This is a genomic window from Primorskyibacter aestuariivivens, from assembly GCF_028023675.1.
Lineage (GTDB): Bacteria > Pseudomonadota > Alphaproteobacteria > Rhodobacterales > Rhodobacteraceae > Marinovum > Marinovum aestuariivivens.
Genome location: NZ_JAQIOZ010000014.1, coordinates 1 through 111992, shown reverse-complemented (window position 1 = coordinate 111992; position 111992 = coordinate 1). Strand labels below are relative to the sequence as shown.

The window sequence follows — 111992 nt, the reverse complement described above, 5'->3', positions numbered from 1 at the left end:
TCGAAGCCGAATTGATGGCCGCGCTGCGCATCCTGCAAAACGGTGATATCACGCCTGCGCGCATGACCGGCAGTTGGGCAGGCGCGATGGGGCATACCCAGTTCATGCCAACCGCGTTTCAGGAACTGGCCGTGGACTTCACCGGTGATGGACGGCGAGATATCTGGTCGGAGGACCCTACAGATGCGCTGGCGTCGACGGCGAATTACCTGGCCAGACGCGGCTGGCGCAAGGGGTTGCGCTGGGGCGGCGAAGCCGGGCAGCCGGGCGTCCCATCCGGCCCGACACTCGAGCTGCAACCGGGCGGACCGCGTTTTTCCGTGACCCATAATTTCAACGTGATCAAGCGCTACAACAACTCCACCGCCTATGCGATTGGCGTCGGCCATCTTGCCGACCGGATCGGCGGCGCGGGGCCGCTCAGGGGCAGTTTTCCGCCCGATCAATACGGGTTAGCCAAAGCCGATCGGATCAGATTGCAGGCACGCCTGACCGCCAAAGGGTTCGACACCGGCGGCGCCGATGGTGTGATCGGCAAGAAAACCATTGCCGCAATCGAGGCGTTCCAGGCGCGCAATGGGCTCGCCGTGACGGGGGAACCCTCGCTCGTGCTGTTGAAGCGGCTTGGGTAGCGCCACGAAATCTTTTGAAGAAATCGTGACCGGGGCATCATTTCCCCTCTACAGACCGCCCCGCGACTCCTGCTACACTTCGCGCCGGGAGGGCCAAAGATGCAAGGGATACCGGAGATCGCGCTGGCGTGGCACCGCGCTGGCAAAGGCGTCGCGCTGGCTACGGTCATCGAAACCTGGGGCAGCGCACCGCGCCGGGTGGGCGCGCAATTGGTGGTGAGCACCGATGGCGATATGGAAGGCTCGGTCTCGGGCGGTTGCGTCGAGGGCGCTGTCGTCGTCGAAGCGCTTGAAGCGCATGAGGAAGGCCGCGCGCGGGAGCTTGAATTCGGCGTCTCCGATGGCGACGCCTTTGCCGTCGGGTTGGCCTGTGGCGGGAAAATCCGGGTGTTGGTGGAGCCGGTGGGCTCTGCCCTGCCCGTGAGCATGCTGGAAGACCTGGTCGCAGCCCGCGCCGCGCGTCAGCCGGTCGCCTATGTGGTCAATACAAGGACCAATGCGCGCCGTCTCGATCACTCCGGCCACGAGACGCGTTTTCGCATGGACCGGTCCGGGTTCGAGGAAGACGGCGAATCCTTTGTGGCCATTCACAACCCGCCCCTGCGGCTGATCGTGGTGGGGGCGGTGCATATCGCCCAGCATCTTGTGTCCATGGCGCGCCGCATCGGCTATGATCCGGTGGTTATCGATCCGCGCGAAAGCTTTGCTTCGCCCTCGCGGTTCCCGGACACGCAGATCATGTATGACTGGCCGGATGAGGCGGTGGCAACCCTTGCGCTTGATGGGCGCACCGCGCTTTGCCTTCTGACCCATGACCCGAAACTGGACGATCCGGCGCTTGAAGCCGCGCTGCGATCCGGAGCATTCTACATCGGCGCGCTGGGTTCGACCCGCACCCATGCCAAACGGCTGGAGCGGATGCAGAACGCCGGGTTTTCCGAGGTTGATTGCGCGCGCATTCACGGCCCCATCGGTCTGGATATCGGAGCCTCCGGCCCATCCGAGATTGCCGTATCAATCCTTGCGGAAATGACACGCGTGCTGAGGACTGGCGCATGATTTTTGGCCCCCTACCCGTTTCGGAAGCGCTTGGCGCTGTGCTGGCGCATTCCATCCAGCTCAAGGGGCGGAAATTGCGCAAGGGCGAGACACTGACCCAAGCTCATATCGCGGCCTTGCAGGAGGCGGGCAAGCAAGAGGTCATTGTCGCGCAGCTTGAACCCGGCGACGTGGCCGAAAACGAGGCGGCGGCGCATCTGGCCGAAGCGCTTGTGCCCGATCCGGACAGCGCGGGTCTGCGCTTGACCACTGCCTTCACCGGTCGTGTCAATCTCATGGCGAACGGGCCGGGCGTGGCGGTGCTGGATGTGGCGCGTCTGCATGCGCTGAACCGGATCAACCCGATGATCACGCTGGCCACGGTGCCGCCGTTTCAGCAGATGCGCGCCGGTGGGATGGTCGGCACGGTCAAGATCATCTCCTATGCCGTGCCCGGGGCCGATCTGGAGGCCGCCTGTGACGCGGCGCGCGGGGCGGTGCATATGGCGTCGCCAGTGCTGGAAACGGCGTCGCTCATTGTCACGGAAATCCCCGGCGGTGCCGGTGAAAAAGGCGTTCCGGCGATTGCCGCCCGGCTGGAGGCGCTGAGCATTTCTCTGGATGCGGTGGAAAGCGTGCCGCATGAGACGGACCGGGTGGCGCAGGCGATGTCGGATTTGGACAGTGATCTTGTCCTGATCCTCACCGGCTCGGCGACATCAGACCCGCACGACGTGGCCCCGGAGGCTCTGCGCCTTGCGGGCGGGGCCGTCACGCGCTTTGGCATGCCGGTGGACCCCGGTAACCTGTTGTTTCTTGGTCAACTCAGCGGTCGCCCGGTGATCGGATTGCCGGGCTGTGCGCGTTCACCCGCGCTCAACGGGGCCGATTGGGTGCTGTCGCGCGTGGCCTGTGGACTGGAAGTGAGTGGCGATGACATCGCGGCCATGGGGGTCGGCGGGCTGCTCAAGGAAATCCCCACCCGGCCGCAGCCACGCCGCGGTTAAAACGGCGCTTTTGCGCGGAATTTCATGCCTTCGCCACCATCGGGATGACGCAGGCGCAATTCCTCGGAATGCAGCATCAACCGGGGAAAGTCCCGCGCCGCACCGCTCGCATAAAACGGATCACCCAGAATGGGATGGCCCAGCGCCAGCGCATGCACGCGCAATTGATGGCTGCGCCCGGTTTTGGGCATGAAACGCACGCGGGTCTCGTTGTCCCCGTATTTCACCACCCGCCAATCGGTCTGCGCCGGTTTGCCGGTTTCATGGCACACCATCTGCCGCGGCCGGTTCGGCCAGTCCACGATCAGGGGCAGGTCCACGGTGCCGGTCTTGGGTTCTAACCGCCCCCAGAGCCGCGCGACATAGGTCTTTTTCACCTGCCGTTTCTCGAATTGCAGGCCCAAGTGGCGCTGCGCATGCGGGGTCAGAGCAAAGACCATCACGCCCGAGGTATCCCGGTCCAGCCGATGCACAAGAAGCGCTGTCGGGAACACCTCCTGCACCCGGGTAATCAGGCAATCGGCCAGATGCGCGCCCTTGCCCGGAACCGAAAGCAGACCGGCGGGTTTGTTCACGATGAGGATCTCGTGATCCTCGTGCAGCACGTCCAGCGGCGTGTCGGGTGGGGCGTAGGTGTCGCTCATGGCACTGTCCCTGACAAATCCAGAGCTTGGCTGCAAGCGTTACCGCCGCCGGTTTCGCCACATCGCGACGGAATAGATCACCAGCGCCGCCCATATCATGGGAAAGGCGATCATCCGCGCCTGGCCAAAGGGTTCATCGAAGACAAAGACCGCAACGAGGAAAATCATCGTCGGCGCGATATATTGCAGGATCCCAACCGTCGAGAGCCGCAACAGCTTGGCCCCGTTGGCATAAAGCAACAGCGGCACCGCCGTGACCACGCCACAGCCAAGAAGCAACCACGTATCCACGGCATCGCCCGCCATGAAATGGCTTTCTCCCTGCGCCACGAGCCAACTGAAATAGGCCAGCGCCGGGCCGGTCAGGATGAGCACTTCCAGCAAGAACCCCTGATTTGGCCCGATGGGCAGCTGTTTCTTGGCCAGCGCATAAAACCCCCAGCTCAGCATCAGGCCAATCGCCGCCCATGGCAGGCGTCCAGCGTCCAGCGCCAGTACAAGAACCGCCCCCGCCGCCAATGCAATCGCCACCATCTGCGCCCTGTTCAGACGCTCGCCCAGAAGCAGCGCCCCAAGGAAGATGCTGAACAGTGGGTTGATATAGTAGCCCAGCGCCGCATCCAGCGCCCGGTCCGTGGCGATGGCCCAGACATAGATGCCCCAGTTGATGGAAATCAGCGCTGCGGTCACGCATCCCATGGCCAGCATACGCGGCGATTTCAGCGCCTCGCGCAGATCGCCCGTGCGCCCCATGGCGACGAGCACGGCCCCCGCCAAAGGTACGGACCAGATCACCCGATGCAAGACCACCTCTGCCGCTGGAATATGAGATAGCGCCTTGAGATAGAGCGGCAGAAACCCCCAGAGCACATAGGCCGCAACCGCAAATACCAGCCCCGCGCCGGTGTCTTCGTTGGGACATGGGGTCACGTTGTCAGCGCTGCGCATCGGGCCTCTCTTTTGCCCAAGGGGTAGGCCCGATGCGGGGGCATGCCAAGTATCAAACCTTCACCCGCTCCGATTTGGGGTCATACATCGGCTTCAGCGACGCCTCCGCCGCCACGCGCGTGCCCGCCACGTCGATCTCGTAACTGGAGGCCAGCACCTCCGCCGCGCTTTCGCCCTCGCAAGGCACATAGCCCAGCCCGATGGCCCCGCCGAGGTGGTGGCCATAGGCCCCCGAGGACAGGTAACCCACGATCTCGCCATCCCGGATCACCGGCTCATTGTGATAGAGCAACGGCTCGGGATCGGTCAGGCGGAACTGCAACAGGCGTTTTTCCAGCCCGCCCTCACGTTTGCGCTCTACGGCGTCACGGCCGATGAAATCGGGTTTGGTTTTGGAGACCGCAAAGCCCAACCCCGCCTCCAGCACGTGATCCTCGCAGGTGATGTCATGGCCAAAGTGGCGAAAGGCTTTTTCGATCCGGGCGCAATCCATCATATGCATGCCGCAGAGCTTCAGCCCGTGATCCGCGCCTGCCTCGGCCAGCGTCTCGAACACATGGCCCGCCATGTCGGCGCTCACGTAAAGCTCCCAACCCAGTTCGCCCACATAGGACACCCGATGCGCGCGGGCGAGGCCCATGCCGATCTCGATCTCCTGTGCAGTGCCGAAAGGGTTTGTCGCATTGGTGAAGTCGTTGGGCGACACGGCTTGCAGCAGATCGCGCGCCTTCGGCCCCATTACGGCCAGCACACCTTCGCCCGGTGTCACATCGGTGATCACCACATTGCGGTCACCGCGATGACGGCGCAGCCATGTCTCGTCCGCCAGCCGCGTGGCGGCAGGCGTGACCACCAGATAGGCGGTTTCGCTCAGCCGTGTCACCGTTACATCCGCCTCGATCCCGCCGCGCGCATTGAGGAATTGCGTGTAAACGATCTTTCCCACCGGCACGGACATGTCGGCCCCGCAGACATGGTTCAGGAAAGCCTCGGCCTCGCGCCCCTCGACTCGGATCTTGCCGAAGGAGGACATGTCATACATGCCAACACCGGTACGAACCGCCCCCACTTCCTCTGCAACGTTGTCAAAGAAATTCTGACGCTTCCACGAATAGCGATATTCCCGCTCTTGCCCATCGCGCGCGAACCAGTTGGCGCGTTCCCATCCGGCCAGTTCACCAAATACCGCGCCGCGTTCAGCCAAATGCGTGTGGAATGGCGTCCGCCGCACCCCGCGCGCCGTGGCTTTCTGACGATAGGGGAAATGATCGGCATAGAGCAGCCCCAGCGTTTCGGTCGAGCGTTCCATGAGATAGCGTTTATTGCCCTGAAACGGCTGCATCCGGGCAACATCCACATCACCCAGGTCAAAAGGTTTCTCCCCGTCCTCCATCCATTGCGCCAGCGCCATCCCCGCGCCGCCCGCGCTCTGGATGCCGATGGAATTGAAGCCTGCCGCGACCCAGACGTTGTCCATCCCCGGCGCAAGGCCAAGGTGATAAGCATCGTCTGGCGTGAAGCTTTCCGGACCGTTGAAGAAGGTGTGGATCCCCGCCTCGCCCAGCATCGGCATACGGTTTACCGCCCATTCGAGGATCGGTTCGAAATGGTCGAAATCCTCGGGCAGCTGGTCAAATTCGAAATCACCGGGGATCGGCCCCCAAGGCTTCGCGTGGGGCTCAAACGCGCCCAGCATCATTTTGCCCGCGTCTTCCTTGTAATAGGCGCATTCATCCGGCACCCGCAGCACCGGAAGCTGCGTCAGCCCGGCAATCGGTTCCGAGACGATATAGAAATGCTCGCAGGCCTGAAGCGGCACGTTCACCCCCAGAATGCGCCCGACCTCATGCCCCCACATCCCCGCGCAATTGACCACGTGATCACAGGCAATATGGCCGGAGGCACCCGCCTCGTCCGCCCAATCCACGCCGGTGATCCGGGCACCATTGCGGGCCACGCCCGTCGCCTTGGTGCGCTCAGTCACGACCGCACCGCGCTGCCGCGCGCCCTTGGCCATGGCCAGCGCGATATTGGCCGGGTCCCCCTGCCCGTCCTTGGGGAGGTAGACACCACCCACGACGCCGTCGAGGTTGAGATGCGCGTAGCGCTGGCCGACCTCGGCCGGAGAAATCTCTTCGATCTCCACGCCAAAAGCGCGCGCCATGGCCGCCGATCGCTTCAGCTCCTCCATCCGCTCGTCCGTCAGCGCCACGGTGATCGAGCCAACCCGCTTGAACCCGGTCGCGACACCGGTTTCCTCTTCCAAAGACCCGTATAGCTCCTGCGAATATTTCGCGAGCTTGGTCATGTTGGCCGTCGCGCGCAGCTGCGCAATCAGCCCGGCGGCGTGCCATGTGGTGCCTGAGGTCAGTTGCTTGCGCTCCAGAAGCACAACATCTGTCCACCCCAGTTTTGTCAGGTGATAGGCCACCGAACAGCCGATCACACCGCCACCGATAATGACCACGCGGGCCTTGTTTGGAATATAAACCATTCTCTGTCTCTCCCGGTGCCGAAATCTTCAAAAGATTTCGGACCGATTTCTTTCAAAGAAATCGGGGGCTCAGCCCCGCGCTTTCACACGTTTGGCGATCTCGGCGATATGGTCGGGGCCGGTTTCACAGCAGCCGCCAATGATCGTCGCGCCCTGATCCACCCAGCGCATCGCATGATCCGCATAGACCCTCGGCACCATGTCTTCGCGCTGGCGCAGATCGCTGGCCGTCGTGCCACCCTTGATGAAATCCTTGGTGATCATCGCAAAGGCATTGGCATAGGCCCCGATCGGCACCCCGGCCCCGGCCAGAGCGTCGAGCGCGCGCGGCATCGCTTCGGGTGCGGAGCAATTGGCCAGCACCGCATCCGCTTCGGCTCCGATCCTTGCCGCTTCGGCCATGGGTTCACCCGAGCGCAGCAGGCTGCCGTTCTCGTCATCCACGGTAAAGGCCAGCCAGACCGGCCGGTCCGATTGGCGACCGGCGGCAAGGCAGGCGCGGGCCGCCTCAAGCGAGGCAATGGTTTCAAACAGCAGCATATCCACATGCGGGGCCTGCAGATGGACAATCTCGGCATAAAGCGCCGTGGCCTCGTCTAAACCGGGATGCAGATCGGGCCGGTAGGACGCACCCAGTGGCCCGATGGATCCAGCGATCCGGCAGCGCCCACGCACCGCGTCGGCCTCTTTCAACGCCGCCATGTGCAAGGCTTCGAACCGGTCCTGCATGTCAGGCAGTTCCACGCCATCGCTGGCATAGTGGTTGGAGGCCCCGCCGCGCAGCCGGTCGCGGTGGATTGCGTAGCTGTTGGTCGTGGCCACCATCGCCCCCGCTTCGGCATAGGCGGTATGAACCTCGCCCACCAGCCCGGGCTTGTCGATCATCACCTGCGTGGACCAGAGCGGTGTGGCAGGCTGGCCAGAGCGTTTGATCAGCTCCTGCCCCATACCGCCATCGAGAATGGTTATGTCCGTCATTGCCTTGCGCTCCTTTTTGGGGGCTCTGCCCCCGCCGCCCTGTGGACGGCTCCCCCGAGGTATTTTTGAACAGAAGAAGAACAGGTCGGAGTCATGCCCGCAACCGTTCGTTTGCCGGGTCCCAAAGCGGTCCATCCCCGGTGATCGTCGCGCGGCAGCGTTCACCATAAATGTCGATCTCGACCTCGGTGCCCGCCCCGGCCAGATCGGCGCGGATCATGCCAAGCGCCATGGACCCGCCCACGCGGTAACCCCAGTCCCCGGAGGTGACTTCGCCCACGACAGCACCGTCGTGCCAGATTGTCGACATATAGGGCGCGTCGCACGCCCCGGCATCAACCGCCATGACGACGAAGCGTTTCTGGGGTCCGCTGTCCCGCTCTGCTTCCAGCGCGGCTTTGCCCGGGAAGGGTTTTGCCCAGTCGATGAAGCGCTCCAGCCCGCCTTCGAGCAGGGTATAATCGGTGGACAGATCGCCCTTCCAAGCGCGGTAGCCTTTTTCGATCCGCAGCGCGTTGAGGGCATACATGCCAAAGGGTTTGGCCCCGGCGCCTGTCACCGCATCCCAGATTTCAGGCGCGTCGGCCGCGTCACAGTGGATTTCCCAGCCCAACTCACCCGCAAAGGACACGCGCAAGAGCACAACCTGCTTGCCGCAAACAGTGGCCTCCTGAAAACTCAGCCATGGCAATGAAAGGTCCCCGTCCGTGAGCGGTGCAAGGATGTCGCGCGCCTTGGGACCGGTGACCAGCAGGCAGTCATATTTGTCCGTGCGATCATGCACCTGCACACCCTCGGGCAGGTTCTGCAACAGCACATCGCGGTCATGCCATTGCGCCACGGCCGCCGTGATGAGCCAGATCACATCGTCGCTCTGCGGGATCACCGACATTTCGGTGAGGATGCGACCGCGCTCGTCCGGGAAATAGGCCAGCCCCACACGCCCCGGTTTGGGCAGGCGCGAACAGGTCAGGCTGTCCACATGCGCCCGCGCGCCCGGCCCTTCGACCGCCAGCCGGGTAAAGCCGGAAATGGCAATGACACCTGCACCATCTCGCACCGCCGCGCATTCCTCTTCGACACGCGGTTGCCAGGGGCCGTTACGTTCCCAGGTATGGGTGGCCTCTTCCGAGGTGTCATCGCCCGGGGCGGCAAACCAGTTGGCGCGCTCCCACCCGTTGTAATCGCCGAATTGCGCGCCCGCGTTTTTGAGGCGGGAATGCAACGCCGAGAGGCGCCGGTCCGGTGCGGCGGGCCAGCGGTGGTGGGGGAAATGCATGGCGTATTCGTGGCCATAGACCTCCAGCGCCTTGTCGATGCAATATTGCCGGTCAGTGTAATCGGTGTAGCGCCGAGGATCGACGGCCCACATGTCCCATTCGGTGCAGCCTTCGGTCACCCATTCGGCCAGCACCTTGCCCGCCCCACCGGCTTGCGTGATGCCAAAGGTGAACACACATGCCTCGAACGCGTTGGGCACCCCCGGCATCGGCCCCAGAAGCGGCAGACCATCGGGCGCATAGGGGATGGGGCCGTTGATATTGCGCCCCACGCCGCCCTCGGCCAACAAGGGCACGCGTTTCATCGCGTCCTCGATCTGCCATTCGATCCGCTCCAGATCGTCTGGATATAGCTGGAACGAGAAATCCTCGGGCATCGGATCGTCGGGTGTGATCCAATGCGCCTTGCCATAGCGCTCATAGGGGCCGAGGTTCAGCCCGTATTTCTCCTGCCTCAGGTAGTAGGAACTGTCGACATCGCGCAGGAGCGGCAGCTTGCCGTTCTCCTCGGACCATTCCTTGAGCGCGGGGATTTCTTCGGTCAGAAAGAACTGGTGGCTCATCACTGCCATCGGCACAGTGCGCCCGCCATAGGGTTTGAACCATTCACCGACGCGCTGCGCATAGTAGCCTGCGGCATTGACCACTTTTTCGCAGCGAATATCGCCCTTTTCGGTATGCACGATCCATTCGCCCTTGTCCCGGCTGACGCCGGTTGCGGGGCAGAACCGTTCGATCCGGGCACCTGCCATGCGCGCGCCCTTGGCCAGCGCCTGCGTAAGTTGGGCGGGATCAATGTCACCATCGTCCGGGTCGTAGAGCGCCCCGGCCAGATCGTGGGTTTCAAGAAAGGGGTAGCGCGATTTGAGGTCTGAGACCTGCAGCATTTCAAGGTCCAGCCCCTGATACCGTCCCATGCCACGGGCGCGTTCGAACTCCTGCATGCGCTCCCTGGAATGACCAAGCCGGATCGACCCGGTCACATGGTAGTTCATCGGGTAATCCACCTCGTCCGCAAGCTGGCGATACAGCCCCAAAGAATAGCGCTGCATGTTCATCACCGCCCAGGAGGTGCTGAAAGACGGGCAATTCCCGGCGGCGTGCCATGTTGATCCGGCGGTCAGTTCGTTTTTCTCAAGCAGGACGACGTCCCACCCGGACTTGGCGATGTGATAGGCACAGGACGCGCCCACCGCGCCACCACCGATGATGACCACGCGGGCCGTTTGAGGAAATGTGCTCATGTGGTTAACTCCCTGAATTTTAGCCGATGTCCCGGCATTTTTTCGGCTGACCTGTGGATTCTTGCTGCTATACTGACAGGTGTTTTTAGAATGAATCGATATGGGCAGGGCTCAGCATGCCGCGGTTGGAAGCCGACTTCACAACATGGTTGTCCAGTTCCCCGACCTTCTCGTCGGGCTTTACGCAGTGGTTGTGGAACGATTTCTGGCTTCAGGAATACCTCGATCGTGCGGTCGAAGAGCTGGAATTTGAAATCACCGCCGAATCCGGGGATGAGGGCGAACGCCCCGGAACCGAACCCGAAGATCCGCCGGAGGACGGCGACAATCCCGCCGAGCCCGAGGTAGAGGACGATCCGGAGCCGGAAGATGACGCGGTGGACGACGGGCGCGACGACCTGATCGAAGACCCAGAGGACGACCCGGTTGAAGACGATCCCGAGGAGGAGCCGGAAGACGAGGAAGAGGATACCGGCGGCGGGGATGATCCGGATCCCGCCCCCAGCGATACCGAGGATACGGAAGAAGACGTCGGAACGTCCGGTTATGTCAGCGTGCCGTGCGGATCTTTCCCGGGTTTCTTTGACCCAATTGGGCATTTCCTCAGTCTGTTCAACGACCGCTTTGGCGGTGTTGATGTGATTGGGATGATGACTTCCGACGCGTGTCAGGCTGCTGCTCCGGACATTGCTACGCAATTCGAAGATGAGTTCGTTTTCATCCCGAGCGATCCCGAACCGGTGACCCCGAACCTCGACGATCTCGCGCTCTCCGATCTTCTGCCTGAAGAATTCGACGGCATGGCGCCGCACTTGCCGGTGGATGACTGGTTCTTCTGATCCGCGACGCATCTTTGCTCAGCCCCGCTGATCGACGCCGTCGGCGATGTCGTAATAATCACCCTTGTCGGCAACAAAGATGTGCTTTTCCAACCTGATCCCGGTCGGAACATCCAGCGCGCCCAGCGCAAAGCTCATCGTGTCCTCTTCATGCGCGTGCCAGAACAAAAACGCGCCGCAGGTGGGACAAAAGCCGCGCTGCGCCGCAGGGCTGCTGTCATACCAGCGCACGTGCCCTTTGATCGTGAGTGCCTCTTTGGGCACATAGGCAGATGCCCAGAGATGGCCCGACTGTCTCCGGCACTGGCTGCAATGGCACACGCTGGGACCACGTGGCGTGGCGTTCGTCTCGAACCGCACCGCACCGCAATTGCAATGACCCTTGATCATGTTCAGCTCCTCACCGGTGTTGACGATGCGCCCAGCGCAATGCCGTAAAAGATGAAGCACAGGGCCAGCGCCCGACGCAGCCAGACATTGAACACGGCCTTCAATGCAGAACGTCCAATCCCCGCACCCAAGGCGGTATAAGTGCAATAGCTCAGCGCCGTGATGGTCAGCGCCGTGGGCAGGATCACCTGCATCTGCGTCCAGATCGGCACGTCAGGCTGGACGAATTGCGAAAACGCCGCGAGATAGCCCGCAACGCTTTTGGGATTGATCGTCGCAATGGCCAATGCGCGGCCATAGATGGCCCGCGACGGCTGTTTATCGGCTTTCGGCGGCAGTTTCGCCCTGTACCACGCGCGCAACCCGAGCCAGATCAGGACCGCCGCGCCGAGATATTTCGCGACCATGAAACCGGTGGGGGATGCGGCGATCAACGCCGTCACGCCAAGCGCCGACAGGATCAGAAAAACCGTTGCCTGTGTCAGGATGGCCGCCACACCCCACAAGGCACGCCCGAAGCCGAATGTCATGCCATTCTGGATGCAATTCACCGCATTTGGACCCGGTGTGGTTACGAACACCACCCAGAAGGACGCAAATATCATCCAGCCTTCCCAGCTCATCTCAATACACCGGTGGCGCGATGATCCAGACCGCCTTGGCTGGGACATCATAAGGGTTTATCCAGCGAAACGGCTCGCCACGGATGCGGAAGGAATCGCCGGGATGGATGGTGAAGCGCTTGCCCGAGATTTCCAAATCAAGCTTGCCGGAAATCAGGTAACCCACCTCCTGTGTCGGGCGGGTCACCACTTCGGCGATCTCGCTTTTGGGCAAAAAGGTGGAATGGACCACTTCGAAATCATCGGTCAGGTCGGGCGAAATGAGTTCTTCGACCAGCCCGGCCTCGCCCGACCCAAGCGGACGGCGGGCATCGGAGCGCACCACATAACCCGCCTCTTCGGCCGGGGCCGGCGCATGGGCAAAGAGCATCGAGATGGGCACATCAAGAGCGCGGCCCATCTGGCGCAGATCGGTGATCGAGGGTGCGGACAGATCCCGTTCGACCTGGCTCAGCCAACCCACAGACCGCCCCAGCCGGTCGGCCATGTCCGACAGCGTCAGCCCACGCGCCTTGCGCAGCGCGCGCAGATCGGCCCCGAGGCTTTGACTGATTGGGCGGGCGTGGTCCATTCCGACTCGCGTGAAATTTTGGCTCTGTTTTTCACGCTGGCCCGCTTCATGAAATTTTGCAAGAAATTTTCACGCCGCAGCGCAGCACTCAGAGCTTGCCGAACACCTGTTTCAACAGCCCCGCCAGCCCCTCCGCATCCCTTTGGCTAAAAGCGGCGGGCTGGTCACTGTCGATATCGAGCACCGCGATCAGCGTACCGTCGCCGCGCCAGACCGGCAGAACGATTTCCGAACGCGTTGAGGACGCACAGGCGATATGGCCGGGAAAGGCGTCCACATCCTCCACCAGCTGGACCTCGCCCGTGCGCGCCGCCGCGCCGCAGACACCGCGCGAGAACGGGATCGTCAGACAGCCATGGCCACCTTGATAGGGGCCGATCTTGAGCATCTCGGGTGCTGTCACACGGTAAAAGCCGGTCCAGTCAAAACGATCATCCGCATGGTGCAGTTCGCACACCATCGTGGCCATCAGCGCAACCGCGTCACTCTCGCCCTCGGTCAGGGCCGCAAGCGTCTTGGACAGGCTGTCATAATCGACCCGCATCTCGTCTATACCCTCTCGATGGCAATCGCCGTGCCCTCGCCCCCACCGATGCATATTGCCGCGACGCCGCGCTTCAACCCGCGTTTTTCCAATGCGTTCAGAAGCGTCACCATGATCCGCGCCCCTGATGCACCGATGGGATGGCCCAGCGCACAGGCCCCGCCATTCACGTTCACGATGTCACGCGGAAGGCCCATTTCCTGCATGAAGGCCATGGGAACGACGGCAAAAGCCTCGTTCACTTCCCACAGGTCCACATCCGAGGTCTTCCAGCCGATCCGCTCCAGAAGCTTTTGCGCAGCGGGAACCGGGGCCGTGGTGAACCAGCCGGGTGCCTGAGCGTGGCTGGCATGGCCCAGAATGCGGGCTCGCGGGGCATGCCCTGTTGCCTCGGCCACAGCGGCCGACCCCAGCAACAGCGCCGCCGCCCCGTCAGAAATCGACGAGGCATTCGCCGGGGTCACGGTCCCGTCCTTGCGAAAGGCCGGTTTCAGCATCGGGATCTTTTCGGGGCGTGCCTTGCCCGGCTGTTCATCGCGGGTGATGGTTTCCTGCCCGTGGCGGCGGGTCAGCGTGACCGGCGTGATTTCATCGTCAAACGCGCCGCTGCGCTCGGCTTCGAGCGCGTTGTCCAGGGATCCGATGGCATATTGGTCCTGCGCCTCGCGCGTGAACTGGTAATGATCGGCGCAATCCTCGGCAAAGGTGCCCATGAGCCGCCCCTTGTCATAGGCGTCTTCCAGCCCGTCGAGGAACATATGATCGACAACCTCGCCATGGCCGATCCGCGCGCCACCGCGCATCTTGGGCAAAAGGTACGGCGCGTTTGACATGCTCTCCATACCGCCCGCGATCACGGTGTCAGCAGCGCCCAGCGCGATCTGGTCCATCGCCATCATCGCCGCCTTCATGCCGGACCCGCACATCTTGTTGAGCGTGGTGGCAGGCACCGCCTCGCCAAGACCGGCATCGAAACCCGCCTGCCGGGCCGGGGCCTGACCCTGACCTGCGGGAAGGACGCAACCCATGATCAGCTCGTCAACGCCCGGCTTCCCCGCCTGCTTGTGCGCCGCTGCAATAGCCGCACCCCCAAGCCGGGCCGCGGGAACACCGTCAAATTCGCCCTGAAACCCGCCCATGGGTGTGCGCGCTGCGCCAAGAATGAACACGTCCCGCATAATGATCGCCTCCCTGATGATGTCTGCCTCTGCATACCGAATAGTAAGGATTGCCGTCTAGCCTCTGCCCGGTGACGTAACGCAAGGTGACACAAGATGGACATGACAGGCAGAATCGAGGGGCGACTTCAAATCGTGACCGTGAATGAACCGCGGATCGACGCCGCGGTCGCGATTCAGTTCAAGGACGAAATGCGCACACATACGATGGACGGTCCTTCGCGGGTCATTCTTGATGTGTCGCAGGTGGAATTCATCGATTCCAGCGGGCTTGGCGCGATCGTGGCCGCCATGAAACAGCTTGGGCCGGGCCGCAAACTCGACCTTGCGGGGCTGACACCCGCAGTAGATAACGTGTTCCGCCTGACCCGGATGGACAGCGTGTTTACGCTCTACCCCTCTCTCGACGCTGCCCTGATGTCGGCAGCCGGCTAAGGCCAGCCATGGAGCTCAGCCCATCATGATCGAGGATTGCAGGAAATCCGCCGCCTTCCGGAGTGACAGCGGCCAGTTCGCTGCGCGCGAATTGTTGTCCCATGCGGTCACAACCCTTGGGCACTGGAACCTCGCTGCTTCGAAGCGCGAAATCATCGAAATTGTTTTGGCCGAGGCCCTGAACAACGTCGTTGAGCACGCCTATCGCGAAGAGGACGGGCACCCGATCCGCCTTGCCCTTACGATGCAAAATGACATCCTGAAATGCATAATCACCGATGAAGGAAACCCGATCCCGGGCGGCAAGGCACCCTGCGGGACCGAACCCGTCCTGAACGTCCCTCCTGCGGAATTGCCCGAAGGTGGCTTCGGGTGGTTCCTGATTCATAACATGGCAGAATCGGTGCATTACGAACGGCTCGGCGTCGGCAATGCGCTCACCATTCGCTTTTCGGTTGTGTGAGCCACGTCACACAACACGTCAATTACCGGTATTTTGGTGTAATGGCCACGAAAGCGCCCCATTCCAATCGCAGCGGAGACAGAAACCAACGGCAAAAAGGAAGGGTAGCTGCATATAGCTTCCCTCGGCGCCGTGCGTTAACAGCCCCCACCCAGTGTGCGGCGTCGAGGTTCTTCTCCCCCAAAAATTCAGTCACGCGACGCAACGGCGGGATTCACCTACCCGGCGATCCGTCCTAGGTTTCCGTCCAACACGGAGATACCCATGCGCGATTTTCACCTTCCCGGTCGTTCGGCGACATTTGCCACCAATGGCATGGTCGCCACATCGCACCCGCTGGCGGCGCAAGAGGCGCTGACCTGCCTGCGCGAGGGCGGCACCGCAATGGATGCGGCGATCTGCGGGGCGGTGCTTCTGGACATCTGTGAACCGCAAATGACCGGATTGGCCGGGGATTGCTTTGCCCTGATCAAGCCCGCTGGCTCCAACTCGGTGACCGCGTTCAACGGCTCTGGCCGCGCCCCGGCTGGGGCTGACCCGAACATACTGCGGGCCAAAGGGCTGGATACCGTGCCGCTCGATGGTCCGGACGCCGTCACAGTGCCGGGTGCAGTCGAGGCATTTTTCCGACTGTCGGAAACATATGGACGGCTGGGTATGGAGCGCGTGCTGCGCCCCGCCATCCACTATGCCGAAGAAGGCGTGCCCGTCGCGCCGCGCGTGGCGCGCGATTGGGTTCCCAAAGGCCAGCGCCTGCAAGGGCATGGCCGCAGATGGTATCTCAGGGACGGCCAGCCGCTCAAAACCAGCGATATTTTCCGCGCCCCGGGCGAAGCCGAGGTTCTGCGTCGTTTGGTCCGCCTTGGCCCCAAAGCGTTTTACGAGGGCGAAGTGGCCGAGGACATGCTGGCAACCCTGCATGCGATGGGCGGTTGCCACAGTGCCGAGGATTTCGCCGCCGTCTGCGGCACCCCGACAGACCCGATTTCAGGCATCTACCGCGGTACGGAATTGCTCGAGCATCCGCCCAACGGACAGGGGGCCACGGCGATCCTGTTGCTCAATATTCTGGCGCATTTCGATCTGGCCGGGATGGACCCGTTTGGGGCCGCCCACACCCATATCGAGGCCGAGGCGGTCAAGCTGGCCTATGACGCGCGCAACCGGCTGATCTGCGATCCTGCGGTTCACGACGCCACGGCGCGTATGCTCGATCCGGAGTTCGCCCGGCAGCTCGCCGCGCTTATCAACCCCGAACGCGCCCGCGAGAACGTGGCCGAAGTCACGGAAGCCGTGCACAAGGACACAATCTATATCACCGCTGTGGATCGCGACGGCATGGCCGTGTCGCTGATCTATTCGATCTTCCACGGGTTTGGCACCGGCCACGCAACCGAAAAATTCGGGCTGCTTCTCCATAATCGAGGCGCGGGGTTCTCCCTCGTTCCCGGCCATCCGAACGAGCTTGGCCCCGGAAAACGCCCGATGCACACGATCATTCCCGGTATGCTGCGCGAAAACGGCCGCGTGACCGGCGCATTTGGCGTGATGGGCGGGCAATACCAGGCCTGTGGCCATGCGCGGTTTGTTACCAATATGCGGGATTTCGGGCTGGACCCACAACGCGCCATGGAGGCCCCCCGCTCGTTCGTGGTCGCAGATGCGCTGCATCTTGAGCGGGGCTATGGCGAGGGGGTGCGCGCCAAGCTGGCCGCATTGGGGCACAAGCTCGTGACGCCAGATGAACCCATCGGCGGGTCACAGGCGATCATGATCCATGAAAGCGGCGTGCTGGAAGGCGCGTCAGACCATCGCAAGGATGGCTGCGCGCTGGGCTACTGATGCGCCACGCGCCTCAGTTCAGTTGAAAATGCAGAGGGTATGAACCGTCCTCGAACGGGCCGAACAGATCGGGGATATCGGGATGATCAACCGGCTCCCCGGAATAATCGGCAATCAGGTTCTGCTCAGAGACATAGGCCACGTAAAAGCTCTGCTCATTTTCCGCGAGCAGATGATAAAAGGGCTGTTCGCGCGATGGGCGGCTGTCCTCGGGGATCGAGTTGTACCATTCCTCGGTATTGTTGAACTCGGGATCGACATCAAACACGACACCGCGGAACGGATGCTTGCGGTGGCGGACGACCTGACCGAGGTGATATTTTGCGCGCGTGGTCATCATGATGAGAGGCCTCTACGGGTTCAGACTATCCGTTTCAAGGGGCGTTTGTCCAATTTTGAGACGCATTTTTCAGGAAACAGTCTGTGAACTTGCGCCCAACAGTCATGTTTCCGGCAATGCGTCGCATATGGGGAAACTGTGATTTTACTGGCGCGGAAAATCGGCTAGACTGGCAAAAAATAAACATAAGCGAGAGGCAAATGAGCAGAGTCCTTCGCGCCATGGTAATCGTGCTGGCCGTCGCATCCTGCGGCGGCGGAAACAATTCGGCGCCCCGCAATCTTGATGACGCCTGTTCGATCCTGAAACAGCGTCCTCAATATATCAAAGCGTTCCGCGCCACCGAGCGGCGCTGGGGGGTGCCGGTGCATGTGCAGATGGCAACGATCTATCAAGAAAGCAAATTCGTCGGCAATGCGCGCACGCCCCTGCGATATTCGCTGGGTGTGATCCCGATGGGGCGGCAAAGCTCGGCCTATGGCTATTCTCAGGCGCTGGATGGCACATGGGACGAATACCGCCGCGAAACCGGCAAGCGCAGCGCCAAGCGGGACCGCATTCGCGACGCCACGGATTTCATGGGCTGGTACATGAACAAGACGCGCGACCGGAACGGGATTGCCCTGACCGATGCGCGCAACCAGTATCTTGCCTATCACGAAGGCCATACCGGGTTTGCCCGCGGATCGTACAATTCCAAGGCTTGGCTCTTGCGCGTGGCCAGCGAGGTCGGCACGCGCTCCTTGACCTATCAGGCACAGCTTTCACGCTGCCGCGCTGCCCGGTGACAAAAACGGTAGGGTGGGCATTTCTGCCCACCTCTGCTTGTCCGGATGTCAGTTCTTTTGACGGTCGATCTCGTGAATGATCGAGAAATCCCCATTGGGCAGGCGCACATTGCGATCCAGTTCGCCGAGGATCACAGTCGTTTGCCCGCCCGCATCGTCATGAATGACCCATTGGCGCAGCTCAACCGGGGCCCCGGTAAACACCAGTTCGATGGAGCCGATCTCGGGGCGCTCGGGGTCCTGCGCGCGGACGGTCGTGGCTGTGCCATCATAGCTGTGGCCGGTGACCATGTTGGCCCGGCCAAGATCCACGTTCTTGGCGAGGATAATGCTTAACGGCGTGCGGCGCAGCGGATAGCGTTCCGGCCCTTGCCCGGTCTTGCGGTCAAAGATCGCCACCTCACCACCCGAGGCCAGGACCAACGCCTGCGCAGGGGGGTTATAGTCAAACCGCATCCGCCCCGGGCGGCGGATGGAAATGGTCCCGGTCGAGATGGACCCGTCATCGTTGATCTGGGTGAACGAGCCCTTGGCCTGCTGCAACTGATTCAGATAGCGCGAGATTTCGCCAAGCGAGAGTTTCTCGGCCGAAGCGGGCAGCGCGGCCACGGCCACGGCCGCAGCGACCAGAATACGTTTGAATGCTGACATGCGTCCTTTTCCACTTATTGCGCGTCGCACCCTCATGCCGCGTGTCGCGTTGATATGCGATAACAAGAGCGCTTTTGACAGCTAGGCACGCAAAACGCCAAACGCAAACCGTGCTCGCGAAGAATTGCTCATGCCTGTTCGGGCACCAGCACCTCGCGCTTGCCCACATGGTTGGCCGCAGATACGACGCCCTCGTCCTCCATCTGCTCAACAAGGCGCGCGGCTTTGTTATAACCGATGGCCAGTTTGCGCTGGATATAGGAGGTCGAGCATTTGCGATCCTTGATCACGATGCCCACCGCCTGATCGTAAAGCGCATCTTCGCCATTGGTGTTGCCTCCGGTGGACAGTCCCAGCACAGCGTCGATATTCTCGGCCTTTTCGTCATCCGGCCCCTGCACCACTCCGGACACATATGTCGGCGGACCAAAGACCTTGAGGTGGTTGACGATTTCCTCGACCTCTTCATCGGAACAGAACGGCCCATGGCAGCGGGTGATCTTGGCCCCGCCCGCCATATAGAGCATGTCACCCATACCCAAAAGCTGTTCGGCACCTTGTTCGCCCAGAATGGTCCGGCTGTCGATTTTCGACGTGACCTGGAAGGAAATCCGCGTTGGGAAGTTGGCCTTGATCGTGCCGGTGATCACATCGACCGATGGTCGCTGTGTCGCCATGATCAGGTGAATGCCAGACGCCCGCGCCATCTGTGCCAGGCGCTGGATGCAGGCTTCGATCTCCTTGCCTGCCACCATCATCAGGTCGGCCATCTCGTCCACGATCACCACGATGAACGGCATCTTTTCGGGGGCGAATTCCTCGGTCTCGAAAACCGGCTCGCCGGTCTCGTCGTCAAATCCGGTCTGCACGGTGCGCGAGAACATCTCGCCCTTGGACAGCGCATCCTGCACCCGGCTGTTATAGCCGTCGATATTGCGCACGCCCATCTTGGACATCTTGCGGTAGCGCTCTTCCATCTCGCCCACGACCCATTTCAACGCGACAACCGCTTTCTTGGGATCGGTCACAACGGGCGAGAGCAAGTGCGGAATGCCGTCATAAACCGATAGTTCCAGCATCTTGGGGTCGATCATCACCAGCCGCAGCTCATCGGGGCTGAGCTTGTAGAGCAGCGAGAGGATCATGGTGTTGATGGCCACGGATTTACCGGACCCGGTGGTCCCCGCGATCAGCAGGTGAGGCATCTTGGCAAGGTTCGCCACGATCGGCTCGCCACCGATATCCTTGCCCAGCGCCAGCGGCAGAGACCGGTTGCCATCGCCATAATCGCGGCCCGACAGGATTTCGCGGAACGATACCATTTCGCGTTTTTCATTGGGCAGTTCGATCCCGATCACGGACCGGCCCGGCACGGTCGACACCCGCGCCGACAGCGCCGACATGGAGCGCGCGATGTCATCGGCCAACCCGATCACGCGGGACGCCTTGAGACCCGGGGCAGGTTCAAGCTCGTACATGGTGACAACGGGACCGGGGCGGACGCTGACGATTTCGCCTTTGACGCCGTAGTCATCCAGCACGGATTCGAGCATACGCGCGTTTTCTTCCAGCGCCTCGTCGGACAACACGTGACGTTCGATATTGGACGGATCGGCCAACAGAGCGAGCGGCGGCAATTCGTAATCCGTGGCATTATCTTCAAACGCCAGTTGCGGCTGCGCTTCCGCCTCGGCGCGGCGGGATTTCTGCACGGGTTTGCGCACCGGTTGCTGGACCACTTTCTTGGGCTCTGCGACGGGCACTGCTACACGACCAGAGGCGAATGTCGGCGCGGGCGGCACTGTTGCCTCGGCGACGGCCCAATCATCATCGTCCTGGGGCGCAACAAAGCCAGAGCTGTCGTCGTCGATCACCTGATCGTCCGCCACAGGCTGCGTGGTTGGCACGCGCGAGGCCACTGGTGAAATGGTCGGATGCGCCGCAACGCGTGCGGCAGTGAGCGGCGGTTCATCGGTTCGCTGTGGCTGCGCCTGGTCCGCAGTCAGCGGCGGTTCCGCCACGCGGGTGGCCACCGGGTCCACCGAAACTTTCGGCTCTGGCCGGAAAACCAGCGGATCGGGTCCACGCCCGCGCCCCTTGGTCAAGGGCGCCACGCTTTCGACCTGCACCTCGGGACGACGGCGCACCCGATCCTTGATGGCCGAGGAAATCTTGGCCTTGATCCGGTCCTCGCCGGGCATGTCCACGTCGACATCGGGGCCGTGGCTTTCCACCAGTTCCGGATCGGGCAGTTCGGTGGAAATCGGCTCGGAACGGCGAATGAGCGACGGCATCTTGGCCAGAAGCCCGATTTTCTCGGGCTGGGAATGCGGCGGCACTTCTTCTGGCGCGGGCGGCACATAAGCGGCCTGATCGCTGGACCGGATCACGCTGGTCCGGGACGCAGCTTGCTGGGTTTCCGCCCATTCCGCGGCCTCAATGCGTTCCTGTTCGCGCTGCGCGCGGCGCGCAGCCTGCTTTTCCTGCAAGGCCCGTGCAGCCCCAAGCGCCCCCGTCGCACCGCGCCCCAAAAGCGTCATCAGCCAGGCATAGGCCATGATCACGCCGACCAGCAGGAAACGCCCGATAAAGCGCAGTTCCGGCAAGGTGAAGCCGAGAACGAATGCACCAGTGATGAGGATCAAAAGCCCCATGATCAGCGAAGCCGCCTTGACCGTGAGGGTCGACCCCATCGGCAGGGCGGTCAACATCGATCCAAGCACGGTATCGCCAAACAACCCACCAAGTCCAAAACTATGGGTCCAGCTGTCATAAGGCACGAGCGTCGCGGCATAGACCGAGGCCAGTGCAATTGCGATGGGCGCAAAAATCACGCGGCCCATGGCGCGCTCGGACCCCATATGCAGGGCGAACCGCCCGCCCCAGACCAGCAATACGGCGGCCAGCCCCCAGCTGCCCCAGCCGACAATCATGAACAGCGGTGCCGCAATCGACGCCCCCGCGCGGCCCATCCAGTTCTGCACCGGCGCATCGGTGGCCGACATCCAGCTGGGGTCATCCGGCGTGTAAGACGCAATCATCGCCGCCGCCGCCAAACCCAGAAGGATCAGGGCAATGCCGAAAAGCTCTTTGCCCCGCTTTTCAACGGCTGCCTGAGTTGTGCTGTCCAGAAGCGGATCACGCCCGCGCGCCTGAAATGCCATATCGCCTCACCTTCACCTGTACAGACAGTCGCGCAGGCGAATAAGCCCGCGGCGCATGTCCTCTATTGGGGCCACCATGGCGACCCGGATATATCCTTTGCCGGGGTTCTCCCCGTTCACCTCACGCGACAGATAGGCCCCCGGGAGCACCTGCACCCCGGCCTCTGTCCATGTCCTGAGAGCAGCCTTTTCGCCATCCTCAACCGGGAGCCAAAGGAAAAACCCCGCTTCCGGCCCGGCATAGCCCGGCACGTCGCCAAAAATGTCGTCCGCCGCTTTGTATTTCGCCTGATAGAGCGCGCGGTTTTCCTCGACATGCGCCTCATCGGCCCAGATGCGTTCGGCCACCCGTTGCAACGGCAGCGGCAGGGGCGCGCCGGAATAGGCGCGCAACTGCTTGACCCGTTTCATGCTCTCCGGCCCGCCCGCGACAAAGCCAGAGCGCAGCCCCGGCAGGTTCGACCGCTTGGACAGCGAATTGAACAACATCACGCGTTCAGGATCAGCGCCCACCCTGGCGGCGATTTCCAGCGCGCCGGGGGGCGGCGCATCACGGTAAATCTCGGAATAGCATTCATCCGCCAGAATGCGGAAATCGTGTTTTTCGGCCAAGGCGATCAGGTCACGCCAGTAATCCTCATGCGCAATCGCCCCCTGCGGGTTGGCGGGCGAACAGATATAGGCCATGGCCACGCGGTCCAGAACCTCGGCGGGCAGGCTCATGTAATCCGGCAGGTGCCCGGTTTCGGACGTGGCCGGAACAAAGACCGGCTCGGCACCCACTGAAATCGCCGCGATCATGTAGACCTGATAAAACGGGTTGGGGATCAGCACGATTGGATGCCGACCGTCCTTGAGTTCGGGACACAGCGCCATCGCGATGTTGTAAAGCCCTTCGCGTGTCCCATTCAGCGCCATGATCTGCGTTGCCGGGTCCAGCGTCACCCCATAACGGCGCGCGGCCCAGCCGGAAATCGCCTCCAAAAGCTCGGGGGATCCATCATTGGGTGGGTAATTCGCAAACCCGGCCACATTCTGCGCCAGCACATCGCCCACCCAATCCGGGAAAGGATGGCGCGGCTCACCAATGGTCATCCGGTGAAGATCATCCAGATGAGCCTCATTAGGCGCATGGCCGTCCAAAAGCGCCCGCAGACGCGGGAACGCATAGGCCGGTAGGTTCGAAAACCGCTCGGGGAACATCGGGTTACTGCTTTTACTGCCTCAAGGGTCGGGGTCGTTGACGCCCCGTTTGGCCCTAGAATACGCAACTGCACGCCCCCCGTCCAGAAAAAGGCGCGGCTCTTTAGAGACTTGTGGCATTTGGGCAAGGCCGGCGGGCCGGATGTAGGGTGGGCAATCTTGCCCACCGCTCTTCATCCCAGCGCCGCTTCAACCCCCGCGCCAATCCGGAGCAACCGTTCTTCGGCCATTGGCGGCATCAGAACCTGCACCCCGCAAGACGGCACACCGGTCTGCAGGCTGAGCGCGCAGCCTCCCATGAGATTGCCGATCCGGGTATTGCGCAGGGTCAGGAGGTTCTCTGTCACGTAATACGCATCATCGCTCAGCAAACGTTCCATATCCGGCGGCAGATTGGGTGCGCTTGGCGTGAGCACCGCGTCGTAACCTGCCGTTGCTGCATAGTACGCCTTGCGGCAGCGCTCCAAAACCTGCCACGCCGCAATCTGGTCGCAGGCCCGCGCCTCAGCACCGCCCCGGAAACGCTCAAGAATGGGAGGAAACATCTTGTCCGGTGCGGCTTCGATCACGTCTTTCCAAGTGCCGTAAGCCTCGGGCGAATAGAGGATCCGCGACATCGCCATCGCCTCGGCGACCTCTGGCACCTCAACCGCCTCGACCAGTGCTGCGGCCCCGCGCAGCCGGTCAATCGCCGACAGAAACGCCGCGCGCGGCGCATCGCGCAGGTCATCCATGGCGATGGTGTTCAGCACGGCAAAACGCCGCCCGGTCAGGTCATCACCACGCAGATCGACCGGTTTACGCCCTTCGAGCGCGGCCAGCAAAAGCCCGGCATCCTCGACGCTGCGCGCCAACGGACCAACGGTGTCGAAAGAGGCCACAAGCGGCACAACCCCTTCGCAGGACACGCGTCCGGCAGTGGTCTTTAGCCCCACAAGGTCATTCCAGGCCGACGGGATGCGGACCGACCCGCCCGTATCCGAGCCGATCCCCGCCGCTGCAAGGCCAAAGGCGACAGAGGTGGCAGCCCCTGAAGAAGATCCCCCCGGCACAGCCCCTTCACCGTTCACGCAGGGCGGCGTGGCCGTCACCGGGTTCAACCCCAGCCCGGAAAAGGCCAGTTCGCTCATATGCGTCTTGCCCAGACAGACCAGCCCGGCGGCGGTGGCGTTGCGCAGGACCTCGGCGTCGCGCGCAGGCACCCGCCCCTCAAGCAGCGCCGATCCCGCCTCGGTCGCCACGCCCGCCGTGTCGAACAGGTCTTTCCAACTGATCGGAACACCGTCCAGTAGCGAGAGACGATAACCGGTTTTCGCCCGTTCGGAGGCTGCGGCGGCCTCGGACAGGGCGCGCTGCTCGGTCAGCCGCGCATAGATCGTGTCACGATGCTCATGCGCCTTGATCGCGTGCAAATAGGTCTCGGTCAGCGTGACAGGGTCAATCTCCCCCGCACCGATCCCGCGGCCCAGATCCGCCGCGCTCATCCACAGCCACTCCTGCATCCGCTTGTCTCCCAATGTCTTTGGCCCGACGGTAGCGGCAGACAAGCGCATGGACAATCCCGCCACGCCACCCATATTGCGGGCCATGACGTATGACAGCGATCTCCTGATTGTCGGCGGCGGGCTGAACGGCCCGGTGCTGGCGCTGGCCGCCGCGCAGGCGGGCTTTTCCGCCACCGTGATTGACGCACAGAAGGTCGGCGTTCTGTCGTCCGACAATTTCGACGGGCGCGCCTATGCGCTTGCGTTGGCATCGCAGCGGATGCTGGACGCGCTTGGGCTGTGGGACGGGCTGGCCCGGAACGCCCAGCCGATGCTGGACATCAAGGTCACCGACGGTCGCGCGGGCGAAGGTCCATCGCCGTTTTTCCTGCATTTCGATCACAACGAGATCGAGGAAGGCCCGATGGGCTTTATGGTCGAAGACCGCTACCTGCGTCGCGCGCTTCTGGCCGGGATGGAGGCATCATCCGCCATTACCCACCTGCCCGGCGAAACCGTGACGGCGCAAGAGACCGGCCCGGCACAGGCATCCGTGACGCTCGCCTCGGGGCAGGTCCTGACCGGACGGCTGCTGATCGGGTGCGACGGTCGGCAGAGCGGCACGGCACAGCGTGCGGGCATCGGGCGCACCGGCTGGGATTATGGTCAGACCGCGCTGGTCTGCGCCATTGCCCATGAAAAGCCGCATCACGGTGTCGCGCATCAGTTCTTCATGCCGCCCGGACCTTTGGCGATCCTGCCGCTGACCGGCAATCGTTCGTCCATCGTGTGGAGCGAAACCCATGAACAGGCGCGCCGCATCAATGCGCTGAGCGAAGGGGACTACCTTGCCGTGCTGCGCCCCCGCTTCGGCGATTTTCTGGGTGAGATTTCGCTGGCGGGCGAGCGGTTCACCTATCCGCTCAACCTGACGCTGGCACAGAGTTTCACAGGCGAGCGTCTGGCATTGGTGGGCGACGCGGCCCACGGAATGCACCCGATTGCCGGGCAAGGGCTGAATGCGGGGTTCCGCGATATTGCCGCGCTGACCGAGGTTCTGGCCGATGCGGCGCGGCGTGGCGAGGATATTGGCTCGCCTTTGGTGCTGCCGCGCTATGCGGAGTGGCGGCGCTTTGACACCGCCACGCTGGCGGCCGCGACAGATACATTCAACCGACTGTTTTCCAACGACAACCCGCTGCTGCGCATGGGGCGCGACCTCGGGATGGGATTGGTCAATGCGGTGCCGGGCCTGCGCCGGGGCTTCATGCGCGAAGCGGCGGGGCTGAACGGGGATTTGCCAAGGTTGATGCAGGGCAAACCGGTCTGACGGGGCTGGTGGACAAAACTGCCCACCCCACGGGCGTCGTGTAGGGTGGGCAGTTCTGCCCACCATGGCCCTCAATCCGCGCGCCCCCACGCCGCATCCTGCATTTCCCGCAGGCGCGAGGCCGTACGCTCAAACTCAAACGCCCCCGTCCCTTCGACATAGAGCATTTCCGGCTCCGCCGCCGCCGATGCGATCAGCTTCACCTTGGCCTCATAAAGCGCATCCACCAGCGTCACGAAACGCTTGGCCTCGTTGAAATTGCTGCGGCCGAGTTGCGGGATGTCTTCCAGCACCAGCACCCGCGCGGCCTCGGCCAATGCAAGGTAATCGGCTGGTCCAAGCGGCTTGCCGCACAAGTCATAGAACTTCGCCCGCGCCACGCCGTTGTGAAAGGCGGGGATTTCCACCTCGCGCTTATTGACCACCAGCGTCAGCGGCGCGCCTTGCCCACCGGTCAGATGCTCCCAGACCAGCTCGATCTCTTGCCGGGATTTCTCATTCGCCGGGGAAAAAAACACCTGCGCGCCAGATAACCGATCCTGCCGGTAATCACGGGGTGAGATGAGTTCCCAGACCACAAGCTTATCCTTGATCGCCTCGATGAAAGGCAGGAACAGCTGCCGGTTCAGCCCGTCCTTATACAGGTCATCGGGCACGCGGTTGGACGTAGTGACCACCACGACACCCGCTTCGAAAAGGAACTCAAAGAGCCGCCCCACCACCATCGCATCGGTGATATCGGTGATCTGCATTTCATCAAAAGCAAGACAGCGCACCGATTTCGCCACTTCCTTGGCCACCGGGGCCAGCGCATCCTCGACGCCCGATTGCCGCGCGGCGTGCATGCCCTTGTGGATCTCCTGCATGAAGGCATGGAAATGCACCCGACGCACAGGGATATCGGCCATCTGCAAGGTTTCGACAAAGAGATCCATCAGCATGGATTTGCCACGCCCTACCCCGCCCCAAAGATAGAGGCCCTTGGGCGGCTCCGGTGCCTTGCGGAAAAAACCGCGCTTGACCGGCTGGGCCAGCGCCGCGCGGATACGCTCGAATTCCGGCAGGACCGCTTCTTGCGCGTCATCATGGTGCAGGTCGCCAGCGGAAACGCGGGAGGCATATAATTCAGGAAGGGTTTGCATGATTTCCCTTTAACGCGGGCCAGTGCTGTTTTGTAGCGGGTTTACATACCACGCGGCCTTTTGCTCCAGCACGACAGTCATCACGCGGCGTCCTCTGCGCTCAGCATCCCTTCGTCGACCAATCGCCGCGCCAGCCCTTCGGGCCCTTCAAACAGATGCGTCTGCCATCCCCGCGCCTGTGCCACGGCGATATTGTCGGCGCGGTCATCGGTGAAGAAGAGCGCATTCGGGGCCACACCACAGGTGGTTTCAAGCAACTCGTAAATCTGCGCCTCGGGCTTGATGGACCCGATATGCCCGGAGATGTAGCGGTGATCGAACTCCGTCAGGAACGGGTAATGCTGTTTCGCGATCTCAAAGGTCTGCACGCCGAAATTGCTGAGCGCCAGAACCGGAACGCCCCGGGCGCGCAGCCCGCGCATGAGCCGCACGGAATGGTCGATGGCCGGGCTCGCCATCTCGATCCAGTTGTCATGCCACAATTGGATTTCGGGTGCCCAATCAGGGTTTTGCGCCGCCACGCGGGTCACCGCCTCCGAGAAATGATCGCCCCGGTCGACACCGTCATTCATATCGGCCAATGGCACTTCTGCGAACAGGCGCGTGCGGCGCTCTTCACCGATCCGGCTGTCAAAGAACCGTTCCGGGTTCCATTCAATCAACACATTGCCAATGTCAAAAACAACCGCTTCGATGCTCATTGCAACGCCTCCGTGCAGCGGATCAGACCGACTTCAACCTTGCGCCGGTTCAGCACCGACGCATTGACCCGCCGCCGCGTCGACGGGTGATCGGGGTCCAGCGCGCCAAGCCGGACCAGCAACTGCGCAATGACGGCCTCGCTGGCGCGCGTGCTGCCGTCGGCGATCTTGACCGCGATCCCGCGCTTTTGTTCGGGCAGGATCCCAATGAACACGGCCTCGGCCCCGGTCTTGATGGCCACGCCATCCATGGCGCGCATCAACTCGGTGCAGGCGCGTTTTTCTCCGGCAACCAGCTCGGGATGGGTGTGCATTGCCTCGACCAGCTGAGCCGCCGCGCGGCTCATAGTATCGCTGCGCTCGGCGGCGCTGGCAAACCAGGCCATGGCCCGTGCAATCCCGTGCAGGGAGGCCGCGAAATTGGGCGCTGAACAGCCATCGATGCCAAAGCCCGGGCTGGATTCGCCGGTCACGGTTTCAAACGCTTCAAGCACCGATTTTTGCACCGGATGGTCCGGATCGACATAGTCCGGCCCGCCGCCCAGATGCCGGTTCAATGTCAGAAACCCGCAATGTTTGCCCGAGCAATTGTTATGCACCTGACAGGGGCTGGCATCGGACTTGATCAAACCTTCCCGCGCCGCGCGGTCGTCGGGGAATTGCGGCCCACAGCGCAGGTCGTCATCGCTCAGCCCAAGATCCGCAAGCCAGGTCCGTACCCGATCGGTATGGATGGCCGCGCCATTGTGGCTGGCACAGGCCAGTGCAAGCTGTTCGGTCGACAGTGATTTGCCCGCCCCGCTGGTGAGCAGCGGCAGCGCCTGAATCATCTTGACCGAGGAGCGTGGCAGAATCACCGCGTCCGGATCACCCCAGGCCTCGACGATCCCGCCTTGCTCATCGCAGATCACCGCATGGCCGTGATGCAGGCTTTCAAGGATCGGTCCTCGCCATAGCTCGACCAGCGGTGCCGCGTTTTCATGAGGATTCTGAGCCATCATACACCGTTCAAATATTGGCGATTTTCTGCCAACAGACCTTTCGCCCGTCGCAACTTTCAGGCTAGTGTGCTTTTGTCGAGAAGGAAATGGGCGCGCAGGAAAGATCGACCTGCAAAAAAGGGGCCGCGCGCCAAAAGGTATTGAGGCTAAGGACAGCTTGGAGGCTGGACATATGAATTTTCGTTTTGCACGCAGCCTTGCCGCGTCGATCGCGATGGTGGCTGCAACCGCCGTTGTGGCACAGGAACAAAGCACCAATCGCGTGGCTGCGAAAACCGACTGGAGCGTCTTCGTCGAAAACGATCCCAAGGAATGCTGGGGCGTGACGCGCCCCAAGGAGACGGTGAACACCCGCGATGGCCGGGTTGTGGCGGTGCGCCGGGGCGACATTCTTTTGTTTGTCTTCTACCGTCCGGGGGCCGGGGTAACCAATGGTCAGGTGACCTTTACCGGCGGTTATCCCTTTGCCGGCGGATCGACCGTGAACATGAATATCGACGGCACGGAGTTTGAGCTTTTCACAGAAGGCGAATGGGCATGGCCCGCCAGCCCGCAGGACGATGCCAAGATCATCACGGCAATGAAGCGCGGTGCCTCGGCTGTGCTGACGGCGCGGTCTTCGCGCGGGACCCAGACCAAGGATACCTTCTCGCTTCTGGGGTTCACGGCCGCAATCGAGGATGCCGAGAAACGCTGTTCCGGCTGATACCGGCATCTAGCTTAACACCAGTTTCAACGGCGCGGGCCAGGGCACGCGCCTTTTTCATTAAGCGTTTCCAGTTTTCGTTGAAACAAGGCATCGCAATGTCCCGAGAGCGCCGAAGGCGTGGCAGGGTATTGGCGATTCAAGCTAAACTGGAAACGCTCTAGCAGTGACTCAATCCGCCAACGCATCAACCGCTGCCTCGTGCAGTTCTGACGCGGACGGCAGGTTCGAGCTCATGCGCGCGCGATGCACCTCGATGCGCCAAACGTGGTGCGCTGCGCGGTGCAGCCACCGCATGGCGTCCAGCCTGTGAAGCACCTCGGCCTGCGTGGCAGGCACCCTCACCGCCCGTGATATGACACCGTTGCGAAAAACCTGATGTTGACGACGCAACATCCGGCGCAGGCGGTTCAGCCTGTTGGTCCGCGCCTCCGCATCGTCACGTGTCGAAACATCCAGCACAACCCGCCGCAGGACGCCCGCCAACCGTGTCAGGCGCCGGTCATGAGACAAGGCCGCAATGCGCTCTTCCTGGCGCAGCCGGTAGTAGAGCCGGTTAAGATGGTCCAGAGCATGCACAGCTGAAGCCAGCCGCTCCCGGCCTCGCTCCCCGGGCGGGTCCTTTTCGATTTCGTCGATATACTCCTGTACTTCGCGCAATGCCTGAGCGATCTGTTCCAGCCGTTGTACCGCCCCCCGGGCGGGTTTCGTGCGGTTGAGCCGCGATGCGAGATACCGGAAGAGCTCACTGGATATGTCAGTGATCGTGACCGAGACGGCATCCATCGCGGCCTCGGGCACGCGCAGCAATGATCTGTCCAGATGCCCCGTCAGGCGCGGGCCCTTTTCCGGGACGAGTACCGTGACCAGCCGGGCAAACCGTTCGACGAATGGCAGGACAAGTGCAACGCCCAGCACATTGAAACCGGTATGGAAGGCAACCACAAGAACCTGTTCATCCGCGATCTGCCTCCAGCGGGCCGCCAGTTCCGTAAACGGCCCCAAAAGCGCAAAAGCCAAAAGCCCGACCAACAGATTGAACAGCACGTGGCACCAGCCCGTCCTGCGCGTGGCAACGGAGCCGCCCAATGTGGCCAGCATCGCGGTAAAGGTGGTGCCCACATTCATGCCGATCACCATGGCCGCCGCCTGAGGCAGGTTGATGGCCCCCGCCCCCAGCGCCGCCAGCGCCGAGGCCACCCCGGCGCTTGAGGATTGGGTCACCACCGTGACGAGCGCACCGATCAACACCAGTTGCACGCGCCCCCAGAAACCATCGCCCGGAAAGCTGGCGGGAGTGACAACACCTTCCAGCCCGTCCATCGCCTCTCTCATCACGTCGATGCCGATGAATATCAAGCTGAACCCCGCGATGGCCCCACCGACAAGCGCCACCCGCGGACCGCCGAACAAGCGCAGCGTCGCCGCCAGAAAGACAAAGGGCAAAACCGCTTCGCCCAGTTCCAGCTTGAATCCCAGAATCGCAACGAGCCAGCCGGTCACCGTTGTCCCGATATTGGCCCCCAGGATGATGCCAATTGCCTGGGCAAACCCGATAAGCCCGGCACTGACAAAGCCCACTGCAGTCACCGTTGTTGCGCTGGAAGATTGCAGGACCGCCGTCATGGCCGCACCGGTCAGCACCCCCGCCGCCGGGGTCTTGGTAAACCGGCCCAGCACATTGCGCAGAACCGACCCCGCCAGACCGCGCAACCCGTCGGTCAGCAGGATCATCCCAAGCAGGAAAATGCCGACGCCGCCAAGTGCATGAACAATATTACCTGTCATGGCCCCATGATCTGCGTCCCAAGCGCGCCGGGCAATCGCAAAAGTGCGCGGCGCATGCTTTTGCCGCGCGTCGGAAATCTTTTGATTCCGCGCCCGAATCCTATATGTGAGACACTTCTTTCGCCGATGGAGCCCGACATGAGCGCGCCGATCACCCAGGATGTCCTGACCATTCCCCGCAAATTGCCGGAAACGGGCAAGCTGAACCTTGTCGGCCTGACCCGCGACGCGTTGCGCGATGTGCTGATCGAAGCGGGCACGCCAGAGAAACAGGCCAAGATGCGGGTGAACCAGATCTGGCAGTGGATATATCAATGGGGCGTGCGTGATTTTTCGTCGATGACCAATCTCGCAAAACCCTATCGTGCCATGCTGGAAGAAAAATTCAGCATCGAGATCCCCGAGATCGTGTCCAGGAATGTCAGCGCCGATGGCACGCGCAAATACCTGGTCCGCATCGCCGGTGGGCATGAGGTCGAGGTGGTGTATATCCCCGAAACCGATCGCGGCACGCTGTGCATCTCGTCCCAGGTGGGTTGCACGCTGACCTGTTCCTTCTGCCATACCGGCACGCAAAAGCTGGTGCGCAACCTGACTGCCGGGGAGATCATCGGTCAGGTCATGCTGGCGCGGGACGATCTGGGCGAATGGCCGGAACCGGGGCAAGGCACGGGCGAAAACGGCCCCCGCCTGTTGTCAAATATCGTGCTGATGGGCATGGGCGAGCCGCTTTACAATTTCGACAACGTGCGCGACGCGATGAAGATCGCCATGGATGGCGAAGGGATTTCCCTGTCGCGCCGCCGCATCACGCTCTCCACGAGCGGCGTGGTGCCGGAGATCGCCAAGACCGCCGAGGAAATCGGCTGCCTTCTGGCCGTCAGCTTCCACGCGACCACCGACGAGGTGCGCAACAAGCTGGTGCCGATCAACAAGCGCTGGAATATCGAGGAGCTCTTGGGCGCGCTGCGCGACTATCCGCGCCTGTCCAATTCCGAGCGCATCACCTTTGAATACGTCATGCTCAAGGATGTGAATGACAGCGACGAAGACGCGCGCCGTCTGGTGAAGCTGATCCGGGGTATCCCGGCCAAGATCAACCTGATCCCGTTCAATGAATGGCCCGGCTCGCCCTATGAGCGGTCCGATTGGGAGCGGATCGAACGCTTTGCCGATATCGTGCACAAGGCGGGCTACGCCTCGCCCATCCGCACGCCGCGGGGCGAGGATATCATGGCGGCCTGCGGGCAGTTGAAGTCTGCGACAGAGCGCGCACGCAAATCCCGCAAGGATATCGAGGCTGAAGCAGGGCTGGGCTGATCCGAAATCTTCAAAAGATTTCGTTCCGATTTCATCGAATGAAATCGGGTGCTATGCGGCGCGCTGCTTGGACAGTTGCACCGCGAGGATCCCGCCCGCGATGATGGCAACGCCGACGATGTCCAGCGGCCCCAGCTTTTCCCCCAGAACCACGGCCGCAATCGCCACGCCCAGAAACGGGTTGAGGAAGTGGAAGGTCGCGGCCTTGACCGCGCCGATCCGGCCAACAAGGTTGAACCAAAGGATTGTCGCCAAAAGCCCCGGCACCAGCGTCGTATAGGCAAAGGCCAGCACAAGCGGCGTGGACAGCGTGATCGTGAACGGCCATTCCAGCAGGAACGAGGCCACGGCCAGCACCGCCGCCCCCACCAGCATCTGCAACCCCACCACCATCAGCAGGTTGCCGCCCGAGGACGCCCCCCGGACCGACAGGGTCGCCACGGTCAGCGCCATCACCCCCAAAACGCAGAGCACCACGCCAAAGGCATCCACCCCGCCCGAGAATCGCGCGCCCATGATCAGCGCGACACCAACGATCCCGGCCAACAGCCCGGCAATCGCCAGCGGTTGCAGTTTCTCACGCAGGATCAGCCAACCGGTCAACGCCACCAGAAGCGGCATGGTCGAGGCGATGATCGAGGCAAGCGAGGCCTCGACCGTCTGCATGGCGACGAAATTGAGGCCAAGATACAGCGCGTTCTGGCAGATGCCGAAAATCACGATGGCGCGCCATTGGCCTCGGGTAAAGCGCAGTTTCTGGCCCAACATCGCGGCAATCACGATGCCCAGCAGCCCGGAAATCAGAAAGCGGATCGCCAGCGCGCCCATGGGAGGCGCTTCGGCCACGATGATACGGGCCGAGGTAAAGGCCGAAGACCACATGACCGCAAAGGCCAGCCCCATGAGTATTGCGCGCATATCCATGCGCCAGCCCTAACGCGGTTTGAAACGGGCCGGAACTGCAAAATTGCGCTGCGCGGGTGGAATCTGAAGCTCAGATCCGGAGCAAAATATTTTCATCACGCGGCATTGGCTCTCTTGAAAGCGGCTCTGTCGCATCCGATCTCGCAATTGGACGAGGGGGCTGTCCCTTCGTCATTTTTCAATGGAGAAGACACATGCGTCGTGTAGCAGTTGGTTCCATCGTGGCCGCTCTGTTCGCGGCACCGGTTTTCGCGTCGGTTGCCCTTTTGGACACCGATGGCGACAGCTTGGTTTCGTTCGAGGAAATGTCGGCAGTCTATGAAGACTTTACCGAAGAGGATTTCGCAGAAATCGATACCAGCGGGGACGGTTTGGTTGACGAAACCGAGCTCGCCGCAGCGATCGAAGCCGAAATGATCGAGGCACCCGGCGAATAACGCCCGGGCGCTGCATCGCGCCAACACGCGTCATGCGGGTCGGAACGCGTATGCAGATACGGTCCGGACAAGCGGACCAATTAAAACGAGGCCCGGCGGCGCGTCCGGCGGGCATTTCCGAAAACCGACAGATGGCATTCGGCAAAAGACAGGCCCGGTTCAACGACCCTTCGGTACGCGCCATGCCACTTTTTATCGCGCGGCGCGCGGCCCCATAAAGAACCACAGGATAAAGCCGAGAAGGGGCAGGATAATCACGATCAGTGCCCATATCACCTTGCGCCCCGTTTCCGCGCTTGACCCAAGGATCGAGATAAGGGCCCATACATCGAGGACAAGGATGATGAGCCCGCCAATACCAGAAACTTCCAACATGTTAACGTCCCTATGTGTTCTTTGTTGAAGGACAGCATGTAGCGTACTGAAGCCGGGCTTCAACCGGAGGATGCGCAACAAAAAAAGCCCCGCCAGACAAGGCGGGGCCAGTAGGTGCCTGCGCGAGGGCGCGCGGCACCGGCGGTGTGTCGCTTTTCTTTGAAACTCAGTTCGGGCGGTTGCCCATCTCGGCCCGTATCTGCTGCCGGAAAACGTCGATGGGCACGGTCTTGCCCTCACGCCTGATATGCCAATAGGTCCAGCCGTTGCAGCTTGGCGCGCCTTCAAGCGCCGCGCCGACCTGATGGATCGAGCCTTTGACATCACCACCGACCAGCGTGCCATCGGCGCGCACCTTGGCCTTGTGGCGCATATTGACGGAATAGAGCTCTTCACCCGGGCGCAGCATGCCGCGTTCGACCACCTGGCCAAAAGGCACGCGCGGCGCGGCGCGTTTGCTTTGCGTGACTTCCAGCGCGGCCTTGTCGAATTTGCGCACCTTGGACAGCCGTTTCTCGGCCACCTTGCGATAGGCTTCCTCGCGCTCGATCCCGATGAATTCGCGGCCCAGCATCTTGGCCACGGCGCCGGTCGTGCCAGTGCCAAAGAACGGGTCCAGTACCACATCACCGGGATTGGTCGACCCGACCAGCACGCGATGCAGCAGCGATTCAGGCTTTTGCGTGGGGTGTGCCTTCTCGCCAGCCTCGTTCTTGAGCCGTTCATGGCCATTGCAGATCGGCAGAACCCAATCCGAGCGCATCTGGATGCCTTCGTTGAGCGATTTCAGCGCCTCGTAATTGAAGGTGTACTTCGCGCCCTCGGATTTCGACGCCCAGATCATCGTCTCATGCGCATTGGTAAACCGCTTGCCGCGGAAATTCGGCATCGGGTTGGACTTGCGCCAGACCACATCATTCAGGATCCAGAACCCCGCATTCTGCATCGCGGCCCCGACCCGGAAGATGTTGTGATAAGAGCCGATCACCCAGATCGCCCCGTTGGGCTTGAGCAACCGGCGCGCCGCTTTGAGCCAGTCTTGGGTAAACCTGTCATATGCTGCAAAACTTGCGAATTGGTCCCAATGATCGTCAACCGCGTCCACCTTGGAATTGTCCGGGCGATGCAGATCGCCTTTCAATTGCAGGTTATAGGGCGGGTCCGCGAAAATCAGGTCCACCGACTCCTCCGGCAGGCTGTTCATCATGTCGATACAGTCGCCATCCAGAATCGTATTGAGGGGGAGCGTTTTCACGCTCTTCGCTTTGGTCATCGTCGTCATTCTCTGCCTCTATCCCCGGCGCTTTTGCGCTCTGTGGTTAATGACAAAGATGAGTCAAAGCTGATTCGCGGTCAAATTCTTTTTTGAATCAATACCTTAGTTATTTCTCTTGATACAAGATATTGTGGACGGGTTTAAAGGAACGTCTATGGTGTGGGGTCACCCCAAGATTTATCAACGCCTCTCTGTGGCTTTTCGTGGGATATCCGGCGTTGCGTTCCCAGCCATAGCCGGGGAAGTGTTGCGCCAAATCCCGCATGACATAATCTCGCCTGATTTTGGCCACAATTGAGGCCGCTGCAATCGACACCGAACGGCCATCCCCCTTGATCACCGGCTCGGCGGAAAGAGTGATCCCGCGCGGGATCAGGTTCCCATCGATCAACAGGTGATCCGGCGGCTCAGACAGGTTTTCGATGGCGCGGATCATCGCAATGTGACTGGCGCGCAGAATGTTGTGTTCGTCGATCTCTGCAACGCTGGCCTCGCCAATGCCGACATCCGCCGTTGCCATGATCTGTTCCAGCAAAGCGTCGCGGCGCTTTTCCGAAAGCTTTTTGGAATCGTTGATACCCTCCGGGATGTTCAACGGATCGAGAACGACAGCCGCCGCCATGACTGGCCCGGCCAGCGGACCGCGACCGACCTCATCCACCCCGGCGATGCGGGTTGCCCCGGCCTCGCGGGCGGCCTGTTCCAGTGAATCATCCGGTTGCGTCATGTTCCCGACCTGCCCTGCCGACCCGGCAGGCGCAACAGAAATCGGGGCGCTCCATCCGGAACGCCCCGTTTCGGTGCGGACGGCAGGGGCATGAACGCCCGCACCTCTGCTCACCCTGATACCAGCAGGGATCTCTTAGTAATGGCGGCGCCCACCCTCGACGCGGTAGCCGTAATGGCGCAGGCAGCGCGGCTTATAGCCCACACGGGTCACGCGATGCCCATGGCGCCAAGTCTTGACCCGGATCTTGCAGTCTTGCGGCAGCCAGTCGGCGTGGCGGTAGTTCCGTTGCAGGCAGCGCTTGCCGAACATGCGCACATCGCCACGGCGGGTCTCGATCCGGCGCAGGCAGTAGCGCGGCAGAACCTTGGAAATCTTGCGCTTCTTTTTCTTGTATTTCTTGTACCCGTAGCCATGCCCATACCCGTGGGCATACTTGTCGTCCTTGTCCTTGATAACGACCTGGGCTTTGCCATTTTCCAGCGCCGATCCGATGATCAGGAGCGTCCCCGCCCCCAGGAGAAATTTCTTGAGATTGTCGTCACCGGCAGCCGCCGGGGTTGCCGAGATGCTGGTGACGGCCAGAGATGCGGCCAGGATTGTAGCAATGAATTTGCGTGACATGACTTTTCCTTTCTTTTCCGGTTGACCCGAACAGGTGCCGGATCAGCGATGGGAAAAGATTGGGCTGCACCCGCTCAGACAGGCAATAACGCCCCGTTGTTATCCGATAACACGGGGGCCAGCCGCCTGATGTTATTGAAAAACATCGCACGAACGGTCACGTTGGTGTCATGAAACGCTTTCTCGCATATCTGGCGCTAGCCGCCATGTTGGTCACCACCCCGGCCATGGCCAGCGCCGCCTGTTTTGCCGACTACAAGGCAAGCAAAGACAATCCCCTGCGCCTGCATTATGGTGTGGCCCAGATCAGCGGCAGTTGCAGCACACGCAACGCCTGGGCCCAGCTAGAGACCCGGCTTGCCGCGCAGGGCTGGACCTTGCGGCGGGTGCTGTCGGTCTTTGACGAAAGGGGTCTGGATGAGAGGAAGCGCAGTGCAGGAAGCTACTACCTCCGCTACTGAAGCGCGCCGGTCGGGCGCGCGGGTCGTCGCCTTTGGCATGGCGGCCATTGTCGGGATCCTGCTGGTCGCGGCAGGGTTGCTGTTCATCAACCTGCCCGATGCCGATGCTTTCAATCAGAAGGTTCTGAATATCTTCGTCGAGGCGGACATCCCTGAAGGGTTGAGTGAAATCAAGCTTCTGGAAATCCTGGCCCAGTCGGGCACGGCCTTTGCCGATGTGCTGGCCTCTTACCGCGTGGTGATCTTCGTGCTGCTGGTTTTTGCCACCGCGCTCCTGATCGCATCTTTGGTGTTTCTGATCATGCTGATCACGCTCAACCGCCGCATGGCGCAGATAGAGCAATCGGGCATTCAGGTCTCCTCGCTGCTGATCAGCCGCGATGAGAAAACGGTCTACCTGAACAACATGGATTTCAAACTGACCGATGCGGCCATGGAAACGCTCTGCATTCTGGCCGAGGCGCGCATGGATGACGATGTGCTGACCGGCGCGCAGATCGAGGCGATGATCTCGGGCAAATCCGAAGCCGACTGCGAAGAAGCCGCCGGCGCCACAAGAATCAAGCGCCTGCGCGACGGATTGGGCAATCAGCTGGTCAGCGCACTTTTAGTGAAAAACATCGCCCGGCGGGGCTATATGCTGTCCGTGGGCAAGGATGTGATCCGCGTGGTGTGAACGCGGCAGATGCTTATGCGCGCATTTCAGTTTGTGTCTTTGAAAAAGAATGGTGCCCTGTCATGAGCGATCATTTCTGGCTGACTGACCAGCAGATGGCCACTCTCGCCCCTTTATCCGCGAAGTCACATAGCGAGCACCAGGTTGATGGAAGGATGTGCCGCATGAATGTGTTTTCTGATCGGCGTAAAATTGATCGCTCAGCGCATTAATTGAGCATCAAGACAGATGTCAGACCGGGCTATGACCTTGGCGATGGGGATAGGGCAGCCTTTTTGCTAAACTTTTGTGCATGACCCGCGGCCTGCCTCTGCTCGTTTTTTCAGATCTCGATGGAACGCTCCTGGATCACCAAAGCTATAGCTGGCGCGCTGCGCGCCCGGGGCTCGACCGTCTGAAAGAGCTGGGTGCAGGGCTGGTGCTGGCCAGCAGCAAGACGGCTGCCGAGATGGTCGGGTTGAGGCGGAACCTCGGCTTGGAACATTTTCCGGCGATTGTAGAAAATGGTGCTGGCCTGCTCTGGCCCGGTCAGCCGGGTCCTGCCGACGCGGGAGACTACCCGCGCATTCGCAAGATCGTGACGCAATTGCCGCCCGGTTTCATCGGTTTCGCAGATATGAGCAACCGGGAAGTTGCCGACATAACCGGGCTCAGCCTAGGGGCATCACGGAATGCCCGAGACCGGCGCTTCAGCGAACCGGGCGTCTGGACCGGAACGCCAGAGGCGCTGCGCGCGTTCCTGGATGCAGCCGCGCGGCATGGCCTGCACGCTCGGCAAGGGGGGCGGTTTCTGACCTTATCTTTTGGTAAAACCAAAGCGGACGCCATGGCGGAAATCACAAAACAGCTGAACCCGGTGCGGACGATCGCGCTGGGCGATGCGCCGAATGATCTGGAAATGATCCTGGCAGCTGATACCGGGGTCATCATCGCCAACCGGCACGGCGCCCCCTTCCCCGCTTTGCGCCCGGAAGACGAACACCGGATCATGCGAACAATACTGGAAGGCCCCAAGGGGTGGTCAGAGGCAATTCTGACCCTCACAGCGGAGCCATGACACAATGCAAGCGGAGCCCTGAATGACAGATTTTCACCAAAACGGTAACATCACGACGCTCCACAACCTGAGAAGTCGCCCTCCCGCGCAGCTCGTGCACGAAATCGCGGTTTATGCCGAAACGCGCAAGGTCACCCTCATCCTGCCCTGTCTTTGCTCGGAACTGGAGGGACCGGCCTTACCCGCTATTTTGGCGGAGCTGGCACAGGTCTCATATCTGCACCGTGTCATCATCGGGCTTGATCAGGCCGATGAGGCGCAATTCCGGCACGCGCGGTCGTTCTTTTCCACCTTGCCCCAACAGCATGTGGTGATCTGGAATGACAGCCCGCGCCTGCAACAGATGCACCAAAGGCTGCAACATCTCGACCTTGCGCCGCAGGAACCGGGCAAGGGCAAGAATGTCTGGTCCTGCATCGGGTATCTTCTGGCCTGTGCGGACAGTTCAGTCATGGCCATCCATGACTGTGATATCGTGACTTACAAGCGCGAGATGCTGGATCGGATGGTATACCCGGTGGTCAACCCGACCTTTCCATATCAGTTGGCCAAAGGGTTTTACCCGCGCATTGGCAACGGAAAACTCAATGGCCGCGTGACACGGCTTCTGGTCAGCCCTTTGCTCATCGCCCTGAAAAAGGTGATCGGCGACCGGGATTATATCGATTACCTGCGCAGCTTCAGATACCCGCTCTCGGGAGAATTTGCCATCCGGACCGCCCCGCTGCCGGACCTGCGCATCCCGTCCGACTGGGGGTTGGAAATCGGGGTTCTGTCCGAGGCCTGGCGTAACATGGCACCGAAATCCGTGTGTCAGGTCGAGATCGCGGACAATTACGACCACAAGCATCAGGACCTGTCGCCCGAGGACACCAACAAGGGGCTGAGCCGCATGTCCACCGATATTTGCAAGGCGATTTTCCGCAAGCTCGCCGCTGACGGCACCGTGTTTACGCCCAACACCTTCCGCACGCTCAAAGCGACCTACTATCGCTCGGCGCTGGACTTGCTGGAAGGGTATTACACAGATGCGAAGATGAACGGGTTGGAGCTGGACCGCCACAAGGAAGAGAAAGCCATAGAGCTCTTTGCCGAAAACATCATCCGCGCCGGGCAGGTGTTCCTCGACAATCCGCACGAAACACCCTTTATCCCGACATGGAACCGCGTCCACGCGGCGGATGCGCAGTTCCTGTCAGACCTGAGCCGCGCGGTCGATCAGGACCAGGCGGAATTCACCGCCGCTGAACATTCGTGATCCATCGGCATTGATAGGGGGCCAGCACGAATTCCGATGCGTTCGCACCAAAAGTTTCCCCGGTCAGAGCATCCTTCCAGGCTTCGTCAGCGATCAGGTTGATTTCGGTCGGGCTGATCCTGACCTCCTCCGGCGACACATTGTGCAGGGCAAAGATGGACTGGCTTCTGTCCAGACTTTGCCGCCATATTCCGAACACCCGATCATCAAGCCGTAGAGTGAACTGCGTGGCATTCGGATGAAAGGCAGGTTGGCGCGCACGTATGCGCAGACGCCGCGACATCTCGGACAGCACCCGAGACTGATCTGATCCGGGATCGGCCAGTCGCGACAGCAGGTCAGGATAATGCCAGCGGTGCCGGTTGATCGCACGGTTCATTCCGCGCCGTTCGACTGCCTCGTGATCGTTTGGCGTCGCGAGGAAGGAGTGGATGTAGAAAGCCGGGATACCTTCGAGCGACATTACGATCGTCTGCGAGCAGATGAACCGCGCAAGCTGGTAGTGATCCTCGCCCGCAAAGGTGCCGCGCATTGCCTCGAAATAGCTGCAGTTAAGTTCATACGGCTCTTCGCCGCCATTCGGCAGGGCGCGCATCGACACCAGCCCGCCCAACCCACGCACCGTGTCGATCATCCGCGCCTTTTCCTCGGGGGGCAATACACCTTCGGCCGGTCGCATACCGATCCCGTCATGGCTTGCCGTGAAGTTCAGATAGGCGCATCCCAGTTGTGCCGGGGGCATCGCCGCCTGCCATTCGCGCAGGTAGCGCGCGGTTCCGGACTGCATCGCATGCAGGATCAGCGGTGGCAGCGTGAAGTTATAAACCGCATGCGCTTCGTCGCGGTTGCCAAAATAGCTGAGGTTTTCGCTGCGCGGCACATTCGTTTCCGTCAGCAGCACCACTGTTTCCGTGGCGTAGTCACACATTAATCTCAAAAGCTGAACGATGGCATGGGTCTGGGGAAGGTGAATGCAGCTTGTGCCGATTTCCTTCCAGACAAAGGCCACCGCATCCAGCCGCAGGATGCGCACGCCCTTGTCGATATGCAGCCGTATGATGCGCAGCATTTCGATCAGCACCTCCGGGTTGCGGAAATCCAGATCGACCTGATCATGGCTGAACGTGCACCAGACGTGTCGCTCTCCCTCGCTGGTCGTGACTTGGCGGAGCAAGGGGGTCGTTCTCGGACGCACAACGGGGGCGAGGTCATCCTCGGGCGAGGCCTCGAAAAAGAACCTGTCATGAGGGGCTTTGCCCTGCAGGTAATTGCTGAACCACGCCCCCTGGCTGGAGACATGGTTGAGCACAAGGTCCGACATCAGGTGGAAGTCACCGGCAATACGCGTGATATCGGACCAGTCGCCTAGCTGCGTGCTGACGCTGTAATAATCCGACACGGCAAACCCGTCATCCGAAGTGAATGGAAAGAAGGGCAGGATGTGAACGCCGTTTACCACGCCTCGCAGGTGGCGGATCAGAAAATCATGCAACACATCAAGCGGCTTGTGCGTCTGATCCTCGACAGAATTGCCATAGGTGATCAGGACGCTGTCCTTTTCCGACCAAAGACCATTGCCCGGTTTGCGGCCGATTTTGCGCGCGTGACTGTGCGGCGGCCAGAACGCCTCGGTTATCCGTTCAGCCAGATCCGACTGGTCGTGGTCCGGATATATTTGTATCAACAAATCATGCAGTCGCCTGGAAAAGCCTTGTTTCATCATCTCTTGCATATTGGGTGCGTTCGGATCGTCGTCATTCATGGTTCGGCAGGTCTGCCGGTCTGTCAAACATGACGCGCGGTATGACTGCCGAGGAAAGGGGATCGTGGACAACCTGCCTAAATCTTGACCGTCGCATTGCTTTGGACATGACGTAACTGGATGTGGCCTCGTCCGCCTGAATGAAGCCGTGCTTCATCGGGACTCGCCAGAAGCACGGCGTGATCCGTGATGGCAACTGTATTTCTCAGGCGGCCTGAGAAATACAATTACTAGCCGCTCAAAGCCAGATTTGAGACCGTTTTCAAGTCCGCCGACAAGCGGATCATGTCCGATTGCATGCCGCGCCCGGACTCGAAAGAGGGCAAGGAAAGACCGACCAATGCTGCCGGAACACTGGTTGCCGCCTGCAACGCCGTCTCGACCGGGACGCCCACTTTTTCGACCATAATGCGTACCGCTGTTGTCAGATCAAGATCGGCGCCTGCCAGTGTTCCGTCCGACAAGGTCAAGATACCGTTGCTTCGGCGTATGCGTCGCCCGCCCAGTTCAAACTGGGTACAATCGGTTCCGGCGACGGCCATAGCATCGCTCACAAGGAAAATGCGCCCCGGGCCCGCCTTTGCTGCCCAAGCCGCACGCATGGTTTCGGGATGTACGTGCACCGCGTCTGCGATGAGACCGCAGGACACATGTCCATCGGCGAGCACGGCTCCGACAAGCCCCGGCTCCCGGTTGCCCAACTGGCTCATCGCGTTGAAGAGATGCGTGGCACAGCGCGCACCGGCGGCGAAATATCGTCGGCATCTGTCGTACCCGGCATCAGTGTGGCCAAGCGATACCAGAACGCCGGCGTCTGAGAGAACACGCACCTGCTCTTCCGCCACATTTTCAGGGGCAATCGTGACCTTAAGGACGGGCAGAGCCTCGGCGGCGGTCAGCAACGCATCCAGATCGTCCCGGTCCATCGGGCGGATGAGCGCGGGATCATGCGCTCCTTTGCGCTCAACCGACAGATGGGGTCCTTCAAGATGCAGGCCCGCGATACCGGGCACATCGGCTTTGATGGCTTCCGTGGCGGCTGCAATGGCTGCGCGCGTCTTGTCTCTTGTGTCGGTGATCAGTGTTGGCAAGAGCGCCCTGACGCCCAGCTTTCGATGTGCAGACGCGATACGTCGTAGCGTTTCGACAGACGGATCGTCGTTGAACATCACGCCATCACCGCCATTGACCTGCAAATCCACATAGCCCGGGCTGACAATATCGCCGCCAAGGTCAATGATCTCGCCGTCCCGGGTGACATCTTCGTCTGGACCGATTGCGTCGAGGTGCCCGGCTGCGAATCGCAGCGCAAGCCCGTCCCGAAGCCGCGTCCCATCAAAGACGCGCCCGTTACGAAAGATTTGCGCAACCTCTGTCATACGGTTTCGGTCACTTTGTTAAGGTGACGTGGTGCGTCAGGGTTGATGCCACGGGCGACAGCAACCGCTTCGACCATACCATAGAAAGACACAATGGCCGCGATCGGATCGGTGAGCCAGTGCCCGGTCGGAACATGCGGAAGCGGCGTAGCCTGTGTCACGGTCTCGCTCGTGGCGAAGACCCGTGCGCCTTTCTCGGCCAGCGCGTCTGCGGTCTCAGCAACGCTCGCCCCGCCGGCGTCGCCTGCGGCGAAGGCGATGACCGGAAACCCCTGTCCGACAATGGACACGGGGCCATGCAAAACTTCGGCCGAGGAATAGCTTTCGGCATGAATGAGACAAGTCTCCTTGAATTTCAAAGCAGCTTCGTTCGAGATCGCCCAAGACGGCCCCCGACCCAATGTAAAGAGCGAAGATCCGTCTATTGCCGCGGCTGCTGCGGACCAATCGCACCGCGTGGCCCGGTCCAGGTGACCGGGCAAAGCGCGAATGGCCTTTATCAGCTCATCATCCCCCTTGATCTCGGCAATCAGCCAGAGACCGGCCACCAGAGATGTTACAAAGGTTTTGGTCGCCGCGACGCTAAGTTCGGGACCGGCGTGAATGGCCAAAGTGGTGTCTGCGGCCTGCGCCAGCCGCGATTGATCATTATTGGTTATGGCCACCGTGATTGCGCCGCCAGCGCGCAGGCTTTCGGTCATGCGCACAATGTCCGGGCTCTGGCCCGATTGCGACACCGACAGGCAGACTGCCCCCGCTGCGTCGAGATCCACGTCATAGATCGATTTGACCGACGGTCCAACAGACGCCATGGGCCGACGCAGGATAAGCTCGCTGGCATATTTCAGGAAGGAACAGGCGTGATCGGACGATCCGCGTGCGACAGAGATCAGATAACGCGGATTGGCTGCGCGCGCCTTTTCGGCTGCTGCGGATATGGCACCGTTTCCTTGCGAAAGGAGCCGGTCGACGGCATCGGAAATCTCAAGGATTTCGGCACGCATCTGAGTGGATTTCATGGACATTTCAGTTTGCCTTTCTGTTTTCAGAGGCGCAATTCAGCGACGAAATCATAAGCGTCGCCGCGATAGAGAGAGCGGGTGAGTTCTGCAACCCGGCCACTGTGCAGATAGGAAACACGCTCGATGCTCAGGCCCGCAGCGCCTTCGACAACTCCAAGAAGGTCAGCTTCGCGGGGCTCCAGGTTGATAGCAGAAATTCTCTGCACCGCCCGAACGGGACGCATTCCCAGCCGGTCAAGAACCTCGTAGAGCGACGTCTGAACCTCCAGCGGATTGGGCAGGATGTCGAGCGGGAGCGAAGCCCGTTCCAGCGCCATGGGACGACCACCGGCTTCGCGCAGGCGGTAAATCCGGGCGACCTCTTCGCCCTCGCTCAGCCCCAGCACCTCCGCTTCCCTTTCGGTCGGAATGAACACGCCCCGTTCCAGCCATTTCGACGTCGTATCCATGCCGCGTCGGGACATGTCTTCGGTAAAGGATGTGAGATGCGACAGCGACTGTTCCATCTTGGCGACTGGCTCGAGGATGAATGTCCCGGATCCCTGGCGTTGTTCCACAAGCCCGTCGCGGACCAGTTCCTGGATCGCCTTGCGCACGGTGACACGAGACAGGTCGGTGATCTCGGCCAGCTCACGCTCGGGCGGCAGCGAGGAATTCGGAGGCAGTATGCCGGAGGCTATGCCGTCTTCAAGCCGCCGCCGCAACTGGACATAGCGCGGGCCACTGCTCTCAGAGAGCCAGCCATTCTGCCGGAGAAAATCAACTGCGTTCATTGGCAAGCTCCTGTGCAAACTCCAGGGCTAGCGCGATTGCGCCATCAATCGGTTCGCCAATCCGGTCCGCCACGCTCGAGCGCAACACTTCGGACAGAAAGCTGCGAAAGTGCGGGCCAATGCCACCCGTTAGACAAACCGCCAGACCGGGGTGCCAGCCGAGGCAATCCAGGGCATGGGTAATCTTGTCCGCCCCCTCGCGCATGATGTGACAAGAGATGGCGTCGCCTTGTGCCGCATGGTGGGTTACCAGAGGCGCAATGGCGCCGAACTCAGGCGGGCGGGCTTTGCCGGCAAAGCGGATGATACCGTCAGCGCCGTCGAATTTGGCCAACAGTTGCATTGTCAGAGGCGACGCGTCCCGCCGGCCGTCAGTCGCCTCAAGTGTCAACTGAAGAGCGGTCCGGCCAACCCACTGAGCCGAGGCTTCATCACCCAGAACAGGGCCCCAACCACCGGCAAGGCGAATCGCGCCGCCAATCTGAGCGGCATAAAACGAACCCGTTCCGCAATGAGCGACAACCCCGTCGTGCGGACCAAGCGCACCGCGAACCGCGGCGACCCTGTCGTCGGCAATGCGGACATGTTGAAAAGGCAACTCGGCACGCAAGCGATCGGCAACGGCCTCGCCCGTCACCCCGGCCAGCCCCACGAAAGCGGGCACTTTCACCAAGGCGCCTACCGGACAGGATATGCGCGCGGCAAGCTGCTCCAGACCGCGGGTGACTTCATGAATTGCAGCGTTGAAATCCGTCGAGGCATTTGCCGACCCCGTTTCAACGGAGACAGTTTCACCCCCCACGCGCGCAGCCACCCTGCAACGTGTTCCGCCGCCGTCGACCGCCAAAGCGCGTATGTTTGTCACTCTGCTCATAAAGATACCAATACATAACCTATCAGCCAAAAGAAAGACCCAAAAGGAACCATCGCCTCAAAATATCGCGGAATTACTGCGAAAATCGCGAATTTTAAAAAGTCTTGGACAAAAGGTATTATAAAGGTATTATATCTGGGAGGGGTGGAGGAATCACATGACCGGGACACAAACCGAAGCACTGCACGATATGGCATTTGGCCTCGACCAGCGCGCGCCGGATGATATCGCGGCGATTTTGGCGCAAGGTCAGATCGCGGCCGCTGCCTCGGTGGCGCCCGTGACGTCGGATATTGCCAGCGGCGCATCGGCCATGGCGGACACGATCCGGAATGGTGGCATCCTGCACTATGTTGCGGCCGGTTCGTCGGGATTGATGGCGGCTGCGGACGCACAGGAGCTGGGCGGCACATTTTCGATCCCGCCTGAACAGCTGCGCATTCACATGGCCGGAGGACTACCCACTGGCGTCGAGATGCCGGGCGACACCGAAGACGGCACTGACGGCCTGCGAGAGGCGCTGGACGGGCTGCAACCACGGGACACGCTCATCGCGGTTTCGGCCAGCGGCACGACGCCCTTCACGCTTGCGGCGGCGCGGATCGCCAAGGCGGCAGGAACGCGCGTGGTGGCAATTGCCAACAACGCCGGGTCCGCGCTGTTGGACATTGCCGATTATCCCGTGTGCCTTTCAACGCCCCCCGAGGTTCTTTCGGGATCGACGCGGATGGGGGCCGGGACTGCGCAAAAGATCGCGCTCAACATGCTTTCGTCTCTCATGGCTGTCAGGCTGGGACATGTCCATGACGGCATGATGGTCAATCTGCGCGCCGACAATATCAAGCTACGTGCCCGGGCATTATCCATTGTGGCCCGAATTGCGGACGTGACGCATGACGCCGCCGCTGAGGCGCTCAACGCCGCGCAGGGGGACGTCAAGCCCGCGGTCCTGATCGCCTCCAAGGGAATTTCGCCCGAAAGGGCCAACACGATTCTTCGGGAAACCGAAGGAAACCTTCGCGCCGCTCTGGCGCGGCAAATCTGACAATGCATTCAACTGGGAGGTCCAACATGACACGCAACACACTGACACTTGCGCTTGCCACAACGGCGCTGGTGGCGACAGGCGCTTATGCGCAAGATGCCACGCTGACGATTGAAAGCTGGCGCAATGACGATCTGAAACTCTGGCAAGAACAGATCATCCCGGCTTTTGAGGCCAAGCATCCGGGCATCAAGGTCAACTTCACCCCCTCTGCCCCGGCCGAGTACAACGCCGTGCTGAATTCCAAGCTGGATGCGGGCTCTGCGGGTGACCTGATCACCTGCCGCCCGTTCGACGCCTCGCTCGCGCTTTATGATGCCGGGCACCTGGCCGATCTGAGCGATCTGGACGCCATGTCGAATTTCTCGGATGTGGCGAAATCCGCCTGGCAGACCGATGACAGTTCCGCCACCTTCTGTGTCCCGATGGCCTCGGTGATTCACGGCTTTATCTACAACAAGGACGCTTTTGCTGAACTTGGCGTCGACGTACCGACCACCGAAGACGAGTTCTTTGCCGTGCTCGACGCCTTCAAGGAAGACGGCAGCTATATCCCGATGGCCATGGGCACGAATGACCAGTGGGAAGCGGCCACGATGGGCTACAACAATATCGGCCCGAACTACTGGAAAGGTGAAGAGGGTCGGCTTGCCCTGATTGCCGGCGAGCAGAAGCTCACCGATGAGGCCTGGGTCGCGCCTTATGCGACACTGGCGCGTTGGGGGGCCTATCTGGGCGACGGGTACGAGGCGCAGACCTATCCCGACAGCCAGAACATCTTTACCCTTGGGCGCGCCGCGATCTATCCCGCCGGATCCTGGGAAGTGTCGGGTTTCAACAGTCTGGCCGATTTCGAGATGGGTGCCTTCAAACCGCCGGTCAAGAATGCCGGGGACACCTGCTATATCTCGGACCACACCGATATCGGCATCGGCATGAACGCAGCCACCGATAATCCCGAGGCGGCCAAGACCTTCCTCGCCTGGGTGGCAAGCCCGGAATTTGCGGAAATCTTCGCAAACGCCTTGCCTGGCTTCTTCCCGCTGTCGTCGACACCGGTCGAGATCGCCGATCCGTTGGCAGCGGAAATCGTTGGATGGCGCGCGGAATGCGAAAGCACGATCCGCTCAACATACCAGATCCTGTCGCGCGGCACGCCCAACCTCGAAAACGAGACCTGGGGCGCGTCGGTCGCCGCGATCAAAGGCACCGCCACGCCAGAGGAACTCGGCGCGAGGCTCCAGGAGGGCCTGGCCAACTGGTACGCACCGCAGCAGTAAACTTCCGTTGCTGCACTTTGTCCCGGGCGGCCACAAGCGCCCGGGACCCCCTTGCCGGAGATTGACCCATGACCAAAGCCCGCATCCGCTGGCATATCCTCGTGTTTCTTGCGCCAGCCGTCATCATCTATACCGCTGTGATGATATTCCCGCTTTTCAACACGTTGCGGCTCGCTCTGTACGCCAAGATAGATCAGGAACGGGTCTTTGTCGGGCTGGAGAATTTCCGCACGCTGTTCTTTGACCCGATCTGGTCAGAGCAATTCTGGAACGCGCTGGGAAACAATTTCTGGTTCTTCCTGATCCACATGCTGGTCCAAAACCCCATTGGGATCGCGCTGGCCGCGCTGCTCAGCCATCCGCGCCTGCGCTTTGCCGCGCTCTACCGCTCGGCCATTTTCATCCCCACCATCCTGTCCTTCGTGATCGTGGGCTTTGCCTGGAAACTCATCCTGTCGCCGATCTGGGGCATCGCGCCCTCCATGCTGGACGCGGTCGGGCTGAAATCGCTTTATGCCCCTTGGCTCGGCAAGGAGGAGTATGCCCTGACCACGCTGGCTCTGGTGTCGGTCTGGCAATTCGTGGGCATCCCGATGATGCTGATCTATGCCGCGCTTCTGACCATCCCTGAAGAAATCCTGGAAGCGGGCGAAGTCGACGGGATCACCGGAATGGCGGCGTTCTGGAAGATCAAGCTGCCACTGATCCTGCCCTCGATCGGGATCATCTCGATCCTGACTTTTGTGGGCAACTTCAACGCGTTCGACCTGATCTATGCAGCACAGGGCGCGCTGGCAGGTCCGGATTTCTCGACCGATATTCTGGGCACCTTCATGTATCGCACCTTCTTTGGCTTCCAGCTTCAGCTTGGCGATCCGCATATGGGGTCGGCGATCGCAGGTGCCATGTTCGCGATCATCCTTGTCGGTGTCTGCATCTATCTCTTTGGCATCCAGACCCGGATGCGCCGTTACCAGCTGTGAGGACGAGATCATGAACAAGGCACGTTCCAACCCGTTCAACACCGTGGCGATGCACGGGGCGCTCATTCTCTACACGCTGATTGCGCTCTTCCCGGTCTTCGTCATCCTGATCAACAGCTTCAAGGAGCGCCGCTCGATCTTTCGCGAACCGCTGGCGCTGCCTGATGCGGACAGTTTCTCGACCATCGGCTACGAGACGGTGATGCAGCAGGGGGATTTCTTCCTCTATTTCCAGAACTCCATGATCGTCACCGTGGCGTCGCTCTTCTTTGTGCTGCTGTTTGGCGCGATGGCGGCCTATGCGCTGAGCGAGTACCGGTTCCGGGGCAATATGATCATGGGGCTTTACCTTGCTCTTGGGATCATGATTCCGATCCGCATCGGCACGGTCGCGATCCTTGAGATGATGGTGGCCACTGGGCTGGTGAACTCGCTTTGGGCGCTGATCCTGGTCTACACCGCGCAAGGCTTGCCGCTGGCAGTATTCATCCTGTCCGAATTCATGCGACAGGTGTCAGACGACCTGAAAAATGCCGGGCGCATTGACGGGCTGAGCGAATACACGATCTTCTTTCGTCTGGTCCTGCCGCTGGTCCGGCCCGCGATGGCGACGGTTGCCGTGTTCAACATGATCCCGATCTGGAACGATCTGTGGTTCCCGCTGATCCTTGCTCCTGCCGAGGAGACAAAGACGCTGACGCTTGGCAGCCAAGTCTTCATCGGCCAGTTCGTGACCGACTGGAATGCGGTTCTGTCGGCGCTGTCCATGGCGATCCTGCCGGTGCTGGTGCTCTATGTGATCTTCTCGCGCCAGCTGATCCGCGGCATTACCTCGGGAGCCGTGAAATGACCCGTGTTCTGATTGCAGGTCTGGGCAATATGGGGCGCAGCCATGCGTTGGCCCACCATGCCCATCCGGATGCCGAGATTGTCGGGGTGGTCAATCGCAGTGGCGTGCTGGATGACCCCGATCTTGGCGGCTACCCGGTGTTCAGCGGCTTTGCCGAGGCACTGACCGCGACCAAACCCGATCTCGTGGTTATCGCCACCTATACCGACACCCATGCCGATTACGCGGTGGCGGCGATGCAGGCGGGCGCGCATGTGTTTGTCGAGAAACCGCTCGCGCTGACCGTGGCCGAGGCGCAAAGGGTGGTGGACGCGGCCAAATCCACCGGGCGCAAGCTGGTTGTGGGCTATATCCTGCGCCATCACCCCAGCTGGATGCGGCTGATTGACGAGGCACGCACCTTGGGCGGGCCATACGTTTTCCGGCTCAACCTCAATCAACAGTCTAGCGGCGCGGATTGGGAAAAGCACAAAGCGTTGATGCAGACCACATCGCCCATCGTGGATTGCGGGGTGCATTACGTCGATGTCATGTGTCAGATCACCGATGCGCCGCCGGTTCGGGTGCATGGCATGGGCCTGCGGCTTTCGGAAGAGATTGCCGAAGATATGTATAATTACGGCCAGTTTCAGGTGATCTTCGCCGATGGATCGGTCGGCTGGTACGAGGCCGGCTGGGGCCCGATGATGTCGGAGACCGCGTTTTTCGTGAAAGACATCGTGTCGCCCAACGGCTCGGTTTCAATCACCGACGCCAACAAGGGCGCCTCGTCCGACATCGAAGGGCACACAAAGGTGGGCGGCCTGCTGCTGCACCGCCCCGGCGACGATCGGCTGATCGACCTTCCCGACGAGCCCGGACATCAGGCGCTCTGCGATGCGGAGCAGGCCTTCATGCTCCGCGCAATTGCCGAAGATATCGACCTGTCCCGCCACATGAATGACGCTGTCGCGTCGCTCGCAATCTGTCTGGCCGCCGATGAAAGCATCCGCACTGGCCAATCCATTTCGCTTGAGGAGACCCTGAAATGACTGCTCTGTCCCTGCAAAACGTCAACAAGTCATTTGGCGAAGTCCATGTGCTGAAGGATATCAACATGGAGGTCGAGGAAGGCGAGTTTGTGGTCTTCGTCGGGCCGTCAGGATGCGGAAAGTCAACGCTGCTGCGGGTGATCGCGGGGCTGGAGGATGCCAGTTCCGGCGAGATCCGGATCGGAGGCGAAGTCGTTAACCTGACGCCCCCTTCCAAGCGCGGGATCGCGATGGTGTTTCAAAGCTATGCGCTCTACCCGCATCTGAACGTACGCGGCAACATGACCCTGGCACTCAAACAGGAAGGGCAGTCGAAGGCGCTGATCGAGGAACGGGTGCAGGAGGCATCGCGGATGCTGAACCTCGAACCCTATCTGGACCGGTTCCCGTCCGAGCTTTCCGGTGGCCAGCGTCAGCGGGTCGCCATCGCCCGCGCCATCGTGCGCGAGCCGAAACTGTTCCTTTTCGACGAACCTCTCAGCAATCTCGACGCGGCACTGCGAATGAATACCCGGATCGAGATTGCGAACCTGCACCGACAGCTTGGTGCCTCGATGATCTATGTGACCCACGACCAGACCGAAGCCATGACGCTGGCCGACAAGATCGTCGTGCTGCGCGATGGCCGGGTCGAGCAGATCGGCAGCCCGATGGAGCTGTATAACAACCCGGCAAACCAGTTTGTGGCGGGGTTCCTCGGCTCACCGTCGATGAATTTCTTTCCCGCGCAACTGCTTCAGGAAGGTGACGATCGCACGATGGGCGTCCGACCGGAGGACCTGTTTCTTGACGACAGTGGCGCGCTTGCCGCACGGGTCAGCCATGTCGAGAAACTGGGCGGCGACACCAATGTCATTGCGCAGGTGAACGATCATCAGATCACCGCACGCCTGTTCGGGCAACACGCGGTAGAGCCGGGTCAGGATCTGCGGCTCGGATTCAAGCCGCAAAATGCCTATCATTTCAATCGCGAGGGCATGCGCGTCGATTGAACAAACCATGGCTCGGACTGCGGCGTCAGGCGCAAGGTCCCGGAGGAGCAGATTAAATCAGCGCACGACACCAGCCCGTGCACCTGATCTAAAGGCGGAAACTCTGACAACGGCCGAGGGCGCGTTGGGTAGCATATCACCGGATCGCACGGAGGAGGCTTTTGCCCGGGTCGTCTTTGCCGAGGTTGCGCTCATCATGCCTTTTGTGACGGCGCTTGCCTTGCTGGCCGAAGAGCGACCCGAAGGAAACGCGTTTTCGACAGCGATCAAAGCGCTCTCCCGCAACCCTGTTGTGCTCGGTCTTCTCGCAGGATTTGCCTTTCTCGCAACGGGCCTGTCGCTTCCCGCGTGGGGCGACAAGATTGTTTCCTCGATTGCATCGGCAGCGCCGTTTGTAGCGTTGTTTGTTATTGGCGGCGGTATTCTCCAATTCCGCATGTCCCGAAGCGGTCCTCACGTTCTGGCGGTAACCACGACAAAGCTCCTGCTGCATCCACTGGTTGTCGGAATTGGGTTTTGGATGGTCTTCGGATGGGATGATCCAGTGGCGCAAGATTCCGTTCTGTTCGCCTTCATGCCGCTATTCTTGTCCTTTGTCGTCTTGTGCGGGTGCCACAACGTAAAAGGGGTCGGTGCCTCAGCCATCGTGATGTCGACTCTGTTTGGCGCGGTTATTGTCCCAATCGTTTTGGGGTATCTGTCCTGAAGACGCGCGAGCGCTTGCCTTTTGGCAGCTCTAAAAGCCAGTGCTGACGTCAAACCTGCGATTTGGTTGGGGGCCTTGCCGTCGCAGATCATGATGGTGCCTTGGCAGGGAGTCCGTTCGTCTCTCCTTCACCAGCCGTCATTTGATGAATGTGTGAATTCTCAGGTGTTTGTGCCGCCCGAAATTATCGCCGCGGACCTGCCCAGAAAGTGAACGGCGATCCCAATCACCACGCCCCAAAACGCCGAACCGATCCCGGACAGGGTCACGCCGGATGCCGTGAACAGGAACGTGAGCAGCCCGGCCTGAGCATCGTCAGACGCCAGCATCGCACCGGTGAATTTCAGGATAGGTTGTAAGAGCGCGAGACCAGCCAGCAGGGCAATAAGGGCAGTCGGCAAAAGCACCAGGACTTCAACGATGGTCCCGGCGAAAACGCCGCCAAGGCAGAAGAAAACGCCACAGGCGATGCCGGCGACATAACGGCGGTCGCGGTCTTCATGGCTATCTGATCCCGCACAGAAGGCTGCGGTGATCGAGGCCAGCGCGGTTGTGATGCCACCCAATAGCGCGGCCAGGACAGAGACAAGGCCGCCAACAATGAGGATCGGATTTGCCGAAACCTGAAAGCCATTTGCCCTTAGGATCGCCATCCCCGGAAGGTATTGTCCACTCAGTGTTGTGATGAGCAAAGGCAATGCCAAGCTCAGCATGGCCCCCATTGAAAAGACCGGTCCGCTGACTTCGAGGGACGCGAAAGCCACGCCCACGGTTCCAACCGATGCATCGTAGAAGACGGCGCTGATCAACAGTGCCGAGGCCAGCAGGACAAGCATGGAAAAACGGGGAAAGACCATCGCGCAGACGGCGAAGACGACGATCAGCAGCGCAATTGCGGCAGGATCGGTTGCCAATCCTCCGGCGGCCTTCAGGCCGAACCCGAAAAGGATGCCAGCCATCATCCCATTGGTCACCGAAGGCGGCAAGAGTTGTACAAGGCGTTCGAATACGCCGGAGACGCCGATGAGGACCAGAACCCCTGCCACAGCGACATAGGCACCGACCATCTCGGCGGGTGACAAGGACGTTCCGAGAGAAATCAGAAGGACCGTGCCGGGGGCCGACCATGCCATCGCGACCGGAACACGGAACCACAGGCTGAGCCCGATGCTCGACAGGCCAGCTGCCACGGAAATTGCGAAGACCCAGGACGAGAATCCCTCCTTCGAGATCCCCATCGCTTCAGCAGCGCTCAGATAGATCAGGAGAGGACCTGCATAGGACACAAGGACAGCCAGAAAACCGGCTCCGATTGCGGAGCCGGAAACGTCATTCAGGCGCAGTCCTTGATGTCCGGCCGCGTCAGACAATTGTTGCCTCGGTCGCCGTGATTATATCGTCGCGGGTGACACCGTCGGCGCATTCGACGATGTGCAGCCCCTTATGGGTCACGTCCAGCACGCCAAGGTTCGTGATGATGCGATCGACCACGCCTTTGCCGGTCAACGGCAGGGTACATTCTTTCAGAACCTTGCTGTCGCCGTGCTTGTTTGTGTGATCCATGACGACAACGACACGGCCGACACCTGCGACAAGATCCATCGCACCGCCCATGCCCTTGACCAGCTTGCCGGGGATCATCCAGTTGGCGAGATCCCCCTTCTCGGATACTTCCATCGCGCCAAGGACGGCCGCGGCGATCTTGCCGCCGCGGATCATTCCGAAGGACGTGGCGCTGTCGAAATAGCTGGTGCGCGCAAGCTCCGTGATCGTCTGCTTGCCCGCATTGATCAGGTCGGGGTCCTCTTCGCCCACATAGGGGAACGGGCCCATTCCGAGCATGCCGTTTTCGGACTGCAGGGTGATGTCCTTGTCGCCCACGTAATTGGCGACGAGCGTCGGGATGCCGATCCCGAGGTTCACATACATGCCATCTTCGAGTTCCTGTGCGGCACGTGCCGCCATCTGGTTGCGATCCCAGGGCATTATGCTTCCTCCCGCTTGCGTGTTGCCCCTTCGGGGCGCGGTCGCGTTGTGCGCTGTTCGATGCGTTTCTCGTGCTGACCCTGGATCAGACGGTGCACGTAGATCCCCGGCAAATGGATATGATCCGGGTCGATGGAGCCGCGCGGCACAATCTCCTCGACCTCTGCCACGCAGACCTTGCCGCACATGGCGGCGGGCGGATTGAAGTTGCGCGCGGTCTTCCGGAAAATCAGGTTGCCAGTGTCGTCGGCTTTCCACGCTTTGACGATGGAAAGGTCGGCAAAAATGCCCTCTTCGAGAATGTAGTCCTTGCCCCCGAACTGCTTGACCTCCTTAGTTTCGGCAATCTGGGTGCCGACACCGGTCTGGGTGTAAAATCCGGGGATGCCTGCCCCGCCAGCGCGCATGCGCTCGGCGAGCGTGCCTTGGGGGTTGAATTCCAGCTCCAGTTCTCCGCTCAGATACTGGCGCATGAACTCGGCATTCTCGCCCACGTAGGACGACATCATCTTCTTGATCTGGCGAGTGGCCAAGAGCTTGCCAAGACCGAAGTCATCGACGCCCGCATTGTTCGAAGCGACGGTCAGGTCCTTCACGCCGCTTGCCACAATGGCGTCGATCAGAAGCTCCGGAATACCACAGAGGCCAAAGCCCCCGGCGGCGACCAACATCCCGTCATGCAGGAGGCCATCCAGGGCCTCCGCGGCTGTTTTGTATACCTTGTTCATGCTGCGCGTCCTTTCGAGGCATTCTCGGGAAGCCGCAGCCCAAGAATGCTGCGCGCTTCTTGCCAGCTCGCCACTGGGCGATCGTTCCTCTCACAGATCTCAACAGCCCGGCGCACCAAGGCTGCGTTGCTCGGAGCGAGCGTGTCGCGATCAAGTCGAACGTTGTCTTCCAGACCGGTGCGGGCATGACCGCCCGCGGCGATGGCCCATTCGTTCAGTTTGAGCTGGTTGGCACCAATGCCCGCGGCGCACCATGGGGCGTCGTCCCCGAAGAGGCGTTTCACGGTTTGGATGTAGTAGTCGAACACATCCCGATCGACCGGCATCGCGTTTTTCACGCCCATCACGAATTGGATGTACGGCGTGCCCACAAGCTGACCTTTGCCGGCCATGTCCTTGGCTTTCAGGATGTGGCTCAGGTCGAAGGCTTCGATCTCCGGTTTGACATCGTAGGCCAGCATTTCGCTGGCCAGCCAGTCCACCAGATCAGGCGGGTTTTCATAAACACGTGTGGGGAAGTTGTTCGATCCGACGGACAGGGAGGCCATGTCGGGCACAAGCGGCAGCATCCCGCCGCGCGTCTGTCCTGCACCCGAGCGCCCTCCGGTCGAGAACTGGATGATCATGCCGGGGCAGTGTTTCTCGATCCCCTCTTTCAGCGCGGCGAACTTTTCCGGATCGGAAGACTGGGTTTCGTCATGGTTGCGCACATGGGCATGAACAATGGTGGCCCCGGCTTCAAAGGCCTCCTGGGTTGATTCCACCTGTTCAGCAACAGTGATCGGAACAGCAGGGTTGTTGGCTTTTGTGGGCAGACTGCCCGTGATCGCCACACAGATTATGCAGGGAGTGGTCATGGGTGTACTTATCCGTTGGACGCGGCCGGACGGGTGCCAGCATGTCCGGCCGCAGGTTTCATAAAGGAGAGGTCGAAGAGTGCCGACCGCTTGCGCGATGCCTCGATGGCGTTGCGCTCGTCGTCGGTGAAGAACATCCAGGCCGCGTCGGCGTTTTCATGTTTCTTGCATCCGGGGCATGGGTTTTTCGCGTTCTTGCACATGGCTCCTCCTCCTGCGCAGGGGTTATCGGTCAGGCAGCTTTCGCCGCCGGGCTTGGCATCTTTTCCAGTGCGTCCACGAAGAACGGACGAAAGCCTTCGGGGTGTTCGCTCATCGGGAAGTGACCGAGCTCGTCCATGACCGCCAGCGTGGCGCCCGGGATGGCCTTGGCCGTGCGTTCGGCGTCTTCGGGCGTACACGTCAGGTCATAGGCCCCGACAATGATGTGCACCGGCGTTGCCCGCGTATCGATAGTCGGCAAGCGCGGGATCAGGCTGTCGTCGCGGGTGTAAAAACTCAGATCGCCCCGGAACACGCCCGGACCGCTTTGCATGAACATCCAAAGCGTGTTCCAGCGCTCGGAGTTGGGCGCATGGGGCGAGATATTGGCTGACACGAGCGCCGCGCCCATTTCGCCACCATGGGCGTCGGGGCGGTGGAACCAGTCGATATCGTACCATGCAGGCTGGAAGTCCGAGGCCTCGATCGCGATGAAGCCGCTGAATTTTTCCGGGTGAAGCGCTGCGATTTGCAGCGCAATCCGCCCGCCCATCGAGCAGCCAGCAAGGACCGGGCGATCAAGACCCAGCCCGTCGATGACGGCCAGAACGGTTTCGATGTAGGCTTCGGTCGTCAGCAGATATTCCTGGGTCTCGAACCCTTCCGGCGGTAGCGATTTGCCGTGCCACGGCATGTCGAAGGCGATCAGGCGGTTCGATGCGGTGATCTCGGAGTCATTCATAAGATGACGCCACTGGCGGGTATCTGCGCCTGCGGTGTGCAGGCAGATGACCGGACGCCCCTGCCCTGCCTCTTCGAAATAGATACGGCGTGGGGCGCCACCCACGGTGACGGTGACATAGCGACCGGTGATCGGCTCGATGCTCATGCTGCCAACTCCTCTTTTGCGCGGGCGAGAGACAGCACTTCCTTGAAGAAGCGCAGGTTCTTAACGAGGCTCAGAATGTCGCCGTCGATCCGACCGCGACCGATCTTCACCAGTCCGAAGATGTCATGGAAGCCGGGCTCGGGCCGCGCTTCCCAGAATTTGTTCAGCGCGTCGGCATCCGTCCGCAGAGCAAAGCGCCAAGGCGTCTTGCGGCTTGGGCCATGGGCGACCGAGACGATGTGCCCTTTCTCGAAGGACAGGTAGAATTCATCACCACCCACTTCGATGAGCACGGTTTCGGAAAACAGCCGACCGAGGCGCAGCAAATGCGGCGTATCCTCAAGGCGCGTTTGAATTTGCTTAAAGGTATCGATCACCTTGGCCTCCCATGCGTTCATAAGCTGGGGAATAGCTGCCACGATCGCGGGCCTCTGGGCCATGCCAGCAAGGGTATGGGTCAATACTCTGGCTTGCGACCTTTCGGGAAAAGCCATGTTCGCAAGGGTCGGGTCGCCGTTGGTATCACCCGATACCGCCGCAGGCATTGGGTCAGCGTGGGGATTCGGCGAAGTCTGTGTGGCGACGAGAGGCAGTCACGCAACTCGTAACCGGATATACAGATTGCCAGGAGGAGGAATTACCCATGGGCATCGTCAACCAAGACAACATCACCGACGTCGTGATCGCAAGCCTCGGCAAGCATGGAGACATCACCGACCGCCAGCGCGAACTCGCGACTGGCCTGGTCAAGCACCTGCACGCTTTCATCAAGGACGTGAAGCTACAGCACGACGAATTCCTGTTCGTCTGTGACTATCTCGCCCGCGCCGGCAAGCTCTGCAACGACAACCGTCAGGAATTCATTCTGCTGGGCGACATCCTTGGTGTCGAGGTTCTGGTCGACATGATGACCAACCCCGTCGAAGGCAACGAAAGCGAGTCGACCGTCCTCGGGCCGTTCTATCGCGAGAACCCCCCGGTCCTGCCCAAAGGTGGCTCTACCATCCAGAAGCACTATGACAACGAAGAAACCGCGTATTATGAGGGCTACATCAAAGACGAGAACGGCAACGGCATCGCCGGTGTGACGCTCGACGTCTGGGAAGACGCGCCGAACGGTGTCTACGAAAACCTCGACCCCGACCAGCCGGAATACAACCTGCGCGGACGTTTTGAGACCGACGAAAACGGCCACTACGCATTTGTTGCCGTGCGCCCCGTCCCCTACCCGATCCCGGACGATGAAACTGCGGGCGAGCTGCTGCGCTTCATGGGCCACCACCCGAACCGTCCCGGCCATATGCACTTCATCATCTCGAAAGATGGCTACCGTCCGCTGATCAGCCAGATCTACGACGCCGACAGCGAATGGTTGGAAGAGGACAGCGTATTCGCTGTCAAGGAAAGCCTGATCGGCAAGTTCAAGCCGGCAGCCGCCGACCTCGGCACCGACCTGCACTTCGAGTTCGACTTTGTCCTCAAGGCCGCGGCTGACGAAAAGGCGATCGCTGCCGAGTAATCCCCGATACCTCCCTGAAGACTGGCCCCCGCAAGACGGGGGCCTTTTTTCGTTTTGAGGTATAGCATATCGTAAGTTCTTGGGAGGACGGCGAAAATGAACTTCAAACAGCTGACCTATTTTATTGCGGTGGCAGAGGAGCTGCATTTCGGCCGCGCCGCGGAACGCCTCGACATGGCGCAACCCCCGCTCAGCCGTCAGATCAAGCAACTTGAAGAAGATCTTGGCGCGATCCTGTTCAACAGGGGTCGAAGCGCGATTACCCTGACACAGGCAGGCGAGCGGTTGCTGAAGCGTGGCAAAACAATCCTCGCAGAGCTTGAAGACACGCAACTGGAAGTGCGTCGACTGGGACAAGGGGCGGAAGGACGGCTCAGGATTGGGTTCGTTGGCTCTGCCACATTCGGAATTCTGCCAAACATCATCAGATCGTACCGGGCGAATTACCCTGACGTGAACCTAAGCCTGATCCCGATGAACAACGCCGAACTGCACCGGTCTCTGGTGTCACGGGAACTCGACGTAGTATTTGCCCGGCCAACCCTAAAAGACCCTGAATTCCTGTCAAAGCACCTGGTCGAAGAAAGGCTGATCCTCGCCCTGCCCGATATCGTCGATACGGGCACCCGGACGGTTGCCAAGCTCGAACGGCTCATGACCCACCATTTGATCCTCTACCCTGAACGCCCCAGGCCCAGCTATGCCGATATGGTCCTCAAAGCGGTTGAGGATGCGGGGTTTGAGGCGCCCCTGCGCATCTGGTGTATGGATCTGCAAACCGCCCTCAGTCTTGTTGCGGTCGGTGAGGGCGTGTGCATCGTCCCGGAATCCGTCGCGAATGCGCCGCGCAAGGGTATGAAGTTTCTCGATATCGAACCCGAGATCGCGCGGACCGAACTTTCGGTCAACTACCGCCTCGATGAACAGGGCGTTCACGTCAAGAATTTCGTCAACATCGCGCAGAAAGTCGCGCGAAAGAGCCCTGTCAAAAAGGGGTGAGCATGCAGGGCGTAGTGGCCCTGCACGTAGATTTCACACGCCCAGCCAAGTGTGCTGCGCGTCTTCATCGGCCTTGATCGCCTCTGCATCTCCCGTCCAGACGATCTGCCCCTTGCTGACGACAACCACATCATCGGCCAGTGAGGTGGCAAATCCGAAATTCTGTTCAACGATGATCATCGACAGGCCCGCCGCTTTCAGCTCTTGCAGCTTGTCGTGGATCAGTTTGACGATAATGGGGGCGAGGCCCTCTGTTGGCTCATCAAGGATCAGGAGCTTTGGGTTCATCAGCAGGCCCCGCGCAATGGCCAGCATTTGCTGCTCGCCGCCCGAGAGCTGCGTACCGCCGTTGTCCATGCGCTCTCCCAGACGCGGAAACAGGTCCAACACCCGCTCCATCGTCCATTCAGGGTTCGACCCGCCAAACCGCTTGGCCGCGATCTCAAGGTTCTCGCGCACGCTGAGAGACGGAAAGATATCGCGTGTCTCTGGCACATAAGCGATCCCGCTCTTGGCGATATCAAAGGGTTGGCCCGCGATCGGCTTGCCACCCCACAGGATTTCGCCGGACTTCAGCGGCAAAAGACCCATGATCGTCTTAAGTGTCGTGGATTTGCCGGCACCGTTGCGCCCGAGGATGGCCAAAACCCGGCCCTTCTGCGCCTGAAGCGACAGGCCGTAGAGGACCTGCGTTTCGCCGTACCCGGATTCAATTGCATTCAGTTCAAGCATCTTCCCAGCTCCCCAGATAGATTTCCTTGAGCAGGCTGGACCCGCGTGCCGCATCGGGAAGGCCATCAAAGACGACCTCTCCGTAGTTCAGCACCGTGATCGTGTCGGCCACATCAAAGGCAAGGTCCATGTCATGTTCGATGATCAACATGGTCAGATCACGCGGCAGATTGTTCAGCAGGTCGTGAAACCCTTTGGACATTTCCGGTCCGACACCGCTGGTGGGTTCGTCCATCAGCAAGACCAGCGGCCGCGTCGCCAGAGCGACACCAACCTCAAGCTGGCGACGCACGCCATAGCTGATTTCGGACACTTTGGCGTGGATGAAGGGCATCAGGTTCACCTGTTCGGCCACCTCCTCGACGATCTCGCGGACTTCGGGTTTTGCCAGGCTGTCCGACCAAAGCTGTGTTGCATTGCCGGTGTGAACCGCCGCCGCAAGCCCAAGGTTTTCTTCGACCGTCAGACCATCGAACAACGTGTTCTTCTGATAGCTCCGCGAAAGCCCGCGACGGGCGCGTTTGGCAACGGGAAGTGCCGTGACATCTTCACCGGCGAGATGCACCGATCCGCTGTCTGGGGTCAGCTCGCCGACTAGCTGGTTGAACAGCGTTGTCTTGCCCGCCCCGTTCGGCCCCAGGATCACCCGGCGCTCGCCCCGTTCCAGCTTCAGCGACACGTTGCGCGTGACGTGAACGGCACCGAAGCTCTTGTCCAGATTACGTGTCTCAAGCATCGTTCAACGCCTCCTCGGGCTCCTGTTTGCGGGTTGCATCGGCAAGACGGCGGTCGAATACGCCGCCCCAGCGGGACTCGATCCAACCGAAGATGCCATTGGCGCGGCTCATCACGACGGCGATCAGGATGGCGCCGACAACAAGGTGCCAATAGGTCGTGACCGAGCTCAGTTCATGCTTCAGCACCACAAAGGCGGCTGCTCCGATCAGCGGTCCGACAAGCGTTCCAAGACCGCCAAGGATCACCACAACCAGTGCCTCGCCCGAGACGGTCCAGCTGAGCAGACCCGGCGAGATATACATGATGTGTTGTGCGGCCAGCGCACCGGCGAGGCCTGCGATCATGCCGGACAGACCGAACACATCGGCCTTTACACGCCAGACCGTCAGGCCAAGCGCACGCATCCGCTGCTCATTGTGCATGACACCGGTGAGCGAGCGGCCAAGACCGGATCGCAGGATCAGCACCGAAGCACCATAGACCGCCCCGAGAATAGCCAGGCAAAACAGCGCAAAGCTGCGACTGTCGTTCAGATCAACACCGATAACGCTCAAGTCCAGACGGGATATGCCGCCCAATCCGTCATCGCCGCCAAAGATCGGCGCCTCGAACACGTAGGAATAGGCCATTTGCCCGAAAGCGAGTGTCGCCATGATGAAATAGATACCGTGACTGCGAGACCCGATGGCGCCGATGACCCAGGCAGCAGCACCAGTCAGCGCGATACTCCCCGCCATGGCAACGGGCGGTGCGATCCCTGCCTTTGTCGACAGGATTGCGTAGGCATAGGCCCCGACCCCCATCAAAGCGCCATGGCAGAGCGAGACCATGCCACCGAAGCCAGCGACGATGTCGAGCGCCAGAACCAGCATGGCAAGGATCAGGATCTCTGTCAGGATCTCCAGACCGAAATATTCGGCAGTGAAAGCTTGGAAGAGGGCACCGGCTGCGAGCAGGACCAGAGCGGTGTAACGAAGAGTGTTGTGGCGAAACATCGTCTTATCCTTTCGCTGGGAAGAGGCCCTCTGGCTTGATCACAAGGACCGCAGCCAAAAGCGCGTAGATGAGAACAGAGGCCAGTTGCGGGGCCAGAACGGCACCGAAAGTCTGCACAAAGCCGTAGATCAGCGATCCCGCGATAGCCCCCTTGAGGGAGCCGAGACCACCGATCACGATCACGATCAGAGTCGGGATCAGGATCTGCAAACCCATGTCGGGCGTCACACTGAGAAGCGGTGCCGCGACGGCCCCGGCCAACCCGGCCAGTGCACAGCCCACACAGAAGACGATGAAGAACAGCCGTTCTACATTGATGCCCAGACAGGCCGCCATGGCATCGTTATCGACACCGGCACGGATCATTGCTCCGATCTGGGTGCGGCTGAGCACGAAGGCCAGTGCGCCGAAGATGGCGAGACCCAGAACAATGATGAACAACCGGTAGGTCGGATACTCGACACCAAGGAAGGTAAGACGACCGCCAAGCAGCGTGGGTACGTCGATGGCGAGAGCCAGATCACCCCAGAAAATGCGTGTCAGATCGAGCAGGACAAAGATCAGCCCGAAGGTGACAAGAACCTGTGCCATGGGCCCCGATTTCCGCATGCGCTTGATGAGGCCGGAATAGAGGAGGATCCCCACCCCGGCGACCGCCACGGGCGCCAGAAAGAACCCCATCCAGTAGCCGCCTACGGCAGCCAGCGAGGCAGCGAAATACGCGCCAAGCGCATAAAGCGAGCCATGCGCGAGGTTCACGAAGTGCATCAGCCCGAAAATGACCGTCAGGCCGATGGAAAGAAGAAACAGAAGCATGGACAATTGCAGGGCATTCAATGCCTGAAGCGTCCAGAATCCAAGATCATGTGCCATTGAGGGTCCTCCTCGGACGTTATGTCCCGGCCGCAAGCAAGCGGCCGGGACAGTTTGGTCAGTTGGAGAGGGGTGCCATTTCACAACCGTTGGTCGGATCGGCTTCCGCAGGCAACTGAGCGAGGACCTTCTGCGTCAGTCCACCTTCACCAGCGACGGTTTCGTAGACATAGACGGGCTGAATGATGTTGTTGGTTGCGGGGTCGATGGAGAGCTGACCGCGCGGCCCCTCAAAGCTGACCTGGCGCAGGGCGGTCGCCAAAGATGCACGGTCGTTTGCGCCGGTTTTTGTTGCCTCAATCAGCGCGCGAGCAGCATCATAACCTTGGACGGCGAATTCCGACGGAGCGCGGCCGGTTTCCTCGGTGAAGGCGGCCACGAAAGCAGCGTTCGCCTCGCTGTCGATGGTCGGCGCGTAGTGAAGCGCCGTGATGACGCCTTCGGCGGCCTCGCCCTGCGCGTTCACGTAAAGCGGCGAGGTCAGGAAGCCCGAGCCATAAAGGGGAAGGTCTGCATTCAGACCGAAGCTGTCATATTGCTTGACGAACGAGATCGCCTCACCCCCGGCGTAGAAAACGTAGACCGCATCGGCACCGCTGGCCTTGGCCTGGGCGAGATAGGGACCGAAGTCTTGCGTCTTTTGGAACGGCGTGAATTCCTGCCCGACGATCTCGCCGCCTGCGGCGGTGAAGGTCTCGGTGAAGGCATCGATCATCTGACGACCAGCGGCGTAGTCAGGCGCAAGCGTGAACACGCGTCGAACGCCCTGCTCGGCCATCCAGGTGCCCATCGGACGGTTGATCTGGCCGTTGGAAAACGACATCCGCGTGATGAAAGGCGAGCAGGAGGCGCCTGTGGCCTCGTCATTGCCGGCATTGGCCACGATCAGCGGCACACCTGCGCCATGCACCATGTCGCGCACCGCGCCCAGAACACCGGAACTGACGATCCCGACCATAACATCAACCTGGTCCTGCAGGATCAGCTTCTTGGCCTTGCCGAGCGCGACAGGCGGCTTTACCTCGGTGTCTTCGCGGGCGATCTCGAACGTGACACCGGTCTCGGAACCGAATTGTTGCAGACCAAGGTTGAACCCGGTCTCGATTTCATTGCCGAGCGACGCGTAGACGCCAGAGAAAGGGAGCAGAAGCCCCACCTTGATGTCTTCGGCAGCGGCAGGCATAGCGAAGCTGGTGGCGAGCCCGAGGGCCGCCAGGATTGCGCGTTTCATTTTGGATCTCCTCCAGTTGGTTAACGACCCCTCCTCAGGGCCTATCCTAAGTCGCCCCCACCCACCGGTACGGTGACACCAGTGATGTAGGAGGCCTCGTCCGACGCCAGGAACAGGATCGGGCCTGCCTGCTCGTCGAGCGTTCCGTATCGTTTCATGAACGAGGACTGGATCGTCTGGTCGACGATGGTCTGGTACCAGTCCTCGCGTTGTTCTTCTTCGGCGTTGGGGTTGCGCGGCACGACCCGCGGCGGTGCTTCGGTTCCGCCCGGAGCGGTGGCAACCACTCGAATTCCGCGTTCTGCGACTTCCCAAGCCAGGCTTGCGGTGAGCGCGTTCACTCCGCCCTTCGCTGCTGCGTAGGGCGCGCGGTTTAGTCCGCGGGTCGCAATGGACGACACATTGACGATTGTGCCAGAGCCTTGCGGAAGCATCCGTTCAATGGCGGCGCGGCAGCAGTAGAGTGTTGGGAACAGCGAACGGCGCACTTCGGCGTCGATCTGCTTGGGCTCGTAATGCTCAAAGGGTTTGGCCCAGATCGTTCCGCCGACATTGTTGATCAGGATGTCGATACGTCCCCAGAGGTCACAGGCCTTTTGCATCGCCTTTTCGCAGCCGCTCCAGGTCTCGAGGTTGACCGAGATCGCCTCTGCCTCGCCCCCCGCTTCGCGGATCGCCGCGACGACGTCTTTGCGCGCGGGTGAGCGGTCCACGATCAGAACCCGTGCCCCCTCGCTGGCCGCCCGTTCGGCGACGCGGCGGCCGATACCTTGTGCCGCGCCGGTGACGACCATCACCTTATCGTCGAAACGGCGGGTCATGCCGCTTCGGCCTTCTCTTCGGTGGGGTTGAATTTCTCGTAATAGAAATTCGCGGGCTCAACGCCCAGTTTCCCGAAATGCGCGCGCACGGCATCTACCATCGGCGGCGGGCCGCACAGGTAGACGTCGCAATCCCCGTCATGCAGGTCATCGCCGCTGAGGTGATCGGTCACGAAACCCTTGCGCTCATGCGCGTCTTCTTCGGCGGCCAGAATGGTGATCACGGTAACGTTGCCGATCTTTTCAGCAAGCGCGTTGACGCGGTCCAGTTCCACGAGGTCAGCGGCGTGGGTCACGGCATAGTAGAGCGTGATTGGGTGATCTGCTCCCTGCTCAGCCACCTGTTCCAGCATGGAGAGGAACGGCGCCAGACCGGTGCCACCGGCGAGCCAAACCTGCGTGCGCTCGATTGGCCGCAGGTAAAAAGCACCCATGGGACCGGTTGCAGTTAGAGCGTCGCCGGGCTTCGCCTGCGCGCCAAGATAGGTGCTCATGACACCGCCTTGCAGGTTGCGGATCAGGAAGGTAGCTTCCTGTCCACCCGGTGCGGACGAAAAGGAATATGACCGGTGTTTGTCCGTACCCGGCACCGTCAGGTTCACATACTGGCCCGGTAGGAAGTTGATCGGCTTGGCCAGTTTCACCCGAAGCCCGAAGGACGTCTCGGAAAGTTTGTCGACGCCCTGCACTTCGGCATCGACAGCCTCGGGCGCGGTCTTGCAGATGGCGGACGAGGCCGGGACCCGCACGACGCAGTCGCTTTCCGGGGTCATCTGGCAGGTGAGCGCGTAGCCTTGTTCGGCCTCCTCGTCGCTCATCGACTCGTCCATGTAAAATTCCAGCTCGTACTCACCCTTCTCGACGAAGCACTTGCAGGTGCCGCAGACGCCATCCCGGCAGTCCATCGGCAGGTTGATTTTCTGACGGAAGGCCGCATCGGTCACCTTCTCATCGTCATCGCACTGGATGACGCGCGTGACGCCATCTTCGAAATTCAGGGCAACGTTGTAGGTCGTCATGGCATGCTCCTCCCTTGGCCGCGCACCCTGACGTGGATGCGCGGAGGTTTTCGGTCTCCCGGAGAACGGGGATCAGACGTGGTAGACGTCGATCACGTGGTGGATGTGATCGTTCTTCAGGACCACCTTCTTGTCGGTGATCAGCGGCTTCGGCCCGCTGGCGTCGATCGTGTAGAACGACGTGCCCCAGTGGGTATCGGTTTCGGCATAGCGATAGCTCAGCGTTTGCCAGTTGAAGCGCAGCTTGATTTCGCTGCCCTCCCGGCTCAGCACTTCGATGCCCGACAGGTAGTGATTGGTGCGCGGCTCCGGCAGCGAGGTCGCCGACGACCGGTCGGTCTTGATCCGGAATACGCGGTCTTCGATGCCCTGCTTGTTCGGATAGTACATCAGCGACATCTCGTTCTGCGGATCCTCCGTCAGCGTGTCGAAGTCATCCCATGTGGGCATCCAGAACGGACAGTCCTTGTGATAGAAGGTCAGCCAGGTGTCCCAGTCGCGGTCATCCAGAGCGCGGGCCTCGGCGAAGAGGAAGGCCTGGATTTCCTCGAAGCTCATCGCGTCGGTTGCGGGGCGTTCAAGAGTTGCAGTAGTCATGTTCATTCCTCCTCACTCGGCTGCGACCGACGCCTGAGGCGCGGTTTCGCGTTCCTTCGCAATGGCTTCACCCATCCGCTCGGACCAGTTGCTGTGTTGAATGACGAAGAGGCCTTCGTCTTCGGTGCGGGCACCGGACAGAACCGGGTTTATGCCCAGGGCCTTGGCGTCTTCATCCGGGCCTTCGATCCATTGGACAGCACCCCGTGTCAGGTCATTCCACTTCGCGTGCGCGGCACCAGCGTAGCCGCGCTGCGTGGCCCGGAATTCTTCGGTGTCATCCGGAGTTGCCATACCGGAGGCGTTGAAGAAGTCTTCGTATTGCCGGATGCGGCGGGTGCGGGCTTCCTGACTCTCGCCTTTGGGCGCGATGCAGTAGATGGTCACCTCGGTCTCGTTCACGCTGATCGGGCGGAAGACGCGGATCTGGCTGGAGAACTGGTCCATCAGGAAGACGTTGGGATAGAGGCAGAGGTTGCGCAGCACGCCGACCATCCATTCGGCCTTGGTCTTGCCGTACTTCTCCGTCCATTCCTCCAGACGCGGATAGCCGGGGCGGTTTGTCGGGTCGGCCCATTCGGTCCAGAGCAGGATGTGACCATTCTCGTAGGCATGAAAGCCGCCGCGCTGTTTGGCCCATTTGGAGGCGTCGGTCGCCTTGATGTTATCTTCCTTGCCGTCATCGGTACGGTGCGCGGTCGTGGCCACGTAGTTCCAGTGCACCGCAGAGACGTGGTAGCCATCCGCGCCGTTTTCGGCCTGAAGCTTCCAATTGCCGTCATAGGTGTAGGTCGAGGAGCCGCGCAGCACTTCCAGACCCTCGTCGGCCTGATCGACGATCATGTCGATCATCTTGCGCGCTTCGCCAAGGTATTCTTCCAGCGGCTTCACATCGGCATTGAGCGAGCCGAACAGGAAGCCACGGTAATTCTCAAACCGGGCAACTTTGGTCAGGTCATGGCTGCCGTCCTTGTTGAACTGCTCCGGGTAGCCCGCGCCCTTTGGGTCCTTGACCTTCAGGAGCTTGCCGGTGTTGGAGAAGGTCCAGCCGTGGAACGGGCAGGTGAAGGTCTTCTGGTTGCGACGTTTGAAGCGGCACAGCTGCGCGCCACGATGCGAACAGGCATTGACCAGCGCGTGCAGCTCGCCGTCCTTGTCGCGGGTGATGACGACGGGCGTGCGGCCCATGGTCAGGGTGAAGTAGTCGCCCGGGTTCGGGATCTGGCTTTCATGCGCCATGTAGATCCAGTTGCCTTCGAAGATGTGCTTGATCTCAAGCTCGAACAGCTCTTCGTCGGTGAAGATGTCCCGGCGGCACCGAAAGACGCCGTTTTCCGGGTCGTCCTGGATCGCGCCGTCGAGCCGCGCTTCGAATTCATCGAGATTGGATTGGGTGAACATTTTTGGTCCTCCTCCTGACTGCCTTGGCGCTTTGGCACGCGCTTTGGCTGGGTTTGATATCTGTGTCGCGGGACTATTCTCCAGCGACGGCTTTCATGGTCCGGCCGCCATCGCGGCGGAAGAAATCGATCTTGTCCTGGTCGAGCGTCGCGCCGATGCCGACGCCTTTAGGGACCTCGGCACAGAAATCGCGGTAGATGATCGGCTCGGCGAGGATTTCATCGGTCAACAGGAGCGGACCGAACAGCTCGGTGCCCCAGGCCAGATCTTCGACGGTCGAGAACAACTGCAGGGCCGCAGCGGTGCTCAGACCGGTTTCCAGCATCGTGCCGCCGTAAAGGCCCAGTCCTGCCGCCTGCCCGATGGCGATGACTTCAGATGCGCGCTTGAGCCCGCCCGACTGCCCGATCTTGACCGCGAAGACATCCGCCCCGCGCACTGATGCGACTTCCAAGGCGTCTTCGGGACCGTTCAGCGCCTCGTCCGCCATCACGGCGATCTCATGGCTTTTGGTCAGTTCCGCCATGGCGCGGCGATAGCGGGCCGGCACCGGCTGTTCGACAAGTTCGCAACCTGCCTCTTGCAATCCCTTGAGACCCCAACGTGCGTCCTGCAAGGACCATGCCGTGTTCACGTCGACCCGCACGCTTGCGGAGTCACCAACGGCTTCTTTGATCCGCGCCACATGCGCCACGTCCTCGCGGACGGACCGCTTGCCGATCTTCAACTTGAAGATGTTGTGGCGGCGGGTTTCGATCATCTCCTGGGCCTCAGTGATGTCGGTTTCGGAGTTGCCGGAGGCGAGCGTCCAGGCGACCGGTAGACGTTCGTGAACGGCTCCGCCGAAAAGTTGCGACACCGGCACGCCCAAGCGCTTGCCCAACCCGTCCCAGAGAGCGATCTCGACGGCAGTCTTGGCGATGCGGTTGCCCTTCACCAGCTTGTCGATCAGCTGGAGCGCACCATTCACATCGTCGCCGTTACGGCCAAGCAATGCGGGCGCGATATAGGTCTCGATCGCCGACTGGATGCCTTCAGGGCTTTCCGGACCATAGCTGAGGCCGCCAATCGTCGTGCCTTCGCCAATGCCTTCGGAGCCGTCCGAGAACTTGACCCTGACGAGCACGGCAGTTTGCGTGCGCATCGTGGCCATCGAAAGCACGTGACCACGAATGGTTGGGATGTCGAGGATCAGGGTCTCGATCTGGTCAATATTGGTCACTGGGGCTCACCACATCTACAGGTTTCCATTGGCTGCAGATTGCCCGCCCGAGCCGGATTCTGTCGATGATTGGGGGGGTCTTGGGTGATACCCTGACGAGACACGAGGGGGCCTGCGTCACTTCTCAAACGAGAACAGGCGCCACCAATGGTGACGCCTGCGATGGATCATTTACGTGGATGACTACTGACTAGAAATCGACCTCGATGGCGATACCACGCTCGACTGCCAGATCGACGACCGCCGCAGCGACAGCAAGGTCCTGAAGACCGACGCCGGTACCGTCGTACAAGGTGATCTGATCGTCTGACGTGCGGCCCGGATGGGTGCCGTTGATCATGGCGCCCAGCTGGGCAATGTCACTTTCCCTGATCAGTCCTTCAGCGATAGCATGCTGCGCTTCGCCGATGCTGATGGATTGCGCGACCTCGTCGGTGAAAACGGAGGCGCGGGCCAGAAGTCCCGCCTCAACCTCTTGTTTGCCCTTCGTGTCGGTCCCCATACAGGCAAGGTGCGTACCAGGGCTGACGTGATCCGCCATGAGGGACGGCGAGAAGGCCGAAGTGATCGAAATAATGACATCCGCCTCATCCATTCCGGGCAGATCGACAGCCTCGAACGGAACGCCGGCCTCTTCGGCAACCTTGGCTAGGTTGGGCAGCATCTCGGGGTGGTAATTCCAGCCGATGACCTTCTCGAAGGCGCGCTGTTCCAAAGCGGCGCGGAGTTGGAACGTGGCCTGATGGCCCGCGCCGATCATGCCGATGACCTTTGCGTCCTTGCGAGCCAGGTGCTTGATCGACACCGAGGACGCGGCCGCCGTGCGCAAGGCGGTTAAAAGGTTCCCGCCCACCATGGCAGACGGTTTGCCCGTATCGGGATCGAACAGGAACACGGTCGACTGGTGATTGATCAGCCCGCGCTTTTCCAGATTGTTGGGCCAATAACCGCCCGCCTTGAGGCCCAGCGTCAGCCCGGCGCGGTCGAAACCGCCCTTGAAGCCATAGAGCGCGTCTTCGTGGCCGATGGCCTCGCGTATGACAGGGAAGTTATAGGCGTCGCCCGACGCCATGGCGGCAAAGACCTTTTCGACGGCGTCAAACGCCGCCTCGCGGGTCATCAGATCCGCGATTTCCCGTTCGGGTACGATGAGCATACGTCCCGCTCCTTCTACTCTTTTTCAAATACGCAGGGGGGTCCGGGGGGCTTGCCCCCCGGCGAAATCAATAAGCCCGCCCGCGCGCCGAAACCGGCCAGACGCATTCGACCTTGCCGCCTCGCACGCCGACATACCAGTCATGCACATTGGCGGTCGGATCGCAGTGCCCGGGTACGAGCTTGAGCTTCTCATTGACCTTCAAGACGCCGTCCGGGTCGGCGATCACGCCGTGCTCGTCCGAGCACTTGACGTATTCCACGTCGTCGCGCCCGTAGATGAACGGCAGACCGCTGTCGACCGATTGCGCCTTGAGGCCTGCGTCGCAGATCGCCTTGTCGGCCTTGGCGTGGCTCATGACCGAGGTCAGGATGAAGAAGGCGTTTTCCCATTCGCCCGCATCGATGCGCTTGCCCTCGTGATCGAGAATACGGCCATAGTCGGCATCCATGAAGGCATACGACCCGCACTGCAATTCATTGTAGAGGCCGGAATTGCTCTCGAAGTAATACGATCCGGTGCCACCGCCTGATACCAATTCGGTTTCGATCCCTTCGGCTTTCAGCGCGTCGACCGCGTCCTGCACCTGGGCAATCGCTGCTTCGATCTTGGCCTTGCGGTCGTCGAAACTGTCCATGTGCTGCATTGCGCCCTGATAGGCCTGAATGCCCCGATAGGTCAGGTTGTCCGCCGCGACGACAGCCGTGGCGATCTCAACGACCGCCGGAGTCGTTGTCACACCGCAGCGTCCTGCACCGCAGTCGATTTCCACGAATACACCCAGCTGGGTGCCTGCTTTAACGGCAGCCGCCGACAGATCCGCCACGTTGGCGACGTCATCGACACAGACAATCACCTCGCCACCGCTCAGCTTGGGCAGTTGCACCAGCCTCTCGATCTTGCCCGGGTTCCGGACCTGATTGGACACCAGGATTTCCTTGATGCCCGCGCGGGCAAAAACCTCTGCCTCGGACACTTTCTGGCAGCAGACACCGACGGCACCGCCCAGCTCCATTTGCAGCTTCAGCACGTCGACGGATTTGTGCATCTTGCCATGAGCGCGGTGCCGCATGCCGTGCGCCTTGGCATAGTCACCCATCTTCTTGATGTTGCGTTCAAGCGCGTCGAGATCCAGCACCAGAGCAGGCGTTTGGATATCGTCCTCATCCATGCCCGGCTTGGCGGGAATGTCGAAACCAACCTCGTAGGCGTCCAGGTCAATCATGTCTTTCATGGGAATTCTCCTTTTCAGCCCTGCATCCAGGGCAGTTTGTCCAGATCGACGTTGCCGCCGGTGATGATCACGCCGACGCGTTTGCCTTTGAAGGCGTCGGGATTCTTGAGAATGGTGGCGAGCGGCACGGCGCTCGAGGGTTCCATCACGATGCGCAGGTGCTTCCAGATCAGCTTCATCGCATCGACGATTTCCTGTTCCGAGGCGGTGTAGATCTCGGACACGTGGTTCGACACGAAATGCCAGGTCAGGTCCTTGAGCGGCACCAGCAGACCGTCAGCGATGGTCTTGGGCGCATCATCGGCTATGATGTGACCCGCCTTGAAGCTGCAATAGGCGTCGTCGGCCTCTTCGGGCTCGGCGGCAATCACCTTGGTCTCCGGGGCCAGCGTCGACAGCGTCAGGCAGGTGCCCGATATCATCCCGCCGCCCCCGATCGGGGCAACCACCATATCCAGCCCGTTGGTCTGCTCCATGAATTCCTTGGAACAGGTGCCCTGCCCCGCGATTACGCGCGGATCGTTGTAGGGGTGGACGAAATCACCACCCGTCGCGGCCTGCACCTCGGCGAAGGTCGCCTCGCGCGAGGTCGTCGAGGGCTCACATTCGGTGATCACGCCGCCATAGCGCCTCACTGTGTCTTTCTTGGCCTGCGGCGCGGTGCGCGGCATGACCACGTTGCAGGGAATGCCGCGCAACATGGCTGCGTAGGACAGGCACGACGCATGGTTGCCGCTTGAATGCGTTGCGACCCCTTTGGCGGCCTGATCCTCATCTAGTCCAAAGACCGCATTCGTGGCCCCGCGCACCTTGAAGGCTCCCGGTTCCTGAAAGTTTTCGCATTTGAAGAACAGCTCGCAACCCGCCAATTCACTCAGATAATCCGATGTCCGCACCGGCGTACGCCGAATGTGCGGGGCGATCCGGACGTGCGCAGCAAGCATGTCGTCGAAGGTTGGCACGTACATCACACCGCTCCTTGCACTTGCAGAGGGGCTGTTGCACCTGAGATCACGGCACCAGCACTGTTGACTCTCCGCGACTCTGCAACCTTTTCGGCCACCATTTCGGCGGTGACGGCAGACAGGGTCCAGCCAAGATGCCCGTGCCCGGTATTGTAGAACACCCGGTCGCGGGCGCCTTGCCCGACCTTCGGCATCATGTTCGGCATCATCGGACGAAGGCCCGCCCATGGGATGGCGTGTTCGGTGCTCACACCGGGGAAGAACCGTTCGCACCACTTCACCAGCGGGCGTACCCGGTCGTCCCGAATGTCGAGGTTATACCCGTTGAACTCCGCCGTGCCGGCGATGCGGAATCGGTCTTTGCCCAGACGACTGGTCACGACCTTGGCCTCGTCATCGAGCAAGCTGATCCAGGGCGCAGACTGCTGGCTTTCCTCATCATCGAGGCGAACGGTGATCGAATAGCCTTTGACCGGATAGACGTTCACCCGGTCGCCAAGCTGCGCCGCGATGGCCCGGCTCTCGACACCCGCACAAACGACGATGGCATCAAAGGTTTCGGTCTGGCTTTCGTTGTTCCGGCTCCAGGTCAGGCGCACCTCATTCTTGTCCACATTCAGCGCGTCGACATCGGTGCCGAAGCGCAAAACCGCCCCACCCTTCTCGATGGATTTGGCAAGACCCGTCGTGTAGCGGTGAATGTCGCCGGTGAAATCGCTCTCGGTGTAGTAGCCGCCGTAGAAATCGCCGCTCAGTGCGGGTTCGATCTGGCGGACTTCCCCGGGCGCCACCGCGCGGCGCTCCAAACCACCCTCAGCCAGCAGCTTGTTCACCTCAGTCGCGTGGTCGAATTCGGCCTTGTCGGTATAGATGTGCAAGATACCGCGATCTTCACAATCGAAATCAAATCCGTGACGGTCCGCCTTTTCCAGTAGCAGACCCCGCGCAGCAATCGCCATGCGAGTCGTTTCAACAGTGTTTGCCCGGTATTGCGGGATCGACGCCACAAACTCGGCCATCCAGCTGTATTTGTGCCAGCTCGGCTTGGGGTTAACGAGAAGCGGCGCGCCCCGCTTCATCATCCATTTCATGCCCTTGAAAACCGTGGACCACCGGTTCCAGGTCTCGGCATTTGATGCGGACAATTGCCCGCCGTTGGCAAACGACGTCTGCATGGCGGCATAGCGGTTGCGATCAAACATAGTGACGTCATAGCCCCTGTCCATCAAGCTCGAGGCAGTGGTCACGCCGGTAATTCCGGCGCCGATTACGGCAATTCTGGTCATGGTATCCTCCCGCGACCCAGGTTTCGTCCTGCCGGTTGACAGGTCCAATCCCCTCTGTCGCGGGAAACGGACACGGGGTCCGCAGCGCGCTTCAGATCGCCGCGCTGATCACAGTCCTTTTGCCTGAGAGGTTCCGGGGGGTTGCTCCTTCGGCGCCGAGTGATCGGCCTCTCCTGTGACAGCTTGGTAGGCTACCAGCAGCTTTAAACTAAAATTAGTTGCACGTAAATACTATTTTATATTGCGTCTTTTTTCGGTTCATTGGCCAAAGCATTTCGATAGTCTTCCGAGGTGACCCAGGCCCCAAGACGGGCAAGGATTTCGTTGAGTGCCCGCATCTCCTGCGAAGAGAGCGGGTCTGTCAGGATCACCTCTAGCCGATCAGATAAACGGCGCGCCACTTGCCGAACCTCCTTGCCCTTTGGCGTTGTTGAAAGCAGAAACACCCGCGCGTCTTCGCTCGAGTTTTCCCGTTCGATCAGCCCCGCGCCGATCAAATACTGGATGATTCTCGACGTCAGACTTCTTTCAAAACCGGTTGTTTTTGCAATTTCCGCAAAAGTCGTGCCCGGTCGATCATCGATCAAACGCAGCACGCGCAGATCGCGGATCCGGCTTCCCGTCTCTCGCAGGAAAATCTCGTCATTGGCCTGGATCGCTTCTTGGGCGACGATGTTCAACCTGTACGTCAGGCGCTCATTCTTGAATGTCTTTTCTGTCTGCACGATCCGCTTCTCCTGTCGTCGATACCAAAAAGGTATCACGTCTTACCCTGATTTCTACACGAAATAGTCTTAACAAGAAACTATCTTGCCGGACAAGTATCTCCGTGCAATATTCTCACATTGAGATGAATCGGAGCCCGCGAAGATGTTTCCCACCTGGTACGAGACTCAACGCAATACGTCACAAGAATGGCTGCAGACCCTGCATCGCCACCCGGAAATTGGGTTCGAAGAAGTGCGGACGGCGGCCTTTGTCGCGGAGCGGCTGACCGACCTCGGTTACACTGTAGTGACTGGCATCGGCGGCACGGGCGTCGTCGGGACCTTGCATGGTCAAGATGCGTCACCTGAAGCACCCGGACGTTGTATCGCCTTTCGGGCAGAACTTGATGCCCTGCCGATGCAAGAGAAAGCCACGGTCGGCTACGCGTCCGCAGTGCCCGCCCGGTTTCACGGCTGCGGGCATGACGGACACATGGTCACCGCACTGACCGCCGCCGCCTATCTCGCGGCGCATCAGGATTTCGACGGTACAATTCGCTTCATCTTCCAGCCCGCCGAGGAACTCCTCACCGGTGCACGCGCGATGATCGCAGACGGCCTCTTTGAGCGTTTCCCCTGCGATGAGATCTACGCCTTGCACAACTCGCCGGACCTTCCCGTGGGTCAGGTCGGTGTGCCAGCGACAGCGGCCCTGTCTTCTGCGGACAACATTGATATCACGATCCGGGCGCAAGGTGCGCATGGGTCGATGCCGCATACTGGGCAGGATGCCGTTGCAGCTGCCGCCCATCTGATCTCATCCGTTCAGCAGGCCGCCACGCGCAGCTTTGACGCACGCCACACAGGCGTGATTTCCTTTGGCCTCATCCAAGGCGGTACGGCCCGCAATATCCTGCCTGAAACAGTCCGGATCGAAGGGACAATGCGCACGACAGCGACCAAGGTGCGCGATAGGCTGGCCGATTTGCTGCAGGACGCGGTGCGCGCGACCGAGCTGCTCTTTGGCGTTCTCATCGAGATCGACGTGACCAGCATGGTGCCCGTGACACTGAATAATCCCACCTGTGTCGCCGCGGCCGTGTCTGCGGCTACGCGGGTCGTTGGGTCGGAGCGCGTCACAGAGAATGCCCGCAGCCTCATGGCGTCCGAGGACTTCTCCGAGCTCTCAGGCATTGTCCCAGGTGCGTATTTCTTCATCGGACAAAGCGGTCACGCCCCTCACCACCCGGAGTTCGTCTTCGACAAGGACATCATTCCTGTCGGAGCCGCAATCTTTGCCGACCTGGCAAAGCACCGCACGAGCGCGACGCTCAACTCTCACCAACTGACCTGAACAAATATCATCCAAGGGAGGATCCAGATGATGACCTTTACCAAATCCATGCTCAAAGGCGCTGTTGCCGTAACCGTAATGATGGCGGGGACGATGGCCAGTTCCGAGACGCTCACAATGTCGTCCTGGGTGCCGCCGACCCATTTCGTGCACACCGATTTCCTTGTCCCCTTCACCGAGAAGGTCGCTGAAGTCACGGAAGGCCGCGTCAACGTCGTGATCCTGCCCGCACCGCTGGCCAGCCCGCCGCAGCATTGGGAACTGGCGCGCAACGGCGTGGCCGACATCACCTGGGGCAACTTCACCTACGAACCCGAGCGCTTTGTGTCGATGTGGTTTGCCGAGTTTCCGAATGCCGGGACCAACGCCGAGGCCCAGAGCCGGGCTCTGTGGCGGACCTATGAGGCCTATCTCGCCGACAACGCGGCTTTCGACGGTGTGAAGATGCTTGCTGTCGGCATGTTCGGCGGCGGCCAGCTGCACCATGGATCCAAGACGGTGACCTCGCCCGAGGATGTCGCCAACGTCAAATTCCGCATGGGCGGGCCGATTCAGGAAAAACTGTTGACCTCGCTGGGCGCGGTTCCTGTCGCAGCCCCGGCCACCAAAGCCTACGAGATGCTGGAAAGCGGCGTCATCGACGGGTCGCTTCACACCATGGAATCCGTGGTCAACTTCCGCCTCGAAGACAGCCTCGAGCACCACACCATCTTCCCGAACGGTTTCTACGACGCGACCTTCTTCGTCATCATGAACGGGGCCAAGTGGGACGGTCTGTCCGATCAGGATAAGGCTGCCATCGAAGGGATCATCGGCGAAGAGCTTTCCGCCGCATGGGGCAAGAACTTCGACCTTCAAAACCCTGCCGCCACCGAAAAACTGGGCGCGGCTGGCCATGAGATCGTGGAAGCCTCGCCCGAGCTGATCGCGGCAGTAGATACGATCTACAACACCATGGTTGCCGACTGGGTAGACGTCGCGAAGGCCGCCGGGGTCGAAGATCCGCAGGCAATGCTGGACTTTTACAACGACACCTACACCGCAATGGTGCCGCAATCCGCCGCGCCTGTGTCGCAGTAAGCGGCATATCGGGGACCGGTTTTCCGGTCCCCGCTTTTTTGGGAGGAGACATGATCATGCGGTCCATGGCATGGAAAATCCGCCGGGGAGTTGAAACAGTCATGGCACTGTTCCTTCTGGCAATGGTCGCACTGACCTTCGCAGACGTGATCGGGCGCCGCATTGTCGGCAAACCGATCTATGGAGCCAATGACGTCACCGAACATCTGATGGCTCTGGTCGTCTTTGCCGGCCTTCCTCTGGTGACCGCAGCCGGTGCACATCTGACTATCGACTTGCTCGACAAGCTTGTGAACAAGCCCTGGATGGCGTGGTGGCGCGTCCTGATCAGCGTTCTGGTGACCGCCGTGCTGGCTCTTATCGCCTGGTTCTTCATCAAGCACGGACTGAACGCGTCGCGCATCTCGGAAGTCAGCCAGGCTCTCCGTGTCCCACGCGGCCCGCTCTATTTCTACATGGCAGCAAGCTGCGCCCTCTCGGCGCTGGCCGCCTTGGCCATCACCTTCACCGGCCCGATGGTCGATCCCGAAGACACCCACGAGGAGGAAGCGCTATGATCGTCGGCTCCATTGCAATGCTAGTGGCCATTCTGCTGGCCTTTCTGCGGGTTCCCCTCGCGTTTTCGCTGCTCGCCGTCTCTGTGGCCGGGATCGGATTTGCCATCAACTGGAACATCGCGCTGCAACTCCTGCCGCTGACGATTTCCGATGCGGTCCTGTCCTACGACCTGGCCGTCGTGCCGATGTTCATCCTGATGGGAAACGTGATTTCCAAGACAGGTATCGCCCACGATCTGTTCCGTGCCGCCTATGCGTTTGTAGGCAACGTGCGTGGCGGTTTGGCCCTGTCGACCATGGTCGCCTGTTCCGGGTTCTCCGCCGTCTGCGGCTCTAGCTACGCCACCGCAGCCACCATGGCGAAGGTCGCCTATCCGAGCATGAAGAAGTACAACTACTCGGATGAGCTCGCATCCGGTACCATTGCCGCTGGCGGCACGCTGGGCATCCTGATCCCGCCCTCGATCATCATGGTGGTCTACGGCATCCTGACCCAGACCAATATTGGCGATCTGTTCATCGCGGGTGTGATCCCCGGCCTGCTGGGCCTCGCGCTTTATATGGTCGCGATCCGAGTCGTTGCAGCCCGCAATCCGAGCCATGCCCCGCAAGGCGAAAAGACGCCTTGGCCCGAAAAGCTGAAAGCGCTCTCCGGCATCTGGCCTTTCGTTCTGTTGTTCGGCCTCATCATCGGCGGTCTCTATGCCAAGCTCTTCACTCCGACCGAGGCGGCCGGCATGGGCGCCGGCCTCGCGATCCTGATTGCGACGTTCCATGGCCGCCTGACCTGGAAAGTGCTTCGAACCGTCATAATCGACACGGCCTATACGTCAGTCTCGCTCTACACGGTCCTGTTCGGCGCTCTGATGCTGTCCAAGCTGCTGACCCTGTCCGGTCTGGCAGCCGGTGTCCTCGCGCTGGTGCAATCCACTGGCCTCGAAGGCTACGCTCTGATCTTCGCGATCATGCTCGTGTTCATGGTATTGGGCTGCGTCATGGATTCCATGGCGATCATCCTGATCTTCGTGCCACTCTTCGCGCCCATTGTCGTGGCACAAGGGTTCGATCTGGTCTGGTTCGGGATCATCGTGATCGTGGTGACCGAGATTGCTCTGGTCACGCCGCCTGTCGGAATGAACGTCTTCGTTCTCAAGGCCGTTCTGCCCGATGTTCCGGTGGTTCGGATCTTCAAGGGCCTCGTACCCTTTATCGCGGTCGATGTGGTGCGCCTTGCATTGCTGGTGGCCTTCCCCGCGATCACGCTTTGGCTGGGCAGCACCGTCGGTTAGGCGTGAGCCACATCCAAAGTGAATAGCGACGGGCGAGGAGAAATCCTCGCCCGTCGCATTATTCAGGCGATGTCCTCAAAGGCTCAGCAGTTCCGCGATATGATCGGGTGCCTTCGGCACGATCCCATTGGGGTTGAGCGCCTTGATCGAATAGTAGCCATGCAGGATGTGATCCATGTTCACCGTTTCCCGCACGCCGGGCAGGTTGAGCATCCGCGTGACGTAGTCGGTGAGCCGGGGGTAATCCTTGACCTGCCGCCGGTTGGTCTTGAACAGCCCATGATAGGCGGCGTCGAACCGGATCAGTGTGACAAATGCGCGGATGTCCGTTTCCGTCACGCTGTCCCCGAACAGGTAGTCGCCGGTCAGCCGGTCCTCAAGCTCGCCCAGCATGGTGAACACGCCTTCCAGCGCCTCTTCATAGGCAGGCTGTGAGGATGCGAACCCGGCCTTGTAGACGCCGTTATTGAGCAAGTCGTAGAGGCGCGGGTTCAGAGCGTCGATCTCGGCTGCCAGATGCGCAGGATAGAGCCGCAGATCGGAGGGCACGAGATGTTCGAAGGCGGTATCGAACATGCGCAGGATATCGGCGCTTTCATTGTTCACCATCACATTCCGTTTGGTGTCCCAGAGCACCGGAACCGTTGCGCGCCCGGTGAACTTCGGATCGGCCCGAGTGTAGATCTCGTGCATATAGCGTGACCCGAACAGCGGATCCTCGTCAGCGCCGGGAAAGTCGCCGAAACTCCACCCCTGGTCGGTCAACGTCGGGTTTACAACGGTCACCGGAATCATGTCATCGAGCCCCTTGAGCTTTCGGGCGATCAGCGCACGCGACGCCCAGGGACAGATCAGCGCAACATAAAGCCGGTAGCGGCCGGGTTCGGCCTTGAACCCGCCCTCGCCGGTTGGGCCGGGCGCACCGTCCGACGTGATCCAGTTGCGAAAGCTGGACGTCTGGCGAACAAAACGCCCGTCCTTATCGGCCTTTTGCACCGGCTGCCAGTTTTCCATCCATTTTCCGTCGACAAGCATGTGCCGGTCTCCTCAATTCGCGTGAAAGATGAAGGACCGCATCGACACCGATCCAAGATCGATCGCATCGGTCATGAAGGTCAGGTCATCGCGGGTGTCCGACGCACCGGCGATGGTCAGCGCTGGCAGGTAGTGATCCACGGTTGGATGTGCTGCGGTAAAGAGGGCGCCCAGCCCTTCCGCATCCGCCAGCGCGTGAAAATCCCGGTCCGTGAGACGGTCGGCAAAAAGCGCATCGAATTCCTGGGCGAAATCCTGTGGCGTGCCGCCCCGGCGCATGGCGCGCAGGTTGTGGACGACATTGCCCGAGCCGAAGATCAGGATGCCCCGGTCCCGCAGGTCCGACAAGGCGCGGCCGATCTCCAGTTGATGTTCCAATCCCCGTCCCATGTCGACCGAGACCTGAAAAACCGGCACATCCGCATCGGGATAGAGAAACTTCAGGACGGCCCAGGCACCGTGGTCAAGACCCCAGGTCTCATCCCCGGCGGCGCGGTGGCTGCCGAGCAGCGACACGACCTCGCGGGCCAGATCGGGCTGGCCGGGGGCCGGGTAGCGCTGTTGATAGAGCGCCTCGGGGAAACCGTAGAAATCATGGATCGTGCGTGGCATGGCAGAGACATCCACAAGGGTCGTTCCATTGGTCATCCAATGCGCCGAGACAACGAGGATCGCCTTGGGTCGTGGCAGGCTCTGGCCAAGCAGCGCCCAGGATCGGCTGAACGGCCCGTCTTCGATCGCATGCATCGGACTGCCATGCCCGAGAAAAACGATCGGCATCCGGTCGGAGGGCACAAATCGATCCTTGAGGTCTTGTAGGCTGTGAATACGCATGATGGGCCGCTTTCGATTGTGTCGGAGCGGCCCAAAGGCCGCCCGGGATTGATGGGAAGATCAGGCGAACTGGCCCAGTGCCCTCTGCAGCGCTGGGACTTTCAGTGCGAAGGCACCGCTGCCGTGCGTGGCAATCGCACCCTGCACGACAGCCCAGAAGATCGGGAATTCCCAGCCGCCGCCCTCGGCCGAAAAAAGCCAGCCATTCCCGGAATGGACCCAGGTTGCCCCCAAAAGCACCGGGATCAGCGCCAGTGAGACAAGGCGCGTGCTGATGCCGAGGATCAGGGCGATCCCGCCGACGATTTCGGCAGCGATCGTGAAATAGGCCAGAAGCCCCGGTAGGCCGAGACTCTCGAAAAAGCCGACGGTTCCGGCGACGGTGAAGACGCTGATCTTCAGCCAGCCATGGGCGAGAAAGAGCGAACCGCTCGCGACTCGAAGTGCGAAGGCGGCATAGTCGGAGTTTGTGTGCGTGGTCATGTTCTAAGTCCTTTTGTTGAAAGCCGTCCGGGGGACAGCCTGTCTGTGAGGGAACATACGCCTTGCAGATAGCTCCCAAAATGGCGACTATAGAGAATGACATTCCACAATTTTTTCGCAATATACACATGGACCTTTTCGATCAGCTCCGCGCCTTCGTCGCCACGGCGCAGTCCGGCTCCTTCACCGGGGCGGCGGCGCAGCTGGGCATGTCGAACCGTTTGACCTCGAAATACGTGGCCGAACTCGAGCAACGCCTCGGTGTGCGGCTCTTTCAGCGCACAACCCGCAAGGTTGGCCTGACCCCGGCCGGGTCCGATCTTCTTTCCCGTGCCCCTGCCCTGCTGGACGATCTCGACGATTTGCTGGCCGATGTCTCGGACTCCTCGAAGGGGTTGTCGGGCGTTCTGAGGATTTCCGCTCCGATCACCTTCGGCGAGGTCTACATTGCGGGAATGCTGGCCCGGTTCTCCGAACTTCACCCAGGGATCACCATCGACCTCAGGCTGAGCGATGCCTTCAGCGACCTTGCTGCAGAGGGGATTGACGTGGCATTTCGAATTGGACGCTTCGACATGGCCTCCCTCAAGGTCCGACGACTTGGCACGTTCGAGAGCCTCCCCGTCGCCAGCCCGGACTACCTCGCGCGGGTCGGCCGCCCGGAAACGCCAAACGACCTCTCAGAACACCGCTGCATCGTCGATACCAACCGCAGAAACCCCAAGCGGTGGGCCTTCGAACAAAACGGCACTCAGGTCGTGGCTCAGATCGAGGGTCGATTTCACGTCAATTCAGCAAGTGCCGCGGTCGATCTGGCACGCCGCGGTCTTGGGATCGCCTATGTTCCGAGCTTGGCCTTGTGCGGTGCACTTGTTAGCGGCGATTTGGTTAGGCTTCTTGACGATTTCTCCGGAGAACGCGGTGATATCGCTGCCGTCTACCTGGAGGGCCGAACGCTTCCCCGAAAGGTGCGCGCGCTGATCGATTTTGCGGTTGACGACTTCAGAAATGCCGGTGCGTATCAGCTGCCGTGACCTGGAAAGCTCGACGCTTTCACCAAATTCTTTCTCTTGCCCGCCAAACCGTCTTTAGCAACTGTATCTGTCAGGGCGCCGTGGCGGTCCATTTCTGGCGGCTCTTGCACAGCGCGTTGGCGATGGTGACCAGTTTTCTGGCGGCGGCGGTGATGATGACCTTGTGCGGTTTTCCGGCCCTGCGGAGTCGATCTGCGAAGAATCTGAGGCTTGGGTTGCGATGTTCCGCAACCAGCGATGCCTGGAACACCACGTACCTCAGGGCACGGCGCCCCCCCCGCGATGGACCGTTTTCCGCGAAGGGTTCCGCTGTCGTGCGCGACCGGCACAAAACCGGTGAGTGCGGCAGCCTGCACGCGGTCTTTTCGATCTGGCGAAGCAATGCTGCGGGATGCCTGGGACATGCGCTTTGCCATCACCCACAATGAAAAAGACGAGTTGCAGAAGCAGCTCAAGGCGGCTGAACAGCAAATTAAGAACCTTCTGGATCGCGTGGTCGATGCGACCAGCGCATCGGTCGTCAGAGCTTATGAAGCACGTATCGAGAAGCTGGAAAGGCAGAAACTCGTCCCAATTAAGCGAGTCGAAAAAAACCGTGCTGCCGACGGCACGGCTGCAGGATTGTAATGAACTCGCCTTGAAATTTCAGCCAAGCCCTTGGAATTTATATAAAAGTGGAGCGCTTTTCTATGCGCCAAACGGTGCTCAGATTGGTCTTTTCTGAGCCTCTGAAATATGGCCAAAACGATGTGTATGGAACTCCCGAATTATCATTCTCTTTCATATAATTAGAGGGAATTTCGGGGCAGAAAAGCGAGATGGTGCTGCTGGAGAGAATTGAACTCTCGACCTCTCCCTTACCAAGGGAGTGCTCTACCTCTGAGCTACAGCAGCGCCGGGGTCGCAGCGTCTTGCTGCGGTGTGGCGGGTGATTAGACGCAAATGAAAAGCAGTGCAAGCGCAATCTGGACCCTTTTTTCGCCATAGGATACGAGAGGGCTATGACAGAGCGCGACAAGCCCAAATCATCCAGCTCCAAGGGGAGCGCAAACGATCGTGAGGCACGGCTAAAGGCCGCGCTCAAGGCGAATCTGGGCCGTCGCAAGGCGCAAAGCCGGGCGCGCGCGGCGCAACCAAACGACAAGAACGAGCAGAACGGTACAGAGGACTGACAGGCATGGATTCGATCATCGTGACGGGCAATGGCCCGCTGAACGGGCAGATCCCGATTGCGGGCGCAAAGAATGCCTGTCTTACCCTGATGCCCGCGACACTTCTCAGCGAGGAACCGCTGACGCTGACCAACGCGCCGCGCCTCTCGGACATCAAGACCATGTCGGCCCTGCTACAATCGCTGGGAGCCGAGGTATCGGCGCTGCAGGACGGGCAGGTACTTGCCATGTCGAGCCATGATCTGAACAACCACACCGCGCATTACGACATCGTGCGCAAGATGCGCGCCTCGAACCTCGTGCTTGGCCCGATGCTGGCGCGACTGGGTCAGGCGATCGTGTCGCTGCCCGGCGGCTGCGCCATTGGCGCGCGCCCCATGGACCTGCATATCGAGGCGCTTGAGGCTCTGGGGGCCGAGATCGAGCTCAAAGACGGCTACCTGCATGCCAAGGCCCCCCGCGGGCTCAAGGGCGCGACGCATGAGCTGCGCTTTGCCTCCGTTGGCGCGACGGAAAACACCGTGATGGCCGCCACGCTGGCCAAGGGCACCACGGTGCTGAAGAACGCCGCCCGCGAGCCGGAGATCGTGGATCTGGTGCGCTGCCTGCGGGCGATGGGCGCGCAGATTGATGGCGAAGGCACCTCCACCATCACCATTCAGGGTGTCGACCGCCTGCACGGCGCGACCCACCCGGTGGTCACAGACCGGATCGAGCTTGGCACCTATATGATTGCTCCGGCGATTGCAGGCGGCGAGGTCGAATGCCTTGGCGGCAAGATGGAACTGGTGGAAAGCTTTGCCGCCAAGCTGGACGAGGCCGGGATTTCCGTCACCGAGACCGACAAGGGCCTCAAGGTGGCGCGCAGGAATGGCCGGGTCAAAGCGGTCAACGTGACGACCGAGGTCTTCCCCGGTTTTCCCACCGATCTTCAGGCACAGATGATGGCGCTGATGTGCACCGCCGAGGGAACCTCGGTTTTGGAAGAAACCATTTTTGAAAACCGCTTCATGCATGCACCCGAGCTGACCCGCATGGGCGCGCAGATCGAGGTGCATGGCGGTACGGCGACCGTGACCGGTGTTGAGCGGCTCAAGGGCGCGCCGGTGATGGCCACCGACCTGCGCGCGTCGGTATCGCTGATCCTTGCCGGGCTTGCCGCCGAGGGTGAGACCAGGGTCAGCCGTGTCTATCACCTTGACCGTGGCTATGAACATGTGGTGCGAAAGCTCGAAGGTGTGGGCGCAAAAATCGAACGGATCAAGGACGAATGACCCAGGATGCCAAATTCGAAGACGGCCGCGAAGCGCCGCTGAACCTTGGGGCGATGGACGACGAGGACCTGAAAATCCTGTCCGCGCTGGCCCAGGATGCAGTGTTTCCGATCACCGAAATGACATGGCAGCCCAAGGCCCGCCGGTTTGCCATCCTGCTCAACCGCTTCCGCTGGGAGGACCTGCCCGCTGCGGAACGTCGTGGGCGCACACCGGAACGGGTGCAGTCTGTACTGGTGGTGGAACATGTGTTGGGCGTGGCCAGCCAAGGCGTGGACCGCAACGATAACGATGTGATCCTGTCCTTGTTGGCGATCAGCTTTGAGCCGGGCCAAGATGCATCGGGGCATGTGGTTCTGACACTTGCCGGGGATGGCGCGCTGCGGCTCTCGGTCGAGGCGCTGGAACTCACGCTGCGCGATGTGACCCGCCCCTATGCCGCGCCGTCACGCAAAGCCCCGCACCACCCGGAATGATCCTCCGCAGGCTGAGCGCGGCAGATGCCCCGGCGTTCCATGCGCTGTGGCTGGATGGGCTCGGGCGTTTTCCGTCAGCATTCCTTCTGACCGAGGCCGAGGCGCTTGCCACCCCTGTTGACGCCATTGCCAAGGCTATGGATCAGGGCGGCCATTGGGGCGCATTCGAGCGCACAGAGATGATTGCCTTGGGCGTTTTGCGTCGGGGCGGGCCTGAGCGGCTGCGCCATACCGGTGATATTGGCCCGCTTTACGTGCATCCCGACTTACAGGGGCGAGGTGTTGGCAGTGCGCTGCTCACCGCCATGCTGGACGCCGCCAGAGTCGACGGTCTCTTGCAGGTCGAACTTTGTGTTGACGTCGACAACCACGGCGCGCGGCGTCTTTATGAGATCGCCGGGTTCACCCGGTTCGGTTTGCGGCCCAGATCGGTCCTGCTGGACGGTCAGGCGCGCGACGACCTGCTCATGATGCTGTGTTTCGACGCCTGAGGCCGCCTATCCGCACTTGCTGTAGCCACAGGACATGCAGGTCATGCAGCCTTCGACCATGCGCATCTCATATTGCCCGCAGCTTGAACAGGCCTTGCCACGCGGCGCGTCCAGCCCCACGACCTGCGCCGTCGGATCGCTTTTCAGCCCTTTGCCCTCGCCTTCGAGGAAGCCGATCGCCACCATGTGCTTTTCGATCACGCCACCAATCGCGGCAAGGATCGACGGGATATATTTCCCCTGCACCCAGGCGCCGCCGCGCGGGTCGAACACCGCTTTGAGCTCCTCCACCACGAAAGACACATCACCCCCGCGCCGGAACACCGCCGAGATCATACGGGTCAGCGCCAATGTCCAGGCGTAATGCTCCATGTTCTTTGAGTTGATGAACACCTCAAAGGGTCGGCGGCGACCGTTGATCACGATGTCATTGATGGTCAGGTAAATCGCATGCTCGCTGTCAGGCCATTTCAGCTTGTAGGTCGCACCTTCCAGCTCCTGCGGACGGTCCAGCGGTTCGGACATATAGACGACTTCACCGCCCTCCACCGGGGCCGCATCCTTTTCGCCCGGCACCTTGTCCTCGGCCTCGCTGACGCTCAGCACCGATCCCGTCACATCATTGGGCCGGTAGGTGGTGCAGCCTTTGCAGCCCGTCTCATAGGCCTGCATGTAGACGTCCTTGAACGCGTCAAAGGAGATATCCTCGGGGCAGTTGATGGTCTTGGAAATCGACGAATCCACCCATTTCTGCGCCGCGGCCTGCATCTTTACGTGGTCTGCGGGATCGAGCGTCTGGGCATTCACGAAATAATCGGGCAGCGGCGCATCGCCGAACTTGTCACGCCACATCTGCACGGCGTAATCCACCACCTCTTCCTCGGTGCGGGTGCCATCCTTTTGCAGCACCTTGCGGGTGTAGCTATAGGCAAAGACCGGCTCGATCCCGGAGGACACATTGCCCGCATAAAGGCTGATCGTCCCGGTCGGCGCGATGGAGGTCAGCAGCGCGTTGCGGATACCATGTTCTCGCACGGCTTCGCGCACATCCTCGTCCATATTCATCATATTGCCCGAGGCGAGGTATTTCCCAGCATCAAACAGTGGGAACGCGCCCTTTTCCTTGGCCAGTTCCACAGACGCCAGATAGGAGGCCCGTGCAATCGCCTTGAGCCAGACCTCGGTTTGCGCCGCGGCCTCGTCCGAGCCATAACGCAGCCCGACCATCAAAAGCGCATCCGCCAGCCCGGTCACACCCAGCCCGATGCGCCGCTTGGCCTGCGCCTCTTGTGCCTGTGCCTCCAGCGGGAATTTCGAGGCATCCACCACGTTGTCCATCATGCGGATCGCCATGGTGACAAGCTCGGTCAGTTTCTCCTCCGAAAGCGCCGCCGCCTCTTCGAACGGCTGCTCCACCAGCCGCGCAAGGTTGACCGATCCCAAAAGGCACGCCCCATAAGGCGGCAAGGGCTGTTCACCGCAGGGATTGGTGGCGGCGATGGTCTCTACATAATTCAGGTTGTTGGCCTGATTGATCCGATCGATAAAGATCACGCCCGGCTCAGCATAGTCATAGGTGGCACGCATGATGCGGTTCCACAAATCGCGTGCCTCGACCGTGTGATAAACCTTGCCGTCGAACTCCAACTCCCAGGACCCGTCCGACTTGACCGCCTCCATGAAAGCGTCCGTCACAAGCACCGACATGTTGAACATGCGCAGCCGCGCAGGATCGCTTTTGGCGGCGATGAAATCCTCGATATCGGGGTGGTCGCAGCGCATGGTGGCCATCATCGCACCGCGGCGCGACCCGGCGCTCATGATCGTGCGGCACATGGCGTCCCAGACATCCATGAACGACAGCGGTCCGGACGCATCCGCCGCAACACCCGATACCGACGCGCCCTTGGGCCGGATGGTCGAGAAATCATAGCCGATCCCCCCGCCCTGCTGCATGGTCAGCGCGGCCTCTTTCAGCATGTCAAAAATACCGCCCATGCTGTCGGGGATCGTGCCCATGACGAAGCAATTGAACAGCGTCACCGCCCGTCCAGTGCCCGCGCCCGCCGTGATGCGCCCGGCAGGCAGGTATTTGAAATCCTCCAGCGCGTCGTAAAACCGGGTTTCCCAATGCTCCGGGTCTGCTTCGACCCTCGCCAGATCGCGCGCAATGCGCCGCCAGGTATCTTCGACCGTCTTGTCGACAGGGGTCTCATCCGCCTCTTTCAGGCGGTATTTCATATCCCAGATCTGTTCAGCAATGGGCGCGGCAAAGCGGGTCATGGGCAGCTCCGTAGACAGGCGTGCCACCCCAATGGGCTGTGGTGGCAAGGCCGGAAGCAACAAGATAGCGTTCCGGCCAGCATTTGTCACCATGCAGGATGGACAGTAGCTGGTTGCAAGCCGTCTCTTTGCACCATCCCTCTACTGAAGAAAAGATCGCCCGTATCCGTTCAGTTCCGGGTCGCGGATGTCATGGAGTAACGAGACCGCGCCCGTCTTGGGCTTGTTGCCCAGTGGGATGGTGATGCCCACACGAACGATGTTTGTCGGATCGAGATCATTTCTGACATCGTGGAAGTCATAATGCTTCTGACCGAATTCGGCATTGACGATCAGGTTGGCTCCACGCGATCTGAAATCATATCCGACTCCCAAGGCATATTCTTGGGTCGTCAAGAATGGTCGATTGTCGTAAGAAACATGGTGAAACTCGTAGGCGCCGCTGACCGTTACACCATTGTCAAACGAATAAGACCCACCAAGCCCGGCAATTTCTGTTTTTTGTTCAACCTCGTACAGATCAATGCGATGAATTTGCCCGGACACGGCAATATTTGTTCGCGGAGTTGGTGAGAAAACCGCAGAAACCGAAGCTGAGCGCCCAGTTTCCCCCATCGTTTCAAAAATTGGCTCTCCCGGGACGGAAAAGCAATCATCGTTGAAGCCCACACCACAGACTTCGTCTTCCTCAAAACCAACCAAGACACGCGCGTCCCTGTTGGATGTTCCGAACCGGCCCTTCACATTCACGAGATCGCTTGAATAACCCAATGAAAGTCCAGCACCATAGACATGCGTCGTTGACTCTCCACAGTCAAAGAAACAGAGGCTTTCAGCATAAGCACCCACAGAGAATCCATGCGGCAAAAGCACCTCCCCTTCCAAAGAGCCGCGCCGAATTGTTCCAACAGCCAAACGTTCCCGATCCGTGTGGACAAAATTGAAGTTACCACTCAGGCGGAAGTGATCCCCAATCAATAAAGCGCCGTCCAAATCGAATAAGTGGTGTTCATACGTTTCCGCGGAATCACTGCTAGGAAGCCCAAAAAAGTTGGGAACCCAAGTAGTAGTTACGGCTTCCACACCAATACTCGCCGTAAAATAGTCCAGCGAAATCAACGGCTCATTCGCCTGCGCCATCGCCGGCAAAAACATCGCAGCCAGAATTGCGTTTTTCATGAAACGGACCCTCATTTTCTTTCGGGTCTATTTCGGAATCGCGCAGGCTCCAATTCCCAAATATACAGCCGCCCTATGCCTGATGCGATATAGCAACAGTACAGGCCGGGACTTGCATCCCGGCGCATGGGAGTTAGGTTGCCACGCACCGGGAGGGAGCGTCGTGACCATCAACCTGATCAAGCTGTGCGTGGGGGCCGAAAAGGTCGAGGACCTGATCCAATGGCAAAAGCAGCGCGCCGCGCTGAACCCCGATGGTTTGCCCCGTCATGTCACCCGCATGTGGCCCAAGCGGGCTGATGAGCTGCTCGACGGCGGATCGCTATATTGGGTGTTCAAAGGAGTCGTTCTGGCCCGGCAGCGGATCATCCGGTTGGACGAAGTGACCGGCGAAGACGGCATCACCCGTTGCGGAATCGTCTTTGACCCTCAGGTCATTCGCACCCAGGCCCAACCGCGCCGCCCGTTTCAGGGTTGGCGCTACCTCAAACCCACGGATGCGCCCGCCGATCTGACAGACCGGCAGTTGCGCGAAGACCCGCTGCCGCCAAAGCTTAACGCAGCGCTGGCGGAAATCGGGGTCATCTGACGCCCGTCACGTGACCGGAATTCATGCCATTTCCATCCTGTCACTGACCGCGACATCGCGCGCCTCGCGTTGGGCTTGCCGACGCGCGTGGGCTGTCCAGATGACAAAGCCCACCTGCGGTTCGACCATCGCCAGAACAGCCGCAAGCCGCCCGGAAATCCGCCGCGTGCCGGCCATTCTGAATCGCGCCATGAAAGACCGGACCTCGACGGCTGAGAGCGGCGATGCCGCCGCATCTTCGATTGTGATGTCCAGCCGCGCCCGGCCCAAAAGCAAATCGCGCGTCAGCGCTTTGATCTCATCGCGCCTTTGGCGCAACTCATCGCAACGCGCCCAAGCGTCAGAGGCACGCCGGAACGCCATGACCGGATCATGCCCGACCGCATGAAAGCCGCGGGGCCGCATCGGGTGCTGCACCAGCCAGATGATCTGACCATCCTTTGTAATGCCGCGGTGCGCCGTCATGGTGGCACAGGGCGAGGCCACGTGGAACGAGCGGTCCACCCACATCCCGACCCAGCTTTCGCTGTGCCATTCGATATCGCCATCCTGTTTCTGAAAACCGGGGAAATCGGCGGAGATCAGCTTGCGCTCAACTGCGAGACGCGCGCGTCTCTCTGCCGCTTTTTTGGTGCTGAAATAGCGTAGCATCTGTCGCCCCCTGAAAAGGTCTTCGTCGCACATTTAACCTGTATGACCGAGAAACATGTCGTTGCGGTGTCAATAAAGGCAGAGTGCGCCTTTGCGCCAAAACGCGCCAGTCAGGGATTCCTGACCCTGCGTCAGGCGGGCACCGGGAATGAGGCTTATCGGTCACCGGATCGGGGTGAACAACGCGTCCTTCATGCGGCAATCGCGGATCACGTCCGACCCACAGGGCACGGGGTCAAGCGATTTGGACAGGCAGATGCGCGCTTCCTGAATGAACCCGTCGCGGCAGGTGATCGTGATCATGTCCTTTTCCAACCCGGGATTTGCCTTGAGAAAGGCTTCCTCCACCAGTGACGCGGGCAGTTTCACCGCCCGATCCAGTTTGCGGAAAACCTCCGGACGCGTGATGCTTTCATAAGCTTCACGAGAAAGCTCATAATAGGCAGGCGCGCTCAGGCCCGTGCAGGCGCCGTGCTTGTTCCACTGATACCAAGCCAGCCCCGACGTCCCCATGATATCCGCCATGTCGCGCGTCATCACCCGCGACGGCGGACGCTTGGACGTAGGGCAGAAGGACGGCCAGCCCCGGTGGAATTGTGGCCAGAGCCCGTGCAGGGTCCAGCCGTGATCATGGCGCGCGTCACACTGGTCCGAGCCCTTGGCATCGCCCTCGATCTCGCACCAGTTGGGCGTCCATGACAGCGCCAGCACGAAATAGTCAAACACACCCGCCTTTTCCCCCCGGGCCAGCGCAAAACCGGGCAGCAGCATCAGAACGGCAATCACAAAGACACGCATTTTCACTTTCCATATGGCTTCATCGCGACTATATACGCCCGAAGTTCCCCGACAACGGAAACCGTCCCTGCCACAGGGAAAGCCATTTCAGGCGACGGGGAAGATATGTTCAAGGAGACGACCCATGGCCAAACTGCTACACCCCAAGGCAACCGCCGTCTGGCTGGTGGACAACACCACGCTGACCTTTAAGCAGATTGCCGATTTCACCGATATGCACGAGCTGGAAGTGCAGGGCATTGCCGATGGCGACGTGGCGACAGGCGTGAAAGGGTTCGACCCCATCGCCAACAACCAGCTGACCCAGGATGATATCGACAAGGCCGAGGCCGACCCGCTGGTCAAGCTGAAGCTCAAGTTCAACCCCGCCGCCCGCGACGAGGACAAACGCCGTGGCCCGCGCTACACGCCGCTGTCCAAGCGTCAGGACCGGCCCAACGCGATCCTGTGGCTGGTGAAATTCCACCCGGAACTGGCTGACAGCCAGATCGCAAAGCTGGTGGGCACCACCAAGCCGACGATCCAGTCGATCCGCGAACGCACCCATTGGAACATCGCCAACATGCAGCCGATCGACCCGGTGGCGCTTGGCCTGTGCAAACAGACCGAGCTGGACGCCGCCGTTCAAAAGGCCGCCGCCAAGAAAGCCGCCGCGGGCGAAGCGATGTCGGATGACGAGCGCCGCAAGCTTCTGTCCACCGAACAAAGCCTCGACATGCCGGCCGAGCCGAAGATCCCCAGCGCCATCGAAGGTCTGGAAACCTTTTCGCTGTCGGACAGCAATGACGACGATGACGAAGAGGATACCAGCGACATTCTCGATGCCGACAGCTTCTTCAACCTGCCGAATTCCACCGACGAGGATGAAGACGAGCAGCCCTGATCCGCAGCTCTAAGAACTCAGACGAGGCCCGCCCTCCCCGGCGGGCCTTTTGCTTTCGCGGCATCATCCCCTTGCCAAACCCGGCGATCTTGGGTCCACTTTCCCAAAGGGTAAACCGGAGACAGCGATGACGATTGTTGTGATTGGCCGCGGACTGATTGGATCGGCGGCGGCAAGGCATCTGGCGATGAGCGGTCAGGATGTCGTGCTGCTTGGCCCGTCCGAGCCGGGAGACAAAGCCAATCATGACGGCGTCTTCGGATCACATTATGACGAAGGCCGGATCACCCGGGGTCTTGATCCGTGGCCCTTCTGGAGCCGGGCAAGCCGCGCCTCCATTGCGCGTTATGGTGAGATTGCGCAAACCTCGGGCATCGGGTTCTTTACCGAACGCGGGTTGGTCATGGCCGGGCCAGATGGGTCCGCGCCGATCACCCGCGTCGCGGACGTCGCCAGCGCTGCCGGGATCGACTGCACCCATCTGAGGGGGGATGCGTTGGCGCAGCGTTTTCCCTTTTTCGATTTCCCCGCCGATACGCTGGCCATTCATGAACCGTCCAACGCAGGTTTCATCAGCCCCCGCCGCCTTGTTGCGGCCCAGACCAAGGCCGCCGAAGCCCATGGCGCGCGGGTGGTGGATGCCTTCACGACCGGGCTGACCGAGACCGGCGCGGGTGTCACGATCCGCACGCCCTCAGGGGATGTTCACGGCGATCAGATCCTTGTCGCCGCTGGTGGGTTTTCCAACATGGTCCTGCCCGAGCCTCTGCCGCTCAACGTCTACGCCCGCACGGTTGCGCTCTTTGAGGTGGACGAGACCGAGGCCGCGCGGCTCGCGGACATGCCGCCGCTCATCTATCTTTTGCCCTCGGGCGAGGACCCGTATCTGTTGCCGCCGATCCGCTATCCCGATGGCAGGATGTGGCTCAAGCTGGGCGGCGACCCCGAGGATATCGCCCTGCCCGACCGGCAAGCGACGCAGGACTGGTTCCGCGCGGGCGGATCGCAACAGGTGGCCGAAAAGCTGGAAGACGTGATCCATGAGCGGATGCCCGGTCTAAGGGTCACGTCGCGGGCGAAGGCGGCCTGTGTGACCACTTACACGGCCGAGAACATCCCTCGCATCGCGCGCATATCCGACCGGGTCTCGGTCGCCGTTGGCGGCTGTGGCCGTGGTGCAAAATGCAGCGATGAACTGGGGAGACTTGGGGCCGAGGTCACGCTGGGCCGGACCCTGCCGGACTGGGCGCTGGAACCGGCGGTGGCTTAGGTGCGCGACTGGATGGAGACCTTGTGCGACATCCGTAACCGGTCTGTTTCGGGGAACCTCGGTCCACGCGCAACGTGTTGGCCCAAAAGCACCTACAACGACTTCCGCGCGTTCAGCGCTGCGCTGATCGTACCGTCATCGAGGTAGTCCAATTCCCCGCCGATTGGCACACCCTGCGCCAGCGAGGTCAACGTCACCCGGCCCTCAAGCTGGTCGGCGATGTAATGGGCGGTGGTCTGGCCATCAATCGTGGCGCTGAGCGCGAGGATGACCTCGGTCACGCCTTCGGCCTCGATCCGGTCGATCAGGCGCGGGATCGACAACTCTTCCGGTCCGATCCCGTCAAGCGCCGAAAGCGTGCCGCCCAGCACATGATAGCGCCCCTTGAAAACCCCTGCCCTCTCCATCGCCCAAAGGTCAGCCACATCGGCCACGACGCAAATCTGTCCGTTGGCGCGTTTCTCGGCCGCGCAGATATCGCAGATATCCGCCGTGCCAATATTGCCGCAGTTCAGGCATTCACGCGCCGTGGCCGCGACGCGGGTCATCTGATCGGCGAGCGGCTGCATCAGCAGCGCGCGTTTTCGGATCATTTGCAGTACGGCGCGCCGGGCCGAACGCGGACCCAGCCCCGGCAGTTTGGCCATGATCTCGATCAGCGCGTCGATGTCCTTGGTACTGCTCATCTCACACCTCACCCGGCACAGGGACGCGCGTCACGGTAAACCCACGCTCCCGCAGCAGCGCTACCATGCCCTGCGCCCCCGGAAGATGAAAGCAACCCACCGCGATGAACACCCCGCCCTGTTGCAACGCGCTTTCGGCGGCATCGACAAAGGCGTGATTGCGGGCGTCGAGAAGATAGGCATTCACCCGGTCTATGGCCCGCCCCCCATCGCCCAGCACGTCGCTGACATAGGCGCGGTCCCACGCCATCATCTCGGCGATACGCCCCTCAAGATACAACGCGAAGGATGTCGCCCGATCCTGCCATTTGGTTTCAGGGTTGAGATAGCTGCCATAGACCAACAGGAAATCAATCGCAAAGTCGCCTTCTCCGCCGTCCAGTTGGTGCTTGATGCGCATCGCCTCTTCGAGCGCGAGGATTTCGGCCCCGGCGATCATACCCAGCATCTGGATGCGCCCGTCCTGCACCGGCAGGATCCCGGCGGCGAAATCATCGCAAGGGTCGGACAGAAGCAATTCCGCAACCGCCCCCAATGTGAGCCGGTCCGGCGCATTGCGCCCCCAACCCAGCCCGTGACTGCGCTGGCGTATCCATTCAAGGACATCGGCGGGCAAGGCGCTGTCCGACAGGTCCACGTCGCTCCGCCCGTTGCGGAACCAGTCCGCACGGCGCAGGTCGCGTTCATAGGCGCGACGCGAGGGCATAATCGGGTCGATTTCAAGTGCGACGACGCGCGCGTTGTCGATCAGGTCAAGAACCCTGTCCGGCAGGTCCAGAATGCGCGGGTCGGTGACATGCATGGTCCCCCAAAGATGGGACACCGCCCCGTTCGGGGCCTCGATACGCCACAGCCGACCGACACCGTTGGGCATGTGGTCGGCTGCGGTCTTGATGTCATCTTCCGTGGCGGGCGCAAAAGCGCTTTCGAACACGGCCACCTCGGGCACGTCGCAGACATCCCGCGTGGCCCAGCCCTGCGCAAAAGCCGGAAGGCCGACAAGCATCAGGGCAATCGCAACCAGGACCCGAACAGCGTCCATCGCTGGCTCAGAACGGCATCTTGATGTCTTTGGGAAGGCCCATTTCCTCGGTGATCTTGCTCATCTCGGCCTCGGCGCGTGCCGCGGCCTTGCCCTGTGCGTCCTTGATCGCGGCAAGGATCAGGTCCTCGACCACTTCCTTGTCATCGCCATTGAAGATCGAAGGGTCGATATCCAGCCCCTTGAGCTCGCCCTTGGCGCTGGCCGTGGCCTTGACCAGCCCGGCACCGCTCTGGCCTTCGACCAACATGGAATGCAGGTCCTCTTGCAACTGCGCCATGCGCTTTTGCATTTCCTGCGCTTTTTTCATCATGCCGGCCATATCGCCGAGATTGCCAAGTCCTTTGAACATCCGTGTCTCCGGTTCGTGTCAGAGCCGCTTTTCGCGGCGAAAGGTGTAAATCACTGCTACTGTACATATCGCAGCGGAGAGCGCGATGAACAAGGTGGGTGAGGCGATACAGCCCTCCTCAACTGCTGCAGCGCGCAGGCCCGATTGGTCCGGCAGGATCAGGTAGGAAATAAAGAACGACCAAAGCAGCGCCACCAGCGCCGTGCCCATCGCATGGCGGAACGCCACGGCCACGCCCAGCGCCGCCAGCAGGAACAGCACCAGCGGCGAGGTGAACAGACCCAGCGCCTCGGTCACTTGAGTGGCGGGGGTGCCGTCCCATCCCGGGCGCAGTTGCGTGCACATCTCGGCCCATGCAGTACCGGGCAAGACCGCAAGCCCGGCAATCAGTCCTCTTCGAAAGGATCCCATTCGTCCTCGACCTCCTGCAATGCTTCGACCTGTGCTGCCGCCTCGGCCTCTTTGACGGTTTTGATCTCGGTGATCTTTGCCTTTGGAAAAGCCAGCAAAGCGGCCTTGACCAGCGGGTGTTCCGCCGCCTCGGCATGCAGTGCGAGCCTGTCCGCATCGCGCGTCTCGACTATGGTGGGCGCGGTGCAGTCATTGACCAGAGTGACGGCCCAGCGATTGCCGGTCCAGCGTTGCAGCGCCGCACCCAACCGCTGCGCAAGGTCCGGCGCCGCGTCAGCGGCCGGGGTAAATTCGATCCGGCCCGGCTGATATGCGGCCAGTCGCACACCGGCTTCGATCTCGATCAAAAGCTTCACATCCCGGTTCGACCGGATGAGTTCGATCACGTGTTCAAATGTCGGGTAATGCGCCAGCGCTTGTTCTGCGGCCAGCGCGGGGGCTGCCCCACCGGCATGGGCGCTGGGGCCGCTTGGGCCCGGATGGGTCGGCGCGGGCGCACCTTGTGCGTTGGTCTGGCTGTAGCCGCCGATTGCCCTGCCAACGCCGCCCGTGGGCGGCGTTGGCACCGGGGCGTCACCCAGTTTGCGGATCAGTTCTTCGGGGCTGGGCAGTTCGGCCACATGGGTCAGCCGGATGATCGCCATCTCCGCCGCCATCATGGAATTGGGCGCGGCCGCCACCTCTTCGATCGCCTTGAGCAGCATCTGCCACATACGGCTGAGCGCGCGCATCGGCAGGTCGGCGGCCATCTGCGCGCCCCGCGTGCGCTCATCCGGCGTCACGGTCGGGTCCTCGGCGGCCTCCGGCGTGATCTTGACCACCGAGATCCAATGCGTGACCTCGGCCAGATCGCGCAGCACTGCCATCGGGTCGGCCCCATCGGCATATTGCGCGGACAGTTCCGCCAATGCGCCAGCCGCATCGCCCTTCATCACCAGATCGAACAGGTCCATGACCCGCCCCCGGTCGGCCAGCCCCAGCATAGCGCGCACCTGATCCGCGGTGGTCTCGCCTGCGCCGTGGCTGATGGCCTGATCCAGAAGCGAGGTGGCATCCCGCGCCGAGCCTTCTGCCGCGCGTGCAATCAGCGCCAGCGCATCCTCGGCAATCTCGGCTCCTTCGCCTGCCGCGATGCGGCTCATCATGGCGATCATGTCCTCGGGTTCGATCCGGCGCAGGTCAAAGCGCTGGCAGCGCGACAGCACCGTCACCGGAACCTTGCGAATCTCGGTCGTGGCAAAGATGAATTTCACATGCGCGGGCGGCTCTTCGAGCGTCTTCAACAGCGCATTGAAGGCCGATTTGGACAACATGTGCACTTCGTCGATGATATAAACCTTGTAGCGCGCCGCCGACGGCGCATAGGCCACGCTGTCAATCACTGTTGAGCGGATATCATCGACCCCGGTATTGGACGCCGCGTCCATCTCCAGCACATCCACATGCCGACCCTCGGCAATGGCCACACAATGCTCACACTGACCACAGGGATCAGTCGTGGGCTGGCCCGTGCCATCGGGACCGATACAGTTCATGCCCTTGGCGATGATCCGTGCGGTGGTGGTTTTGCCGGTGCCCCGGATACCGGTCATCATGAAGGCCTGCGCAATCCGGCCCGTCGCAAACGCGTTCTTGAGCGTACGAACCATGGCGTCCTGCCCGACCAGATCGGCAAAGGTTTCGGGACGGTATTTCCGGGCCAGCACCTGATAGGCGGGCTGCGTCGTGTCGCTCATGATCGGGGCCTCTCCTGTCGCAAGCAACCTATGCCGTCACCGGGCAGAGGTCCAGCCAAAGGGCGCGCTACGTGACGCCGCGACCGCACGTTTGCCCCTTGCCCAATCCCCTGTCCTGCGCGCAAGCTGTCAATGTTACGAGTGGGAGGACAAAATGCGTCTCAGAGGTCGCCGCAGCAGCCGCAATATCGAAGATCGCCGCCGGTCGGGCGGTGCCAAAGCCGGTGGCATTGGCGGTGTCGGGCTGTTGATCGTATTGGCCATTGGCTATTTCGCCGGGATCGATGTCACGCCGCTTCTGGATCAGGCGAATGCGCCGCGCTCGGACGCCCCCCGCGAGCTTAGCGCAGAAGAGCAACAAGCGGCCGAGTTCACTTCGCGCGTATTGGCCACCACAGAAGATGTCTGGGCACAGGTTTTCCCCGAACAGGTCGGACGCGCTTATGAGCCGCCGGTTCTGGTACTCTATTCCGGTGTCACGCAATCACCTTGCGGCGGTGCGAGCGGCGCAACCGGTCCCTTTTACTGTCCCGCCGATGAAAAGGCCTATCTCGATACGGATTTCTTTGCCACGCTTTCACGCCAGTTGGGCGCGCGCGGGGATTTCGCAGCGGCTTATGTAATTGCCCACGAAGTCGCCCACCATGTGCAGAACGAACTGGGTATTCTCGGCAAGGTCAACAGCCTGCGCCAACAAGTATCACAGACCGAGGCCAATATGCTCACCGTGCGGCTGGAATTGCAGGCTGACTGCCTGTCCGGCGTCTGGGCCCGTCACGTGGGCAGTCTTCTGGAGCCCGGCGATCTGGAAGAGGCGCTGAACGCAGCGCGGATGATCGGCGATGATCACTTGCAGAAACGTGCGGGCCGTGTGCCGCAACCGCACACGTTTACGCACGGGACGTCCGAACAGCGCTCTCACTGGTTCGCGCGCGGCTATCAAAATGCACAGGTTGCCGATTGCGATACGTTCAGCGCGCGAAATTTGTAAAAAAGAACCCCCGGCACTGGGGGCCGGGGGCGATTTCAAACAGACACACTCGTTAACGCGGTTCTTGTTACCTAATCGCCGGGAGCGGTGCCGTTGCGGGGGCTGATTGCTTGGCCCCGATCCCGAGATTGCGACAGGTGATTGCCGTCATGTTCATTCAGGCCTTGGATCGCCTGTGTTCATGACTTCTATATGCGGGCTGGCGCGGCGCGCTGCATGGGGAAAAACCCTTGCGAATTCTCCCTGTCGGCCCGTGGGAGCCAAAAGCCAGGTCGCAAGTGTCAGGGGAATTGGGTGAGAGGCTGGACAACGACCCAAGCGGGGCTCGTTACGGCTGCTTCCTTCCGGACCTGACCGGGTTGGCGAGGCGCTTGCCCGCGCCAACCTCTCAACCTGCTATCTATGCGAAGCGTGTTCCCCTTGCAAGGGGGGCGCGCCCATGCGATTCCCGCTTTCGGAACGAGGGAGCAGGCGTATGAAACTGGCAGAAACCGTCACCTTCGGTGGCTCCGCACTGGACCGCGCCGCAGAGATTCGCGGCGATGCGGCCGCCATTGCCCGCGCGGATGCCGATACCGCGACCCGTGCCATCCTGCTTTGGCGGGGCAAACCACTGATTGACGCGGCGGACAGGTTGGTGCGCCTGCCGCTAGATCATTCAATCCTGCCTGAGTGCTCGAACGAACGAATCCTTCTGGGGCGCGACGATGGCGCGCTTTGCTTTGCCTATGACCTGTCAGCATGGACACCCGACAATCTGGATACCGAGGCGCTGGGGCAGTTCGTGGACCGGAGCGAACAGAGCCACCCGCTCTTGCAGGAGACACAGGTCTTTGCCGAATTGCGCGTGATCATGACGCGGCTCAGCCCGCGCGATGCGGAACTGGCGACAACGGCCAAGGCGATCCTGGGCTGGCATGAAAGCCATCGCTTCTGTTCGCGCTGCGGTGCTGAAAGCGCCATGGCGATGAGCGGCTGGGAACGGGCATGCGGCGCCTGCGGTGGCAAGCATTTCCCGCGCACGGACCCGGTGGTGATCATGCTGATCACCCATGGCAATTCCGTGCTCATGGGGCGCTCGCCCGGCTGGCCCGAGGGCATGTATTCCCTGCTTGCCGGTTTCGTGGAACCGGGTGAAACGCTCGAAGCCGCCGTGCGCCGCGAAGTGTATGAAGAGGCCGGTATCACCGTTGGAGCGGTCGAATACCTCGCCAGCCAGCCCTGGCCCTTCCCGTCGTCTTTGATGTTCGGATGCCGTGGCGATGCGATGACCCGTGACATCACCATTGATCCGCTGGAAATCGAAGATGCCCAATGGATCTCCCGCGAGGATATGGCCGCCGCTTTTGCAGGTGAACACCCCGGTATTCTGCCTGCGCGCAAGGGGGCGATTGCACATTTCCTGTTGCGCAACTGGCTTGCGGACACGCTGGATTGACGCGACACTGTTTGAAACAGGGCAATAACGGGCAGTCACATGGAATTCTCTGCGAAAGAAGACATCGAAGCACCAATTGAACAGGTCTTCGCCGTGATCACCGACTTCGACACCGTGGAGCGTCAGGCTTTGCGCCGTGGCATCAAGGTCACGCGTACCCACGATACCGGTGGCGAGGTCGGCACCGAATGGAGCGCCGGTTTCAAGTTTCGGGGCAAGGAGATGTCCGCCGACATCCGGCTGGCTGAACGGAATGCGCCGGAACTGCTCGTCTTTGCCGCCAAGGCCGGTGGGCTGGAGACCGGCATGAGCGCCGACCTGACCGCCCTGTCGCCGCGACGGACGCGCATGACCGTGACGGCGCATATGCAGCCCAAGACGCTGTCTGCGCGCCTTCTGGTGCAATCGCTGAAACTGGCCAAGGGGCGGGTCACGCGCAAATTCTCGGTCCGGGTGGCGCAATATGCCAAGTCGATCGAGGAACGTGCACGCGCCTCATCATGACGTGACTTGCCGACACCCGCGTCACCGCTAAGCTCATACGCAGGACGTATGAAAGGTTTTCCATGTTTCGACCTGCCGCGATATTTACCCTTGCCACGCTGTTCCCGGCAGCTGTGTCAGCCCATGAATTCTGGATAGACGCCAAGGCGTGGCAGGTCGCGCCGGACGCACCCATTGTGGCCGATATCCGCGTCGGCGAAGAGTTCAAGGGCAGCGCCTATTCCTATCTTCCTCCTCGATTCCGGCGATTTGACATCGTGCAGGGCGATGATGTTACAGCGGTAGAAGGCCGCGCGGGCGACCGTCCCGCGCTAAACATGGCTGCCCCGGCCGAGGGGTTGGCTGTGGTGGTGCATGTGACCAGCGACTACAGCCTGACCTATAGCGAATGGGACAAGTTCGTGAATTTCGCCACGCACAAGGACTGGGTGCCGCTGATCGAAGAACACGAGGCGCGCGGCCTGCCGGAGACCGGATTCCGGGAACGCTATTCACGCCATGGCAAAAGCCTGATCGCCGTGGGGGAAGGCACGGGCATGGACCGCGAGGTGGGCCTTGAAACCGAGATCGTGGCGCTGGCCAATCCCTACACCGATGACCTGAGCGGCGGCCTGCCGGTGCGCGTGCTTTACCAGGGTGCGCCGCGCGGCAACGCGCAGGTGGAACTGTTTGAAAAGGCCCCCGACGGATCGGTTGCCACCAGCCTGCATCGCACGGATGCCGATGGAATGGTGCAGTTCCCGGTCAAACCCGGCCATACCTATCTTGTGGATGCAGTGGTACTGCGCCCGCTGGAGCCAGTGGAAGAGAGCGACCCCGTCTGGGAATCGCTCTGGGCCTCGCTCACGTTTCAGGTGCCGGAATAAACCGTCTCAGCGGTTCGCGCCGGGCACCCAAAGCACGTCGTCCTTGCCATCATTGTTGGCAATTCGACCGGCAACAAAGAACCAATCCGACAGTCGGTTGAGATATTTCACCGCCTGAGGGTTGATCACTTCCATCGTCGCCAGTTCAACGGCCAGCCGCTCGGCCCGCCGCGCCACCGTCCGGCAAACATGCAGATGCGCCGACAGCGCAGAGCCACCGGGCAGGATGAAACTGCGCAACGGTTCCAGACGCGCATTCATGTCGTCGATCTCGCCCTCCAGCCGAGTGACCTGGGCCTCGATGATGCGCAGAGGCGGGTATTCCGCGTCGGCATCTTTTTCGATGTCCGGGCTACACATGTCCGCCCCCAGATCGAAGAGATCGTTCTGAATACGGGCCAGCATGGCATCCATGTCACCAGAGGCATGCAACCGCGCCACGCCCAGTGCCGCGTTCAGTTCGTCGGATGTGCCGTAGGCCGCGACCCGGGTCGAATGCTTGGCCACGCGCGTGCCATTGCCCAGCGCGGTTTCCCCGGCGTCGCCGGTTCTGGTGTAGATCTTGTTCAGGACAACCACGTCAGTTCCCTCCGCGCAGCCAGACAAACAGCAGGATCAGCACAACAGCAGCGAACTGTGCGATGATCCGCCAGCGCATGGCCTTGTTGGCGTATTTCTTGTTGAACTCCCCGCCCTTGGCAAAGCTTCCGATGCCAAACAGCAGGATACCGACAACGCCGACCATGAGGACGGCGATCAGGATGAAAAGCGGATCATTGGCCATGGTGCCTCCGTGGATTAGCCTTTGCCGTGATCTAGCGGTCGTTCCGGCAATTGCGACCTAACATTTCGACGCGGGGACGAACAGGGTCAGCCTTTGGCCAGGATCCAGTCCATCCAGGATGTCGGCACGATGTGCCGCAGCGTCCCGAACACATAGGTCGGCGTTGTGACGAAATACCGGGCGCGCGGGCTGGGGTCTTCAAGCGCGCGCCAGAGCTTTTCGGTGACCGCCTCGGGGAGAAGTTCAAACCGGTCCGGGCCGCGCTTGTCATAGAGTCGCTTGAGCAGGCGCGTCTCGTATTGCTCTGCCCGGGCTGAGCCGCGCCAGTCAATCCACCGCTCGAAATGCGGGATCGAGTTGACGCGGATCTTGGACGTCACCGGCCCCGGTTCGATCAGGATCACCTTAATGGGCGTGTCGCGCATCTCCAACCGCAGCGTGTCGGTCAGCCCCTCCATGGCGTATTTCGACGCCACATAAGCCCCACGCCAGGGCGCGGGCACCAGCCCCAGAACCGAGGAGCAATTGACGATCCGGCCATGCCCCTGCCCACGCATCACCGGGATGACCAGTCGTGTGAGGTCATGAACGCCGAAAACATTGGTTTCAAACAGCTCGGCCAATCCTTCGCGCGGCAGGTCCTCGACCGCGCCCGGCAGGGCATAGGCCCCGTTGTTGAACAGCGCATCCAGCGTCCCGCCTGTGGCCTCCAGCACCTCGGCCAGCCCTGTGCGAATGCTCTCGGGGTCGGCATAATCAATAAGTGGACTTTCAAATCCGGCGTCACGCAGCGCGGCGCAGTCGCGTTCCTTGCGGCACGAAGCAAACACGCGCCAACCGCGCCTGTTCAACCCTTCGGCGGCATCCCGGCCAATTCCGGACGAACATCCCGTGATCAAGATGGATTTGCGCACGCTTCACACTCCTCATTTGCGGCGGGTGTGCCGCCTGCGGTTGAGAAGTGCAAGGTGATTGGAGCACGTTCCGGGATTACTGCATCGCAAGCGGGCGTATTCGCGTTGGACCCAAGCCGGCAGGCAGCGCAGCAACCTTATTCGAACTTGAAAGTGCTTTAACCGTCCTTGGACAGAAGCCAATCCGCGGTCCAGCCGATTTTACCGCCGGGCACGATTTGCAACATGACCCAACCGTCGCCGGGCTCTTCCAGCACCATCACCGTTGTTCCGCGCGTAAGACGGCCCATCACATCAAATTCGGTACCCGGTCCGGACCGCAGGTTGACCCGGTCCCGCGCCACCGAACGCAGGTCGATACGCGCGCTCTGCTCCGGTTCGGCGGTGGGCTCCGGGGTCGGCTCCGGTTCGGGGGTCACCGCTGCAACGGTTTGTGCTGCCGCAGATTGGGGTGCGACCGGCAATGTCACCTTGACCCGATGCAAACTGGTTGTCGCAACCGGTTCGTATGCCGTCACCATTGCTGACTTTGTGGACAAAAGCGCCTCGAGCACGGCTTGTTCCAGCTGGTGATTGATATCATCGGACGCGGGTTTTTCAGCGAGGGTCGCAGTATCCGCAAGCGCCAAGCGCGTCACCTCAACGTCGGGGGCCGCGCTTAATGCGCCACCGCTTGCAAACTCCAGGCGCGGTTCATAGTCGGCCCCGCCGGACAACTCGTAAAAGGCGAAACCCAAAAAGCCAAAGGTCAGCAGAACATACTGTTTCATGAACCCCCCAAATCTTTAACAGCACACAGCAGCAACATTGCGCAGTGGTGTATGGATACCCGATTCGGCATGTAACGCTAAGGGTAAAGAGGCAAAGAATTTCCCCCGGCGCCCCTGTGATGGCATTCCTGCGCTTTACGGGGCTCAAAGCCAGCGCTACACAACATGCATGACCGACACGACCGACGACAACAATATCGGGCAGCATGACCTGTCAGAACCGCTCCGCCGCGCGCTGGGCGACCGCTACCTGACCTATGCGCTCAGTACGATCATGCACCGCGCTCTTCCGGATGCGCGCGACGGGCTGAAGCCTGTGCATCGTCGCATCTTGTATGCAATGCACCGGCTGCGGCTGGCCTCAAATGGCAAGTTCCTGAAATCGGCAAAGATCTCGGGCGACACGATGGGCGATTTCCACCCTCATGGTGACGCCGCGATCTATGACGCGATGGCGCGGCTGGCGCAGGATTTCGCCGTGCGTTACCCGCTGGTCGATGGTCAGGGCAATTTCGGCAATATCGACGGCGATAACCCCGCCGCCAGCCGCTATACCGAGGCGCGCATGACATTCGTTGCCGAGGCGATGCTGAACGGTCTGGACGAAAACGCTGTCGATTTCCGCGACAATTACGATGGGCGGCTGACCGAACCTGCGGTGCTGCCCGCCGAGTTTCCGAACCTTCTGGCCAATGGGGCCAGCGGCATCGCCGTGGGCATGGCGACGAATATTCCGCCGCACAATATCCCCGAACTCATCGACGCCTGCCTGCATCTGATCAAGACCCCGGATGCGCGCGACGAGACGCTGCTCAACTATGTGCCCGGCCCGGATTTCCCCACCGGCGGCGTGATTGTCGAGCCGCGCGAAAACATCGCCGAGGCCTATCGCACCGGGCGCGGCTCTTTCCGCCTGCGCTGCCGCTACGAGGTCGAGGAACTGGGGCGCGGCCAATGGCAGATCATCGTCACTGAAATTCCCTATCAGGTGCAGAAATCCAAGCTGATCGAAAAGATCGCGGAACTGATCCAGACCAAGAAAGTGCCGATCCTGGGCGATATCCGCGATGAAAGCGCCGATGACATCCGTATCGTGCTTGAGCCGCGCTCCAAGAATGTCGCGCCTGATGTGTTGATGGGCATGCTCTATCGCAATTCCGATCTGGAAGTGCGGTTCAGCCTCAATATGAACGTACTGATCGACGGGGTCACGCCCAAGGTCTGCTCGATGAAAGAGGTGCTGCACGCCTTCCTCGATTTCCGCCGGGAGGTTTTGCAACGCCGCTCCATCCACCGCATGGAAAAGATCGACCACCGGCTTGAGGTGCTCGAAGGCTTCATCATTGCCTTTCTCAATCTCGACCGGGTCATCGACATCATCCGCTATGATGACGAACCCAAGGCCGCGCTGATGCGCGAGGATTGGGGCCGCGATTTCGTGCGCGCCACGGATGAGAACGACTATGTCTCGCCCGCGCCCGGCGGCGAGGATGGGCTGAGCGAAGTGCAGGCCGAAGCGGTGCTGAACATGCGGCTGCGCGCCCTGCGGCGGCTTGAGGAAATGGCGCTGCTCAAGGAACGCGACGAGTTGATGGAAGAGCGCGCGGGGCTTGAGGACCTGCTGGAAAGCGACGACCTGCAATGGGGCCGGATTTCCGAGCAACTGCGCGAAGCCAAGAAAACCTTTGGCAAGGACTATGAATTTGGCGCGCGACGCACTGCTTTTGCCGAGGCGGGCGAGATCGAAGAGGTGCCGATCGAGGCGATGATCGACCGTGAGCCGATCACCGTGGTCTGTTCGCAGATGGGCTGGATCCGCGCCATGACCGGCCATATCGACCTGACTCGTGAATTGAAGTTCAAGGACGGAGACGGCCCGCGCTTTATCTTCCATGCCGAAACCACCGACCGGCTACTGGTGTTCGGCACGAACGGACGGTTTTACACTCTCTCCGCCGCCAACCTGCCCGGCGGGCGCGGCATGGGGGAACCGCTGCGCCTGATGGTGGACCTGCCCAACGAGGCCGAGATCGTAGACCTGTTTATCCACAAGCCCGACCGCAAGCTTCTGGTCGCGTCTTCGGCCGGGGATGGGTTCATCGTCCCCGAACAGGATGTGCTGGCGCAGACGCGCAGCGGTAAACAGGTCTTGAACGTGCGCGGCGATACCCGTGCCAAGATCTGCAAACCAGTCACCGGGAACGCGGTGGCCGTGGTTGGCGAGAACCGCAAAGTGCTGGTCTTCGCACTTGATGAATTGCCGGAAATGGGCCGGGGCAAGGGCGTGCGTCTGCAGAAATACAAGGATGGCGGATTGTCGGATGCCACGACATTCACGCTTGAAGACGGGTTGTCCTGGCTTGATCCGGCGGGGCGGACACGGACGGAAACGAACCTCGCGGAGTGGCAGGGCAAACGCGCGGGCACAGGGCGCATGGCGCCGCGCGGCTTCCCAAGGGACAATCGCTTTACCTGAGTCCCGGCTCTTTTGGCCGCGCAGTCATTGACAACCGCCGCATCGCGTTTTCCTTTTGTGGACCAAGACAAGACGGGAGCGGGGATCAATGACAAAGTTGTCAGCCTGGGACAGGGCGTCTCCCGGATCTGTTGATCATCAGCCAAGCGAAGTGGGCAACCACGCGCCGCAATCCGCCAATTCCGATTGGCCCCCGACCGGGTCCTACGCAGGGGCCGAACAGCCCGGAAAACTTCAAACCGAGTTCGTCGGCACCCGCTGGCCGCTGTTCTGGCTGGCGCTCAGGACCGGTGTGTTCACCGTACTGACGCTTGGCATTTACCGGTTCTGGATGAAAACGCGCCTGCGCCGCTGGTTCTGGTCGGCCACGCGGCCCGGCGGGACACCGCTGGAATATGTCGGCGACCCGTTCGAAAAGCTGCTGGGCTTCCTGATCGCGGTGGTGATCCTCGCCTTTTACATCGGGGTGGTGAACCTGCTTCTGATGTTTGCCAGCTTTTCGCTGTTTCAGCAGAATTTCACCGCCTACCTGATCAGCTTCCTTGGCGTGATCCCGCTCTGGTTTTATGCCACCTACCGCGCACGGCGCTACGTTCTGGCGCGCACGCGCTGGCGCGGGGTGCGGTTCGGGCTGGCCCCGGGTGCCTGGGGCTACACGTGGCGGGCCATGGTGCATTGGGCGATCACGCTCCTGAGCGCCGGCATCCTGTGGCCGCACATGACCTTCTGGCTGGAGAAGTACCGCACAGACCGCACGTGGTATGGCGATGCAAGGCTGGAGCAGGGCGGGCGCTGGACCATGCTCTACGTGGCGACAAAGCCGCTTTGGATTGCGGCAGCTTTTGCAGCCTGCGGGGTTTGGGCCGATCTGGCCGAGCACCCCGGAACGGCTGTCGTGCTGTTTGCCATGGCCGGGGTGATCGCGGTCTACGGGATCACGCATTACCGGGTCACAAGCCGCGCCATCCTTGCCAATCACAAACGGGCTGGCGGTGTCGGTTTGATCGCGACCCCAAGCGCGCCACGGATCTTTGGCATCGCCGCCTTTGGATATGCCGCCACTGCGGTGGTGCTTGCGCTGCCCGTCAGCGTGCTTTCCCTTGGCGTGGCCATCGTGCAATTCGCGCAAACCGATGTGATGGGTGATCTGGGCAATCTGGGGCGGTCCTTGTCCGATCTGCCGCAACTGCTTTTGATTGCCATCGGGATCGGGCTCTATTTCGCGATCTTCCTGCTCTGGTCAAGCTTCACCCATGTCTGGGTCACCATGCCGGTCTGGCGCCACTATGCCCGGCACCTCCAGATCACCAATCCCGAAAACCTGACCGCGATATCGCAACGCGCACGGGATGAGTTTGAAGAGGCCGAAGGTTTTGCCGAAGCGCTGGATGTGGGGGCCTCGATATGACAGTTATCCATGTCGGCCCCCGACCCGATCCGTTTCTTGCAACCGGTCTGTATTTCGATGGCGACACCGCTGTCGGACAAAAGACGGCTGTCTCGATGGACGAGGAGGCCGCAGCCCTTGTGATGACCGATGCCGACGCGACAAGGCGCTGGCCGCTGAGCGACATTCGCGTTCTGCCCGATCTGGCAGGCCGCGATCAGCTTGTGCTGCGGCTGCGCGACGAGGCGGTTGCCCGTTTGGTTCTGACCGATACCCGCATTCTCGCCCGCCTGCCCAACGCCTATCGGCGCGCGCCAACCGCGAAACGCGGACGGCTGTTGGGCTGGGCGGTCGCGGCGATTGCGTCGGTGGCGCTGATCATCACGGTTCTGGTGCCCACGATGGCCGACCAACTGGCCGATTACATCCCGCCGGAAGGCGAACGTGCGCTTGGAGAGACCACGCTCGATCAAATCCGGCAGGCGCTGGATGACAGCGGGATGGGCACGCCGGTGCCGCTGTGTTCCGATCCCGAAGGCGTGGCCGCTTTGGACAAGATGCAGGCGCGACTGACCGAGGCCCTACCTGCGCAAACGCCACTGACCGTGCATGTGCTGGATCACAGGATGCTCAACGCCTTTGCCCTGCCGGGCGGTTATGTGGTGTTTTTCAGCGGCTTGATCAAGGCTGCGGACACGCCCGAGGAAGTGGCGGCGGTCTTTGCGCATGAGATCGGCCATGTGATCAGCCGCGATCCAACGCGCCATGCGCTGCGCTCGGCCGGGTCGATCGGCGTGCTGGGGCTGTTGCTGGGCGATTTCGCTGGCGGGGCTGCCGTGTTGTTCCTGACCGAACAATTGATCCAGGCCAGCTATTCCCGCGACGCCGAGGCCGCGGCGGACGCGTTTGGCCAATCCTTGTTGATCCGTGCGGAAATCGACCCGTCGGCGATGGGCGTGTTCTTTCAACGGCTCAAAGATCGATATGGTGAGCGTGATGGGATACTGGAGCATTTCGCATCGCACCCGGCCTTGTCCGAGCGCATCTTGTCCGCTGATATCGCCCTGCCAGACGGGTTCACACCGCGCGCTGTCCTCAGCGATGAGGAATGGGCGGCACTGCAGAGCATGTGCGATTGAGCCGGTTCGATTTTCGTCGAAAAACCGACCGCGCTACACTGGTTCCGCTTGCAGCCAGACCCCGCCTTCGGGGCGCAGGGTGATGATCATGACAGGCTCCGGATCGCGCCCTTCGATCCGCGTAAAGCGGAACCGGGACAGCAGCGTTCCGAGGATGATCACCGCCTCCTGAATGGCAAAGCTCGCACCGATACAAATGCGCGGCCCGTCACCAAAGGGTAGGTAAGCGTAGCGTTGCACCGATTTTCGGTCGGCAAAGCGTTCGGGCCGGAACGCGTCCGGGTCGTCCCAGAGCAGATGATTGCGATGCAGCGCATAAATCGGCACCATTACCGTATCGCCCTTGCGGATCTCGCGACCGCAAAGCGTATCGGGAGCCTGTGCTGTACGCGATATGATGCCCGCCGGCGGATAAAGCCGCATCGCCTCTTCCACGACCTGCCGGATAAAGGGCAGGTTTGCCACATCCTCGCCCCGCACCGTCACGTCTTTGCAGACCTCGCGCAATTCGTCGCGCGCACGTTCCTGCACATCCATATCAAAAGCGCATAGATACAGCGCCCAACTCAGCGCCAGCGCCGTTGTCTCATGGCCCGCCACGATAAAGGTCAGGAGATTGTCGCGCAGCTCCGAGACATTCATCTTACGCTTCGTCTCGGGGTCCTCACCTGCCAGCAACAGATCGAGCAGGTCCGGCACCGCGCCCTCCCGCTCGCGCGCGGCGCGGGCTTCGATGGCGCTGTCAGCGACGGTTTTCATCTCGCGCACTGCCTTGCCCGATACCAGCCGCCCCGGACGCGGCACCCAATCGGGAAACCCCAGAAGATCGAACAGGGATACCTTGCCCGCGGCGTCGATATAATTGTCGATGGCGCGATGCACCCCTTCGCGGTCAAACGCCCCGTCACCGGAAAAAGTCACATCCGATATGACGTCAAAGGTCGTGGCCACCATGTCCTCATGAAGGTTCACCGCCTGTCTGCCGGCGCGTGCAATCCGCTCTGCACTGCGCTCCGCCGCCGCGCTCATGATCGGGGCAAGGTTCATGACATTGCGATGCGAAAACACCGGTGCGGCGGCCCGGCGCTGCCAGCGCCAATGCGCGCCTTCGGCAATGAACAGCGAATCGCCGATCGCCGGGCGCAGCAGGTTCTTGGTCACCAGCGATTTGGGATAATCGTCCACCCGGTCCAGCAACATGGTGCGGATCGCTTCGGGGTCCATCACCATGTGCCAGCGCGTGCCGGTCTTGCCCGACACCATGGGTTGCCGCGTGGCTATCTCCGGGATGATGGATAACAGGTTACGCCGCGCCGCACGCAGGCTTTCAAGCAGGCCCATGGGCGTGTTGACCAAGGGCGTATGCACCGGAAGATCGGCCGGAAGCGCTGTGTCGGGCATGTCTGTGCTCCTTCTTCTACCATGATATAAGCAGCCCTGAGCTCGAGGCAATTGCGCCGCATGACCGACTGGGCTAGGTAAAGCTCCTGTGATTGACCTTGAGACCGGACCCTTGCCATGCGCATCTTGCTTGCTTTGCTGACAGTTCTTTCCCTTGTGGCCTGCACAAATGGCCGGGATCTGGACCAGCCGCCGGAACCGCTGGGTGACTTCAAGCTGGCGCATTCCGTGGTCATTGCGCCGAATCTGGTCAAAGGGCCCCTGTCCCGCGACGCCACCAAGGAGGAATGGACCGCCGCTGTCGACAAGGCGCTTGAGGATCGCTTCCGCCGCTATGAAGGTGAGCGGCTCTACCATTTCGGCATTTCGGTCGAGGGTTATGTGCTTGCCCAGGTCGGCGTGCCGCTGGTGCTGCAACCGAAATCCGTGCTCATTTACCGTGTGACTGTCTGGGACGACGAAAAGGGCATCAAGCTGAACGAAGAGCCGATGGAAATCACGGTGATGGAATCCTTTTCCGCCGAGACCATCGCAGGATCGGGTCTGACCCAGACCAAGGAAGAGCAGATGGAGAATCTCGCCATCAATGCCGCCAAGCAGCTTGAGCTCTGGCTCTCGCGTCAGGTCAAGGAACGCAACTGGTTCTCGCCCGAGGCAGAGGTGATCAAGGCCGATGAAGAAAACATGAAGATCAAGAAGGTCGTAACCTCCAACTGAGCCTTGATTTCCGGTCGGAAACACAATATCTCGCGCGCGATGTGAAACGGGCCAATTCCGGTCCCCCAAAAGCATGAGGCGCCTGAAGATATGGCAAAGGAAAAGTTTGAGCGTTCCAAACCGCACGTGAACATCGGCACGATTGGTCACGTTGACCACGGCAAGACGACGCTGACGGCGGCGATCACCAAGCAATTTGGTGACTTCAA

The 111992-nt window shown here is 61.0% G+C and carries 117 protein-coding genes, 1 tRNA gene, 1 other RNA gene and 1 riboswitch (1 of these 120 running past the window's edge); of the genes, 48 read left to right on the top strand and 71 right to left on the bottom strand.

Annotated elements, in window-relative coordinates:
- The 3 genes from PGB28_RS14920 to PGB28_RS14910 form a co-directional block, all read left to right on the top strand.
- Positions 1-632, top strand: the 3' portion of a protein-coding gene (locus PGB28_RS14920; RefSeq protein WP_271422317.1) for a lytic murein transglycosylase. 523 nt of this gene lie to the left of the window's left edge; only the last 632 of its 1155 coding nucleotides appear in the window; its start codon lies beyond the left edge, outside the window; the stop codon is at positions 630-632.
- A gap of 99 nt (positions 633-731) precedes the next feature.
- Positions 732-1691, top strand: coding sequence for an XdhC family protein (locus PGB28_RS14915; RefSeq protein ID WP_271422316.1), 960 nt, complete (start codon positions 732-734; stop codon positions 1689-1691).
- Entirely contained in the window at positions 1688-2677 is a 990-nt protein-coding gene (locus tag PGB28_RS14910) for a molybdopterin-binding protein (protein ID WP_271422315.1), read from the top strand. Before PGB28_RS14915 ends, PGB28_RS14910 begins: the two co-directional genes overlap by 4 nt.
- On the opposite strand, the gene PGB28_RS14905 is transcribed toward PGB28_RS14910, so the two are convergent.
- The 5 genes from PGB28_RS14905 to PGB28_RS14885 form a co-directional block, all read right to left on the bottom strand.
- Positions 2674-3321 carry an RluA family pseudouridine synthase gene (locus tag PGB28_RS14905; RefSeq protein ID WP_271422314.1) on the bottom strand — a complete coding sequence of 216 codons (648 nt, stop codon included), beginning with the start codon at positions 3319-3321 and terminating at the stop codon, positions 2674-2676. The genes PGB28_RS14910 and PGB28_RS14905 overlap by 4 nt on opposite strands.
- A 39-nt stretch (positions 3322-3360) precedes the next feature.
- Positions 3361-4269 (bottom strand): EamA family transporter RarD, encoded by a 909-nt coding sequence (gene rarD / locus PGB28_RS14900; protein WP_271422313.1) that lies wholly within the window; start codon positions 4267-4269, stop codon positions 3361-3363.
- Positions 4270-4321: 52 nt separating this feature from the next.
- Positions 4322-6763 carry a GcvT family protein gene (locus PGB28_RS14895; protein WP_271422312.1) on the bottom strand — a complete coding sequence of 814 codons (2442 nt, stop codon included), beginning with the start codon at positions 6761-6763 and terminating at the stop codon, positions 4322-4324.
- Positions 6764-6832: 69 nt separating this feature from the next.
- Positions 6833-7741, bottom strand: coding sequence for a homocysteine S-methyltransferase family protein (locus PGB28_RS14890; RefSeq protein WP_271422311.1), 909 nt, complete (start codon positions 7739-7741; stop codon positions 6833-6835).
- Between the two features lie 91 nt (positions 7742-7832).
- Positions 7833-10265, bottom strand: a complete 2433-nt coding sequence (locus tag PGB28_RS14885) for a GcvT family protein (RefSeq protein WP_271422310.1) — start codon at positions 10263-10265, stop codon at positions 7833-7835.
- A 116-nt stretch (positions 10266-10381) separates the two neighbouring features.
- Here PGB28_RS14885 and PGB28_RS14880 point away from each other — a divergent pair, with 116 nt between their 5' ends.
- Positions 10382-11104 carry a hypothetical protein gene (locus PGB28_RS14880; RefSeq protein WP_271422309.1) on the top strand — a complete coding sequence of 241 codons (723 nt, stop codon included), beginning with the start codon at positions 10382-10384 and terminating at the stop codon, positions 11102-11104.
- 18 nt (positions 11105-11122) lie between these two features.
- Here PGB28_RS14880 and PGB28_RS14875 read toward each other — a convergent pair whose 3' ends face one another.
- The 5 genes from PGB28_RS14875 to PGB28_RS14855 all read right to left on the bottom strand — a co-directional run bounded on the left by PGB28_RS14875 (position 11123) and on the right by PGB28_RS14855 (position 14410).
- Positions 11123-11494 (bottom strand): GFA family protein, encoded by a 372-nt coding sequence (locus tag PGB28_RS14875; protein WP_271422308.1) that lies wholly within the window; start codon positions 11492-11494, stop codon positions 11123-11125.
- A 2-nt stretch (positions 11495-11496) separates the two neighbouring features.
- Entirely contained in the window at positions 11497-12117 is a 621-nt protein-coding gene (locus tag PGB28_RS14870) for a LysE family translocator (protein ID WP_271422307.1), read from the bottom strand.
- 1 nt (position 12118) lies between these two features.
- Positions 12119-12688, bottom strand: coding sequence for a helix-turn-helix domain-containing protein (locus tag PGB28_RS14865; RefSeq protein ID WP_271422306.1), 570 nt, complete (start codon positions 12686-12688; stop codon positions 12119-12121).
- Positions 12689-12776: 88 nt separating this feature from the next.
- Positions 12777-13232, bottom strand: coding sequence for a GAF domain-containing protein (locus PGB28_RS14860; RefSeq protein WP_271422305.1), 456 nt, complete (start codon positions 13230-13232; stop codon positions 12777-12779).
- Between the two features lie 5 nt (positions 13233-13237).
- On the bottom strand, positions 13238-14410 hold the full coding sequence (locus PGB28_RS14855; protein ID WP_271422304.1) for an acetyl-CoA C-acyltransferase: 1173 nt from the start codon (positions 14408-14410) through the stop codon (positions 13238-13240).
- Between the two features lie 96 nt (positions 14411-14506).
- On the opposite strand from PGB28_RS14855, the gene PGB28_RS14850 reads away from it, so the two are divergent.
- From PGB28_RS14850 to PGB28_RS14840, 3 genes are all read left to right on the top strand, one after another.
- Positions 14507-14845, top strand: coding sequence for an STAS domain-containing protein (locus tag PGB28_RS14850; RefSeq protein ID WP_271422303.1), 339 nt, complete (start codon positions 14507-14509; stop codon positions 14843-14845).
- A gap of 25 nt (positions 14846-14870) precedes the next feature.
- Positions 14871-15308 (top strand): ATP-binding protein, encoded by a 438-nt coding sequence (locus tag PGB28_RS14845; protein WP_271422302.1) that lies wholly within the window; start codon positions 14871-14873, stop codon positions 15306-15308.
- Positions 15309-15572: 264 nt separating this feature from the next.
- A complete protein-coding gene (locus PGB28_RS14840; protein ID WP_271422301.1) occupies positions 15573-17150 on the top strand; it encodes a gamma-glutamyltransferase family protein in 1578 nt (525 codons plus the stop codon).
- A gap of 13 nt (positions 17151-17163) precedes the next feature.
- Here the strand turns inward: PGB28_RS14840 and hspQ are convergent, their stop codons facing one another.
- Positions 17164-17490: a heat shock protein HspQ gene (hspQ, locus tag PGB28_RS14835; protein ID WP_271422300.1), complete on the bottom strand. Its 327-nt coding sequence runs from the start codon at positions 17488-17490 to the stop codon at positions 17164-17166.
- Positions 17491-17690: 200 nt separating this feature from the next.
- Here hspQ and PGB28_RS14830 point away from each other — a divergent pair, with 200 nt between their 5' ends.
- Positions 17691-18278 carry a transglycosylase SLT domain-containing protein gene (locus PGB28_RS14830; RefSeq protein ID WP_271422299.1) on the top strand — a complete coding sequence of 196 codons (588 nt, stop codon included), beginning with the start codon at positions 17691-17693 and terminating at the stop codon, positions 18276-18278.
- A 48-nt stretch (positions 18279-18326) separates the two neighbouring features.
- Here the strand turns inward: PGB28_RS14830 and PGB28_RS14825 are convergent, their stop codons facing one another.
- The 4 genes from PGB28_RS14825 to PGB28_RS14810 all read right to left on the bottom strand — a co-directional run bounded on the left by PGB28_RS14825 (position 18327) and on the right by PGB28_RS14810 (position 24798).
- A complete protein-coding gene (locus PGB28_RS14825) occupies positions 18327-18929 on the bottom strand; it encodes a LolA family protein (protein WP_271422298.1) in 603 nt (200 codons plus the stop codon).
- A 128-nt stretch (positions 18930-19057) separates the two neighbouring features.
- Complete coding sequence (locus tag PGB28_RS14820) at positions 19058-22093, bottom strand: DNA translocase FtsK (protein WP_271422297.1); 3036 nt, start codon at positions 22091-22093, stop codon at positions 19058-19060.
- A 12-nt stretch (positions 22094-22105) separates the two neighbouring features.
- A complete protein-coding gene (locus PGB28_RS14815; RefSeq protein ID WP_271422296.1) occupies positions 22106-23296 on the bottom strand; it encodes an aminotransferase class I/II-fold pyridoxal phosphate-dependent enzyme in 1191 nt (396 codons plus the stop codon).
- A 173-nt stretch (positions 23297-23469) separates the two neighbouring features.
- Positions 23470-24798 carry an amidase gene (locus PGB28_RS14810; RefSeq protein ID WP_271422329.1) on the bottom strand — a complete coding sequence of 443 codons (1329 nt, stop codon included), beginning with the start codon at positions 24796-24798 and terminating at the stop codon, positions 23470-23472.
- A gap of 85 nt (positions 24799-24883) precedes the next feature.
- Between PGB28_RS14810 and PGB28_RS14805 the strand changes: the two genes are divergently transcribed.
- Complete coding sequence (locus PGB28_RS14805; protein WP_271422295.1) at positions 24884-26110, top strand: FAD-dependent monooxygenase; 1227 nt, start codon at positions 24884-24886, stop codon at positions 26108-26110.
- Positions 26111-26181: 71 nt separating this feature from the next.
- On the opposite strand, the gene zapE is transcribed toward PGB28_RS14805, so the two are convergent.
- The 3 genes from zapE to PGB28_RS14790 all read right to left on the bottom strand — a co-directional run bounded on the left by zapE (position 26182) and on the right by PGB28_RS14790 (position 28951).
- Positions 26182-27252, bottom strand: a complete 1071-nt coding sequence (gene zapE / locus PGB28_RS14800; protein WP_271422294.1) for a cell division protein ZapE — start codon at positions 27250-27252, stop codon at positions 26182-26184.
- An 80-nt stretch (positions 27253-27332) separates the two neighbouring features.
- On the bottom strand, positions 27333-27953 hold the full coding sequence (locus PGB28_RS14795; protein ID WP_271422293.1) for an HAD family hydrolase: 621 nt from the start codon (positions 27951-27953) through the stop codon (positions 27333-27335).
- Positions 27950-28951 (bottom strand): asparaginase, encoded by a 1002-nt coding sequence (locus tag PGB28_RS14790; RefSeq protein ID WP_271422292.1) that lies wholly within the window; start codon positions 28949-28951, stop codon positions 27950-27952. Before PGB28_RS14790 ends, PGB28_RS14795 begins: the two co-directional genes overlap by 4 nt.
- 175 nt (positions 28952-29126) lie before the next feature.
- On the opposite strand from PGB28_RS14790, the gene PGB28_RS14785 reads away from it, so the two are divergent.
- Positions 29127-29660: an invasion associated locus B family protein gene (locus PGB28_RS14785; protein ID WP_271422291.1), complete on the top strand. Its 534-nt coding sequence runs from the start codon at positions 29127-29129 to the stop codon at positions 29658-29660.
- 171 nt (positions 29661-29831) lie between these two features.
- On the opposite strand, the gene PGB28_RS14780 is transcribed toward PGB28_RS14785, so the two are convergent.
- A complete protein-coding gene (locus PGB28_RS14780) occupies positions 29832-31448 on the bottom strand; it encodes a Na/Pi cotransporter family protein (RefSeq protein ID WP_271422290.1) in 1617 nt (538 codons plus the stop codon).
- A gap of 138 nt (positions 31449-31586) precedes the next feature.
- Here PGB28_RS14780 and rlmN point away from each other — a divergent pair, with 138 nt between their 5' ends.
- Positions 31587-32768 carry a 23S rRNA (adenine(2503)-C(2))-methyltransferase RlmN gene (gene rlmN, locus PGB28_RS14775; protein ID WP_271422289.1) on the top strand — a complete coding sequence of 394 codons (1182 nt, stop codon included), beginning with the start codon at positions 31587-31589 and terminating at the stop codon, positions 32766-32768.
- A gap of 51 nt (positions 32769-32819) precedes the next feature.
- Here rlmN and PGB28_RS14770 read toward each other — a convergent pair whose 3' ends face one another.
- Complete coding sequence (locus PGB28_RS14770; protein ID WP_271422288.1) at positions 32820-33692, bottom strand: DMT family transporter; 873 nt, start codon at positions 33690-33692, stop codon at positions 32820-32822.
- Positions 33693-33886: 194 nt separating this feature from the next.
- Between PGB28_RS14770 and PGB28_RS14765 the strand changes: the two genes are divergently transcribed.
- On the top strand, positions 33887-34129 hold the full coding sequence (locus PGB28_RS14765; RefSeq protein WP_271422287.1) for an EF-hand domain-containing protein: 243 nt from the start codon (positions 33887-33889) through the stop codon (positions 34127-34129).
- 192 nt (positions 34130-34321) lie between these two features.
- Here PGB28_RS14765 and PGB28_RS14760 read toward each other — a convergent pair whose 3' ends face one another.
- From PGB28_RS14760 to PGB28_RS14745, 4 genes are all read right to left on the bottom strand, one after another.
- Positions 34322-34504, bottom strand: a complete 183-nt coding sequence (locus PGB28_RS14760) for a PLD nuclease N-terminal domain-containing protein (RefSeq protein ID WP_271422286.1) — start codon at positions 34502-34504, stop codon at positions 34322-34324.
- Positions 34505-34670: 166 nt separating this feature from the next.
- Positions 34671-35786, bottom strand: a complete 1116-nt coding sequence (locus tag PGB28_RS14755; protein WP_271422285.1) for a site-specific DNA-methyltransferase — start codon at positions 35784-35786, stop codon at positions 34671-34673.
- Between the two features lie 100 nt (positions 35787-35886).
- Positions 35887-36507, bottom strand: a complete 621-nt coding sequence (locus tag PGB28_RS14750; RefSeq protein WP_271422284.1) for a ribonuclease HII — start codon at positions 36505-36507, stop codon at positions 35887-35889.
- Positions 36508-36642: 135 nt separating this feature from the next.
- Positions 36643-37131, bottom strand: coding sequence for a hypothetical protein (locus PGB28_RS14745; RefSeq protein WP_271422283.1), 489 nt, complete (start codon positions 37129-37131; stop codon positions 36643-36645).
- Between the two features lie 170 nt (positions 37132-37301).
- On the opposite strand from PGB28_RS14745, the gene PGB28_RS14740 reads away from it, so the two are divergent.
- From PGB28_RS14740 to PGB28_RS14720, 5 genes are all read left to right on the top strand, one after another.
- Positions 37302-37592: a hypothetical protein gene (locus tag PGB28_RS14740; RefSeq protein ID WP_271422282.1), complete on the top strand. Its 291-nt coding sequence runs from the start codon at positions 37302-37304 to the stop codon at positions 37590-37592.
- Complete coding sequence (locus PGB28_RS14735) at positions 37549-38268, top strand: winged helix-turn-helix domain-containing protein (protein ID WP_271422281.1); 720 nt, start codon at positions 37549-37551, stop codon at positions 38266-38268. The genes PGB28_RS14740 and PGB28_RS14735 overlap by 44 nt, the downstream gene beginning before the upstream one ends.
- 62 nt (positions 38269-38330) lie before the next feature.
- Positions 38331-38480: a hypothetical protein gene (locus tag PGB28_RS21330; protein WP_408636264.1), complete on the top strand. Its 150-nt coding sequence runs from the start codon at positions 38331-38333 to the stop codon at positions 38478-38480.
- An 80-nt stretch (positions 38481-38560) separates the two neighbouring features.
- Positions 38561-39325, top strand: coding sequence for an HAD-IIB family hydrolase (locus PGB28_RS14725; protein WP_271422280.1), 765 nt, complete (start codon positions 38561-38563; stop codon positions 39323-39325).
- Between the two features lie 22 nt (positions 39326-39347).
- The gene (locus tag PGB28_RS14720; RefSeq protein ID WP_271422279.1) at positions 39348-40583 is read left to right on the top strand and encodes a glycosyltransferase family protein; all 1236 of its coding nucleotides are present in this window, start codon (positions 39348-39350) and stop codon (positions 40581-40583) included.
- Here PGB28_RS14720 and PGB28_RS14715 read toward each other — a convergent pair.
- The 5 genes from PGB28_RS14715 to PGB28_RS14695 all read right to left on the bottom strand — a co-directional run bounded on the left by PGB28_RS14715 (position 40561) and on the right by PGB28_RS14695 (position 46366).
- Positions 40561-42306, bottom strand: coding sequence for a sugar phosphorylase (locus PGB28_RS14715; protein ID WP_271422328.1), 1746 nt, complete (start codon positions 42304-42306; stop codon positions 40561-40563). The two genes, PGB28_RS14720 and PGB28_RS14715, sit on opposite strands and share 23 nt — an antisense overlap.
- 269 nt (positions 42307-42575) lie before the next feature.
- Entirely contained in the window at positions 42576-43724 is a 1149-nt protein-coding gene (gene nagA / locus PGB28_RS14710; RefSeq protein ID WP_271422278.1) for an N-acetylglucosamine-6-phosphate deacetylase, read from the bottom strand.
- Positions 43721-44749 (bottom strand): SIS domain-containing protein, encoded by a 1029-nt coding sequence (locus PGB28_RS14705; protein ID WP_271422277.1) that lies wholly within the window; start codon positions 44747-44749, stop codon positions 43721-43723. Before PGB28_RS14705 ends, nagA begins: the two co-directional genes overlap by 4 nt.
- A gap of 20 nt (positions 44750-44769) precedes the next feature.
- The gene (locus tag PGB28_RS14700; RefSeq protein ID WP_271422276.1) at positions 44770-45519 is read right to left on the bottom strand and encodes a GntR family transcriptional regulator; all 750 of its coding nucleotides are present in this window, start codon (positions 45517-45519) and stop codon (positions 44770-44772) included.
- Positions 45506-46366 carry a BadF/BadG/BcrA/BcrD ATPase family protein gene (locus PGB28_RS14695; RefSeq protein ID WP_271422275.1) on the bottom strand — a complete coding sequence of 287 codons (861 nt, stop codon included), beginning with the start codon at positions 46364-46366 and terminating at the stop codon, positions 45506-45508. Before PGB28_RS14695 ends, PGB28_RS14700 begins: the two co-directional genes overlap by 14 nt.
- Positions 46367-46550: 184 nt before the next feature.
- Between PGB28_RS14695 and PGB28_RS14690 the strand changes: the two genes are divergently transcribed.
- The 7 genes from PGB28_RS14690 to PGB28_RS14660 all read left to right on the top strand — a co-directional run bounded on the left by PGB28_RS14690 (position 46551) and on the right by PGB28_RS14660 (position 53280).
- On the top strand, positions 46551-47438 hold the full coding sequence (locus PGB28_RS14690) for an N-acetylmuramic acid 6-phosphate etherase (protein WP_271422274.1): 888 nt from the start codon (positions 46551-46553) through the stop codon (positions 47436-47438).
- A 26-nt stretch (positions 47439-47464) separates the two neighbouring features.
- Positions 47465-48718, top strand: a complete 1254-nt coding sequence (locus PGB28_RS14685) for an ABC transporter substrate-binding protein (protein WP_271422273.1) — start codon at positions 47465-47467, stop codon at positions 48716-48718.
- A gap of 68 nt (positions 48719-48786) precedes the next feature.
- Positions 48787-49701, top strand: a complete 915-nt coding sequence (locus PGB28_RS14680) for a carbohydrate ABC transporter permease (protein WP_271422272.1) — start codon at positions 48787-48789, stop codon at positions 49699-49701.
- A gap of 10 nt (positions 49702-49711) precedes the next feature.
- Entirely contained in the window at positions 49712-50551 is an 840-nt protein-coding gene (locus tag PGB28_RS14675) for a carbohydrate ABC transporter permease (protein WP_271422271.1), read from the top strand.
- Positions 50548-51582: a Gfo/Idh/MocA family protein gene (locus PGB28_RS14670; RefSeq protein ID WP_271422270.1), complete on the top strand. Its 1035-nt coding sequence runs from the start codon at positions 50548-50550 to the stop codon at positions 51580-51582. The genes PGB28_RS14675 and PGB28_RS14670 overlap by 4 nt, the downstream gene beginning before the upstream one ends.
- On the top strand, positions 51579-52574 hold the full coding sequence (locus tag PGB28_RS14665; protein WP_271422269.1) for an ABC transporter ATP-binding protein: 996 nt from the start codon (positions 51579-51581) through the stop codon (positions 52572-52574). Before PGB28_RS14670 ends, PGB28_RS14665 begins: the two co-directional genes overlap by 4 nt.
- A 196-nt stretch (positions 52575-52770) precedes the next feature.
- Positions 52771-53280: an AEC family transporter gene (locus PGB28_RS14660; RefSeq protein ID WP_271422268.1), complete on the top strand. Its 510-nt coding sequence runs from the start codon at positions 52771-52773 to the stop codon at positions 53278-53280.
- Positions 53281-53441: 161 nt separating this feature from the next.
- Here PGB28_RS14660 and PGB28_RS14655 read toward each other — a convergent pair whose 3' ends face one another.
- Genes PGB28_RS14655 through PGB28_RS14625 form a run of 7 tightly spaced genes read right to left on the bottom strand, consistent with a single transcriptional unit; the run spans position 53442 to position 58339 of the window.
- A complete protein-coding gene (locus PGB28_RS14655; RefSeq protein WP_271422267.1) occupies positions 53442-54650 on the bottom strand; it encodes a benzoate/H(+) symporter BenE family transporter in 1209 nt (402 codons plus the stop codon).
- Positions 54643-55266 (bottom strand): 3-oxoacid CoA-transferase subunit B, encoded by a 624-nt coding sequence (locus PGB28_RS14650; RefSeq protein ID WP_271422266.1) that lies wholly within the window; start codon positions 55264-55266, stop codon positions 54643-54645. The genes PGB28_RS14655 and PGB28_RS14650 overlap by 8 nt, the downstream gene beginning before the upstream one ends.
- Positions 55266-55994 carry a CoA transferase subunit A gene (locus tag PGB28_RS14645; RefSeq protein ID WP_271422265.1) on the bottom strand — a complete coding sequence of 243 codons (729 nt, stop codon included), beginning with the start codon at positions 55992-55994 and terminating at the stop codon, positions 55266-55268. Before PGB28_RS14645 ends, PGB28_RS14650 begins: the two co-directional genes overlap by 1 nt.
- On the bottom strand, positions 55991-56851 hold the full coding sequence (locus tag PGB28_RS14640; RefSeq protein ID WP_271422264.1) for a BKACE family enzyme: 861 nt from the start codon (positions 56849-56851) through the stop codon (positions 55991-55993). Before PGB28_RS14640 ends, PGB28_RS14645 begins: the two co-directional genes overlap by 4 nt.
- 8 nt (positions 56852-56859) lie before the next feature.
- Positions 56860-57054 carry a hypothetical protein gene (locus PGB28_RS14635; protein ID WP_271422263.1) on the bottom strand — a complete coding sequence of 65 codons (195 nt, stop codon included), beginning with the start codon at positions 57052-57054 and terminating at the stop codon, positions 56860-56862.
- A 29-nt stretch (positions 57055-57083) separates the two neighbouring features.
- The gene (locus tag PGB28_RS14630; protein WP_271422262.1) at positions 57084-57941 is read right to left on the bottom strand and encodes an alpha/beta fold hydrolase; all 858 of its coding nucleotides are present in this window, start codon (positions 57939-57941) and stop codon (positions 57084-57086) included.
- Entirely contained in the window at positions 57938-58339 is a 402-nt protein-coding gene (locus PGB28_RS14625; protein ID WP_271422327.1) for a hypothetical protein, read from the bottom strand. Before PGB28_RS14625 ends, PGB28_RS14630 begins: the two co-directional genes overlap by 4 nt.
- 245 nt (positions 58340-58584) lie before the next feature.
- Between PGB28_RS14625 and PGB28_RS14620 the strand changes: the two genes are divergently transcribed.
- Positions 58585-59460: a dioxygenase family protein gene (locus PGB28_RS14620; RefSeq protein WP_271422261.1), complete on the top strand. Its 876-nt coding sequence runs from the start codon at positions 58585-58587 to the stop codon at positions 59458-59460.
- 96 nt (positions 59461-59556) lie between these two features.
- Entirely contained in the window at positions 59557-60459 is a 903-nt protein-coding gene (locus tag PGB28_RS14615) for a LysR family transcriptional regulator (protein WP_271422260.1), read from the top strand.
- A 33-nt stretch (positions 60460-60492) separates the two neighbouring features.
- On the opposite strand, the gene PGB28_RS14610 is transcribed toward PGB28_RS14615, so the two are convergent.
- From PGB28_RS14610 to PGB28_RS14540, 15 genes are all read right to left on the bottom strand, one after another.
- A complete protein-coding gene (locus PGB28_RS14610) occupies positions 60493-61191 on the bottom strand; it encodes an ABC transporter ATP-binding protein (RefSeq protein WP_271422259.1) in 699 nt (232 codons plus the stop codon).
- Positions 61184-61927 (bottom strand): ABC transporter ATP-binding protein, encoded by a 744-nt coding sequence (locus PGB28_RS14605; RefSeq protein ID WP_271422258.1) that lies wholly within the window; start codon positions 61925-61927, stop codon positions 61184-61186. The genes PGB28_RS14610 and PGB28_RS14605 overlap by 8 nt, the downstream gene beginning before the upstream one ends.
- Positions 61920-62924, bottom strand: coding sequence for a branched-chain amino acid ABC transporter permease (locus PGB28_RS14600; RefSeq protein ID WP_271422257.1), 1005 nt, complete (start codon positions 62922-62924; stop codon positions 61920-61922). The genes PGB28_RS14605 and PGB28_RS14600 overlap by 8 nt, the downstream gene beginning before the upstream one ends.
- A gap of 4 nt (positions 62925-62928) precedes the next feature.
- Positions 62929-63798: a branched-chain amino acid ABC transporter permease gene (locus tag PGB28_RS14595; protein WP_271422256.1), complete on the bottom strand. Its 870-nt coding sequence runs from the start codon at positions 63796-63798 to the stop codon at positions 62929-62931.
- A 58-nt stretch (positions 63799-63856) separates the two neighbouring features.
- Positions 63857-65029 (bottom strand): ABC transporter substrate-binding protein, encoded by a 1173-nt coding sequence (locus PGB28_RS14590; RefSeq protein WP_271422255.1) that lies wholly within the window; start codon positions 65027-65029, stop codon positions 63857-63859.
- 41 nt (positions 65030-65070) lie between these two features.
- Complete coding sequence (gene benD, locus PGB28_RS14585) at positions 65071-65850, bottom strand: benzoate diol dehydrogenase BenD (protein WP_271422254.1); 780 nt, start codon at positions 65848-65850, stop codon at positions 65071-65073.
- Positions 65847-66869 carry a benzoate 1,2-dioxygenase electron transfer component BenC gene (gene benC / locus PGB28_RS14580; RefSeq protein ID WP_271422253.1) on the bottom strand — a complete coding sequence of 341 codons (1023 nt, stop codon included), beginning with the start codon at positions 66867-66869 and terminating at the stop codon, positions 65847-65849. Before benC ends, benD begins: the two co-directional genes overlap by 4 nt.
- A 72-nt stretch (positions 66870-66941) precedes the next feature.
- Complete coding sequence (gene benB / locus PGB28_RS14575) at positions 66942-67466, bottom strand: benzoate 1,2-dioxygenase small subunit (RefSeq protein WP_271422252.1); 525 nt, start codon at positions 67464-67466, stop codon at positions 66942-66944.
- Positions 67467-67478: 12 nt separating this feature from the next.
- Positions 67479-68867 carry a benzoate 1,2-dioxygenase large subunit gene (gene benA, locus PGB28_RS14570; RefSeq protein WP_271422251.1) on the bottom strand — a complete coding sequence of 463 codons (1389 nt, stop codon included), beginning with the start codon at positions 68865-68867 and terminating at the stop codon, positions 67479-67481.
- A 73-nt stretch (positions 68868-68940) separates the two neighbouring features.
- On the bottom strand, positions 68941-70089 hold the full coding sequence (locus PGB28_RS14565; protein ID WP_271422250.1) for a muconate/chloromuconate family cycloisomerase: 1149 nt from the start codon (positions 70087-70089) through the stop codon (positions 68941-68943).
- A gap of 190 nt (positions 70090-70279) precedes the next feature.
- A complete protein-coding gene (gene bhcD / locus PGB28_RS14560) occupies positions 70280-71245 on the bottom strand; it encodes an iminosuccinate reductase BhcD (RefSeq protein WP_271422249.1) in 966 nt (321 codons plus the stop codon).
- Positions 71246-71312: 67 nt separating this feature from the next.
- On the bottom strand, positions 71313-72479 hold the full coding sequence (bhcC, locus tag PGB28_RS14555; protein ID WP_271422248.1) for a 3-hydroxy-D-aspartate aldolase BhcC: 1167 nt from the start codon (positions 72477-72479) through the stop codon (positions 71313-71315).
- Positions 72480-72493: 14 nt separating this feature from the next.
- Positions 72494-73447, bottom strand: coding sequence for a beta-hydroxyaspartate dehydratase BhcB (gene bhcB, locus PGB28_RS14550; protein WP_271422247.1), 954 nt, complete (start codon positions 73445-73447; stop codon positions 72494-72496).
- Positions 73447-74730 (bottom strand): D-amino acid dehydrogenase, encoded by a 1284-nt coding sequence (locus tag PGB28_RS14545; protein WP_271422246.1) that lies wholly within the window; start codon positions 74728-74730, stop codon positions 73447-73449. Before PGB28_RS14545 ends, bhcB begins: the two co-directional genes overlap by 1 nt.
- A gap of 101 nt (positions 74731-74831) precedes the next feature.
- Positions 74832-74916, bottom strand: a riboswitch (glycine riboswitch).
- A gap of 50 nt (positions 74917-74966) precedes the next feature.
- Positions 74967-75455, bottom strand: a complete 489-nt coding sequence (locus tag PGB28_RS14540) for a MarR family winged helix-turn-helix transcriptional regulator (RefSeq protein WP_271422245.1) — start codon at positions 75453-75455, stop codon at positions 74967-74969.
- A gap of 145 nt (positions 75456-75600) precedes the next feature.
- Between PGB28_RS14540 and PGB28_RS14535 the strand changes: the two genes are divergently transcribed.
- The 4 genes from PGB28_RS14535 (at position 75601) to PGB28_RS14520 (ending at position 79717) form a co-directional block, all read left to right on the top strand.
- Positions 75601-76791, top strand: a complete 1191-nt coding sequence (locus PGB28_RS14535) for a M20 metallopeptidase family protein (protein WP_271422244.1) — start codon at positions 75601-75603, stop codon at positions 76789-76791.
- Positions 76792-76818: 27 nt separating this feature from the next.
- On the top strand, positions 76819-77871 hold the full coding sequence (locus PGB28_RS14530; protein ID WP_271422243.1) for a TRAP transporter substrate-binding protein: 1053 nt from the start codon (positions 76819-76821) through the stop codon (positions 77869-77871).
- Between the two features lie 101 nt (positions 77872-77972).
- Positions 77973-78428, top strand: a complete 456-nt coding sequence (locus PGB28_RS14525) for a TRAP transporter small permease (RefSeq protein ID WP_271422242.1) — start codon at positions 77973-77975, stop codon at positions 78426-78428.
- Entirely contained in the window at positions 78425-79717 is a 1293-nt protein-coding gene (locus PGB28_RS14520) for a TRAP transporter large permease (RefSeq protein ID WP_271422241.1), read from the top strand. Before PGB28_RS14525 ends, PGB28_RS14520 begins: the two co-directional genes overlap by 4 nt.
- A 75-nt stretch (positions 79718-79792) precedes the next feature.
- Here PGB28_RS14520 and PGB28_RS14515 read toward each other — a convergent pair whose 3' ends face one another.
- Genes PGB28_RS14515 through PGB28_RS14505 form a run of 3 tightly spaced genes read right to left on the bottom strand, consistent with a single transcriptional unit; the run spans position 79793 to position 82069 of the window.
- The gene (locus PGB28_RS14515; protein WP_271422240.1) at positions 79793-80752 is read right to left on the bottom strand and encodes a glutathione S-transferase family protein; all 960 of its coding nucleotides are present in this window, start codon (positions 80750-80752) and stop codon (positions 79793-79795) included.
- A 12-nt stretch (positions 80753-80764) separates the two neighbouring features.
- The gene (ygiD, locus tag PGB28_RS14510) at positions 80765-81586 is read right to left on the bottom strand and encodes a 4,5-DOPA-extradiol-dioxygenase (protein WP_408636262.1); all 822 of its coding nucleotides are present in this window, start codon (positions 81584-81586) and stop codon (positions 80765-80767) included.
- 60 nt (positions 81587-81646) lie between these two features.
- A complete protein-coding gene (locus PGB28_RS14505) occupies positions 81647-82069 on the bottom strand; it encodes a DoxX family protein (RefSeq protein WP_271422239.1) in 423 nt (140 codons plus the stop codon).
- Positions 82070-82197: 128 nt separating this feature from the next.
- On the opposite strand from PGB28_RS14505, the gene PGB28_RS14500 reads away from it, so the two are divergent.
- Positions 82198-83103, top strand: a complete 906-nt coding sequence (locus PGB28_RS14500) for a LysR family transcriptional regulator (RefSeq protein WP_271422238.1) — start codon at positions 82198-82200, stop codon at positions 83101-83103.
- A gap of 70 nt (positions 83104-83173) precedes the next feature.
- Here PGB28_RS14500 and PGB28_RS14495 read toward each other — a convergent pair whose 3' ends face one another.
- Positions 83174-83353 (bottom strand): hypothetical protein, encoded by a 180-nt coding sequence (locus PGB28_RS14495; protein ID WP_271422237.1) that lies wholly within the window; start codon positions 83351-83353, stop codon positions 83174-83176.
- 32 nt (positions 83354-83385) lie between these two features.
- On the opposite strand from PGB28_RS14495, the gene PGB28_RS14490 reads away from it, so the two are divergent.
- The gene (locus tag PGB28_RS14490; RefSeq protein ID WP_271422236.1) at positions 83386-83730 is read left to right on the top strand and encodes a hypothetical protein; all 345 of its coding nucleotides are present in this window, start codon (positions 83386-83388) and stop codon (positions 83728-83730) included.
- 192 nt (positions 83731-83922) lie between these two features.
- Here PGB28_RS14490 and PGB28_RS14485 read toward each other — a convergent pair.
- A tRNA-Thr gene (locus tag PGB28_RS14485) sits at positions 83923-83997 on the bottom strand.
- A gap of 107 nt (positions 83998-84104) precedes the next feature.
- Here PGB28_RS14485 and PGB28_RS14480 point away from each other — a divergent pair.
- From PGB28_RS14480 to PGB28_RS14465, 4 genes are read left to right on the top strand one after another with little or no spacing between them, the layout of a single operon-like run.
- Positions 84105-84275, top strand: a complete 171-nt coding sequence (locus tag PGB28_RS14480; protein WP_271422235.1) for a hypothetical protein — start codon at positions 84105-84107, stop codon at positions 84273-84275.
- Positions 84276-84280: 5 nt separating this feature from the next.
- Positions 84281-85549, top strand: coding sequence for a UDP-N-acetylglucosamine 1-carboxyvinyltransferase (gene murA / locus PGB28_RS14475; RefSeq protein WP_271422234.1), 1269 nt, complete (start codon positions 84281-84283; stop codon positions 85547-85549).
- Positions 85546-86025, top strand: coding sequence for a DUF2948 family protein (locus tag PGB28_RS14470; protein WP_271422233.1), 480 nt, complete (start codon positions 85546-85548; stop codon positions 86023-86025). Before murA ends, PGB28_RS14470 begins: the two co-directional genes overlap by 4 nt.
- Positions 86022-86516 (top strand): GNAT family N-acetyltransferase, encoded by a 495-nt coding sequence (locus PGB28_RS14465; RefSeq protein ID WP_271422232.1) that lies wholly within the window; start codon positions 86022-86024, stop codon positions 86514-86516. Before PGB28_RS14470 ends, PGB28_RS14465 begins: the two co-directional genes overlap by 4 nt.
- 6 nt (positions 86517-86522) lie before the next feature.
- Here PGB28_RS14465 and PGB28_RS14460 read toward each other — a convergent pair whose 3' ends face one another.
- Complete coding sequence (locus PGB28_RS14460; protein ID WP_271422231.1) at positions 86523-88799, bottom strand: adenosylcobalamin-dependent ribonucleoside-diphosphate reductase; 2277 nt, start codon at positions 88797-88799, stop codon at positions 86523-86525.
- 141 nt (positions 88800-88940) lie between these two features.
- Positions 88941-89978, bottom strand: a complete 1038-nt coding sequence (locus PGB28_RS14455) for a hypothetical protein (RefSeq protein WP_271422230.1) — start codon at positions 89976-89978, stop codon at positions 88941-88943.
- A gap of 163 nt (positions 89979-90141) precedes the next feature.
- Between PGB28_RS14455 and PGB28_RS14450 the strand changes: the two genes are divergently transcribed.
- Positions 90142-90567, top strand: a complete 426-nt coding sequence (locus PGB28_RS14450; RefSeq protein WP_271422229.1) for a DUF1489 family protein — start codon at positions 90142-90144, stop codon at positions 90565-90567.
- 21 nt (positions 90568-90588) lie between these two features.
- Here the strand turns inward: PGB28_RS14450 and PGB28_RS14445 are convergent, their stop codons facing one another.
- Positions 90589-91218 carry a hypothetical protein gene (locus PGB28_RS14445; protein WP_271422228.1) on the bottom strand — a complete coding sequence of 210 codons (630 nt, stop codon included), beginning with the start codon at positions 91216-91218 and terminating at the stop codon, positions 90589-90591.
- A gap of 162 nt (positions 91219-91380) precedes the next feature.
- Positions 91381-92016, bottom strand: coding sequence for a ribonuclease T2 (locus PGB28_RS14440; RefSeq protein ID WP_271422227.1), 636 nt, complete (start codon positions 92014-92016; stop codon positions 91381-91383).
- Between the two features lie 124 nt (positions 92017-92140).
- Here PGB28_RS14440 and PGB28_RS14435 point away from each other — a divergent pair, with 124 nt between their 5' ends.
- Both PGB28_RS14435 and PGB28_RS14430 read left to right on the top strand, forming a co-directional pair.
- Positions 92141-92899, top strand: coding sequence for a DUF1013 domain-containing protein (locus tag PGB28_RS14435; protein ID WP_271422226.1), 759 nt, complete (start codon positions 92141-92143; stop codon positions 92897-92899).
- A 127-nt stretch (positions 92900-93026) separates the two neighbouring features.
- A complete protein-coding gene (locus PGB28_RS14430) occupies positions 93027-94169 on the top strand; it encodes an NAD(P)/FAD-dependent oxidoreductase (RefSeq protein ID WP_271422225.1) in 1143 nt (380 codons plus the stop codon).
- A gap of 92 nt (positions 94170-94261) precedes the next feature.
- On the opposite strand, the gene recR is transcribed toward PGB28_RS14430, so the two are convergent.
- Genes recR through PGB28_RS14405 form a run of 5 tightly spaced genes read right to left on the bottom strand, consistent with a single transcriptional unit; the run spans position 94262 to position 98396 of the window.
- A complete protein-coding gene (gene recR, locus PGB28_RS14425; protein WP_271422224.1) occupies positions 94262-94855 on the bottom strand; it encodes a recombination mediator RecR in 594 nt (197 codons plus the stop codon).
- 1 nt (position 94856) lies between these two features.
- Entirely contained in the window at positions 94857-95897 is a 1041-nt protein-coding gene (locus tag PGB28_RS14420; RefSeq protein ID WP_271422223.1) for a TraB/GumN family protein, read from the bottom strand.
- Positions 95898-95904: 7 nt separating this feature from the next.
- The gene (locus PGB28_RS14415; protein ID WP_271422222.1) at positions 95905-96249 is read right to left on the bottom strand and encodes a YbaB/EbfC family nucleoid-associated protein; all 345 of its coding nucleotides are present in this window, start codon (positions 96247-96249) and stop codon (positions 95905-95907) included.
- An 18-nt stretch (positions 96250-96267) separates the two neighbouring features.
- Positions 96268-96660 (bottom strand): hypothetical protein, encoded by a 393-nt coding sequence (locus PGB28_RS14410; protein ID WP_271422221.1) that lies wholly within the window; start codon positions 96658-96660, stop codon positions 96268-96270.
- Entirely contained in the window at positions 96636-98396 is a 1761-nt protein-coding gene (locus tag PGB28_RS14405) for a DNA polymerase III subunit gamma/tau (RefSeq protein WP_271422220.1), read from the bottom strand. The genes PGB28_RS14410 and PGB28_RS14405 overlap by 25 nt, the downstream gene beginning before the upstream one ends.
- A gap of 154 nt (positions 98397-98550) precedes the next feature.
- Here PGB28_RS14405 and ypfJ point away from each other — a divergent pair, with 154 nt between their 5' ends.
- A complete protein-coding gene (gene ypfJ, locus PGB28_RS14400) occupies positions 98551-99387 on the top strand; it encodes a KPN_02809 family neutral zinc metallopeptidase (protein WP_271422219.1) in 837 nt (278 codons plus the stop codon).
- 293 nt (positions 99388-99680) lie between these two features.
- Here ypfJ and ffs read toward each other — a convergent pair.
- An RNA gene (gene ffs / locus PGB28_RS14395) (signal recognition particle sRNA small type) lies at positions 99681-99777 on the bottom strand.
- A gap of 85 nt (positions 99778-99862) precedes the next feature.
- Between ffs and nudC the strand changes: the two genes are divergently transcribed.
- From nudC to PGB28_RS14380, 3 genes are all read left to right on the top strand, one after another.
- Positions 99863-100825, top strand: coding sequence for an NAD(+) diphosphatase (gene nudC / locus PGB28_RS14390; protein WP_271422218.1), 963 nt, complete (start codon positions 99863-99865; stop codon positions 100823-100825).
- A 39-nt stretch (positions 100826-100864) separates the two neighbouring features.
- Positions 100865-101329 carry an SRPBCC family protein gene (locus PGB28_RS14385; RefSeq protein ID WP_271422217.1) on the top strand — a complete coding sequence of 155 codons (465 nt, stop codon included), beginning with the start codon at positions 100865-100867 and terminating at the stop codon, positions 101327-101329.
- 62 nt (positions 101330-101391) lie between these two features.
- On the top strand, positions 101392-102195 hold the full coding sequence (locus tag PGB28_RS14380) for a DUF4198 domain-containing protein (RefSeq protein ID WP_271422216.1): 804 nt from the start codon (positions 101392-101394) through the stop codon (positions 102193-102195).
- A 6-nt stretch (positions 102196-102201) separates the two neighbouring features.
- On the opposite strand, the gene PGB28_RS14375 is transcribed toward PGB28_RS14380, so the two are convergent.
- The 4 genes from PGB28_RS14375 to PGB28_RS14360 all read right to left on the bottom strand — a co-directional run bounded on the left by PGB28_RS14375 (position 102202) and on the right by PGB28_RS14360 (position 104663).
- The gene (locus tag PGB28_RS14375; RefSeq protein ID WP_271422215.1) at positions 102202-102774 is read right to left on the bottom strand and encodes a cob(I)yrinic acid a,c-diamide adenosyltransferase; all 573 of its coding nucleotides are present in this window, start codon (positions 102772-102774) and stop codon (positions 102202-102204) included.
- 1 nt (position 102775) lies between these two features.
- Positions 102776-102979: a twin transmembrane helix small protein gene (locus tag PGB28_RS14370; protein WP_271422214.1), complete on the bottom strand. Its 204-nt coding sequence runs from the start codon at positions 102977-102979 to the stop codon at positions 102776-102778.
- Positions 102980-103065: 86 nt separating this feature from the next.
- Complete coding sequence (locus PGB28_RS14365) at positions 103066-103893, bottom strand: SDR family NAD(P)-dependent oxidoreductase (RefSeq protein ID WP_271422213.1); 828 nt, start codon at positions 103891-103893, stop codon at positions 103066-103068.
- Between the two features lie 158 nt (positions 103894-104051).
- A complete protein-coding gene (locus tag PGB28_RS14360) occupies positions 104052-104663 on the bottom strand; it encodes an SH3 domain-containing protein (RefSeq protein WP_271422212.1) in 612 nt (203 codons plus the stop codon).
- A gap of 169 nt (positions 104664-104832) precedes the next feature.
- Between PGB28_RS14360 and PGB28_RS14355 the strand changes: the two genes are divergently transcribed.
- The 3 genes from PGB28_RS14355 to PGB28_RS14345 all read left to right on the top strand — a co-directional run bounded on the left by PGB28_RS14355 (position 104833) and on the right by PGB28_RS14345 (position 109665).
- On the top strand, positions 104833-107139 hold the full coding sequence (locus PGB28_RS14355) for a DNA topoisomerase IV subunit A (RefSeq protein ID WP_271422211.1): 2307 nt from the start codon (positions 104833-104835) through the stop codon (positions 107137-107139).
- 88 nt (positions 107140-107227) lie between these two features.
- On the top strand, positions 107228-108547 hold the full coding sequence (locus tag PGB28_RS14350; protein WP_271422210.1) for a YjgN family protein: 1320 nt from the start codon (positions 107228-107230) through the stop codon (positions 108545-108547).
- The gene (locus tag PGB28_RS14345) at positions 108544-109665 is read left to right on the top strand and encodes a M48 family metallopeptidase (RefSeq protein WP_271422209.1); all 1122 of its coding nucleotides are present in this window, start codon (positions 108544-108546) and stop codon (positions 109663-109665) included. The genes PGB28_RS14350 and PGB28_RS14345 overlap by 4 nt, the downstream gene beginning before the upstream one ends.
- A gap of 33 nt (positions 109666-109698) precedes the next feature.
- Here the strand turns inward: PGB28_RS14345 and PGB28_RS14340 are convergent, their stop codons facing one another.
- On the bottom strand, positions 109699-111066 hold the full coding sequence (locus tag PGB28_RS14340; RefSeq protein WP_271422208.1) for a cytochrome P450: 1368 nt from the start codon (positions 111064-111066) through the stop codon (positions 109699-109701).
- Between the two features lie 117 nt (positions 111067-111183).
- On the opposite strand from PGB28_RS14340, the gene PGB28_RS14335 reads away from it, so the two are divergent.
- Both PGB28_RS14335 and PGB28_RS14330 read left to right on the top strand, forming a co-directional pair.
- Positions 111184-111783, top strand: coding sequence for a hypothetical protein (locus tag PGB28_RS14335; RefSeq protein ID WP_271422207.1), 600 nt, complete (start codon positions 111184-111186; stop codon positions 111781-111783).
- A 90-nt stretch (positions 111784-111873) separates the two neighbouring features.
- A partial coding sequence (locus PGB28_RS14330) for a GTP-binding protein (RefSeq protein WP_271421187.1) occupies positions 111874-111992 on the top strand: 119 nt, incomplete at its 3' end.

Coding starts and splice junctions, on each gene's coding strand:
- PGB28_RS14435 (WP_271422226.1), top strand. CDS start 92,141: ATGGCCAAACTGCTACACCCCAAGGCAACCGCCGTCTGGCTGGTGGAC.
- PGB28_RS14750 (WP_271422284.1), bottom strand. CDS start 36,507: ATGACGCAACCGGATGATTCACTGGAACAGGCCGCCCGCGAGGCCGGG.
- PGB28_RS14500 (WP_271422238.1), top strand. CDS start 82,198: ATGGACCTTTTCGATCAGCTCCGCGCCTTCGTCGCCACGGCGCAGTCC.
- PGB28_RS14740 (WP_271422282.1), top strand. CDS start 37,302: ATGAAACGCTTTCTCGCATATCTGGCGCTAGCCGCCATGTTGGTCACC.
- PGB28_RS14640 (WP_271422264.1), bottom strand. CDS start 56,851: ATGACCACTCCCTGCATAATCTGTGTGGCGATCACGGGCAGTCTGCCC.
- PGB28_RS14700 (WP_271422276.1), bottom strand. CDS start 45,519: ATGAACGCAGTTGATTTTCTCCGGCAGAATGGCTGGCTCTCTGAGAGC.
- PGB28_RS14790 (WP_271422292.1), bottom strand. CDS start 28,951: ATGGCTCAGAATCCTCATGAAAACGCGGCACCGCTGGTCGAGCTATGG.
- PGB28_RS14650 (WP_271422266.1), bottom strand. CDS start 55,266: ATGCCCTGGGATCGCAACCAGATGGCGGCACGTGCCGCACAGGAACTC.
- PGB28_RS14610 (WP_271422259.1), bottom strand. CDS start 61,191: ATGCTTGAACTGAATGCAATTGAATCCGGGTACGGCGAAACGCAGGTC.
- murA (WP_271422234.1), top strand. CDS start 84,281: ATGGATTCGATCATCGTGACGGGCAATGGCCCGCTGAACGGGCAGATC.
- bhcC (WP_271422248.1), bottom strand. CDS start 72,479: ATGAAAGACATGATTGACCTGGACGCCTACGAGGTTGGTTTCGACATT.
- PGB28_RS14620 (WP_271422261.1), top strand. CDS start 58,585: ATGGGCATCGTCAACCAAGACAACATCACCGACGTCGTGATCGCAAGC.
- PGB28_RS14660 (WP_271422268.1), top strand. CDS start 52,771: ATGCCTTTTGTGACGGCGCTTGCCTTGCTGGCCGAAGAGCGACCCGAA.
- PGB28_RS14385 (WP_271422217.1), top strand. CDS start 100,865: ATGGAATTCTCTGCGAAAGAAGACATCGAAGCACCAATTGAACAGGTC.
- PGB28_RS14455 (WP_271422230.1), bottom strand. CDS start 89,978: ATGAAAAACGCAATTCTGGCTGCGATGTTTTTGCCGGCGATGGCGCAG.
- benD (WP_271422254.1), bottom strand. CDS start 65,850: ATGACCCGCCGTTTCGACGATAAGGTGATGGTCGTCACCGGCGCGGCA.
- PGB28_RS14850 (WP_271422303.1), top strand. CDS start 14,507: ATGGACATGACAGGCAGAATCGAGGGGCGACTTCAAATCGTGACCGTG.
- PGB28_RS14720 (WP_271422279.1), top strand. CDS start 39,348: ATGACAGATTTTCACCAAAACGGTAACATCACGACGCTCCACAACCTG.
- PGB28_RS14545 (WP_271422246.1), bottom strand. CDS start 74,730: ATGACCAGAATTGCCGTAATCGGCGCCGGAATTACCGGCGTGACCACT.
- PGB28_RS14645 (WP_271422265.1), bottom strand. CDS start 55,994: ATGAACAAGGTATACAAAACAGCCGCGGAGGCCCTGGATGGCCTCCTG.
- benA (WP_271422251.1), bottom strand. CDS start 68,867: ATGTTCACCCAATCCAATCTCGATGAATTCGAAGCGCGGCTCGACGGC.
- PGB28_RS14815 (WP_271422296.1), bottom strand. CDS start 23,296: ATGTTCCCCGAGCGGTTTTCGAACCTACCGGCCTATGCGTTCCCGCGT.
- PGB28_RS14410 (WP_271422221.1), bottom strand. CDS start 96,660: ATGGGATCCTTTCGAAGAGGACTGATTGCCGGGCTTGCGGTCTTGCCC.
- PGB28_RS14745 (WP_271422283.1), bottom strand. CDS start 37,131: ATGTCACGCAAATTCATTGCTACAATCCTGGCCGCATCTCTGGCCGTC.
- PGB28_RS14430 (WP_271422225.1), top strand. CDS start 93,027: ATGACGATTGTTGTGATTGGCCGCGGACTGATTGGATCGGCGGCGGCA.
- PGB28_RS14845 (WP_271422302.1), top strand. CDS start 14,871: ATGATCGAGGATTGCAGGAAATCCGCCGCCTTCCGGAGTGACAGCGGC.
- PGB28_RS14905 (WP_271422314.1), bottom strand. CDS start 3,321: ATGAGCGACACCTACGCCCCACCCGACACGCCGCTGGACGTGCTGCAC.
- PGB28_RS14870 (WP_271422307.1), bottom strand. CDS start 12,117: ATGAGCTGGGAAGGCTGGATGATATTTGCGTCCTTCTGGGTGGTGTTC.
- PGB28_RS14780 (WP_271422290.1), bottom strand. CDS start 31,448: ATGACAGGTAATATTGTTCATGCACTTGGCGGCGTCGGCATTTTCCTG.
- PGB28_RS14600 (WP_271422257.1), bottom strand. CDS start 62,924: ATGTTTCGCCACAACACTCTTCGTTACACCGCTCTGGTCCTGCTCGCA.
- PGB28_RS14605 (WP_271422258.1), bottom strand. CDS start 61,927: ATGCTTGAGACACGTAATCTGGACAAGAGCTTCGGTGCCGTTCACGTC.
- PGB28_RS14680 (WP_271422272.1), top strand. CDS start 48,787: ATGACCAAAGCCCGCATCCGCTGGCATATCCTCGTGTTTCTTGCGCCA.
- PGB28_RS14335 (WP_271422207.1), top strand. CDS start 111,184: ATGCGCATCTTGCTTGCTTTGCTGACAGTTCTTTCCCTTGTGGCCTGC.
- PGB28_RS14770 (WP_271422288.1), bottom strand. CDS start 33,692: ATGGATATGCGCGCAATACTCATGGGGCTGGCCTTTGCGGTCATGTGG.
- PGB28_RS14420 (WP_271422223.1), bottom strand. CDS start 95,897: ATGGACGCTGTTCGGGTCCTGGTTGCGATTGCCCTGATGCTTGTCGGC.
- benB (WP_271422252.1), bottom strand. CDS start 67,466: ATGACTACTGCAACTCTTGAACGCCCCGCAACCGACGCGATGAGCTTC.
- PGB28_RS14665 (WP_271422269.1), top strand. CDS start 51,579: ATGACTGCTCTGTCCCTGCAAAACGTCAACAAGTCATTTGGCGAAGTC.
- bhcD (WP_271422249.1), bottom strand. CDS start 71,245: ATGCTCATCGTACCCGAACGGGAAATCGCGGATCTGATGACCCGCGAG.
- PGB28_RS14875 (WP_271422308.1), bottom strand. CDS start 11,494: ATGATCAAGGGTCATTGCAATTGCGGTGCGGTGCGGTTCGAGACGAAC.
- PGB28_RS14735 (WP_271422281.1), top strand. CDS start 37,549: ATGAGAGGAAGCGCAGTGCAGGAAGCTACTACCTCCGCTACTGAAGCG.
- PGB28_RS14470 (WP_271422233.1), top strand. CDS start 85,546: ATGACCCAGGATGCCAAATTCGAAGACGGCCGCGAAGCGCCGCTGAAC.
- PGB28_RS14890 (WP_271422311.1), bottom strand. CDS start 7,741: ATGACGGACATAACCATTCTCGATGGCGGTATGGGGCAGGAGCTGATC.
- PGB28_RS14625 (WP_271422327.1), bottom strand. CDS start 58,339: ATGAACGCATGGGAGGCCAAGGTGATCGATACCTTTAAGCAAATTCAA.
- PGB28_RS14505 (WP_271422239.1), bottom strand. CDS start 82,069: ATGACCACGCACACAAACTCCGACTATGCCGCCTTCGCACTTCGAGTC.
- PGB28_RS14465 (WP_271422232.1), top strand. CDS start 86,022: ATGATCCTCCGCAGGCTGAGCGCGGCAGATGCCCCGGCGTTCCATGCG.
- PGB28_RS14635 (WP_271422263.1), bottom strand. CDS start 57,054: ATGTGCAAGAACGCGAAAAACCCATGCCCCGGATGCAAGAAACATGAA.
- PGB28_RS14490 (WP_271422236.1), top strand. CDS start 83,386: ATGGACCGTTTTCCGCGAAGGGTTCCGCTGTCGTGCGCGACCGGCACA.
- PGB28_RS14795 (WP_271422293.1), bottom strand. CDS start 27,953: ATGAGCATCGAAGCGGTTGTTTTTGACATTGGCAATGTGTTGATTGAA.
- PGB28_RS14785 (WP_271422291.1), top strand. CDS start 29,127: ATGAATTTTCGTTTTGCACGCAGCCTTGCCGCGTCGATCGCGATGGTG.
- PGB28_RS14530 (WP_271422243.1), top strand. CDS start 76,819: ATGATGACCTTTACCAAATCCATGCTCAAAGGCGCTGTTGCCGTAACC.
- PGB28_RS14380 (WP_271422216.1), top strand. CDS start 101,392: ATGTTTCGACCTGCCGCGATATTTACCCTTGCCACGCTGTTCCCGGCA.
- PGB28_RS14715 (WP_271422328.1), bottom strand. CDS start 42,306: ATGATGAAACAAGGCTTTTCCAGGCGACTGCATGATTTGTTGATACAA.
- PGB28_RS14755 (WP_271422285.1), bottom strand. CDS start 35,786: ATGACGACGATGACCAAAGCGAAGAGCGTGAAAACGCTCCCCCTCAAT.
- PGB28_RS14765 (WP_271422287.1), top strand. CDS start 33,887: ATGCGTCGTGTAGCAGTTGGTTCCATCGTGGCCGCTCTGTTCGCGGCA.
- PGB28_RS14525 (WP_271422242.1), top strand. CDS start 77,973: ATGGCACTGTTCCTTCTGGCAATGGTCGCACTGACCTTCGCAGACGTG.
- rlmN (WP_271422289.1), top strand. CDS start 31,587: ATGAGCGCGCCGATCACCCAGGATGTCCTGACCATTCCCCGCAAATTG.
- PGB28_RS14805 (WP_271422295.1), top strand. CDS start 24,884: ATGACGTATGACAGCGATCTCCTGATTGTCGGCGGCGGGCTGAACGGC.
- PGB28_RS14355 (WP_271422211.1), top strand. CDS start 104,833: ATGACCGACACGACCGACGACAACAATATCGGGCAGCATGACCTGTCA.
- PGB28_RS14360 (WP_271422212.1), bottom strand. CDS start 104,663: ATGAAACAGTATGTTCTGCTGACCTTTGGCTTTTTGGGTTTCGCCTTT.
- PGB28_RS14825 (WP_271422298.1), bottom strand. CDS start 18,929: ATGTCAGCATTCAAACGTATTCTGGTCGCTGCGGCCGTGGCCGTGGCC.
- PGB28_RS14820 (WP_271422297.1), bottom strand. CDS start 22,093: ATGGCATTTCAGGCGCGCGGGCGTGATCCGCTTCTGGACAGCACAACT.
- PGB28_RS14915 (WP_271422316.1), top strand. CDS start 732: ATGCAAGGGATACCGGAGATCGCGCTGGCGTGGCACCGCGCTGGCAAA.
- PGB28_RS14415 (WP_271422222.1), bottom strand. CDS start 96,249: ATGTTCAAAGGACTTGGCAATCTCGGCGATATGGCCGGCATGATGAAA.
- PGB28_RS14515 (WP_271422240.1), bottom strand. CDS start 80,752: ATGCTTGTCGACGGAAAATGGATGGAAAACTGGCAGCCGGTGCAAAAG.
- ypfJ (WP_271422219.1), top strand. CDS start 98,551: ATGCGTCTCAGAGGTCGCCGCAGCAGCCGCAATATCGAAGATCGCCGC.
- nagA (WP_271422278.1), bottom strand. CDS start 43,724: ATGACAGAGGTTGCGCAAATCTTTCGTAACGGGCGCGTCTTTGATGGG.
- bhcB (WP_271422247.1), bottom strand. CDS start 73,447: ATGTACGTGCCAACCTTCGACGACATGCTTGCTGCGCACGTCCGGATC.
- PGB28_RS14725 (WP_271422280.1), top strand. CDS start 38,561: ATGACCCGCGGCCTGCCTCTGCTCGTTTTTTCAGATCTCGATGGAACG.
- PGB28_RS14405 (WP_271422220.1), bottom strand. CDS start 98,396: ATGAGCGACACGACGCAGCCCGCCTATCAGGTGCTGGCCCGGAAATAC.
- PGB28_RS14520 (WP_271422241.1), top strand. CDS start 78,425: ATGATCGTCGGCTCCATTGCAATGCTAGTGGCCATTCTGCTGGCCTTT.
- PGB28_RS14535 (WP_271422244.1), top strand. CDS start 75,601: ATGTTTCCCACCTGGTACGAGACTCAACGCAATACGTCACAAGAATGG.
- PGB28_RS14670 (WP_271422270.1), top strand. CDS start 50,548: ATGACCCGTGTTCTGATTGCAGGTCTGGGCAATATGGGGCGCAGCCAT.
- PGB28_RS14810 (WP_271422329.1), bottom strand. CDS start 24,798: ATGCAGGAGTGGCTGTGGATGAGCGCGGCGGATCTGGGCCGCGGGATC.
- rarD (WP_271422313.1), bottom strand. CDS start 4,269: ATGCGCAGCGCTGACAACGTGACCCCATGTCCCAACGAAGACACCGGC.
- PGB28_RS14685 (WP_271422273.1), top strand. CDS start 47,465: ATGACACGCAACACACTGACACTTGCGCTTGCCACAACGGCGCTGGTG.
- PGB28_RS14595 (WP_271422256.1), bottom strand. CDS start 63,798: ATGGCACATGATCTTGGATTCTGGACGCTTCAGGCATTGAATGCCCTG.
- PGB28_RS14860 (WP_271422305.1), bottom strand. CDS start 13,232: ATGCGGGTCGATTATGACAGCCTGTCCAAGACGCTTGCGGCCCTGACC.
- PGB28_RS14340 (WP_271422208.1), bottom strand. CDS start 111,066: ATGCCCGACACAGCGCTTCCGGCCGATCTTCCGGTGCATACGCCCTTG.
- ygiD (WP_408636262.1), bottom strand. CDS start 81,586: ATGCGTATTCACAGCCTACAAGACCTCAAGGATCGATTTGTGCCCTCC.
- recR (WP_271422224.1), bottom strand. CDS start 94,855: ATGAGCAGTACCAAGGACATCGACGCGCTGATCGAGATCATGGCCAAA.
- PGB28_RS14370 (WP_271422214.1), bottom strand. CDS start 102,979: ATGGCCAATGATCCGCTTTTCATCCTGATCGCCGTCCTCATGGTCGGC.
- PGB28_RS14630 (WP_271422262.1), bottom strand. CDS start 57,941: ATGAGCATCGAGCCGATCACCGGTCGCTATGTCACCGTCACCGTGGGT.
- PGB28_RS14855 (WP_271422304.1), bottom strand. CDS start 14,410: ATGCGGGACGTGTTCATTCTTGGCGCAGCGCGCACACCCATGGGCGGG.
- PGB28_RS14345 (WP_271422209.1), top strand. CDS start 108,544: ATGACAGTTATCCATGTCGGCCCCCGACCCGATCCGTTTCTTGCAACC.
- PGB28_RS14675 (WP_271422271.1), top strand. CDS start 49,712: ATGAACAAGGCACGTTCCAACCCGTTCAACACCGTGGCGATGCACGGG.
- PGB28_RS14690 (WP_271422274.1), top strand. CDS start 46,551: ATGACCGGGACACAAACCGAAGCACTGCACGATATGGCATTTGGCCTC.
- PGB28_RS14880 (WP_271422309.1), top strand. CDS start 10,382: ATGCCGCGGTTGGAAGCCGACTTCACAACATGGTTGTCCAGTTCCCCG.
- zapE (WP_271422294.1), bottom strand. CDS start 27,252: ATGCAAACCCTTCCTGAATTATATGCCTCCCGCGTTTCCGCTGGCGAC.
- PGB28_RS14440 (WP_271422227.1), bottom strand. CDS start 92,016: ATGCGTGTCTTTGTGATTGCCGTTCTGATGCTGCTGCCCGGTTTTGCG.
- benC (WP_271422253.1), bottom strand. CDS start 66,869: ATGACGACCTACAACGTTGCCCTGAATTTCGAAGATGGCGTCACGCGC.
- PGB28_RS14865 (WP_271422306.1), bottom strand. CDS start 12,688: ATGGACCACGCCCGCCCAATCAGTCAAAGCCTCGGGGCCGATCTGCGC.
- PGB28_RS14910 (WP_271422315.1), top strand. CDS start 1,688: ATGATTTTTGGCCCCCTACCCGTTTCGGAAGCGCTTGGCGCTGTGCTG.
- PGB28_RS14760 (WP_271422286.1), bottom strand. CDS start 34,504: ATGTTGGAAGTTTCTGGTATTGGCGGGCTCATCATCCTTGTCCTCGAT.
- nudC (WP_271422218.1), top strand. CDS start 99,863: ATGAAACTGGCAGAAACCGTCACCTTCGGTGGCTCCGCACTGGACCGC.
- PGB28_RS14615 (WP_271422260.1), top strand. CDS start 59,557: ATGAACTTCAAACAGCTGACCTATTTTATTGCGGTGGCAGAGGAGCTG.
- PGB28_RS14885 (WP_271422310.1), bottom strand. CDS start 10,265: ATGAGCACATTTCCTCAAACGGCCCGCGTGGTCATCATCGGTGGTGGC.
- hspQ (WP_271422300.1), bottom strand. CDS start 17,490: ATGATGACCACGCGCGCAAAATATCACCTCGGTCAGGTCGTCCGCCAC.
- PGB28_RS14350 (WP_271422210.1), top strand. CDS start 107,228: ATGACAAAGTTGTCAGCCTGGGACAGGGCGTCTCCCGGATCTGTTGAT.
- PGB28_RS14460 (WP_271422231.1), bottom strand. CDS start 88,799: ATGACCCGCTTTGCCGCGCCCATTGCTGAACAGATCTGGGATATGAAA.
- PGB28_RS14590 (WP_271422255.1), bottom strand. CDS start 65,029: ATGAAACGCGCAATCCTGGCGGCCCTCGGGCTCGCCACCAGCTTCGCT.
- PGB28_RS14445 (WP_271422228.1), bottom strand. CDS start 91,218: ATGCTACGCTATTTCAGCACCAAAAAAGCGGCAGAGAGACGCGCGCGT.
- PGB28_RS14480 (WP_271422235.1), top strand. CDS start 84,105: ATGACAGAGCGCGACAAGCCCAAATCATCCAGCTCCAAGGGGAGCGCA.
- PGB28_RS14705 (WP_271422277.1), bottom strand. CDS start 44,749: ATGTCCATGAAATCCACTCAGATGCGTGCCGAAATCCTTGAGATTTCC.
- PGB28_RS14830 (WP_271422299.1), top strand. CDS start 17,691: ATGAGCAGAGTCCTTCGCGCCATGGTAATCGTGCTGGCCGTCGCATCC.
- PGB28_RS14895 (WP_271422312.1), bottom strand. CDS start 6,763: ATGGTTTATATTCCAAACAAGGCCCGCGTGGTCATTATCGGTGGCGGT.
- PGB28_RS21330 (WP_408636264.1), top strand. CDS start 38,331: ATGAGCGATCATTTCTGGCTGACTGACCAGCAGATGGCCACTCTCGCC.
- PGB28_RS14840 (WP_271422301.1), top strand. CDS start 15,573: ATGCGCGATTTTCACCTTCCCGGTCGTTCGGCGACATTTGCCACCAAT.